This is a genomic window from Streptomyces sp. NPDC021225 (assembly GCF_044332865.1).
Lineage (GTDB): Bacteria > Actinomycetota > Actinomycetes > Streptomycetales > Streptomycetaceae > Streptomyces.
This window is the reverse complement of record NZ_JBIRPV010000004.1, coordinates 1-113,097: the sequence shown is the minus strand read 5'-3', so window position 1 is coordinate 113,097 and position 113,097 is coordinate 1. Positions and strand designations below refer to the sequence as shown.

Sequence of the window (113,097 nt, the reverse complement as noted above, 5' to 3'; positions counted from 1 at the left end):
GCGCGGCCCGCTCCCGCACCAGGGCCTCGCGGTGCGAGGTACGCCCCGCGGCGCGGCGCTCGGCCTCCTGCTTCTGGGCCAGGCGCCGCTCGTGCTCCTCCTCGGCGTGGGCCAGGGCCTCGCGCGCGGCGTGGCCGTCGGCCCCGGCCCCGCGCGCCTCGGCCAGTGCGGTCTCCACGTCGGCCACGGCCCGGTCCAGCTCGTCCGCCGTGCCGCCGCCCGCGGCGGCCTCCGCGCCCGCCAGCGCCTCCCGTAGCGACTGCCGCCCCCGCTCGTCCTCTTCCCGCCCGGCCTCGGCCCGCCGGTAGGCCGCCAGCGCGGCCTCCTCCGCCGTACGGTCCACATGGCCCGCGCCCGGGCGGGCGGGGCGGGGGTGTTCGGTCGCCCCGCACACCGCGCAGGGCTCGCCGCCGCGCAGCCCCGCCGCGAGCTCGGCGGCGATGCCGCGCAGCCGCCGGTCCTTCAGGTCCAGCCATGTCTCGTGCGCCGCGGCGGCCTCCTCACGGGAGCGCAGCAGGCGCTGGTCCGCCTCGGTCGCCTGCCCGGCGAGCAGGTCCCGCCGCCGGGCGGCGTCGAGCCGCTGCCGGGCCGGGGCGAGCTGCCCCGCGAGCTGCTCGGCCCGGGTGACCGCGTCCTGCGCGGCCTCGACGCGCCGCGTATGCGCCTGGCGCGCCGTCTCCCACCCGGCGAGCCACTGCCCGGCCTCCTCGATCGCCTCCTCGTCGGCACGCGCCTGCCGGTCGAGCCGCGCGACCTCGTCGGCCACCTCCCCCGCCCGCCGCTCGGCCCGCCACGCCGCGCCCAGCGACCCCAACTCCTCCCGCAGCCGCCGCTCCTCACCGGCCAGCCACCCGGCGTCGCCGCCCGCGAGGTCCGGTGCGCCCGGCGTCCCACCACGCTCCCCGGAACCCTGCTCCGGCACCGCGAGCGCTCCGCACGCAGAGGCCGCGCCCTGCCGCCCGGAGTCACCGCCCGCCACGCCCGGCGCGTCGGCGAGCCCTCCGGACTCCGTCGGCACGCCCTCCGCCGTCTGAAGCCCGTGGGCCCGCGGCGGCACACCCGGCGTTCGCTCCTCGTCGGCCGACGGCGCGACGTCCGCGCCCGCATGCCCCGACGTGCCGGCGCAGGCCCGGGCCGTCTGGCCGGACCCCGCGTCGGCCTGCCCGTGGGCGGGCCGCGCCACACCTTGCGGCCCGCCGCGCCCCCGCCCGGAGTCAGCTCCTGCCCGCCCATCGGCGGGCCGCCCGGCGCGGTCAGCCGCCTGGCCCGGCTCGTGGGCGCCCCATCGGGCCCCCGGCTCCGACACCCCCCGCGCGCCCGGCGCGGGGTCCGCGCCCACATGCCCCTCGGCGGGCCACTCATCGCCCGCCCCGGAGCGGCCGTGGAACTTCCCCCGCGCATGCGGCCCTCGCCGGTCGGCGGCCGGCCACGCACCGACGCCGTCCGCACGCGGCGGCTCCGTCACCACCCGCTGCCCGGACTCGTCGCCCGCCGGACCCGGCGCCCCGGCGGGGCGGCCCGGTCCGGGGCCGGGGACCGCTGATTCGTCCGCGGCGCCCGCCGTCGGACGCTCGGCCCCCGCCCCCGTGCGCGGCCCCGGGAGCCCGATCCCGCCGGGCGCGGGGGTGTCCACCGAGCCCATCCGCTGAAGCTCCAGGCCGGGCTCCGCCGCGAGGCGGGTGCGGGCGGTGTGGTCGGCGGACGTGGCGGTGGTGTGGTCGCGTTCGGCGGCCGCGTGGAGGTCCAGGGCGGGGACGACGGCCTCGGCCGCGCGGGCCCGCTCCAGGCGCTCGCGGGTCAGGTCGTGCTCGGGGCGCTGCTGTTCGAGTGCGTCGGCGCGGTGCCGGGCGTCGGCGTGGCGGCGCTGGAGGCGGGCGCGTTCGCGTTCGGCGTCGGCCGCTCGCCGGACGGCCCGGTGGGCGGTCTCGGCGGCGTGGAGCGCGGCGAGCGCGATGTCCTGTCGCTCGCGGGCGGTCGTACGGGCGACGGCGGCCCACTCCAGGACGGCGCCGGCCAGCCCCGGCTCGCCGGGGGCGAGGTCGGGCAGCTGCTGCACATCGAGGGCGGGCCCCGCGGCCTGTGCCATGCGGTGGGCCAGGGCGAGCAGCCGTTCGTCGCCGCCGACGACCTGTTTCTCCGCGGCGCGCCGCAGCTCGGCGAGGCGCTCCTCGACGGCGGCGAAGCGGCCCGTGTCGAAGAGCTTGCCGAGCAGCTTGCCGCGGGCCAGTTCGTCGGCGCGCAGGAAGCGGGCGAAGTCGCCCTGGGGCAACAGCACCACCTGGCAGAACTGCTCCTTGCTCATGCCGAGCAGCTGGCTGATCTCCTCGCCGATCTCCTGGTGCGAGCGGCTGAGCGCCTTCCACTCCCCGGCCCCGGGGAGGTGTTCGCGCAGCCGACTCTGCGCCTTCTCGCGCGTGGTGCCGGTGCCGCGCTTCTTGGGGCGGGGCTGCTCGGGGCGGCGGGTGATCTCCAGGCGCCGTCCGCCGGCGGTGAGTTCGAGGACGACCTCGGTGGGAGTGTGCGGGTCGGCGTGGTCGCTGCGCAGCGACAGCCCACTGCCCTGCCGGGCGCCGGGCACCTGCCCGTACAGGCCGTAGCAGACCGCGTCCAGCACGGAGGTCTTGCCCGCGCCGGTCGGCCCGTGCAGCAGGAAGAGCCCGGCGGACGACAGCTCGTCGAAGTCGACCTCCTGGGTGGTCCCGAAGGGGCCGAAGGCGGTCATGGCGAGGCGGTGCAGCCTCATTCCGGCGCCTCCCCCGCGGTCCGTACGGTGTCCAGCGCGGCGCCGAGCACCGCGCGCTCGGCCTCGTCGGGGCCGCGTCCGCCGCGCACATGGGCCACGAAGTCCTCCGCGATCTGCCGGTCGGTGCGGCCGCGCAGCCGCTGTGCGTAGGAGGCGAGCGGGTCCTCGGGGGCCCGCTCGGGGTCGAACACCAGGCTCAGCAGATGGGGGAAGCGCCGCGCCAGGCGGGGCATCGGCTCGTGGGGGCGCGCGGGGTCGGTGAGGGTCGCCTCGACCCAGGCGTCCTCGTGCCGGGCCAGGTCGGGGTCGCTGAGCAGCTCCTCGATCCGGCCCCTGATCCGGGCCAGCGGCCTGGGCACCGGGCAGTCGACGCGCTCGGCGGCCACGGCGCCGCCGGGGCCGAGGTCGACGAGCCACATGGACTTGCGGTGCCGCGCCTCGGAGAAGGAGTACGCGAGCGGCGAGCCGGAGTAGCGGATCCGCTCGGTGATGGACTGACAGCCGTGGAGATGTCCGAGCGCCGCGTAGTCGACGCCGTCGAAGATCTCGGCGGGGACGGAGTCGACGCCGCCGACGGTGATGTCGCGCTCGCTGTCGCTGGGCGCGCCGCCGGTGACGAAGGCGTGGGCGAGGACGACCGAGCGGGTGCCGGGCGCCCGGGCGGCGAGGTCGGCGCGCACCCGGTCCATGGCGGCGCGCAGCACCGCGGTGTGCCCGGCCGCCTCGGCTCCCAGCGCCTCCCGCACCAGGGCGGGCTCGAGGTACGGCAGGCCGTAGAACGCGACGTCGCCGTGGTCGTCGGCCAGGACGACCGGGGTGGCGCACCCCGCGGGGTCGGTGCGCAGATGGATTCCGGCCCGCTCGATCAGCCCGGCGCCGACGCCGAGCCGCCGGGCCGAGTCATGGTTGCCGGAGATCATCACGGTCGGCACGCCGAGGTCGGCGAGGCGGTGCAGGGCGTCGTCGAAGAGCTCGACGGCGGCGAGCGGCGGCACCGCCCGGTCGTAGACGTCGCCCGCGACGAGCACGGCGTCGACCCGCTGCTCGCGCACGGTCTCGACCAGGTGGTCGATGAACCGCCGCTGCTCGGAGAGCAGGTTCACCCGGTGGAAGGACCGCCCCAGGTGCCAGTCCGATGTGTGCAGAAATCTCACAGCCCGGCCCCGCCCCGCATTCCTGGTACACCCTCCGCCGACCCACCGTGCCCGGCCCGCCCTACGTTATCCCCGCCGGGTGCCCCACTTGTCGCACACCTCGGTTTTCACCCGGGCGGTGCCGGCCTCACATCAGGTGAACCTCGACACTGAAACCCTTGGCGAGGACGCGGTTCATGCACGCGGCATGAGCGCCCAGGTACTGACGCGTCGGGGCCGCGTCGGACTCCAGCGTCAGCAGGACGTAGTCCTCCGCGCCCTCGGTGTCCGTGCCGCAGAAGCAGCAGCGGAGTCGCTCCAGCTTTCCGGAGCCGCCGCCTTCCGTCGTCATTCCCACCGCCCTTTGTCGATCTGGTTCTGAACATACCGCGCGGTGGCGTCCTTCATGGTCGTCGTCGGAGCTCCGCTGGGGTTGCCCATGTCACGTACCACGATGTCGTAGGTGCCGTTTCCGTTGTCCAGGACCTTCACGATCTGGCCGTCCTCCTGGAAGTACATGGTCCCGTTGCCCCATACGTGGTCGACGTCCACTCCCCGCTGGCCGCGCCGGAGCTGCCCGTGCACATCGCGCTGGTTCGTTCCCCCGTTGTCTCCGCCGCTGTCTCCCCCGTTGTTCCCTCCGCTGTCGTTCTTTCCATCGCCCTCCTTCTCGTAGTCGGGGCTCAGTCCCAGCGGGTCGGTCCAGGTGTGAGGGTTTCGGACGTAGGCGACCGGGTTGGGGGCGGGCTCCAGGCCGAGTGGATCCGGGGCGGTGTAGCGGGCGGTCTCGGGATCGTAGTAGCGGTGGAGGTTGTAGTGGAGGCCACTTTCGGGGTCGTAGTACTGGCCCGGGAAGCGCAGCGGGGTGTACGCGGTGCTGCCGCGGGCCCAGGTCGTGGTGCCCCACAGCGTGGTGCGGGTACGCCAGGCGATATCCCCTGTCTCGTCGACGAGTTCGGACGGGGTGCCGACCAGGTCGGTGACGATGGCGAAGAAGCGCCGGTCGACCTCGCGCTGCCCGGTGGTGTCCGTGATGCGCTCGGACTGTGCGAGAGGCCGTGTCCCGTCGTGGTCCCAGGTCAGGGTCACCAGGTCGGAGCCGCCCGGGACGGTGGTGGTCTGCTCGGCGAGGGTGGCGCCGTCCCAGGTGAAGTCGGTCCGCTCCAGAACCGTCTCGCCGTCGGCGGCCAGTCGCTGCTTGGCGGTGCGGCGGCCGAGGGGGTCGTAGAGGTAGCGCCACACCGTGCCGTCAGGGGTGGTCACGGAGGTCAGATGGTCCTCGGCGTCCCACGCGTAGCGCCAGGTGTCCGGCTTCTTCGACAGGCGGTTCTTCTGCCGCAGGGTGACCCGGCCCGCCGCGTCGTGTTCGTAGCGGACGCGGCCCGCGCGGGTGATGCGGGTGCCGGTGTACGCGCGCTCGCCGGTCGCGTCGGCGCCGGGGTGCTTGGCGGGCCACGTGGCGTGGGTCTGGTTGCCCGCCTGGTCGTAGGCGTAGGTCTCGCTCCACCGCCTGGCGTGAACGGCGGTGACCCGGCCCATCGCGTCCAGCTCGAAGGAGCGGTGGCCGCGTAACTGGTCCTCGACGCCGACCAGATGGCCGTCGGCCCGGTAGGTGTAGGCGCGGCGCTGCACCGTTCCGGCCGAGGGCCCGGTCAAGGCCTGCTCGGCCAGGCGGCCCGCCGGATCCCAGGCCTGGGACAGGGACAGGCCGCCCCCGACATGGCGGGCGATCTCACGTCCGGAGGCGTCGTGTTCGAACGCGAGGGTGCGGCCGGAGGCGGTGAGAGTGGTGCGGTGGCCCGCCGCGTCGTACGCGTAGGTGGTGGTGGCGCCGCCGGGGGTGGTCCGGCGGATGCGGCGGCCCAGGGCGTCGTACTTGTGCGTCAGCACGCGCCCGTCCGCCATCTCGCACTTCACACGGCCCATTCGGTCCCGCTGGAGGACGATCTCGGCGTCCGGGCCCGCGGCCGAGACCAGACGTCCGGCCGGGTCGTAGGCGTAGGTGGTGGTCAGGCCGTCGGCGTCCTTGGCGACGACGCGGCCCAGCACATCGCGCGTGTAGGCGATACGCACGCCCAGCGGGGTGATCCGCGCGACCATCTGCCCCGCAGCGTCGTGCTCATAGCGCGGTGTACGGTCGTCGAAGTCGGTTTCGGATATCAGCCGTCCCGCCGGGTCGTACTCATAACTCCAGGTGAGCCCCTTGGGGTTGGTGACCTTGGTGAGGCGCAGCTCCGCGTCGTGCTCGAACTCGTAGCGCGCGCCGTCCGGGTGGGTCTCGGCGGCGAGCAGGTCGAAGTGGGTGTACTCGTACGAGGTCACCCCACCTGTCTCGTCGACGTGGTTGGTGCAGTTGCCCTCGCCGTCATACGTCCAGGTCTCCTGGGCGCCGTCGGGATGGGTGCGGCGCAGCAGCTTGCCCTCGACCGACCACTCCAGGCGGGTCGTGGCGCCGAGCGGGTCGACCATGGCGACGGGGCGGCCGAACGCGTCCCGGCGGTAGGCGGTGACCGCGCCGAGGGGATCGGTGATCTCCACCGGCAGGCCCGCGGAGTCGCAGCTCACCCGGGTGATCTCGCCCAGGGCGTTGCCGACCGATGCCAGACGGCCCAGCTCGTCGTGGGTGTACCGGGCGATGTTCCCCGTGGGATCCGTGGTGGCGACGCGGTTGCCGCGCTCGTCGTACTCCTGGATCCACAAAGCCCCGTCCACGCTGGTGAACGTGGTCAGCAGCCCCAGGTCGTTGTAGGTGGCGTGCGACTGTTCGCCGTCGGGGCGGGTGAGGGCGACCAGGCGGCCGGATTCGCTGTAGCGGTATTCCGTACGGCGGCCAAGTGCGTCGGTGTGGGCCAGCATTCGGCCGTAGCGGTCGTACTCGGTGTGGGTGCGGGCGCCCATCTGGTCGATCCGGCCGACGACCTGGCACGCGTCGTTGACCAGGTGCTTCATCGTGTGGCCTGCGGCCGTGGTGACGGTGGTGATGCGGTGGCCGGTGCGCTGGTCGACGCCGTGGTAGTCGACCCGGATGGAGACATGGCCTTCGGTGCCGCCCTCGGCGATGCAGCGGTGGCGGTTGTCGTAGACGTAGTCGTAGCGGCGGTCGTTGGTGTCCGTCCAGGAGATCACCCGGCGCTCGTCGTCGTACTCGAACCGCAGCGGCAGACCGGAGGAGTTGATGACCTCGGTGAGGTTGCCGTCGGTGTAGCCATAGCGCACCAGCGTCAGATCCGAGCCGTCGGACGCGGCGCCGGACAGGCACAGGGCGGTGATCCGGCCGCCCTCGGTGGTGAACTTCAGGTGGTAGCCCGCCGAGTGGACGATGTCCGTGGGCGTGCCGTCGGGGGCGTGGTGGAAGGCGATCCGGTTGCCGTTGCGGTCGCGGATCTCCTCGATCGGCGCGATCCCGTCGGCACCGTCCCGAGGCGCGGTGAAGAGGTAGGTGAGGCCGGCGTCGGTGTCGGTGACGGTGTACGCGTCCCCCTCCGGCGAGCGCTCCAACGGCCAGCGCGCGACCCCCGCCTTCGGCAGGGTGGGCAGGTCGGGCGCCGGGTGCGGATAGTCGAGCAGCCGTCCGTCCTCGCAGACGAAGATCACACCCTCCGGGCCGATCTCCAGGTGCTGGTCGGCCGTGCTCGCCCACGACGGGCCGAACCACCGGCCCGCCGTGTAGCCCGACTCGACCTGACGCCGGAACACCAGCGGCAGCACGCCGGGCAGGGCGACATCCCGCTGCGGCAGGAACATCCGGCCCGTGGCGAAGTCGATCGGGTCCGAACCTTCCTTCTCCTTCTTCCGGTTGGGCGTCGACGGTCCCTCAGGACCGTTCTCGTTCAGATGGGCGCGGCCGGGCGGCTTCACCTCCGCCGCCCGCCTGCCGAGACCCATGGCCTTCTTGACACCGCCCAGGCCCTTGGTGCCGATCAGCTCCGGCACCAGCCGGCCGATCCCCTCACCCGGGTCCTTCTGGAAGGTGTCCCACATGCCGCCCAACGTCCCCCACGGGTCGTTGGCCACACGCACCAGACCGGCGGCCGTGTTGTTGAGACTGGTGACGTACTCCGCGGGGTGGGTGATGTTGTACGGATCCAGGGGGTTGAGCTGCCGGGCGAAGCTGGCGATGCCGACGGTCCCCTTGACGATGCCGCCCACGAAATGCGACGCGTCCAGGTTCAGCCCGTTCACACCGTCCATCAGCTGCCTGGCGTACGAGGGCTTGGCCGGCGCCTTGTCACGCGCCGTCTCCACCGCCGCCTTCGAGGTCGTCTGCGCCTCGTTCCGCTGCCGCCGCGCCTCCTTCAGAATGTCCTGCGCGGCCTGGACATCCGCCGTCCCCGGGTCATGGAACTCCCCCGGCTTCTCCGGCAGTGTCGACTTGTCACGCTTGTCCGACGGCTTCGCGTTGTACGCGTCCACCGCCGTGTTGTACGCCGACACCTTGTCGTTGTGCGCCGACCGCGCGTCGTCCGACGCCTTCTTGCCCTTCTTGTAACGCGCGATCGCGGTCTCGGCCTGCTTCTGAGCCCAGTGCACCGTTCCCGCGAAGTTCTCCAGCGCCCCGGCCGCCTTCTCGCACGCGTCCGCGGCCGTGAACCACTTCTTCGGCTCGACCGACACACTCTCCCGAAAAGCATCCGCCGACTTGCCCTTGAGATGAGCGGCGTCCAGCCCCTGCAACCCCTTGCCCACATTGTCGAACGCGGTCTGGAAGTCCTTCAGATGGTTCGCGGTCGAGCGCAGTTTCTCCGGGCTGCCGTGCACCAGCTTCTTGGGATCCTCGGACTCGCCCAACTGCATCTCGTCGACATCCGCGCCCAGCGCGTTCGCCGCCGAGTCGGTCTTCTCCCGGACCCAGTCCGCACCGCTCTCCCAGCCGACATCGTCCAGCCGGTCCGCCGTCCAGTCACCGGCGACGTCGATGGCCTCACCGACGTCCTCCACCCGGTCCTCGACCCAGTCCTCCAACGAGTCCGGAACGAAATCCCCAAGCCCCATGGACGCTTATCCCCCGATCAGCGTGGATGTGCCAGCCGCCTTGCCTTGGCTGTCGTGTTGCTGTGCCGTCCTGTGTCCCGTGTCGTACCGCGGGCAGCGGCCGCTACTGTCCCTCTTGCTGCTCCTGCTGCCGGGCGCGCTCCTCGGGAGAGGGCCCGAAGGTCTCGTCCAGCTGCTGGTTGAACTGCTGGTCGTCGATCCCGAGCAGGTCGTTCATCATGTCGGTGCGCATTCCGCCGTTGCCCTCGGTGAGCAGGGCGCGCCCGGTGTCCTTCCAGGTCTGACCCATCTCGTCACCGGCCCGCTCCCAGGACGCCGCGCTGTAGTCCGGCATGTCGGGGGTGAAGATGTCGCCCCAGCCCTGCTGCGCGACCTCTTCCTCCGTCAGGTGCGGATTCCCGGTCGGCGAGAGGGCGTTCACGGTCACCTTCAGGGTGTTGCCCCAGTACTGGTCCTCTTCCCACATCAGACCCGCGGCCAGGCCCAGCCGGTTGGCTATCTCGTTCGCGTCCTGGACGAGCGCCCGGACGCCCCACTCCCAGCGGTCGCAGAACCCCTCGAAGGCATCGGCCAGGCCCTTGCCCCCGGCCTCCATCTTGGACATCGTCATGTCCGAGAACCCGGAGCCCTGAAGCGCGCCGGTGTTGTCCCCGACGTCCTTGAGTTCGCCGATCGCCGCCCGCAGACCCTTGGTGATCAGGTCCACGGACTCCTTGCCGACATTGAGATCCCCGTCGTTGCTCACTGTCCGGCCCCCTGTGCCCGCTCGCCGCCGACTCCGCCGTCGGCCCCGTCGTCGTCCATGTCCACCGCGACCTCGTCCGGGACGATCCCCCGCACCGGCGGGAACATCATCGACCCGTCCTCGTCCGCCACGTCCACCGCGACGCCCGCGGGGCGGCCCATCTCCGGAACCATCACATCCAGCAGCCGCGCGCCGAGCACGGCGGCGTACTCCCACTCCTGGCCCGGGGCGGAGCCGCGCGCGGTGGCGAACCGGGCCAGCGCGGACTCGTCGGTGAAGGCGTAGATCCAGCGGATGCCGCCGTACTCGGCCGTCATGAAACCGTCATCGGCCACCGGCACCAGGACGGCCGTGCGCCGGAACTCGCCGACCATCGCGGCGGGATCACCCGCACCCGCGCGCACCGCGGCTATGTGCTCTGCCAGTTCCATGGGCCCCCCGTTCCCGTGTCACCTGTGTTCATCAGCTGTGTGCACCAACTGTGTTCACCAGCTGTGTTCACCAGCTGTGTGCATCAACGACATCCCAGGTCACCGTACCCTCGTAGGATCCCATGATCAGGGGTCGCGTCGTCCACTGTTGCAAACCTCGTACAAACGATGTCTCAGTCACCCGGGGCGGCGTCCTGGTACGCCTCGCCGCCCAGTTCGAGGGCGGCGGTGCCCGCGGTGACGTCCGCCAGCCAGCCGCGGAAGGCGTCGACGTCCGCGTCGGGGAGCCCCAGCTCGATGGTCACCGCCTCGGCGTAGCGCACGCCGCGCACCGCGCGTCCGGTGGCCCGCAGGTCGTTCTCGAGCCGTCCGGCCCGCTCGTGGCCGACGGTGACGGTCGCCAGCCGGAACCGCTGCCGGGTGACGGTGCCCAGCGCGTCCAGGGCCTCGCCGACCGCGCCGCCGTAGGCGCGGATCAGCCCGCCCGCGCCGAGCTTCACGCCGCCGTAGTAGCGGGTGACGACGGCCACGACGTAACGCATCTCCCGGCGCAGCAGCATCTGGAGCATCGGCACCCCCGCCGTGCCGCCCGGCTCCCCGTCGTCGCTCGCCTTCTGGACGCCGCCGTCGGCGCCGATGACATAGGCGTAGCAGTTGTGGGTGGCGGAGGGGTGCTCGTCGCGGACGCGCCGGATGAACTCCTGGGCCTCGTGCTCGGTCGCGGCGGGCGCGAGGGAGCAGAGGAAGCGCGATCTGTTGATCTCGATCTCGTGCACGCCCGCGCGCGCGACCGTCCGGTACCGCTCCTGCATCGGACCACCCTATGCCTTCGGCTTTCGGAGATCGCCGGGGGGAATGGCCCGGGGCCCGTGTTCGTTGCCGAACGCAGATGACCATCCGGCCAGACGATGTCCAAGCAGGAGGCAAGCGTGTACGGCGATCCGGCGGAGATCCGCGAGATCCTCACCGAGCTCGGTGACACCTGGGCGGTGGTGGGGCTCTCCTCGAACCAGTCGCGCGCGGCGTACCGGGTCGCGGAGGTGCTCCAGCGGTACGGCAAGCGGATCGTCCCCGTGCACCCGAAGGCCGAGACGGTGCACGGGGAGCAGGGGTACGCGTCGCTGTCCGACATCCCCTTCGCGGTGGACGTCGTGGACGTGTTCGTCAACAGCGAGCTCGCGGGCCAGGTCGCCGACGAGGCCGTGGCCATCGGCGCCAAGGCGGTGTGGTTCCAGCTGGGGGTGGTCGACGAGGCGGCGTACGAGCGCACCCGCGGCGCGGGGCTCGCCATGGTGATGAACCACTGCCCCGCCATCGAGATCCCCCGGCTGGCCTGACCCCGCGGCGGCTGCCCCTCGCCGGACCGCCACCGAAGCGGCGGTCCGGCGCCCGGGGCTCAGACCCCGAGGCCCTCCAGGACCTCCGCTCCCGGCAGCGCGGCGAGCGCCTTGCCCGGCAGGATGAGCTTGCCGCGGCGGCTGCCGCTGCCGATGAGGACGTTCGGGGTGTCGGCGACGGCCGCGTCGATCAGGAGCGGCCAGCCGGCGGGCAGGCCGATCGGGGTGACGCCGCCGAACTCCATGCCGGTCTCCCCGAGCGCCGTCTCCATCGGCGCGAACGAGGCCTTGCGGGCGCCGAGCCGGCGGCGCGCCGCGCCGTTCACGTCCACGCGGGTGTGGGAGAGGACCACGCACGCGGCGAGGGTCACCTCTCCGCCCCGCTTGCCCGCGACCACCACACAGTTCGCGGACTGCTCCAGCAGCCAGGCCCCGTAGTGATCCACGATGGCGGCCGTGTCGGCCATGTCCGGGTCCGTGTCCACGTACAGCACCTGCTCCACGGGCAGCGGGCCGCGCCAGGCGCGCAGGGCGTCGGCCACCGGCGCGGTCAGCAGGTCAAGGCATTCGACGGCGGGACGGGCATCGTCGAAGGCGTCCATCGGCGTACTCATGTGGTCAAGTTAGCAGCGCGTCCGGGGCCGATCCGCCGCCCGCACGGCTCGCGGACCGGAGCCTCAGCGCGCCGGGGGCACCGAGACGGTCATGGTCATCACCACCGGCTCCGTGCCGTCGTTGCGGTAGCCGTGGGGGACGCTCGCCTCGAAGGCCGCCGAGGAGCCGGCCGGCACCGGATAGGTCTCGTCGCCGACGGTCAGGATGGCCTCGCCCGCCGTGACGTGCAGCAGTTCGTAGGTGCCGGACGGATGCGGGTCCGACGCGCTGCCCTCGCCCGGCATCAGCCGCCACTCCCACATCTCCAGCGGGCCGTGCGCCTCCGCGCCGACCAGGAGGGTGCTGTGGCTGCCGGCGTCGGTGGACCACATCCGCACCGCCTGGCCCGCGGATACCAGCTGGACCCGGGGGCCGCGCTCCTGGTCGAGCAGGGTGGTGATGCCCACCCCGAGCGCGTCGGCGAGCTTGACCGTGGTGCCGACGCTCGGGTTGGTACGGGCCTGCTCGATCTGGATGATCATGCCGCGGCTGACCCCGGAGCGGGCCGCGAGGGCGTCGAGCGTGAAACCGCGCTCATTGCGCCAGCGTCTGAGGTTGCGGGCCAGGGCCCGGGTGAGCTGGTCGAGGTCCGTCACGATCCGTCCGTCCAATATTCTGAATGATGGAGTCGAGCAAACCGAACTGCGGTGTGGTGCACTCCAACGTCCATCACACTGTACGGCGGGCCTCCCGCGGCTACCGTGCCACTCAGCGCCGTACGGTGCGGCGGCGACGGATGACACCAGGGAGTGGGCCATGGCCGAGCGGGCGTTGATCGCGGGTGTGGGCGGCAAGGAGCCGAAGGTCGACCCGGAGGCGTTCACCGCCCCGACATCCGTGGTGATCGGCGATGTGGCGCTGGGCGCCGGGGCGAGCGTCTGGTATCACGCGGTGCTGCGCGGCGACACCGAGGCGATCAGCGTGGGGGCCGGGAGCAACATCCAGGACAACTGCACGGTGCACGCCGATCCGGGGTTCCCGGCCACCGTCGGCGAGCGGGTGTCGGTGGGCCACAACGCGGTGCTGCACGGCTGTGTCATCGAGGACGATGTGCTGGTCGGCATGGGCGCCACCGTCCTCAACGGCGCCCGGGTCGGCGCCGGCTCCCTGGTGGCCGCGCAGGCGCTGGTCCCGCAGGGGATGCAGGTGCCGCCGGGCTCGCTGGTCGCGGGGGTGCCCGCGAAGGTCAGGCGGGAGCTGACCGAGGAGGAGCGGGAGGGGATCCGGGCGAACGCGGCGGGCTATACGGAGCTGGCCCGCCACCACCGTGACGCCGTGCTGGAGCGCGAGGACCGGGAGCGGCGGGCCTGAGCGGACCGGGCGGGCGGGGTCAGTCGGCGGCCGGGACGGGCTCCGGCTCGGCCGCCCCGGACTCGGCGCGCTTGGCCGCCTCGGCCTTCTTCGCGCGCCGCTTCATCACGAGCATCGAGCCGAGGCCGAAGAGCAGCGCCGCCACCAGGCCCAGCCAGGAGAAGCGCTTGAGCCAGTCCTCGGCGACCTTGCCGACCGAGTAGATGACCGCGGTGGTGCCGCCCGCCCAGACGATGCCGCCCAGCACGTTGGCGATCAGGAACTTCCAGTAGGGCATGCGCAGGCATCCGGCGAGCGGGCCGGCGAAGATGCGCAGCAGCGCGATGAAGCGGCCCACGAAGACCGCCCACATGCCCCACTTGTGGAAGTATCGCTCGGCGGTGGCCACGTGCTCGGCGCTGAAGTGCTTGGGGAATTTCCGGCCCAGCCAGTTCAGCAGCGGCTGGCCGCCCTTCCGGCCGATGAGATAGCCGATCGAGTCGCCGATGATGGCGCCCGCGACGGCAGAGGCGCCCAGAATGTATGGATCGATATGGTCCTGGGAGGCAGCCAGCAGGCTCGCGCTGACGAGAATGATCTCCCCGGGGAGCGGGATACCCAGGCTCTCCAGGCCGATGACCAGGCCGACCAGCAGATAGACGCTGACCGCGGGTACGGTCTCGAGCCATTCCTCGATATGCAACGCCGGTTCCTCCCCAGACGGCCGGACTTTTCCCGGCGTGCGCCGATTCGGCGCACCCCGGGAAGCCTACTCAATCAGCGCGGGCTCGCCACATCGCACAGGCCACACTGATGATCATGAGGGCGCCGCGCTCTCCGCGACGCTCCCTCCCCTGGAGATGGTCTGCGGGGCCGTCCCGGTTCCCGGTGAGCGGCGCGGCGTGCGAGAGCCGGTCGCACCGAGGGGTGGCCATAGCCGTCGCCCCTGGTCCCCCTTATGGTTACTGGCCATGTGGCCAGGACAGCAGCCGCCCGGGGGCGAGCCGAATCCGCAAGATCCGAACCCCTATCAGCAGCCGGGGTATCACCAGCCGAACCCGTACCAGCAGCCGGGTTACCACCAGCCGAATCCTTATCAGCAGCCCCAGCAAGGGCAGCCGCAGCAACCCCAGCCGCCACAGCCACCGGCCCCGCAGCCACAGCCGCCGCAGGGGCAGTACCCACCGCAGGGGCAGCCGCAGCCGGCGTATGGCATGCCCACGCAGGCCTGGGGCGGCCCCGCCGCGCAGCCCGGCCCGCCGGAGCCGCCGCGGAAGAAGAACCGCACGGCCGTCATCGCCGTCGTCGCGGCGGTGGCGGTGGTCGCGGCCGCCGGGGTGACCGCCGTGTTCGTGCTGAACAAGGACGACAGCAAAAAGGACGAGGCGAAGACCGACAAGAAGCCCTCCGCCACCGCGCCCTCCTCCGCGAGCTCACCCGCTCAGGACGGCGGCGGCGACGAGGACAACCCGCGCGCGGGCGTGACCGCCAAGCCGGTCGTCCCCGGCTGGAAGACGGTCGTCAACCCCAAGCGGCACGACGCCTTCGACGTCCCCGCGGGCTGGTATGTGGCGTCGCCCGACACCTTGAGCTCGTATTCCAAGGACGGCAAGCCAATCATCTCGATGACCGGCCCCGCCTACTACAAGAAGGAGAACTGCACGGTCAAGGACAAGAAGACCGGCCTCACCGGCTCCAGCCCCCTGGCCGGAACGGGCACCAAGGGCGCCCAGGGCGCCAAGACCCAGGCCGAGGCCGCCAAGAACGAGGCGCTCAACTGGGTCTACGCCGTCTTCGACCAGGAGAAGACCGGCACTTTCAAGTACACCAAGCCGAAGAAGTTCACCAGTGACCACGGCATCACGGGCTACTCCTCCTCGGCCACCGTCACGGGTGTGAAGAAGACCGACAAGTGCTCGTCGGACGGCAAGTCCTTCACCGTCACGTATACGGACATCAACGGCGACTTCGCGACCTGGGTCCTCTACGCGGCGAAGGGCGTCAAGGACGAGGTCCCGGACGAGACCATCAAGAAGATCATGAGCACGCTGCGGCCACTGAAGTCCACCTCCTGAGCCGGTCCGGCTCCCCCGTCGATTCGGCTTCCGGGCCGATCCGGCTGAAATCCGCTTGGCGTCGGGGCTCGCCCCCGGGGATAGTCCGCTGGTGACTACCCCTTCAACCGCACGCCGGCGACCACACCGCCCCGCCTGGGCCGGCCGCAACTACAGCCTGCTGACCGCCGCCGCCGTGGTGACGGGCCTCGGCAACGCCGGAGCCCTGATCGCGGCGGCGTTCGCGGTCCTGGAGGCCGGCGGGGACGGCGGCGACGTGGGCCTCGTCGCCGCGGCGCGCACCGTCCCGCTCGTCGTCTTCCTGCTGATCGGCGGCGCGATCGCGGACCGGCTGCCGCGCCACCGCGTGATGGTCGCGGCCAACACCCTCAACTGCCTGTCCCAGGCCGCCTTCGCCGCGCTCGTGCTGTCCGGCGAGGCACGGCTGTGGCAGATGGCCCTGCTCTCCGCGCTCGGCGGCACCGGGCAGGCGTTCTTCTCCCCCGCCGCCGAGGGCATGCTGCTCTCCAGCGTGGACGGCGAACAGGCCAGCCGCGCCTTCGCGGTGTTCCGGATGGGCACGCACGGCGCGCAGATCGGCGGCGCGGCGCTCGGCGGCGCGCTCATCGCGGCCTTCGGCCCCGGCTGGGTCCTGGCCGTCGACGCCGCCGCCTTCGCCCTCGCGGGCCTCCTGCGGGCCTTCCTCGACGTCGACCACGTGGCCAAGCGCGAGAGCGGCGGGCTGCTGCGGGATCTGCGCGACGGCTGGCGGGAGGTGGCGAGCCGGGCCTGGCTGTGGGGCATCGTGGTGCAGTTCTCGGTGGTCAACGCCGTGGTGGCGGCGGCCGAGGCGGTGTACGGGCCGCTGGTCGCCGAGGAACACCTGGGTGGCGCGCGCCCCTGGGGGCTCGCGCTCGCCGCGTACGGCGCGGGAACCGTCCTGGGCGGGCTGCTGATGACGCGCTGGAAGCCACGGCGGCTGCTGCTGGTCGGCACGGTGTGCGTGTTCCCGTTCGCCCTGCCGTCGGCCGCGCTCGCCGTCCCGCTGCCCGTCCCCGCGCTGTGCGCGGTGATGTTCGTCGGCGGGGTCTCCATCGAGGTGTTCGGCGTGTCCTGGATGACCGCGCTGCACCAGGAGATACCCGAGGACAAGCTGTCGCGGGTCGCCGCGTACGACTGGTTCGGCTCGGTGTCCATGGTCCCGATCGCCACGGCGCTCGCCGGACCGGCCGAGAGCGCCTTCGGCCGCACCGCCGCGCTGTGGGGGTGCTCGGTGCTGATCGTGCTGCTGACCCTGGCCGTGCTGGCGGTGCCGGACGTACGGCAGCTGCGGCGGCGCACCGCCGGGCCCGCGCCCGTCGCGGAGGGCGGCCCCGGCGAGCCGGACGGGACGCGGCCGGACGGGACACAGCCGGACGGCAGGGAGCCGGACGGGACGGAGCCGGTCAGCCGATACTGAAGGCGCCGCCCGGCGGCTCGGGCGAGGGCACCGCGTCCACATCCCGTACGGGCGCGGCCCCTCGGACGAAGCGCTCCAGCGCCGCGCCGTGCTCGACCCGCGCGGGGAAGGTGTCGGCGGCGGTGCGGCGCGCCAGGCCGTCGATCGGGAGTTCGCGGTCCGAGGCCACCAGCACCGCGTTGCCGAACCGGCGGCCGCGCAGCACCGCGGGCTCCGCGATCAGGCACACCTGGGCGAAGGCCGCCTGGAGCGTGGCCACTTGGGAGCGGAGGAAGGTGAAGGGCGCGCCGTCGGCGAGGTTGGCCGCGTAGTGGCCGCCCGGCCGCAGCGCCCGGGCGGCGGCGCGCGCGTACTCGACGGAGGTGAGGTGCGCGGGGACGCGCGAGCCGCCGAACACATCGGCCACGATCACATCGGCCGACGCGCCGGGAGCGGCCTCCAGCGCGGTACGGGCGTCCGCCCGGCGCACCGCGATCCCGGCGGCGGCAGGCAGCGGCAGCCGCTCGGCGACCAGATCGAGCAGCCCGCCGTCGGCCTCGATCACCTCCTGCCGCGAACCGGGGCGGACGGCCGCCACGAAGCGCGGCAGGGTCAGCGCGCCGCCGCCCAGGTGCAGCACGTCCAGCGGGGTGCCCGGGGCACCGGTGAGCTCCAGGACGTGCGCGAGCCGCCGCGCGTACTCGAACTCCAGGTGGGTGGGGTCGTCCAGGTCGACATACGACTGGGGGGAGCCGTCCACCGTGAGCAGCCAGGCGCGCGGCCGGTCCACGTCCGGCATCAGCTTGGCGGTGCCCCGGTCCACGTCCCTGATCACGGGTATCGGCTCGTCCACGCTCATATTGTGCCGCGTGGAACGCGCGGCTCCGGCCGCCCCGGTGCGCCGTGGCGGCGTACCGGGGCGGCCGTGTTCTCAACTCTGGTCAGCGACCGCGGTCACCGTGCCCGCGCCCACCGTGCGGCCGCCCTCGCGGATCGCGAAGCCCAGGCCGGACTCCAGCGGCAGCGCGTGCCCGAGCTCGATGTCCATGGTGACGGTGTCACCGGGCCGGGCCACGCCCGTCACGCCGAGGTCGACATCGCCGACCACATCGGCCGTGCGGATGTAGAACTGCGGACGGTAGCCGGTGGACAGCGGTGTGCGCCGGCCGCCCTCCGCCGCCGACAGCACATACACCCGCGCGGTGAAGCGCCGCCGGGGCACCACGCTGCCGGGGGCGGCGACCACATGGCCGCGGCGCACCGCGTCCCGCGCGACGCCGCGCAGAAGCAGGGCCACGTTGTCCCCGGCCTCGGCGAACTCCATCGGCTTGCCGAACGTCTCGACGCCCGTGACCACCGTGGTGGTGTCGGCGCCGAGCACCTCCACGCGGTCGCCGACGCGGACCGTGCCGCGCTCGACGGCGCCGGTGATGACCGTGCCGCGCCCGGTGATGGTCAGGACGTTCTCCACCGGGAGCAGGAACGGGGCGTCGGTGTAGCGCACCGGCATCGGCACATAGGTGTCGACCGCGTCGAGCAGGGCCTCGATGGAGCCGGTCCAGCGCGGGTCCCCGGCCAGCGCGCGCAGCCCGGAGACCCGTACGACGGGGGTGGTCTCGCCGGGGTAGCCGTGCGCGGACAGCAGCTCGCGCACCTCCAGCTCGACCAGGTCGGTGAGTTCGGAGTCGCCCGCGTCGGCCTTGTTGAGGGCGACCACGATGTGGTCGACGCCGACCTGACGGGCGAGCAGCACATGCTCGGCGGTCTGCGGCATGACGCCGTCGAGCGCCGAGACGACCAGGATCGCGCCGTCGAGCTGGGCCGCACCCGTCACCATGTTCTTGATGAAGTCGGCGTGGCCGGGCATGTCGACGTGCGCGTAGTGGCGCGTGTCCGTCTCGTACTCGACGTGCGCGATGTTGATGGTGATGCCGCGCGCCGCCTCCTCCGGAGCGCGGTCGATGCGGTCGAAGGGGACGTAGGTGCCGCCGGCGCCGCGCTCGCTGAGGACCTTGGTGATGGCGGCGGTCAACGTGGTCTTGCCGTGGTCGACATGGCCGATGGTGCCGATGTTCAGATGCGGCTTGGTGCGCAGATAGGCCTGCTTGGACATGGATCCGTTCCTCCTCGGAACAGCGACGCTGAAAGGAGGACCCCAGGGCCGGACCGACCCTCCCCTGGCGGGGTCCCGTCGGAGGTGTCCGAGGAGGGTCAGAGTCGGGCGCCGTCGACGCAGGCGGACGCGCATGCGGCGATCGGAGGTGCGACCTGAAGGACGGCAGCCTTCGGCGCGTCCGCGACTGCGGACGTCGTCACGAGGAAGGACTGCCGGAACATACCGCTGATCGTCGCGTATCGCGGGGCGCCCGTCGAATGGTTTTCCCTCGCCTGGTTCTTCGTCGCCGGGCCCGGCGACGAACGGCGGCCGACCGTCTGGTGGACGGCCGCGGAGCCGCCCAAGGACCGCTTCGGATACGCTCCTTCGATGCTGGATGTCGCCGCGCCGCCCGCCACACCGGCCGAGCGCCGCGCCCGTGCGCTGCTCTCGCCGCGGCTGCGCCTGTGCCTGCTGGTGGCGTTGCTGGCGGGCGCCGCCGGCGCGGTCTGGGCGTGGCAGCCGCACCGGCTGCTGGCCGAGGGGTGGCCGCCGCAGCTGTCCGGCGGCACGGCCGCGGTGATCTTCGCGCTCGCGTACGGGGGGTGTGCCGCGGCCCTGGTGCCGCGGCCGCTGCTGAACCTGGCGGCGGGCGCGCTGTTCGGGGCCTCGGCCGGGCTGGCCGCCGCGGTGGCCGGGACGGTGCTCGGCGCCGGGATCTCCTTCGGTCTGGGCAGGCTGCTGGGCCAGGACGCGCTGCGGCCGCTGCTGCGCGCCCGCTGGCTGGTGGCGGCCGACCGGCAGCTGAGCCGGCACGGTTTCCGGTCCATGCTGGCGATCCGGCTGTTCCCGGGCGTACCGTTCGCCGCCGCGAACTACTGCGCCGCCGTGTCGCGGATGGGCTGGGTCCCGTTCCTGCTGGCGACCGCCCTCGGCAGTGTGCCGAACACCGCCGCGTACGCGGTGGCGGGCAGCCGTGCCACCACCCCGACCTCGCCGGTGTTCCTGGCCGCGCTGGCCTGTATCGCGGTGCCCGCGCTCGTGGGATGCGCCATGGCCTGGCGCAGGCGGGGCCGGCTGGGCGGCACACGCGAAACGGTTCAGGACACCGCCCGCGCCGAGCCGACACCGGCCGAACCGGGTCCGCCCATGGCCGGAAGGCAAGGGCCTTAGTAGGCCTCTTACCCGGGGACGGTACGCTGCCCCGACGACCGGCGCTGATCCACAGCGGCCGGTCCTCCCCGTCGGCCACCCCGCCTGACCCGCCGCTGCGCCGGTCAGTGCATGATCAGGCTTTGGATAGTAGACGCGATGTCGTGGTTCGAATCATTCATTCTCGGACTGGTCCAGGGGCTGACCGAGTTCCTGCCGATCTCCTCCAGCGCCCATCTGCGGCTCACCGCCGCCTTCGCGGGGTGGAGCGACCCCGGGCCCGCCTTCACGGCCATCACCCAGATCGGCACCGAGCTCGCCGTGCTGATCTACTTCCGCAAGGACATCACCAACATCGTCTCGGCGTGGTTCCGCTCACTCTTCAACAAGGAGTGGCGCGGCCATCATGACGCCCAGATGGGGTGGCTGGTGATCGTCGGCTCGATACCCATCGGCCTGCTCGGCGTGACCCTCAAGGACCAGATCGAGGGCCCGTTCCGTGATCTGCGGCTCACCGCCACCATGCTGGTGGTGATGGGCCTCATCCTGGGCTTCGCCGACTGGCGGGCGGCCCGCGACGAGAAGGGCGGCAAGCACCGCGCCCCCGTACAGCGCAAGACACTGCGCGAACTCGGCATCAAGGACGGTCTGATCTTCGGCTTCTGCCAGGCGATGGCGCTGGTGCCGGGCGTGTCCCGCTCCGGCGCGACGATCAGCGGCGGTCTGCTGATGGGCTACACCCGCGAGGCCGCGGCCCGTTACTCGTTCCTGCTCGCGGTGCCCGCGGTGCTGGCCTCCGGAGCGTACGAGCTGAAGGACGCCTCGGACGGCCACACGGCGTGGGGCCCGACGATCTTCGCGACGGTTGTCGCTTTTATTGTGGGATACGCCGTTATCGCATGGTTCATGAAGTTCATCACCACCAAGAGCTTCATGCCGTTTGTGATCTACCGGGTGCTGCTGGGCATTGTGGTGTTCGCGCTCGTCGCGCTCGGCGTGCTGAGCGCGCACGCGGCCGAGTCCGCGGGCTGAGCGTTTGGGGGGGTGGGCCGCCGGCCGAGGAGGGAGGGGTCCGGCGGCCCCTTCGCCCAGGTCTGGCGCACCTGAGCGGGCTGTACGAAGACTCAACCACCGTGCCGCGGGGCGCGGGAGGGTGTGCGGTAGATATATGCATGCACTCTGATCACACGGGGTGTGAACTCATCACACTCCGTGCGAGCCCTACCCCCCGCTCCGCGCCGCCCCGATCACCCGGACGAGCTCGGTCAGCGAGTCGACGCGCCAGTCCGCCAAGGCCGCGTCGGCCGAGTTCGCCCACAGACACCCCCACGGTCCGCGCCTCAGATGCGCCGCCCGCAGCCCGGCAGCCTTGGCGGGACGGACATCCAGCGCCGGGTAGTCGCCCACGTACACGGTCTCGTGGGGCGCGGCCCGGGCCAGCTCCACGACACGGTCGAAGAAGCGGGGATCGGGCTTGGCGACGCCCCACCGGGCCGAGGTCGCGACCTCGGCCACCGGCAGCTCCAGCGCGCGCAGCAGCTCACCCGCGCGCTCCGTCTGGTTCCCGGCCACGGCGACCCGGACCCCGAGCGCCCGCAGCGCGTCCAGCGCCGGCCGTACGTCCGGATACAGGTCCGCCTCCTCCAGGCGCTCCCCCCGCCCGGCCGCCTCGCGCGCCCGCCGCTCGGCCCGCACATCGGCCCCCGGCCGCGCGAGCCGGATCGCCTCCGTGTCGTCCCGCCCCTGCGCAACCACCGCCCCGACCAGCGCGGACAACGTATGCCGGGGAACCCCCAGCCAGTCGGCCCACGACGCCCAGTACCGGTCCTCACGTACCAGAGTCGAGCCGATGTCGAAGACGATCGCCGCCGGCGCGGACCCCGCCCTACGAACCACTCAGCCCGGCGCCGCCCGCGCCGCCGTCCCAGTCCGCGTACCGGATCCGGGGCCGCTCCAACACCTCGCCGAGCGTCGCCCACTCGTCCTTGCCCAGCCGGGCCAGCGGACGCAGCCTGGTCACCTCGGGGTGGCCGCCGTCCATGACGTGCTCATCGACGGCGGCGTGCACCACCCGGCCGAACACCACGGTGGAGTCCCCGAGCCGCACCGTGCTGTGCAGCTCGCACTCCAGCGCGACCGACGAGGCCGCCACCCGCGGCGGCTTCACCCGCAGACTCGGCTCCCGCGCGATGCCCACCGCCTCGAACTCCCCGACCTCGGGCGGAAAGTCCGTCGCCGTCTCGTTGATCTGCTCAAACAGCTGCTCGGGCGCGAAGTTCACCACGAACTCCCCGGTCTCCTCCACATTGCGCAGCGAGTCCTTGCGCCCCACGGAGGTGAACTGCACGATCGGCGGGGCCACACAGGCGACCGTGAAGAAGGAGTGCGGCGCCAGATTGCAGGTCCCGGCGGCCGAGACGGTGGACACCCAGGCGATCGGCCGGGGGACTACCACGGAGGTCAGCAGCTTGTAGAAGGGAGTGCGACCTACAGCCTCGGGATCGAATTCAATACGCATACCGCCCAGTATCCGCACATACGGCGGCCCATCCCAAGGGCGGCTCGCGGTCTCATCCGTCCCGTGGGAAAAGGGGCGCCTCTAGAGGGTCCACGTCCCGATGCGTTCCGTGTCGAGCCCTGTGCGGTCCATCTGCCACGTCACGCTCGTGATCTTCGCACTCTTCGGCACCTCGAAGATCACCCAGCCGGTGGCCCGTTCCCCCTGCGAGAGAGTCATCGTGATGCTCAGGGACTCGCCGACGGTGGGATCCCCGGGTTTGCCGTTGTGTGCCGTTCCGGCCGTGTCGACGACCGTCGGAGGGGTGTACGGGGCGTCGCTGTAGGTGGCCTTGCCGGTGCTCACGATCGTGAACTCCGCTGCGACCAGGCGGTTTCCGTCGGCGGCCTCGAAGTAGGCGCCCTGGGACTTCGCGTTGTCCACGAACTTGTTCAGCGTGATGTCGGCCGTGGGCGCGGTCGTTTCACCCAGGCCCACGATTCCTACGAGCGAGAGGGTGTCGCCGAGCTTGCCGGCCGTCGAGCTCGCCTGGCTTGGCGCGGCCTCCGGCGAGTTCTCACCGCCGGGTTCGGCGGCGCTGGAGTGGGTGCCCTTCTTCGTCGTCCCGGCCTTGTCGCCGTCCCCGTCCGACCCATTACAAGCGGTGAGAGCGGCGGTGAGTGCGACGACCGCCGCGGTGGCAGCGATGGAACGGTGCATGGAATCCCCCGTACATTCCGTGAAATCAGATCGGTGGCGACATCCCCACATCCTTGTACACCACGGTGTGCCTGGGATGTTCGTTCTGTAACTGAACGGTGCCAAACCGGGGTGGGGCGCGAGAGCCGTGCGGCCCCGCGCCCCGGATCGGTCACTTATTGGTCTTGGGCAGGCCCGGCGGGTTGATCTCCGACTTCTCGACGGCCTCGCTCGACAGGCCCCAGCGCTTCAGCACCTTCGCGTAGGTGCCGTTGTCGATGATCTCGTTGATCGCCGAGTTCAACGCCTTGACCAGTCCGTTGTCCTTCTTGGTGGTGGCCGCGATCAGGCCCTGGAGGGTGTCCCCGGCGCCGGAGTAGGTGCCGACGATCTCGGTCTGCCGGGCGGAGGCCACATGGTAGGCGGCGGTCGGGTTGGGGCCCAGGAAGAGCTCGATCCGGCCGGAGGCGAGCGCGAGGTAGGTGTCGCTCTGGTTCTGGTAATACTTGATCTTCACCGGCTCACGGCCGGCCTTCACGTTCTCCTCGCTCCACTCGACCAGCAGCTTCTCCTGGTTGGTGCCGGTGTCCACCGCTACGGTTCTACCCGCCACGTCCTTGGGCCCGGTGACCTTCAGGCCGCTGCCCTTCTTCGTCTCGAAGGCCAGGTCGTCCTTGCGGTAGCTGGCGAAGTCGTACTTCTCCTTGCGCTCCTCGGTGTCGGTGATGTTGCTGAAGCCGACGTCGTACTTGCCGCTGTCCAGGCCGACGAAGATGTTCTCCCACGAGACGGTGTTGATGTGCGGCTCGAGGCCCAGCACATCGGCCACCAGGTAGGCGAGGTCGGGCTCCACTCCGATGATCGTCTTGTTGTCGGTGGCGTAGAAGGTCAGCGGTGCGGCGGAGTCGGAGGAGTCGACGATCTCCAGGGTGCCTCTCTTGCGTATCTCCGCGGGCACCTGTGCGGCGATGGAGTCCACCTTGGGGGTGGTGATGCGTTTCTGGTCCGCACTCAGGTTGATCTTCGTACGGCTGCCGTCCTTGGCCGCGACCTCGGTCGTGCCGCCGTCCGAGGGGTTGCCGCAGGCGGCGAGGAGGAGCGCCGCGGCGAGTGAGAGGGCAGCGGTGGCGAAGCGGCGGGTGGGCATGGTGGATCTCCTTGCTCTACGAACACGGGGATGCGGGCGAAGGCCAGGGCCGGGGCCGGGGCCGGTCACAGGACCTTGGAGAGGAAGGCGCGGGTGCGCTCGTGGCGCGGGGCGTCGAGTACGGCCGCGGGCGGACCCTGCTCCACGACGACGCCGCCGTCCATGAACACCACCGTGTCGGCGACCTCGCGGGCGAAGCCGATCTCATGGGTCACGACGATCATGGTGGTGCCGGTCCGTGCCAGGTCCTTGATCACATCCAGGACCTCGCCGACCAGTTCCGGGTCGAGCGCCGAGGTGGGCTCGTCGAACAGCAGCACCTTGGGTTCCAGGGCCAGCGCGCGGGCGATGGCCACCCGCTGCTGCTGACCACCGGACAACTGCCGGGGATACGCGGCTGCCTTGTCGGCGAGCCCGACCCGCTCCAGCAGCCGCGCGGCACTCGCCACGGCCTCCTTGCGCGGGCGGCGGAGCGCGGCGATGGGCGCCTCGATCAGGTTCTCCTCCACGGTGAGGTGCGGGAAGAGATTGAAGTCCTGGAAGACGAACCCGATATGGGTGCGCTGCCGCAGAACGTCCCGCTCCTTCAGCTCGTACAGCCGGTTTCCCGATCTGCGGTAGCCGATCAGCTCGCCGTCGATGCTGATCCAGCCGCGGTTGACCTTCTCCAGGTGGTTGATGGTGCGCAGCAGCGTGGACTTCCCGGATCCGGACGGGCCGAGGACTACGGTGACCTCACCGGTGCGCACCTGGAGGTCCACGCCGCGCAACACCTCCAGCGGCCCGAAGCTCTTGTGGACCCCGCGCACCTCCACCATCACCTCACCCATGACCGCCTCCCAGGGGTGCGCTCGGCACCCCGGGCGAAGTGGCGCTCGACGTAGTACTGGGCGACCGAGAGCACGGAGGTCAGGAACACGTACCAGGCGGTGGCGACCATCAGCAGCGGAATCACCATGCCGTTGCGCCCGTAGATGACCTTGACCTGGTAGAAGAGCTCGCCGATGGCCATCACGTAGACCACCGAGGTGCCCTTGAGGAGACTGATGATCTCGCTGCCCGCGGTGGGCAGGATGGCCCGCATGGCCTGCGGCAGGACGATCCGCCGGATCTGCCGCAGCCTGGGGATGCCGAGCGCCGCCGCGGCCTCCAGCTGGCCCCGGTCGACCGAGAGGACACCGCCGCGGACGATCTCCGCGCAGTACGCCGCCTGGTGGAGCGTCAGGCCGATGAGGGCCGCGCCGATGGTGCCGATCAGGTCGTTGCTGCTGACGGACCAGAACACCGGGCCGAAGGGGATGCCGATGCCCAACTCCCGGTACAGAGCACCCAGGTTGAACCAGAAGACCAGCTGGACGATCATCGGGATGGAGCGGAAGATCCAGACGTAGGTCCAGGCCACGGTCCGCAGCACGGGGCTGGCCGACAGCCGCATGAACGCCAGCACCGTGCCGAGGGCGAAGCCGAGCAGCATCGAGTAGGCGGTCAGCTGGAGCGTCACCCCGACGGCGGTGACGATGGTCTCGGACAGCACGTATTCGCTGAAGACCCGCCACTGCCAGACGGGGTTGGTGACCAGCCCGTGGAGGAACTGGGCCGTGAGGACCAGGACGGCGAGGGCCGCGGCCCAGCGGGCGTAGTGGCGGGTGGGCACGACCTTGAGCGAGGCCAGGTCGTCATGGCCGGTGCGGGCCTGGTCGGTGAGGTGCTTTTCGAACGGGAGCGGGCCGATGGTCTCCGGGTCGGCCTCGGTGTCGAACAGCGGGGTGTAGCCGGTGGCCAGATACAGCCCGCGGGCCTCGGGCTGACGCGGCCCGGTGGTCAGAAAGATCCGCCGGTAGCCCCGGGCGCCCGCCTCGCGCTCCAACTCGGCCACGACCCGGCGGGCGAGGCCGCGCCGTCGATGCCCGGAGTGCGTCCAGATCCGCTTCAGCTCGGCCGTGTTCTCGTCGTACCGGCGGAAGGCTCCGCCCGCGACGGGTTCGCCGTGCTCCAGCAACAGCAGCAGCACCCCACCGCGCTCCGTGGTGAACTCCTCGTCGGGGTAGCGGGCGAGTTCGGTGTGGGCGTCCTTGCCGTAGCGGGCCGAGTACTCCTCGCCCAGCTCGCGCAGCAACGGCCGCACACGCGGGTCGGACACCGGGGCCTGGACGACCGTCAGCTCGGGCGGTTTCAGCCGGGAGGGCGGCGGTTGCGCGACGGAGGTCATCCGTGCTCCCGGGCCGGACTGGGACTTTCCACGGGCATGGGAGTGGCCTTTCGGGGAGGTGGGCGCGGAGCGGGCGCGGGGAGAACACATGGGTGACCCGGGCGCAGCGGCGCCAACGTGGCCGCGGCGCGCGCGTACGGGGTCAAGGCGCCGTCCGGCCGCGAGTCAGTGCTCGTCCACGGGAACAGCGCGCGATGCGAAGGCTCGGACCGCGACGGTCACGAGCGGAGGTGGACCGCTTCGGCGGTCCGTTGCCGAGTCAGGCGCAACAGGTGGCGGACCACACCCGACCGAAGTCGATGTGGTCGCGGGTGACCAAACGCTGCTGGGCAGTCATGGCCATCATTCAGCAGGAGATCGCGCGCCACGTCAACCGCCGGTCGCATACTGGACCGTCGGCGGAGGCGTCGGCGAAGGCGTCGGCGGGTGCCGGTGCCATGAGCCGCCGTCAACTGGCTCCTTGACGGCCCCGCGGAGCGCCACGACACTGTTGGCGACGGCTTCGCGACGCGCGAGCCTCGATGATGGGACCGGTGGAAATGCCCTGGACTGTCGGCATGAGCGGGGAAGCTCGGCGGCTTCTCCAGTCGACGCTCCCGCTCCGCCCTCGCTCCCTCACCCGGCGGCTGCACATCGACCTGCTGCGCGTCTGCGCCGCCTGAGTCCGACCGCCTGACCGGGACCGGTCGACGACGACCGGTCATCCAGCCCCGGCCGGATCGCGGCCTGATCGCGGCCCCATGGTCGCCCCGGACACCGGGCCTTCCCTCCCTCCCGCTCCTTCCCGCCCAGCCATTTCGCACGTGGAGAGCCATGCCCGAGACGATTCCGCGCAGTTCAGGACCGGCGGCGCTGCTCGACCCCCGCCCCGGCCACAGCTTCCGCAGCCGCATCGGCGTCGATGTCGCCGGCGGCTTCTACCCGGCGCCGCACCGCTATCAGGTGTTCCTCTCCCAGGGCTGTCCGCGCTCACTGCGCGTCTCGATCACCCTGGACCTGCTCCGGCTCCGCGACTCGCTCACCACCGTCTGCCTCCCGTCCCCGACCGCCGCCCAGGGCCTGCGCGAGGCCTACGAGGCCACCTGGCACCGCTACGACGGCCCGCTGACCGTGCCCGCGCTGTGCGACCGCTGGAGCGGGCGTGTCGTCAGCAACCACACGCCCGACATCCTCCGCGACATCGCGGACCACTTGAGTACGCCGGGCCACGGCCATCTCCCCCGGCTGCGCCCGCCGGCCCTCGCCGCGGCGATCGAGGCCCTCGGGGAGCTCATCGAGACACGGATCACGCGGGCCGACCGCCCCGCGACGTCGCTCGCGGCGCTCGATCTGCTCGACCGTCGGCTGGGGCCCGGACCGTATGTCCTGGGCGAGGAGTTGACCGCGGCGGATGTGGATCTGTGGGTGGCGCTGGTCCACTCCGACGCCGCGCCGCTCGTCCCCCGGTACGACCGGCTGCACGCCTACGTACGCCGCCTGGCCGGCCACCCGGCCTTCCCGAAGGGAGTCAGCGGCTGCGGGTACGCGGGGAGCGGTACTGCTCGTCGGTGACGTGCTCGAGCCAGGTGGTCTCGGGCCGGTCGTCGTCGGGTGCGCCGCCTTCCCACAGAGCGAGGTGCTGCATGAAGCGGTCCTCGGTGGCGCCGTGCCAGTGCTCTTCGCCGGGCGGGCAGGTGACGGTCTCGCCGGGGTGGGCCTCGTAGACGGTGCCGTCGCGGGTGCCGATCAGGGCGATCCCGGCCACGACGTGGAGGGTCTGGCCGACGACGTGATGGTGCCAGGCGGTGCGGGCGCCGGGGGCGAAGCGCACCATATTGGCGCGCAGTCGGGAAGGCTCGGTGCCGGCCTGGATGACGTCGAACCAGACGTCGCCGTTGAACCAGTTGGCGGGGCCCTTGCCGGTGGGTCGCGGCTTGACGAACTCCATGGGTGCTCCTTGCTGTGATGCGGGTCGTACGGGTCGTGCGGGGCGCGAGGTCTGGTCAGCGGTCGGCCGGGGCCGCGGCGTCGACGGCGGCCAGGGCGTTGAGGGTCCGGGGGTAGCCGATGAACGGCAGCAGGCCGGTCAGGACGGCGATCAGGGTGGAACGGGGGTTGCCGACGTGGAGGTTGGCCGCGACATGTCCCTTCACCTGTGCGTCCGCTCCCCCGAGCGCGGCGAGCATCGAGAAGGTGAGCAGCTCACGCGTGGGCACGTCGATGCCGGTGCGGGTGTAGTGGTCGCCGAAGCAGTTCCCGCTCAGGAACCGCTGGATGTGCTGCTCGTCGGCCGGGGCGTTCGCGGACATGGCGTCCACGGCCCGGTCGCCGACGATTCTCTTCTGCGCCGCCAGGCCCTGCTCCATCCGGGTATCCGGGCTGGTGGTGGACTGGCCCTCGAGAGGCAGCTCGATGCCGCGGTCGGTCAGGACGTCGTTGGTGGCGTGCAGGAAGTCGAAGACGCGCGCCATCCCGGCGTACGGGACCGCCTGGTACACGATCTCCTTGGTCTCCACCGGCGTGACGTCGGCGGTGAGCGCGGCGCCGAGCATCACCCGGTACTCGGCCACCGCGCCGACGGCGATCATCGCCGCGAGTTGCGTCATCAGCCGGGTGCGCTCGTCGACGTCGCCGGTGTGGCGCAGGACCTCGTCGAAGGCGAAGTTGTCGAAGTACTCGATCAGCTCCGGATCCGTAACGGCGAGCGTGGAGATGTGGCCGGGGAAGAGCCGCTCGTGCGCGGCTGTAGCGGCGGCGTTGGGCTTGCGGGCGGTCACGGGCGCACCAGCACCTTCAGCCGGCTGCGCTCGTCCATGGCCCGGTAGGCGTCGGCGACCTCGTCCAGGGCGACCTCGGCGTCGAAGACCCTGCCCGGGTCGATGCGACCGGCGAGCACATCCGCGATGGCGGGTTCGAGGTAGGCGCGCACCGGAGCAGGTCCGCCGGCCAGCTGGGCGTTCTTCCCGAACAGCGACCCGAAGCCGACCGGGGCCTCCTCGTACTGCGGGACGCCGACGCGGGAGATGATCCCGCCGGGGCGGACGACGCCGTAGGCCTGTTCGTAGGCGGGCATCAGGCCGACGGCCTCCAGCACGACGTGGGAGCCCTCGCCGCCGGTCATGTCCATCACCTCGGCGATACCCTCCTCGCCACGCTCGGCGACGACGTCGGTGGCGCCCCACTCCCGGCCGAGGTCGGTGCGGGAGGTGTGGCGGCCCATGAGGATGATCTTCTCGGCGCCCATGCGCCGGGAGGCCAGCACCGCGGACAGGCCAACGGCGCCGTCGCCGATCACGGTTACGGTCTTGCCGGGTTCGACCCGGCCCATGTGGGCGGCGTGGTAGCCGGTGAGGTAGACGTCGCTCAGGGCGAGCAGCGACGGCAGCAGCGCCGTGTCGACGTCGGTGGGGATCTTCACCAGGGTGCCCTCGGCCTGGGGTACGCGCACGGCCTCGGCCTGCGCGCCCCCGACACCGCCGGCGCCGTACCAGCCGCCGTGCGGGCAGGCGGTCTGGAAGCCGTCCCGGCAGATCGGACAGGTGTTGTCGGCGAACGCGAACGGGGAGACCACGAAGTCACCACGCTTGAGACCGTGCACCTCGGAGCCGGTCTCCTCGACGACGCCGAGGAATTCGTGCCCCATCGGCACGCCCTCGTCGGTCTTGTCCATGGAGTGGTAGGGGTGCAGGTCGGAGCCGCAGACACAGGCCAGGGTGATGCGGACGACCGCGTCCGTCGGCTCGACGATCCGGGGGTCGGGCACGTTCTCGACCCGCACGTCTCGGGGCCCGTACATGAAGGTGGCACGCATGGAAGATCTTGCCTTTCGTGACGTGCGGTGGCTCTGTGAGCCGGGGATGAAGGCCGTCGCACGGGTGCGGGCGGCCCTCGGGGTCAGCGCGGTTCGAGGCGCAGGGTGGAGGCGCGGGCGGCATCGGTCAGGACGTGCTCGACGATGCTGGTGTAGCGCCCGTACTTCCTCCGGTAGGCGGCGTCCACGCCGGCGTACTCGCCGGGGCCGGCCGCGTGGAAGGTGACGCGATCTTTTCCAGGTCCGTGCCGTTCCAGTCCGTCATGGTGGTTCCTTTCGCGTCAGCGGCGCCGCTGGTCGGCCCGTAGCTCGAAGTCGCCGTAGCTGTTGTCGGCGGGGTTGACGGTCACCCCGGGAGCCACGATTTCGTCGATGCGGTCGAGTACGTCGGCAGAGAGCGTGACGTCGGCAGCGGGCAGGAACGCTTCGAGCTGTTCCATGGTGCGCGGCCCGATGATCGCCGAAGTGACGCCGGGGTGGTTGATCACGAAGGCGACGGCCAGCTCGATCAGGGAGAGGCCGGTCTGCTCGGCCAGGAGCGCGAGCTGCTCGACGGCATCGAGCTTGCGGCGGTTGGCCGGGCTGCTCATGTCGAATCGGGCCTGCGGGCGCGCGGCGGAGGCCGGCCCGGAGGAGGCATCCTTCCGGTAGCGGCCCGAGAGCCAGCCGCCGGCCAGCGGGCTGTAGGTCAGCGTGCCCATGCCGTGGCGGCGCACGGTGGGCAGGACGTCTTCCTCGATGCCGCGGACCAGGATCGAGTACGGCGGCTGCTCGGTCACGAACCGCTCCAGGCGGCGGTCCCGGGAGACCCACTGAGCTTCGACGATCTGGGAGCCGGAGTACGACGAGGAACCGATGTAACGGATCTTGCCCTGGTGCACGAGGTCGGAGAGGGCGCCGAGGGTTTCGGCGACGTCGGTGCCCGGGCTGGGGCGGTGGACCTGGTAGAGGTCGATGTAGTCGGTGCCCAGGCGGCTGAGGGAGTTCTCGACCTCGCGGATGATCCAGCGCCGCGAGCCGCCCCGCTGGTTCGGGTCGTCCTGGCTCATCGGCATGAAGAACTTGGTCGCGAGGAACACGTCTTCGCGTCGGTTCTTGAGCGCCTTACCGACGATGTCCTCCGAGACCCCGCCGGAATACACGTCCGCGGTGTCGATGAAGTTGATGCCGGCGTCGAGGGCGCGATGGATGATCCGTATCGAGTCGGCCTCGTCTTCGTTGCCCCAGGGGCCGAACATCATCGCGCCCAGGCAGAGCGGGCTGACCTGCACGCCGGTGCGGCCGAGCGGTCGGTAGTACATGAAGGAGTTCTCCTTGTCGCGCGGTCAGTCGTTCCGCGAGGGGACGACCGTGCCGGTGCTCGCCCAGCTGGCGAGCAGGCTGAGGGCCTCCCGCTCCGGCGAGTCCGGTTCGGGGGTGTAGAAGTTGAGGCGGAGGCCGGGGTCGGCCGGCAGGTCCATCGCCTCGTAGGGCAGCGCGAGATCGCCGACCAGCGGGTGGCGCAGGTTCTTGACGCCGGAGCGGTGGATCTTCACATCGTGACGCGCCCACCGGCGGGCAAAATCGTCGCTCTTGGTCGTGAGCTCCCCGATCAGGTCGGTCAGCGCCTTGTCATGCGGCGCTCGGCCGGTCTCGGTGCGCAGAAAGGCGACCGAGTCGTCGGCACCCTTGTCCCAGTCGACCCAGAAGTCCTGGCCGGCCGGGTCCAGGAACAGGAAGCGGGCGGTGTTGACCGGCCCGCGCTGGGCGAACAGCGGGGAGTCGAAGACCGGCGCGTACAGTGCCCGGCCCAGCGCGTTGGCGGCCAGGATGTCGAACCGTGCGTTGCGTACATACGCCGGCACGTCGGTCATCGAGTCGAGCAGCCGCAGGATCGTGGGCCGCACGCGGGAAGCGGTCACCGTGGGACGCCGGCCCGAGGGTGTTGACGCACGGGCCAGGTCGTAGAGGTAGGTGCGCTCGGCCTCGTTCAGCTGAAGTGCGTGAGCGAGGCCGTCGAGCACCGAGTCCGAGGCGCCGCTGAGGTTCCCGCGCTCGAGCCGGACGTAGTAGTCCACGCTCATTCCCGCGAGCAGGGCGACCTCCTCGCGGCGCAGGCCCGCGACGCGGCGGTTTCCGCCGTAGACCGGCAGCCCGGCCTGGAGCGGGGTGATCCGCGCCCGCCGGGTGCTCAGGAAGTCGCGGACCTCCGCGGCCAGGCTCTTCTTGTCGATGTCAGCCATGATCAGATCTCGAAGACTTCCTTGGCGGCCCCGATGAGTCGCCGGGCTGCTGTCGGGCGGGAATCCGGGGGCACGGGTGCCTCCTCTTGATCGGCGTGATTCTTGTGCCGGCTCCTTCACCGTAAATGCGTCGGGGAGGGCCTGCGAGGTACTGCCATTACCTGGAAGAGCAGTGACTCCCACCTGCGCGCCGTCGCGCGGTTTTCTGGAAAAGGCCCAGAAATCGCAGTCCGAATCCGGGCCTGAAAGCCGCAATCAACCTGAGGGAACACTGTGCGCGCAGCACTCATGTACGCAGCAGGCGACGTCCGCGTCGGGGACGTCGCCGACCCGGCTCTGAAGGAGCCCACCGACGCGCTGGTCCGCATCACCACCGCCTGCATCTGCGGCAGCGACCTGCACCCCTACCACTCCATGTCGGCCTCCGACGGCCCGGTCCGCATGGGCCACGAGTTCATCGGCGTCGTCGAGGAAATCGGTGGCGACGTCACCTCGGTGAAGAAGGGCGACCTGGTCGTCGCCCCGTTCGCGTACTCGGACGGCTCCTGTGAGTTCTGCCGGGCCGGGCTCCAGACCTCCTGCGTGCACGGCGGCTTCTGGGCGAGGAACGGCATCGACGGCGGCCAGGGGGAGGCGGCCCGCGTGCCGCTGGCCGACGGCACCCTGGTCAAGCTCCCGGTCGCCGCCGACGACGCGCTCATCCCCTCCCTGCTCACTCTCTCCGATGTCCTGGGCACCGGCCACCATGCCGCCGTCCGCGGTGGGGTGCGGCAGGGCAGCACCGTCACCGTGATCGGGGACGGCGCCGTCGGCCTGCTCGCCGTGCTCGCCGCCAAGCGGCTCGGGGCCGAGCAGATCGTCCTCATGGGCCGGCACACCGCCCGAACCGACCTCGGTCGCGCGTTCGGAGCGACCGACGTGGTCGCCGAGCGCGGCACCGAGGGCATCGAGAAGGTTCGCGACCTCACCGGCGGCGGCAGCCTCATCGTCATCGAAGCGGTCGGGCACCGCCCCGCCTACGAGCAGGCCTACGGAGTGGTCCGCCCCGGCGGCACCATCAGCCGCGTGGGCGCACCCCAGTACGAGGAGGCCCCGATCGGCTTCGGCACCCTCTTCGGCCCCAACATCACCCTGACCGGAGGCCCCGCCCCGGCCCGCGCCTACATCGACGAGCTCCTCCCCGACATCCTGGAGGGCCGTATCGAGCCCGGCCGGGTCTTCGACCGCACCGTCGACCTCGACGGCACGCCCGAGGGCTACCGGGCCATGGACGCGCGCGCGGCCCTGAAGGTGCTGGTACGGCCGTGACCAGGCAATCTGAGATCAACAAGGTGGCCGTTCCGGCGCGTCCCAGCGACGCGTCGTCCACCATCGGGGCGATCACCAGAGCCGGCGCGGGGCATACGACGATGAGGCTGGTGACGCGATGACCATTACCGCACAGCTCATCGGCGCCGGCCAGGGGCTCGCGCTGGCGCCGCGGACCTCCAGCGGTGTCGACGGCGTCGCCCCCGCGGACGCGGGGGCCGGCTCGGGCCTGGTCAACACCGTCCATCAGATCGGCAGCGCGCTGAGCCTGAGCATCCTGACCGCCGTAGCCGCCGCCGTCTCCGCCGGCCACGCGGCCGCCGATATCGCGGCCCGCTCGGGTGCGGCCCTGACCGGCTCCGCCGTCCTGCTGGCGCTGGCCGTCGTGGCGGTCGTCACGCTCATCCTGCCCTCACGGGCAGCCCACATCGAAAGGTCTCTGTGATGCAGATCCTCACCCTCAACAACGGCGTCGAGATGCCCGCCCTCGGACTCGGTGTCTTCCAGACCCCGCCCGAGGAGACCCGGGCCGCGGTCACCGCCGCGCTCGAACTCGGCTACCGGCACATCGACACCGCCGCGGCCTACCGCAACGAGCGCGAGGTCGGCCAGGCCATCCGAGACTCCGGGGTCCCCCGCGACGAGATCTTCATCGAGACCAAGATCTGGATCAGCGACTACGGGTACGAGGAGACCCTGCACGGCTTCGACAAGAGCGCCGCGAAGCTCGGGGTCGACCAGATCGACCTGCTGATCCTTCACCAGGCGCTGCCGTCGGACTTCGACCGGACTCTCGCGGCCTACCGCGCCCTGGAAAAGCTCCTGGCCGACGGCAAGGTCCGCGCCATCGGCGTCAGCAACTTCATGGTCGACCACCTGACCGCACTGCTCGCCGCGGCCTCCGTCGTCCCCGCGGTCAACCAGCTGGAGGTCCACCCCTACTTCCAGCAGCGCGCCGTCCTCGACTTCGACGACCAGCACAGCATCCTCAACCAGGCCTGGTCACCTATCGGAGGCATCACCTTCTACCCCGGCTACGGCGAGAACCGCAGGAGCGTCCTCCAGGACCCGGCTGTCACCGCCATCGCCGACGCCCACGGCAAGAGCCCGGCCCAGGTGCTGCTGCGCTGGGGGCTCCAGCGGGGACGCTCGGTCATCCCGAAGTCGACCAAACGTGAGCGGATCGCCGAGAACATCGACGTCTTCGACTTCGAGCTCACCGCCGACGAACTCGCCACCATCGACGCCCTGGAGACCGGCCGGCGCGGCGGCCCCGAGCCCGAAGCCGTGACCCTCGCCGCCTACGGCCGCGCCATCCCCGAAGCCTGAGTCGCCGCCGTGACGTCGGCCCGCACGGCGTCACGCTCGACAAAATCAGTGGAACCGCACTCCCGTGTGCCGTTACCGTGCTGTCGCCCGCAGTCACCCTGTCAAGGACATGCCGTTGTACACCAAGTGAGACTCCCCAAGCGCTGATCCGTCGCGCGTCGCACCTGTGCGCCGTGCTCCTTCTCGCTGCGATCTTCTCACTGGAACGGTGTAACTCTGTGTCCAAGAACTGGGCGTTCATGCCCATCTGCCTGCCGATAGCCGAACTGCTCCAGGACCCGGTCGTACGGCGCCGCGACATGGGCGGCCCGGGTCGAACCGACCGGCCGGCCTGGCAGTCGCCGTACGGTCCGCCGCCGCACCGGACACACCGCGGCCGGTGGGCGCCTGTGCCGGGGCTGGCCGGGTCTCGGTCCGCTGTGCGGCGTGGATACCTGTGCGGCCGGTGCGCCTGATCGCGTCCGCCGGACAGGTCACTAGTGACCTGAGTCGGTGTCCGCGCCGGGCGGGCGGCGGCGCCAGTGCTGGGTGGCCTGCTCGAAGGCGTGGCCGATCTGGAGGACGGCGAAGTCAGCCCGGTGCGGTCCCACGATCTGGAGGCCGACCGGCAGCCCCTCGGGGGTGAATCCGGCCGGTACGGACAGCGCCGGGCTGCCGGTCGAGGTGACCAGGTAGGCCGAGCGCATCCAGTCCAGGTAGTCCGTCATGGGCACACCGGCCACCTCGGTCGGGTATTCGGCCGTCACATCGAACGGCGCCACCTGGCTGACCGGCAGCAGCAGTACGTCGTACCGCTCGAAGAACGCGCGCACCCGGTGGAAGAGCGTGGTGTGCGCCACCTCGGCCCGGCCGAGGGCGGGACCGGTCAGCCGCCGCCCCTCCTCCGTGTTCTCCCGGATGGTGCGCTTCAGCGCGTCGGGGTGGTCCTCGGGGCAGCCGTCCATCAGGGAGCCGAAGGAGATCTCGAACAGCCAGGCGCGCAGCGTACGGAACACCTCCTCGCCCTCGGTGAGGTCCGGGCACGCCTCCTCCACCGCACACCCGAGGTCCTCGAAGACCTTCGCCGCCGACTCGACGGCGCGGGCCACGGAGGGCTCCACCGGGACCAGCCCGCCCAGGTCGGGCGACCAGGCCACCCGCAGCCCGCGCAGATCGCGGTCGAGCGGGCGGGCGAAGCGGGAACCGGGTTCTTCCAGGGCGATGGGCGAGCGCGGGTCGGGCCCCGCCATGGCGGACAGCAGCAGCGCGGCGTCGCTCACCGTACGGGCCATGGGGCCCTTGACCGGGAGCGTGCTCCAGGCCGCCGAGGCGGGCCAGGTGGGGACGCGGCCCGGCGACGGGCGCAGGCCGACGACATTGCAGAACGAGGCCGGGTTGCGCAGCGAGCCGCCGGTGTCGCTGCCGTCCGCGAGCGGGACCATGCCGGAGGCCAGCGCGGCGGCCGCGCCGCCGCTGCTGCCGCCCGCGCTGCGGCCCAGGTCGTACGGGTTGTGGGTGGCGCCGAAGATGGGGTTGAAGGTGTGCGAACCGGCCGCGAACTCGGGCACGTTGGTCTTGCCCAGGGTGATCGCCCCGGCGGCCTTGATCCGCTCGATGATCAGGTCGTCCTGCTCGGGCACGCCGTCGGCGAGCCGCGATCCGTGGCTGGTGCGGATGCCCGCGGTGTTGTGGGTGTCCTTGTGGGCGATCGGCAGCCCGTGCAGGGGCCCCAGCGCGGCCGGGTCCGCCCCGGCCGCCAGCCGCTCGTCGGCTTCCTGGGCGGCTTCGAGCGCGCGGTCCGCGACGAGGGTGACGATCGCGTTGACCGCGGGGTTGACCCGCTCGATCCGGTCGAGGTGGGCCAGCAGCAGCTCGCGCGCGGACAGTTCGCGGCGGCGCAGCAGGCCGGCGAGGTCCAGCGCGGGCAGGAAGCAGAGGTCGTCGTCGTTCGGCACCCGGGGGTCACTCTCCCTCTCGTTGAACGCGGCCCACGCGGCCCACGCGGCTACGCGGCCTACGCGCGGTACGTGGCGTCGTACGTCACCGGCTTCCCCGTTTACAGCACCCCGCCCGCCTCGTCGTGGAAGACCTCCGGCCAGTAGCGCCAGTCGTCGGCCTCGCCCGTCGGGCGGCAGGCCACCGGGTCCACCGAGGCCAGCACGGCCGCCATGGTGTCGGCCAGTGGCTGGTACATGTCGTCGGTCAGGTCGTGTTCCTCGTCGATCGCGGCCTCGCGGCGCAGCAGCCATGTCGTGAAGGCCAGCGTGGAGATGTCCGCGTTCAGCGGTCGCAGGGCGGCGTCGGGGATGAACCACGCGTGGATCGCGCCGGTGTCCGCGTCGATGACGACGTCCGTGTCCTCGACGAGGTATCCCAGGCGCAGCAGCCGGTCGGGGGCGACGGCCATGTCCTCCGGGAAGCCGTAGAACTCCTCTCCCCGCTCGCCGTCCTCGCGGCACTGGGCGAGCGTGGGCAGCCGCGGCACCTCGGTGTCCGGGTGGAACATGAGGCCGTCCTTCGGCAGCCCGGTCCTGGCCAGGAAGCGCCGCGTCGGCTCGTGGACGAGGGTGGCGGGCAGCTCGGCCGCGTCGAAGCGCACGATCTCCTCCGGCCCGAACTCCTCCTCCAGCAGCCCCTCGGGCAGGTCGAGCAGCAGGCCGCCGCCCGGCCCCGCGATCAGCGCGAGCGGACGGACGAGCGCGACGATGCGCCAGAGCGCGGGGAGGGCGTGCTCCCACTCCTCCGGGCCGCCCGCGCTGCCCCAGCCGCCGCCGTCCCAGTCCGCCTCTTCGAGGACCGACAGGTACAGCGCGGAGGCGTCCGCCACCGCCCGCGCGCCGAAGCGCCCGGCGAAGGGGGCGAACCGGCCCCGGAGCCCGGCCAGTTCGGCCGCCGCGTCGAGGAAGCGGGTGAGGGCCTCCACCGACGGCGCCAGGGGCAGGACCTCGAGCAGGCCGGGGTCCTTCTCGAAGAGCAGCATGCTGAAGACCCGCCCGGTGGCCCCGTCCAGCAGGACGTGCTCGGCCTCCTCGCCCTCGATGAGGAGGTGGCCGATGGCCAGCAGGCCGCCGATGTGCTCGTCGAGCTCGGCCGGGTCGGCGGAGCCGGCGAGCAGCCGCGGGACGGGCACCGGCCGCCCCTCGGCGAGCGGCCGGAACCGCATCAGGTCGCTGTCGCCCGGCAGGCCCGTCTCGCTCAGCCACCGCCGCGTCGCCTCGTGGGTGATCGCCGGATGCGACTCGCTCTCCGGGACCCTGATAACCGCCGCTGCCATGCAACCCCCGTGCCGCCCCGGCGCGGTGCCGCCCCGGGTCTCCCGTCCTTGCTCGAAACGTTCTTGCTCGAACGTTCTTGCTCGAAAACCCTACTGCGCGCCACCGACACTCCGGCGGTCGGCGTTCACACAGGGTTCTTTCCGGATTCCGCCGTCCCCCGTGGCGCGGTCCCGCCGGGGCGGGCGAGACTGCCCCGGTCCCCTGCTCCACCCGGACGCCGAGGAGAGTGGCCGTTCATGTCTTCCCTGGACCGTAGACAGTTCATGCAGTTGGCTGGCGGCAGTGCCGCCGCGATGTCCCTGCTGTCCGACAGCATCGCGCGGGCCGCGGAGATCCCCGCGAACCGCCGCACCGGCACCCTGCGGGACGTGGAACACGTCGTGGTCCTGATGCAGGAGAACCGCTCCTTCGACCACTACTTCGGCACCCTGCGCGGGGTACGGGGGTTCGGCGACCCGCACCCGGTGTCCCTGCCCAACGGCAAGCCGGTGTGGTACCAGCCGGACGGCGCGAAGGACGTGCTGCCCTTCCGGCCCGACGCGAAAGACCTCGGCCTCCAGTTCCTCCAGGGCCTCAACCACGACTGGAACGGCGGCCAGTCCGCCTTCCACCAGGGTGCCTACGACAACTGGATCCCGGCCAAGACCGCCACCACCATGGCGTACCTCACCCGCGAGGACATCCCGTTCCACTACGCGCTGGCCGACGCCTTCACCGTCTGCGACGCGTACCACTGCTCGTTCATAGGCAACACGGATCCCAACCGCTACTACATGTGGACCGGCTACACGGGCAACGACGGCGTCGGCGGCGGTCCGGTCCTCGACAACGCGGAGGCCGGCTACTCCTGGACGACGTACCCCGAGCGCCTGGAGAAGGCCGGGATCTCCTGGAAGATCTACCAGGACATCGGCGACGGCCTCGACGCCGCGGGCGGCTGGGGCTGGATCGAGGACGCCTACCGGGGCAACTACGGCGACAACTCGCTGCTGTACTTCCATCAGTACCGCGGCGCCGCGCCCGGCGATCCGCTCTACGACAAGGCCCGCACCGGCACCGACGCCAAGAACGGCGACGGGTACTTCGACATCCTGCGGGCCGACGTCAAGGCCGGCCGGCTCCCGCAGGTCTCCTGGATCGCGGCGCCCGAGGCGTTCAGCGAGCACCCCAACTGGCCGCCGAACTACGGCGCCTGGTACATCGCCCAGGTCCTGGACGCGCTGACCTCGAACCCTGAGGTGTGGAGCAAGACCGCGCTGCTCATCACCTACGACGAGAACGACGGCTTCTTCGACCACCTGGTGCCCCCGTACCCGCCGTCCTCCCCGCAGAAGGGCGCGTCGACCGTGGAGACCACCGGGGAGCTGTTCCCGGGCTCCTCGTCGAAGGTCGTGGGCCCCTACGGCTTGGGGCAGCGGGTGCCGATGCTCGTGGTGTCGCCGTGGAGCACCGGCGGCTGGGTCTGCTCCCAGACCCTCGACCACACCTCGATCATCCGGTTCATCGAGCGGCGCTTCGGGGTGGCCGAGCCGAACATCTCGCCGTGGCGGCGGGCGGTGTGCGGCGACCTGACCGCGGCGTTCGACTTCGCGCGGACCGACCCCGGCCTCCCGGCCTTCCCGGACACCAGCGGCTATCTGCCCCCGGACCGCGAGCGCCACCCCGACTACAAGCCCAAGCCCCCGGCTCACGGCTCGCTCCCCGCGCAGGAGCCCGGCACCCGCCACGCCAGGCCGCTGCCGTACGACCTGGCCGCCGACGCCACGGCCGTCGGCGACGCCCTGCGGATCGGCTTCGCCAACCCGGGCCGGGCGGGCGCACACTTCCACGTCACCTCCGCCACCGACGGCGACGGCCCCTGGGGCTACACGGTCGAGGCGGGCAAGCGGCTGTCCGGCAGCTGGTCCACCGCGGAACGGGAGCAGGGGGCCTACGACTTCACGGTCCACGGCCCCGGCGGCTTCCTGCGGCGCTTCACGGGCCACACCGCCGCCGGCCGCCGGGGGCCCGAGGTCAGTGCGCGCCACGACCGGAAGACCGGGCAGGTGCGGCTGACCCTCACCAACGGGGGCGACACGACCGTGACGCTGACGGTGACCGACGCGTACGGCAAGGCCGCGCCGGCCGCTTACCGGCTGCGGCCCGGCGCGCACGCCGTCCACACGGCTGACCTGCGCCGCAGCCACCAGTGGTACGACCTGTCGGTCGCCTCCGACCACGACCGCGGCTTCCTGCGCCGGCTGGCCGGCCACGTGGAGACGGGGCGGGCGGGGATCAGCGACCCCGCGATCGCGGCCGGCTGACGCCTGGCGGTCATCACGCCGCCCGCGCCTCAGGCGCGGGCGGCGTCCATCAGCACCCTGGCGGCCTCGCGGGCCTCGCGGGCCGGTTCGGGGGAGCCCGATATGGCGGCCGTGGTGATCGCGCCCTCGGCCAGCAGGGCGAGGTGGGCGGCCAGCGGGGCGGGCAGCCCGGCGGCCGCGACGAGGCCCGCCACGTACTGCCGGAAGGCCTCCTTGTGGGCGCGGGCGGCCGCGGCGACCTCCGGTGTGGTGGCGCCCAGCTCGCCGTAGGAGTTGATGAACGCGCAGCCCCGGTAGTCGGGCTCGCCGAACCACTCGTACAGCCAGTCGAAGACCGCGGACAACCGCGCCAACCGCTTCTCGGGCGGCCCGGGGACCGCCTCGACATACCGCGCGAGCCCGTCGAGCAGGCGGGCGTCGCGGCGCCGCAGATACGCCTCGACCAGGGCGGACTTCGAGGGGTAGAGCTGGTAGAGCCGCTTGAGGGAGACGCCGGAGGCGGTCCGTACCGCGTCCATGCCGACCGCCTGTACGCCGCGGCCGTAGTAGAGCTCCTCGGCCGCGTCGAGGACCCGCTCCTTCGTCGCTTCGAGATCCACCGTCATCCGCCCCTACCGCAAGAGAACCATCGTTCTCCCCACGGTACCTCAGGAGTCGGGCGGCAGGTGCGCACGGACCGGCGGCGGGGGCTCGGGCCCGTCGTACGGCTCGACCTCCACCCGGGCCAGCTGGCCGGTACACCCCTGGGCCAGCCGCGAGGTGCCGATGTCGCGGGTCAGCGCGTTGGGGTTGCCGTGCACGCAGGTGGCCACCTCGGGGGCGGACGGGTCGAACCACGCGCCGGTGGCCAGCTGCGCCACGCCGGGGCGCAGCGCGTCGCTGATCACCACCCCGGCCAGCAGGCTGCCCACGGCGCTGCGCACCCGCGCCACATCGCCCTCCCGGAGCCCGCGCGCCGCGGCGTCGTCGGGGTGGAGACGCAGCGGTTCGCGCCCGGCGACCTTGGAGCCGGCGCTCAGCGCGCCGTGGTCGAGCTGGCTGTGCAGCCGGGTCGCCGGGTTGTTGGCGATCAGGTGCAGCGGATGGGCGTCGTCGTCCTCCGGCTCGGGCGGCAGCCAGGTGGGGTGGCCGGGGCAGTCGTCGTAGCCGTAGGCGGCGATGGTGGTGGAGTGCAGCTCGATCCGGCCGCTGGGGGTGGGCAGCGGGCGGGCGTCCGGGTCGGCGCGGAAGTCGGCGTACAGCGTGTGGCGTTCGCGCCGGCCGCGCAGCGCGATGCGGCCGGCCCGCCAGAAGGCGGCGAAGTCCTCCTCGGGCGCGTAGCGCGGGTCGAGCTCGGCGCGCCAGCTCTCATAGAGGTGTTCGAGCCAGGCGCGCTCGTCGCGGCCCTCGGTGAAGGCGGCGCCGACGCCCAGCTCATGGGCCAGATCGCCGAGGATCCGGTAGTCGTCGCGGGACTCCCCCACCGGTTCGGCGATCCTGTGCATGGCGATGAGCGCCGCGTCCTCCCTGGCGCCGCCGAGGTCGTCCCGCTCCAGGGTGGTGGTGGCGGGCAGGACGATGTCGGCGTGGCGGGCGGTGGCCGTCCAGTGCGGCTCATGGACCACGACCGTGTCCGGGCGGGTGAAGGCGCGGCGCAGCCGGGCCAGGTCCTGGTGGTGGTGGAACGGGTTGCCGCCGGCCCAGTGGACGAGGCGGATGTCCGGGTGGACCAGCCGCTGCCCGTCGTAGTCGCAGATGGAGCCGGGGTGGAGCAGCAGATCGGCGATTCTGGCGACCGGGATGAAGTCGGCGACCGGGTTGTCGCCCTGGGGCAGGGTCGGCAGCTTGTACGGCAGGCTGCCGGCGCCGATCCCGGCGGTCGCCCCGTATCCATGGCCGAAGCCGCCGCCGGGCAGGCCGATCTGGCCCAGCAGACAGGCCAGGGCGATGCCCGCCCACAGCGGCTGCTCGCCCCGGTGGGCGCGCTGGAGCGACCAGCTGAGCGAGATCATGGTGCGGTGGCGGGGCAGCTCACGGGCGAGGTCGGCGATGCGGGCGGCCGGGAGGCCGCAGATCTCCTCGGCCCAGCGCGGCGTCTTGGCGGGCGACCCGTCCAGGCCCAGGACATGGCGGCGGAAGGTGTCGAATCCCGCGCAGTAGCGGCGGCAGAACGCCTCGTCGTACCGTCCCTCGTCGATCAGCACATGGGCGAGCGCCAGCATCAGCGCGGCGTCGGTGCCCGGCACCGGGGCCAGCCAGTCGGCGTCCAGCTCCGCCGCCAGGTCGTCGCGCAGCGGGCTGACCAGGACGAAGCGCGCGCCGCGGGCGCGGGCCGCGCGCAGCGCCGCCGCGGTGGAGCGGCGGCTGATGCCCCCCGCGTTGACCTGGGAGTTCTTGGCGGGCATCCCGCCGAAGCAGAGGAACAGGCCGGTGTGCTCGGCGAGCACCGGGAAGGTGGTGGGGGCGGAGATCGGGGCGTCGTCGCCGACGACATGGCGCAGCAGCGTACGGGAGGCGCCCAGGCTGTAGGTGTTGACGGACCGGGTGTAGCCGCCCAGGCAGTTCAGGAACCGGTGGATCTGGCTCTGCGCATGATGGAAGCGGCCCGCGCTGCCCCAGCCGTACGAGCCGCCGAAGATCGCCGAGTTGCCGTGCCCGGCGCGGACCCGCTCGAACTCCCCGGCCAGCAGGGGAATCACGGTGTCCCAGGAGACCGGCACAAAGGTGTCGGCCCCGCGGGCCGGGTCGGGCCCGGGGCCGCGCTCCAGCCAGCCACGGCGGATGTGCGGGCGCAGCACCCGGGCGCGGGGGTCGAGGGCTGCGGGGAGGTTGCGCAGCAGTGGCGAGGGCTCGGGGTCGCCGGGGTCCGGGGTGACCTCCAGGCCGCCGCCGGGGCGGGCGGCGGCGGTGAAGGCGCCCCAGTGGGAGCTGTGCGGGCGGGGCACGCCGGGCGCGGCGTGGGCGCTGTGCCCACCGTGGCCGTTGTGTGGCGGGCGCTTCGTCACGCTCCCCTCACCCTGCCTCTCCGTCGACCGTCCCGAGGCTCAGCATCAGGCGGTTGGCCCAGCCGAAGAACGACGCGCAGTGTACGAGGTCGACCAGGGCCGGCTCGGAGAGCCCCAGCTCGCGCAGCGCCTGGACATCGGCGTCGGCGGCCGTGGCCGGGACCGGGGCAAGTCCGGCGGCCAGGCGGACGATCAGCTTCCAGCGGCGGCCCAGGACGGCCGTGCTGCCGTACTTCAGAAGGCGGTCCACGGGCTCCGGGTCGCCGTGCAGCTGGGCGGCGCGCCGGGCGTGCACCGAGACGCAGTACACACAGCCGCTGTGCAGCGACACGGCGGTGGCCGCCAACTCCCGCTCGGCGCGCGGCAGTCCGCCCTCGGCGGTGAAGGCGGCCAGGTCGATCGCGGTGCGGACGGCCAAGATGCCGAGGTCGTGGCCCAGGGTGCGGAAGTACGGCGTGTCGGGCCGCTTGCCCGCCAGCGCGGTGCGGTGCGCCTCGGTCAGCTCCTCGCGGGCCAGCGGGCGGATGGCGGGGCGCCAGGTCAGCACGTCGGTCGTGAACCGCGGCCCGCCGTCCACCGTCGTGGACGGCGCGCCGGGGTCGGTGCCGGTGCCCGACTCGCCGGTGGCGAGCAGCTGGAGCCCGGCGGCCAGCTGCATCTGGTGGTGGGCGAAGGCGGCGGCCTGGGAGACGGTGACGATCTGCGGGTCCGTGAACCCGGCGGCCCGCAGGGCGTCCAGGCGCGCCTCGGCGGGGGCGCGGGTGAGCTGCCGGGCGTGTGCGACGGCGGCGGCGGTCCGTGGTGATGCGTGCCCCTCCAGCGGGGCGCGGGCGACGATCCGCTCCGCCACACCCGGGTCCTGCGTCGCCTCGGTGAGCAGCGCCCGGTAGTGGGACACGGCCGGGGCGCGGCGGTGTTCGACGGCCACCGCGAGCGCCGCGGCGGCGCGTTCGGCGGCCGACACGCCGGTGCCGGGACCCTGCGGATGGAACAGCTCGTCGTACGCGCGCTGCTCCAGGCCCACCAGTTCGGGGCGCAGCGCGCGCAGCCGGGTCACCTCCGGCGCGGCGCCGGCGAACCGGTCCAGGACGTCGTGGCCACGCGTGACCGGAATGGACATGGCTGTGCCTCTCATGACGCGCGGTGGGCCGGGGCGGGCATCGCGTCCAGCAGCGCGCGGGTGTGGTCGCTGCCCGGGCGCTCCATGATCTGGTCCCGCTCCCCGACCTCGACGATCCGGCCCCGGTGCAGCACCGCGATGCGTGAGCACATGTGCCGTACGACGGTCAGGTCGTGGGACACGAACAGCATCGCCAGGCCCCGGCTGCGGCGCAGCTCGGTGAGCAGGTTGAGCACCTGCGCCTGGACTGAGACGTCCAGCGCGGAGACCGGCTCGTCGGCGACCAGCAGCCGGGGCTCCAGCGCCAGCGCACGGGCGATGCCGACGCGCTGGCGCATGCCGCCGGAGAGTTCGTCGGGGTAGGCGTCGGCCAGCGCGGGATCGAGACCGACCTCGCTGAGCAGGGACGCGACGCGCTCGCGGCGCCCGGCGCGCGAGAGGTCGGTGTGCAGGGCGAGGGGGGCGCCGATGGTGTGGCCGATGCGGCGGTCGGGGTTGAGCGAGCCGTACGGGTCCTGGAAGACCATCTGGACGGCGGGGGCCCGGCCGCGGCGGCGGGCGGGGCGGGTGATGTCCTCGCCGTCGAAGACGACGCTGCCGTCGTCGGGGCGGCGCAGGCCCAGGAGTACGCGGGAGATGGTGCTCTTGCCGGAGCCGGACTCGCCCACGAGGCCGAAGGACTCGCCGGGGGCGATGTCGAAGCTGACGCCGTCCACGGCGCGGTGGGGGGTGCGGCCGAGGCCGCCGGGGAAGGTGACGGTGAGGTCGCGCACGCGGAGGAGGGGGGTGGGGGTGTTCTCCCCGCCCCGCCCCTCCCCACTCCCCGGGGCTCCGCCCCGAGACCCCCCGTCGCTCTCGGCCGCGCCCTCCGCCCCGCCGGAGCGGGCCTCCCCCGCCCGGCCGCCAGAGGCGGCGGGCGCGGCGGGCGACGCCGTGATCGCGCCAGCCGTCACGGGCGCCGCAGACGGCGCGCCGTCTGCGGAGGACGAAGCGTCAGCCGCCGGGGGCTCGGCCGCAGCGGCCACAGCACGCCCCGGCCGGGCGCCGGCCACATCGCCCGGACCCCCTGCGGCGACGGCCACGACGTCTGTCACCGGCGCCGAGGACGGCGCACCGTCAGCGGACGCCGAGGGCTCGGCGTCACCCGCCGGGGTCGTCTCACCCCCCGCCGACATCGGCGCGGCGTCGGCCGCGGAGCCCTCCGAGGAGGCGCCGGCCGCATCGCCCGGACCTCCGACGGCGACGGCTGCCACCCGTGCCGGGGCGACGGCGCCGTCGGCGGAGGACGAAGGATCAGCCACCGGCCCCGGCGCGGCATCCACCGCAGAACCCAGCGACGAGGCGCCAGCCACAGCAGCCAGACCCTCGATGGCCGCCGTACCGGGTGCCACCGGCGCCGAAGGCAGCACGCCGTCAACGGAGGACGAAGCGGCAGCCACCGGACCCACCGCGGCATCCACCGCAGCGTCCCCCGACGAGGCGCCAGCCACATCGGCCGGACCTTCAATGGCGGCCACGCCGGGTGCCACGGGAGCCGCTGACGGCGCGACGTCAGCGGCGGACGAAGCGTCGGCCGCCGAGAGTTCGGCCGCAGCGGCCGACACCTCGGTGTCCGCCGCCGGGGACGGCGCACCACCCGCCGGAGCCGGCGCCGGGCCGTCGGCCGGGGGCGCTACCTGCCGTGCCTGCGGGATGCGGAGGGCGGGGTCGGCCAGGGACTCTTCGTCTACCGGGCCGATCAGGGACGCCACCGTTTCGGGGACGGTGGGCAGGCGGCTGCCGGGGGGGTCGTCCATGCGGGGGACGGAGGCGACGAGGGCGCGGGCGTACGGGTGGTGGGCGGCGGTCAGGATCCGGTCGGTGGGGCCCTGTTCGACGACGCGGCCCCGGTACATGACCACGACGCGCGAGCACATCTGGCCCACCACCCCGAAGTCGTGGGTGACCAGCACCACCGCCATGCCCATCTCCCGCTGGAGCTCGGTGAGCAGCCGCAGGACCTGGGCCTGGACGGTGGCGTCAAGGGCGGTGGTGGGTTCGTCGGCGATGACCAGGTCCGGCTCGTTGACCAGCGCGGCGGCGATCATGACGCGCTGCCGCATGCCGCCGGAGAACTGGTGCGGATAGTCCTTCGCGCGCCGCTCGGCGCGGTCGATGCCGACGCGTTCGAGCAGTTCCACCGCGCGGGTGCGGGCGGCGGCCCGGGAGGCGTCGTGGTGCAGCCGGTAGGCCTCGGCGATCTGGGTGCCCACCGGACGGTACGGGTTGAGCGCGTCGAGCGCGTCCTGGAAGATCATCGAGACCCGGCGGCCGCGGATCCGGCGCAGCTCCCGTTCGCCGGCGCCGACCAGTTCCCGTCCGTCGAGCCGGATGCTGCCGGTGATCCGCGCGCCCGGCCCGTGCAGGCCCAGGACGGCGAGTCCGGTGGCGCTCTTGCCGGAGCCGGACTCCCCCACCAGGCCGATGGTCTCGCCGGGGTGCACCTCCCAGGACACGTCGCGCACGGCCTGGACTCCGGCGCCCGGGAAGGCGACGCTCAGGCCGGAGACCTCCAGCAGCGGGTTCACCAGTGCCGTCCTCTCTGTGGGTTGGGCTCAGACCTGGATCAGGTCGCGTCGGGTGTGGGTGAGGAACTCATGGCCGTCCTCGGTGATCACCAGGCTGTCCGAGTGCTGGAGCCCGCCGAAGCTGGGGATGCGCAGGTTCGGTTCGAAGGTGAGGGCCATGCCGGGGGCGAGGACCAGGTCGTCGTGCGGGCCCAGGCTCGGCTGCTCGTGGGGGCCGAGGCCCAGGCCGTGGCCGATGCGGCCGGGGAGGTAGTCGCCGTAACCGTGGCGCACATAGCTCTCGCGGGCCGCCTCGTACACCTCGGCGCAGCTCAGGCCGGGCCGCAGATACGGCTGGACCTCCTCGCGGATGGCCAGCAGCGCCTCGAAGGCGCGCTGCCGCTCGGCGGGGAGCCGGCCGACGGCGACGCTGCGCTCGTTCTCGGCGTGCATGCCGTCGATGGCCGTCCAGATGACGGTCCACTGGATCTCGCCGTCGACCGGGCGGCGGGCGGTGGGCGGGGCGGAGTTCATCGGGACCCGGTCGCCGATCAGGGAGTAGGACCACAAGGCGTTGAAGACGCCGCCCTCGAGGTTGCCGAAGTCCATGGCGAGCCGGTCGGGGTAGAGGCTGCTCCAGACCTCCTGCATGGTGCGCATGGCCGCCGAGGCGACCTCGACCTCGCTGCGGCGCGCGGCGACCGCCTCCAGCGCCGCGTCCATGCCCGCGTCGGCGATCTCGCTCGCGACGCGCAGCGACTCCAGTTCGGCGGCGTCCTTGACGTAGCGGGCGCGCATCAGGGCCCGGCCGGTGTCGGTGAAGGTGGCGGCGGGGAGCGTCTCGGCGAGCCTGCGCTGGTAGTTGTACGGCAGGAACTCGCCCTCGATGCCGATCCTGGCCTCGGTGAGCCCGCGCTCGGCCATCACCTCGGCGAGCACCTGCCACCAGTGGTCGGGGCCGATCTCCTTGGCCCAGCGCCCGTAGGGGCGGATGTCGGTGATGGCGGACACCTTGCGGGAGCTGTGGGCGCGCAGGGCGTGCAGCACGAAGACCGGTTCGCCCTCGGCGGGCAGCACGACGAGCACCGGGTGGGAGTAGATCATCGGCGTATAGCCGGAGAGGTAGAAGGTGTTCTGCGGCTTGACGACGACCATGGCGTCGACGCCCTCGGCGCGCAGATTGGCCTGGACGCGGGCCCAGCGGGCGCGGACGGTGTGGGTGTCGGGGGTCATGCGGTGGTGCTCCTCTTTTCCAAAGCCGGGTTCGCCGTCGCGGTGTTCTTCACGGTCCTGACCGGGCGGCGCCCCGGTCCGCGCCCGGCGAGCCGCTCGCCGAGCAGATTGGCGCCGATCACCAGCGCCACCAGGCCCAGGCCCGGCAGCACGGCGACCCACCAGGCGCCCAGCAGCTGGCCCTGGCCCTCGGCCACCATCAGCCCCCAGTCGGCTGCGGGCGCCTGGGCGCCGAGGCCCAGGTAGGTGAGGCCGGCCTCCATGAGCACGGCCCGGGACAGATCGAGGGTGGCGGTCACCGCGACCAGCCCGCGCACGCCGGGCAGCAGGTCGTACAGCAGCACCCGCCAGGTGGGCATGGACTGGGTGAGGGAGGCCTCGACGTACGGCATGGTGCGCAGGCTGAGCACGCGCGAGCGGACCAGCCGGAAGTAGGCGGGCCAGCCGGTGAGCGCGATCACCAGCACCAGCACGGCGGTGCTCTGCCCGCCGAAGGTCAGCACCAGCAGGGCCAGCAGGATCGAGGGCAGGGCGAGTTGGATGTCGGCGAGGCGGGAGAGGACCTGGTCGGCCCAGCCGCGGGCGAAGCCGGACACCAGCCCGAGGAGGGTGCCGAAGACGCCGCCGCACACCACGGCGACCACGCCGACCAGCAGCGGGGTGCGGGCGCCGTACAGCAGCCGGCTGAGCAGGTCGCGGCCGAGCTGGTCGGTGCCCAGCGGATAGCCGTGTTCGCCGGGCGCGGCGTTGGTGTGCGCCAGGTCCTGGGCGAGGGGGTCGTGCGGGGCGAGCAGCGGCGCGCACACGGCGAGCAGGACGACGAGTCCGAGCAGCGCGGCGCCGACCGCCCCGGCGCCGCCGAGACGCAGGCGTCGGGCGCGGCGGCCGCGGGCCGCGGGCGGGGTCTGCGGTGGCGGCGGCTTCATCGATTGCCCCTTCCCTGGTGGCGGACCCTGGGGTCGAGCACGCCGTAGAGCAGGTCCACGATCAGGTTGACCAGGACGAAGGCGAGGATCAGGAACGTCAGGTCGGCGAGGACCAGCGGGTAGTCCTGGTTCTGGAGCGCGGTGACGGCGAGCTGGCCGACGCCGGGCCAGGAGAACACGCTCTCCACGATCACGGTGCCGCCCAGCAGCGCGCCCGCCTCCAGGCCGAGGACGGTGACGGTGGGCAGCAGCGAGCCGTACGCGGCGTGGCGCACCACCCGGGCGCGGCTCATGCCGAGCGCGGTGCCGGTGCGGGAGTACGGGCGGGCGAGTTCGCCGCGCAGGTTGTTGCGGAACACCCGGGCGAGCGGCGGAAGGACGCCGCACGCGAGGGTGGCGGCGGGCAGCACGATGCTCGCGGCGGTGGTGGCGCCGGAGGTGGGCAGCCAGTGCAGCCGCACCCCGAAGATCCACACCAGCAGGACGCCGACGTAGAAGCCGGGCACCGACTGGGCGAGGAACACCAGCCACATGGGCCACTCGCGGCGCGCCCCGCCGTCTTCCCGCGACCCCGTCCAGACGCCGACGGCCAGGGCCAGGAGCGCGGCAGCGGCGAGCGCGACGCCGGCCAGCAGCGTGGTGGCGCCGAGCCGTTGGAGGACCACCTCCATGGCGGGCTGCTGGAAGGTCAGCGAGTCGGGGAAGTGGCCGCGCAGCGCGTCGCCGAAGAAGGAGAGGTACTGCTCGGCGAGCGGCCGGTCGTAGCCGAGGGCGTGGCTGAGCTGCGCCACCTTCTCGGGCGGGGCGCCGATCGGGGCCATCATGACGGCCGGGTCGCCGGAGGAGTGCAGCACCAGGAAGACGGCGGACAGCGCGCCCCAGACGGCCAGCAGCGTCAGGGACAGGCGGCGGGTGAGGAAGCGGATCATCCCGCGGCCCCCTTCCAGGACATGTCGGCGGGGCGCACCCAGTCGTCGGGCCGGGCGCGCCAGTCGAGGCGCTCGGCGGTGGCGGACACGCCGGGCTGCGGGAACAGGAAGAGCACCGGGGCCTGGTCGCGGGCGCGCCGGGCGGCCCGCGCGTAGAGGGCGTCGCGCGCCGCGCGCCCCTCGGTGCGGCGGGCCTCGGCGACGGCGGCGGTGAACTCCCGGTCGTCCCAGTAGGCATACGGGCTGTCGGAGACGAACAGGCCGTAGAGGCCGCCGGCCGCGAGGGTGGGCCAGGCCTGGGTGATGTACTGCATGTCGGGCATCGCCTTGTCCTGCAGATACTTCTGCATGTAGACGGTGAACGGCACGCTGTCGATCTTCACGCTCACCCCGGTCTCGCTCAGCTGCTGCGCCACCGCCTGGACGACCAGCTCGCCCGCCACGTACTGGCCGCTGGGCACGCGGAGGGTCACCTTCAGCGGGTTGCCCCTGCCGTAGCCGGCCTCGCGCAGCAGCGCCCTGGCCCGGTCCGGGTCGTGGGGGTAGCCGTTCAGGCCCTGGGTGTAGCCGGAGTAGTAGTCGGTCAGCAGCTGGCCGGGGCTGGGCCTGACGGTGTTCTTGAGCAGGCTCGCGGTGATCGCCGCCTTGTCCACCGCGTAGTTGACGGCCCGCCGCACCCGCACGTCCCGCATCGGGCCCTTGAGAGTGTTGAGCTTGATGAACGCCATCCGGGTGGTGTCCAGGCGCTGGGTGCGCAGCGCCCGGTCGGCGCGCAGCCGGTCCAGGTCCTGGGGGTCGAGCCCGGCGACGGCGTCGAGTTCGCCGGAGAGCAGGCCGGAGACGCGGGCGGGCTCGGACGGGGTGATCCGGAAGGTGACACGCCGGATGGCGGGCTTGCGGCCCCAGTAGTCGTCGCGGGCGCGCAGCTCGACGGTGCCACCGGGGCTGTAGTCGGTGATCTCGTACGGGCCGGAGCCCATGGCCTGGGTGGCGGGCTGGTGGCGGGCCGCCCAGCGGGGGCTGAGCAGGTAGAGGAACGAGAGCGCGCCGAGCAGGTCGGCGTCCGGGGTGGCGGTGATGAGGTCGACGGTGTGCCGGTCGACCTTGCGCGCCGCCTTCAGGCTGGGGAAGTTGGAGGTCATCCGCAGCGCGTTGGCGGCGTCGAGCAGCCGCTCGACGTTCCAGACCACCGCGTCGGCGTCCAGCGGGCTGCCGTCGGCGAAGGTGGCCTTCCGGTGGAGCGTGAAACGCCAGCGGGTGGGTTCGGCGCGCCGCCAGGAGGTGGCGGCGTCCGGGCCGATGGTGAGGTCGGGGCGGCGGGTGACCAGCGAGGAGTACACGCTGGAGAGCACGGACAGATCGGTGCCCACCGAGGTGGTGTTCATCGGGTCGAGGGTGGTGACGGCCGCCGACAGACCGATGGTGACGCGCGAGGCGCCGGCCCGGCCGCGCGGGGTGTCGCCGGGCAGACAGCCGGCCAGGGCGGGGGTGAGTGCGAGTCCGGCGCCGAGGCCGAGCGCGCCGCGCCGGGTGAGGCGCCACGGGTGCGGTGCGGACAGGTTCGGGGTGGGCGGGTGCGGTACGGCGGCGTTCATATCGCGGCCTCCTGGTGTGCGAAGACCGTGCGGTCGGCGGCGCAGGGGTTGCCGAGGGTCACATAGAAGGCGCGGTCGGGCAGCACCGCGATCGACGCGTAGGTGGTCTCGGACCCGGCCCCGTCGATCTGGTGGCGGCACAGCGAGTCCTGCGGATAGCCGTCGTGGTCGGCGAGCAGCTCGGCCAGGGCGCCGGGGGTCAGCCCGCGGGCGGCGTGCAGGGCCCGGCCCGCGGTGTCGGCGCGGTGGTACGAGGACGAGTTCTCGTCCGGGCCGGGCGCGAGCGGGGCGGTGGCCGGACACTCGTAGTGGTTGGTGAGCACATGGTGGTCCGCGTCGTCGCGCACCGTCACCCCGGTGGCGGTGGCCTCCAGCGCGAGCCGGCGCCGCGGGTCGGCGAGCGCGATGTTGAGTCCGCTGAGCCTGGGCTGGGCGCGGAGCAGGCCGGCGAACTCCTCGGCGGTGCGGGCCCGGCGCAGCAGGTCGTGGGAGTTGATGAGGATCCATCCGGTGGCCGAGGCCCGCCAGTCGACGTTCGTGCGCTCGCTCCACACGCCGGAGGTGGACATCGCGAGCCCCGAGTCGTTGACGCCGCTGCCCGGCCACAGCACGCTGCCGGCCACGGTGACCTCGACCAGCCGCCGCCCGTCGGGGTAGCGGCGGCGCAGCACGACGTGTTCCACGAAGTGGCCGGCCATGTCCCGGGTCTTGGCGAGCAGGGTGTGGCCGGCCGCGGCGCGGTCCCCGGCGGCCACCAGCTGGCTGCACTCCTGGGGGACCCAGCGCAGCACCATGTGGGCGGGGAGGTTGAGGGCGAGGATGTCGTCGAGCGGGGCGTCGGCGCCCTCGGCGATGCCGAGCAGCTCGGCCCACTGCTCGGGGTCGGTGTGGCGTACGAAGTCGGCGTTGGCCTCCAGGCACTGGCGGTAGCGGGCGACGGACGCCTCGTCGGCGCACAGCTCGGCGATGTCGCGGCGTACGGCGGCGATGTTGGCTGCGATCGCGTCCCGGGCGGCGCGCCCGTGCTGCCGGCCCTGTTCGGCGGCGTCGCCCGCCAGGTCGAGATAGGCGGGGTCGGCCGCGGCGGTGGCCGACCCCGGGGCCAGGCCCCACTCCTGCCAGCGGCCGGGGTGGGCGGCGGGGACGGCTGCGGCTGCGCGGGTCACGGCTGGCTCTCCTCACTGCGGGGGTGTCGGGGGTGTCCGGCGGGGGCGGCCGATGCGCGGCCTCGGCGTGCGGTGCCACTCACACCGACGTCCGCGGGAGCGGGCGGGGGCGGGGGCGGGGTGAGGCCGCGCAGCAGCTCCCGTGCGACGCGGTCGGTCTCGTGGAAGAAGTCGGCGTCGGTGCCGGGGCGGGCGCCGATGGCGGTGGTCCAGCGGACCCCCTCCAGCGGCACTCCGACGGCGAACAGCGCGTGGTGCACGGTGCCGTCGGGGCGCCGTATCCGGCCGTCGCGGGCCCGGACGTCGAGCGCGCCGGTGGGCAGCGGCGCGGCGCCGGGCGCGGCCGCGGGCAGCCGGTGGGCCCGGCCGAGGCCGTCCGCGATCAGGCGGCGGACGAGTCCGGGTCCGTCGGCGCCGACGTCGGTGCCCGGCAGCCAGGCGTCGATCACGGCGTCGGGCCGTACGGTGAGGTCCTCGACGACCGCGGAGGCCGAGCGGGTGCCCGGGCGGACCGGGCCGAGCAGGGCGACCACGCCCGCCGCGAGCAGCGCGCGCAGCTGGCGGACGCGCAGCGCGGGCGGGCCGCCGGAGACGAAGTTGGCGAAGCCGTTGAACCAGCCGAGCACATCGCGCCGGTAGGACTCGCCGCTGAGGTTTCCGGCGGTGATCAGGGTGCGCAGGGCGGGGCGCGCCTGGCGTACGGCGACGGCGAGGGCGGCCCTGGGCGGCAGCCGGGGATCGGTGGCGGCGGCCAGGTCGGCGTCCAGGTGCCCGGCCCACCAGGCGTTCAGCTCCGCGGGGTCGGCGAAGTGGCGGTCGCGCAGCGGTTCGGCGATCGCGTCCAGGTCCAGGCGCAGCGGCTCGGGCACGGCGGCGCGCAGAACGTGGCCGCGGTCCGGGCCTGGCGGCAGGGCGGTCAGGTCGCGGCGCAGCGCGTCGGGGTCGGGCAGGGCGTCTGCGTGCAGCGTCAGCACCCGGTCGTACCAGGCGAGTTCGAGGTCGGCGGTCAGCCAGGGCACGACGTCGGCGTGGAAGTCGAGGCGCTCGCGGGCGGCGAGGGCGGCGACCCGCTCGGGGGTGAGGAAGGCGCTGGGGACCCGGACGCCGGGGGTGTCCACGCGGGCGTGGAAGGGGACACCGCGCCGGGTGGTGATCCAGATGTGCGGTTCGCGGCCGCTGGGGGTGTAGCCGTGTTCGTCGAAGCGTCCGCCGCGGCCCAGGGTCAGCAGGGCCAGAACGTCAAAAGCGTTGAGGCCGCCGCCGCGCAGCAGCACCTCGGCGCCGGGGGCGATGGTGTCGAGGGCGTAGTCGGCGGGGTGGCCGCCGGGCAGCTGGAGCACCTCGGGCGACGGGCCCTCGGGGGCAGGGTACGGCGCCTCGAGGTGGCCGGTGGCCAGGACGGCGGCGCGCGCGGTGATCCGGGTGCCGTCGTCGAGCGCGATGTCGTAACCGCCGCCGGAGGAGCCCGCGGATTTCGGCGGGCCCGGCACGGGGGTCACGCTCCGCGCCGCGGCGGTGCGCACCTCGATCCGCACCCGGTCCCCGCCGAGGGCGCGTATCCGCTCCAGGGCGTCCATGAGATAGCTGCCGTAGACCCGGCGGGGCGCGTAGTCGCGGTCATCCGCATGCGCGGCGAATTCCGCGGCGGCGGAATCCAGATGACCCCGCGCGGCGATGTCACGGAGCCATTCGGAGAACGTCGGCCCGGTGGCGACGGGCGCGTCGAGACGCACCGATCCATCGGGGAAGACGGTGTTGTCGGCGACCATGGTGTTCATCAGGAGTTGCGGCGGCTGGCCGCGCCACCACACCCGTCCGGCGCCGGGCGGATACGGGTCGACCAGCGTCACCCGCAGCGCGGGGCCGGTCACCGGGGCCCGCGCCACCAGCCGTTCCAGCACCGAGACACCGCGCGGGCCGGCCCCGAGCACCACGGCGTCGGCCGTGGCGCGGGCGGGCCCCGGCTGCGGTGCGGCGGAATCGTTCATAAAGATGTCACATTTCAGGGGCTGTTGATGAAAGGCGGCAGGCCAGGGAATTTTGCGGTCGGCACACCGCCACGTCAAACGCCCGCTTGGGCAATCTCAAATACTGACTTGGGGCCCGCCGGGAAAACCCTGGGAGAACGCGCGCTAATCTGATGCATCAGATTTCCCGGCCGCCGGGAATGACGCGACGGCCCAGGCTTTCGACGTTGTGTCGGCCGCCGCGCGGACGCACCTGGTGCATCAGGTAGGCGGCTGTGTGGTCCGTCACACCGGCCCGCCCGAGCCCGGAGGAGACGGAAGAACCGCGATGACCGAACCACCCGCCTACCTTCGCGTGGCCCGGGATCTGCGCCGCCAGATCGAGGACGGCCTGCTGCCCGCCGGGGAGCGGCTGCCCTCCCGCGCCCGCCTCGCCGAGGAGTACGGCGTCGGACCCAATGTGGCGGTGGCCGCGGTGCGGGTGCTGATGGCCGAGGGCCTGGTCTACGGGCGCGCCGGCAGCGGGGTGTACGTACGCGAGCCCGCGGCGCTGCGGCGGATGGTGCGCTCCTGGCACGACGGGAGGCTCAGCGGCGCTCCGTATGTGCTGGACCTGCCGGACCATGGCGCGGGGCGGCGCGAGTGCACCTCCACCACGGTGGCCGCGCCGCCGGGGATCGCGGAGCGGCTGGGGCTCGCGGCGGGCGCGCAGGTGGTGCGCAGCGCGTATGTGTTCTGGACGGACAGCGCCCGCAGCATGGTCTCCACCAGCTGGGAGCCGCTGGAGCTGACCGGTGGGACGCCGGTCGTACTGCCGGAGGCGGGCCCGCTGGCCGGGCGGGGGGTCGTCGCGCGGATGGCGTATATCGGGATGCCGGTGGACCGGGCGGTGGAGGCGGTGGTGGCGCGCACGGCCTCGGCGGAGGAGGCCGGGCTGCTGGAGATCGCGGCCGGCTCGGTGGTCGAGGCCCTGGAGCGCACGTACTACAGCGGTGACCGGGCGGTGGAGACCGCCGACATCGTGGTCACGGCCGGGCGCTATCAGCTGGTGTACGAGTTTCCGGTCGCCCCCTGAGGGCCGGCGGTCGGTATTTCCTCCGAGCGGGTATTCACTGGAGAGAGCGGTGGATGGGCAGATGGCCAGATGAGCAGCCGATGCATACTTGAACATGTGAGTATCCAGGCGCTCTTCCGCCGCGGTCAGGTGGCGGCGCGCCTGCTCTCACGACCTCGGCCGGATGTATCCGGCCCGGATGTACCAGGCAGCGTGGGATGAACGACCATGAGGCGACCGGACACCACACGGGATCGGCCCGTCCGGTCGGCCGACCTCTTTGACGAGGCGGCCACGGCCCGAGCCACCATCGACGAGCGGGGCATCGTCACGGGGTGGAGCGAGGGGGCCCGCAGGCTCCTCGGCCACCCGAGCGCGGCGGTGGTGGGCAGGCCCGCCGCCCTGCTGCTCGCCGACGGGGCGGTCGCGGACCTGCCCGGTTCCCTGGAGCGGCTGGGCAGGTGGAGCGGGAAGCTGACGCTGCTCCGCCACGACGGCAGTGCGCTGCGGGTCGGCCTGCTGGCCCACCACAGGACGACGGCCGACGGCGGCGCCGAGTGGCTGGTGGTCTCCCCGCTGGGCCGTAGGGAGCCGGCCGCCGACGACGACGGGCTGATCAGGGCCGCGTTCACGCAGGGTCCTTGCACGACGGCGGTCTTCGACCAACGGCTGCTCCTGCGCTGGGCGAACGCGGACATGGAGCGCGTGGTCGGGCTCGGCCAGGACCGGATGCGCGGGCTGCGCATGTCGGAGATCGTGGCCGATGGGCGCGGCGCCGAGATCGAGCGGCAGATACGCGAGGCGCTGGAGACCGGCCGGCCGCAGCGGATGAGCCTGCTGCCGGCACCCGGCAAGGCGGCCTGGACGACCCTGCTGGCCCCGGTGCGCGGCGCCGACGGCCGGGTGCTGGGCGTGGTCCTGTCGGGACACGATGTCACCGTGCGGTACGAGGCGCAGCGGCGGCTGGCGCTGCTCAACGAGGCCGGCGTGCGGATCGGCACCACCCTGGACGTCGCGCGCACCGCGCAGGAGCTGACCGATGTGGCCGCCCCGGGCTTCGCGGACTTCGCGGTGGTGGATCTGCTCCCCTCGATCCACCCCGGTGGCGACGGGCCGCCCCCCGGTCCGGTGCCCGGCACCGTCGTACTGCGCCGCGTCGCCGCGCGGTCGGCGCTCGAAGGCAGGCCGGACGTGGTGATCGAGCTCGGGAAGCTGGCCGTCTACCCGGAGCAATCGCCCGCGGCCGAGTGCCTGGCCGCGGGGCGGGGGTTGCTGCTCGAGGTGACGCCCGAGGCCATCGCCCGGTGGGAGGAGGACGACCCCGCACGGGCCGCGCGGCTGCGTGAATTCGGCTTCCACTCCACGATCGCGGTCCCCCTGCGCGCCCGCGGGGCGACGCTGGGCGTCGCCGCCTTCGCCCGCCACCGGAGCCCGGAGCCGTTCGGGGAGGACGATCTGCTCTTCGCCGAGGAGATCACGGCCAGGGCCGCGGTGTGCATCGACAACGCCCACCGCTACACCCGCCAGCGCGAGGCCGCCCTGGCCCTTCAGCGCAGCCTGCTGCCGCGAAGCCTGCCGCGCCACGCCGCGGTCGAGACCGCCTTCCGCTATCTGCCGGCCGGGTCGCGGGCGGGGATCGGGGGCGACTGGTTCGATGTGATCCCGCTGTCCGGCGCCCGGGTGGCGCTGGTGGTGGGCGATGTGGTCGGCCACGGCGTCCAGGCGTCCGCCGCCATGGGCCGGCTGCGTACGGCGGTGCGCACGCTCGCCGATGTCGATCTGCCCCCGGACGAGCTGCTCACCCATCTCGACGACCTCGTCACCCGGGTGTCCGCCGAGGCGGGGGGCGAGCCGGGCGGCGATGTCACCGGGGTCACCGGCGCCACCTGCCTGTACGCGGTGTACGACCCGGTCTCGCGGCGCTGCTCGCTCGCCCGCGCCGGCCATCCACAGCCCGTGCTGACCCGGCCCGACGGCACCGCGGACTACCTGGACCTGCCCAGCGGGCCGCCGCTGGGCCTGGGCAGCCTGCCCTTCGAATCCCGCGAGGTGGAGCTGGCGGAGGGCAGCGTCCTGTCCCTCTACACCAACGGCCTGATCCAGGCCCCCGACCGCGATGTGGACGAGGCGGCGGAGGCGCTGCGCGCGCTGCTCACCCGGCCCGCCGAGTCCCTGGACGAGCTGTGCGGCACCGTGCTGGGCACGCTGGTCCCCGGCCGCCCCGCCGACGATGTGGCCCTGCTGATGGCCCGTACCCGGGCGCTGGACGCGAGCCAGGTGGCCACCTGGGATCTGCCCTCCGATCCGGCCGTGGTGGCCCGGGCCCGGAAGTACGCCACCGACCAGCTGCTGGCCTGGGGCCTGGACGAGGTGGTCTTCACCACCGAACTGGTGGTCAGCGAACTGGTCACCAACGCCATCCGGCACGCCCAAGGCCCCGTCCAGCTGCGCCTGATCCACGACCGCAGCCTCATCTGCGAGGTCTCCGACGGCAGCGACACCGCCCCGCATCTGCGCCGGGCGCGGGTGTTCGACGAGGGCGGCCGGGGGCTGCTGCTGGTGGCTCAGCTCACCCGGCGCTGGGGCACCCGGCACGGTCCCACCGGCAAGACGATCTGGGCCGAGCAGGGCCTGCCTGGTCCCTCCGAATGAGGTCGGCCCTTACGACCTGGGGGCGACAGGGATCGGCGTCGCGTCGCCGATCCCTGTCGCCCCCAGGTCGTTACAATCGCCAAGGAAACAAAGCCGGTTCGGCCGGGGCGCGTGGCACCCAAGGAACGGAAGGCCGCATCTCCATGCGAACTCAAGCCTCGCTCGGCGCCGGCCCGCTGGCCGGCCTGAGCCCCGCCGAATCGGCCCGGCTCATGGCCGTCATGCGCGAGGCCGCCCTGAGCCGGGGCCGGCTTCCGCTGCCCGCGCGCCCGGTGATCGGACAGTCCTGGGACCGCATGCTGCGGCTGGGCCTGGACCCGGAGCGCGGCAGCGCCCCGCGGCTGCTGGGCATCGAGGAGCTGGAGCGGCGCCGGCGCCAGACCCGGCTGGTCGAGGTGCTGCCCACCCTGCACACCGGTCTGCTGGAGGCGGCGGAGGCGGCGGGACACATCATGATCATCACCGATGCCGACGGCCGGGTGCTGTGGATCGACGGCCACCGCGGGGTGCGCAGACACGCCGACGGCATCGCGCTCACCGAGGGCGCCCACTGGGCCGAGGACGTCGCCGGCACCAGCGGCATCGGCACCGCGCTTGCCGTCCGGGCGCCCGTCCGGGTGCACTCCTCCGAGCACTTCGTACGCGCCTTCCACACCTGGAGCTGCGCCGCGGCCCCGGTCCACGACCCCCGGGACGGACGGCTGCTGGGCATCGTGGACATCAGCGGCCCGGCCGCCAGCGCCCACCCGACCGTGCTGTCCCTGGTCACCGCGACGGCCCGGTGGGCGGAGGGCGAACTGCGCCTGGCCCACAGCTGGGAGCTGGACCGGCTGCGCGCCGTCGCGGCCCCGGTGCTCGCGCGGATCCACGGCAAGGCGGCCGTGGTCGACCCGCACGGCTGGATCGCCGGGGTCACCGGCGTCACCCCGCGGGACCGCCGGCTGCTGCTGCCCAAGGCGCTGCACGACGGGCCGGTGTGGCTGCCCGCGCTCGGGGCGTGCACGGTGGAACCGCTGCCGGGCGGGCATCTGCTGCGGGTGCTCGGCTCCGAGCCCGGCGGTCCGGACGAGCCCGGCGGGGCGTACGGGCCGGGCGGCGCGGGCCGGCTGGTGCTGGACGTCCGCCGTCCGCACGAGTGGTCGCTGACCTTCTCGGGGCCCTCGGGCACCTGGACCCACCAGCTCAGCGCGCGCCACGCCGAGATGCTGCTGGTTCTCGCCGCGTCCCCCGAGGGGCGGACGGCGGCGCAGCTGGCCGACGACCTGTTCGGCGACCCGACGCGGACGGTGACCGTGCGCGCGGCCATGTCCCGGCTTCGCCGCAGCTTCGGGGCGGTGCTCGCGCACCGCCCCTACCGCATCGCCGACCGGCTCCACGTCGACGTACGTCACCCGGAACGCCTCCAGGACCTGCTCCCCTTCAGCGCCGCACCAGGAGTGGCGCGCCTCCGCGACGCCGATATCTAGCGTGTCGGGGGGCACCGCCCAGCGGTAGCCGGGGAGCTTGAGGACCGGGCTCCGGGCCGGATCAGCCGCGGCCGGCGACCTCCTCCGGACGGAGCACCGCCGCGAGCCGGTCCGCCGGCAGCAGCCCCTTCTCCAGGACCAGTTCGGCCACGCCACGCCCCGTGGCCAGCGCCTCCTGCGCGATCGTCGTGGCCGCGCTGTAGCCGATGTGCGGGTTGAGCGCGGTGACCAGGCCGATGGAGTTCTCGACCGTCGCCCGCAGGTGCTCGGCGTTCGCGGTGATGCCGGAGACACAGCGCTCGGCGAGCGTCAGGCAGGCCGCGCGCAGGTGCGTGATGCTCTCCGACAGGGAGTGCAGGATGATCGGCTCGAAGGCGTTGAGCTGGAGCTGCCCGGCCTCCGCGGCCATGGTGATGGTGACGTCGTTGCCGATCACCTCGAAGGCGACCTGGTTGACCACCTCGGGAATGACCGGGTTGACCTTGCCGGGCATGATGCTGGACCCGGCCTGGACCGGCGGCAGGTTGATCTCGTTCAGCCCGGCACGCGGGCCGGAGGAGAGCAGCCGCAGGTCGTTGCAGCTCTTGGAGAGCTTGACGGCGATGCGCTTGAGGACGCCGGACAGATGGACGAACGCGCCGCAGTCCTGCGTGGCCTCGACCAGGTTGGCGGCGGTGACCACGGGCAGGCCGGTGATGTCGGCGAGGTGGTGGCGCACGGCCTCGGCGTAGCCGGCGGGGGCGTTGAGGCCGGTGCCGATCGCGGTGGCGCCGAGGTTGATCTCGTGTACGAGGCTCTGGGCCTCCAGCAGCCGGCTCTGGTCCTCCTCCAGCATCACCGCGTACGCGGAGAACTCCTGGCCCAGGGTCATCGGCACCGCGTCCTGAAGCTGGGTGCGCCCCATCTTCAGGATGTCGCGGAACTCCTCGGCCTTGTCGGCGAACGCCTGGCGCAGGATCTCCATCGCGGCGAGCAGCCCCTGCACGGCGAGGATGGTGGAGACCTTGACCGCGGTCGGGTAGGCGTCGTTGGTGGACTGGCTGAGGTTGACGTCCTCGTTGGGGTGGATCTCGGTGTAGTCGCCCTTGGCGTGGCCGAGGAGCTCCAGCGCCCGGTTGGCTATCACCTCGTTGGCGTTCATGTTGGTCGAGGTCCCCGCGCCGCCCTGGATCACGTCGACCACGAACTGGTCGTGCAGCCGGCCTTCCCGGATCTCCTGGCAGGCGGCCGCGATGGCGTCGGCCTTGCGCGCCTCGAGCAGCCCGAGGTCCTGGTTGGCCCGGGCCGCGGCCTCCTTGACGGCGGCCAGCGCGCCGATCAGGTGCGGGTAGGCCGCGATGGTGGTGCCGGTGATGGGGAAGTTCTCGGTGGCGCGCAGGGTGTGGATGCCCCAGTACGCGTCGGCCGGCACGTCACGGTCGCCCAGGAGGTCGTGTTCTCGGCGAAAGCCGGTGGCAGTCATCGGTGTGCGGTGTCCCTTGGTGAGGCGGGGTGAGGGTTGAGGGTGGGGGGTGACGTGGGGCGGAGCAAGTCCACCGCGCGCAGGCTACCGACGGGCCGGCCGCCGCCGAGCACCGGGGCCTCGGCGAACTCGGCGAGCAGCCCGGGGTCGACGCCCAGGTGGGCGAGGGCGGCGGCGGTCACCGGCATCCGGGCGCGGTCCGCCCCGTCGGCGATCTTCACGGCGAGCGCCCGCCCGTCGGGCAGCGCGGCCACCTGGACGCCCTCGAAGCCGTCCTTGGCCACGAGGCCGGGCACCGCGCGCATCAGCCGGGCGACGTCCCGCCCGGTCCCGGCGACCATCTCGGGGTGCTCGCGCATGGCGGCCGCGACCCGGCCCTCGGGGGTGTCCGCCGGGGCGGCGGCGATCCGCGCGAGGGCGCGGGCCAGCCCGCGCGGCGAGACGGCGAACAGCGGGGCGCCGCATCCGTCGACCGTCACCTGGGCGACGCGCCGGCCGGTCAGGTCCTCGACGGTCTCGGCGATCAGCTGCTGGAGCGGGTGCGCCGGGTCGAGATAGCCCTCCAGGGGCCAGCCGCGCAGCTGGGCGGTGAGCAGCATCGCGGCGTGCTTGCCCGAGCAGTTCTGGGCGAGCCGGGAGGGGCCGTGCCCGGCGCGCAGCCACGCCTCGCGCTCGGGGGCGCCGTAGGGCAGGTCGGGGACGTTGCGCAGCAGGTCCTCGGAGATCGGGCCGTGCGCGAGGATGCGCCGGGCCCCGGCCAGGTGGCGCTGCTGGCCGGAGTGGCTGGCCGCGGTAAGCGCCAGCAGCTCGCCGTCCAGCGGCAGCCCGGCGCGCACCAGGGCGACGGCCTGGACGGGCTTGAGTGCCGAGCGGGGGTAGAACGCGACGTCGGGGTCGCCGGCCTGGAGGAGCACCTGGCCGTCGGCGGCCAGCACCACGGCCGACCCGTGGTGGACGCCTTCGATGAGCCCGCCGCGTATCACCTGGACGAGCGGCACATGGCGCGGCTCGCGGATCTCGGGCGCCTCGGCGGGCAGCGGACGGTGGCCGTCGGGATACGTGTGGGGGGAGGTGTTCACGGAGGAGGTGTTCAAGGGGAAGGCGTCCGGAGAGGTGTTCAGGGTGGTGGGGGTGTTGTCGCGGTCGGTCGCGGTCATCGCCGGCCGTTCACCCGGCCGCGTACGCCGAACCAGCCGAGGACCAGCGCCAGCACGATCGCGGGGAGCGCCATGACGGTCAGCCGGCTGGGTCCGCCGTCGGCCCACATCAGGACCAGGACGGAGGTGAGGAAGGCGATGGTGATGATCTCGGTGAACGGCGATCCGGGGAGCCGGTAGCCGGGTCGCCGGACCAGACCGGCCTTGGCCTTCCGCCAGAAGACCAGGTGGCACAGCATGATCATGGCCCAGGTGGAGAGGATGCCGATCGCCGCGAAGTTGAGCACGATCTCGAAGGCCTTGCTCGGCGCCGCGTAGTTCAGGACGACGCCCAGCACACAGAAGAAGGCGGTGAGCAGGATCCCGCCGTAGGGGACGTGGGTGCGGCTCATGACGCCGGTGAACCTGGGCGCGGAGCCGGACTTGGCCATCGAGCGCAGGATGCGGCCGGTGGAGTAGAGCCCGGAGTTGAGGCTGGACATCGCGGCGGTGAGCACGACCAGGTTCATCACCGCGCCCGCCGAGGGCACGCCGATGTTGGACAGCACGGTCACGAACGGGCTCTGGCCGTCCGCGTAGGAGGTGTACGGCATCAGCATGGAGAGCAGCACCACGGAGCCGACGTAGAAGAGGGCGACGCGCCACATGATGGAGTTGATCGCCTTGGGCATGATCTTCTCGGGGTTCTCGGTCTCCCCCGCCGCCACGCCGACCAGCTCCACGGACGCGTAGGCGAAGACGACACCCTGGACGACCAGGAGCATCGGGAGCACCCCGTGCGGGAAGACGCCACCGTGGTCGAAGATCATCCCGGGGCCGGGGGTGTTGCCGTCGATCGGGTGGCGGGTGACCAGCAGGAAGATGCCGATCGCCATGAAGGTGACGAGCGCGCCGACCTTGATGATCGCGAACCAGAACTCCATCTCGCCGAAGAACTTGACCGAGATGAGGTTCACCGCCAGCACGACGGCGAGCGCGATCAGGGCGATCACCCACTGCGGGATGTCGGTGAACATGCCCCAGTAGTGGGTGTAGGTCGCGACCGCCGTGATGTCGGCGATACCGGTGGTGGCCCAGTTCAGGAAGTACATCCAGCCGGCGACGAAGGCACCCTTCTCGCCGAGGAACTCACGGGCGTACGAGACGAAGGCGCCCGAGGAGGGGCGGTGCAGCACCAGCTCGCCCAGGGCCCGCACCACCAGGAAGGCGAAGACGCCGCAGACCGCGTAGGCGATGAACAGCGAGGGTCCGGCGTTGTGGAGCCGGCCTCCGGCTCCGAGGAAGAGCCCGGTGCCGATGGCGCCACCGATGGCGATCATGTTGACGTGCCGGGCCTTGAGGGACTTGCTGTACCCGGCGTCCCCCGCGTCGACATGCGCGGGGGACTGCGTCTTCGGGTGGGGCTCTTGACGGCGTTCATCCTGCCGGAGGGACTGCTCGCTCACTCCTGCTGGCCTTCCATTGGGGATTGCATGACTCCTGTCGCGCGCCCGGCCTCGGGGCCTGGTCGCACGATGGAGGTGAGGGTTGTTTCGACACGCTGGAGGTGATGTGACATCGCCGCCGTCGCGTCGGGCTCCGAACCGTCGGACAGCGCCTCGACGATCGCCCGGTGTTCCCGGTTCGCCTGCTCCCGCCGGCCACCGAGCTCGTTGAGGAACGCGGACTGCCGTGCCAGGGCGTCGCGGATCTCCTCGATCACCTTGCGGAATACAGGATTCCGGGCTGCCTGGGCAATGGTCAGATGGAAAAGTGTGTCCATCGCCACCCAGGCGGTGGTGTCGGTCTCCCGCTCCATCCGCTCCAGCAGATGGCTCAGGTGGTCCAGGTCCTCGGCGGTGCGGCGGACGGCCGCGTACCCGGCGACCGGGATCTCGATGTGCCGACGCACCTCGAGCAGGTCGCTCGCCGTGTAGTCGCCGAAGGTGGGGTCCTCCACCGGGCCGTTCGAGATGACGAACGTACCCTTGCCGGTACGCGAGGCGGTGAGCCCCATCGTCTGAAGGGCCCGGAGCGCCTCCCGGAGCACCGGTCGGCTCACCTCCAGCCGGCGGCAGAGTTCCGCCTCGGACGGAAGCTTGTCCCCGACCGCGTATTCACCCTGCTCAATGGCGCGGCGAAGGTGCGCGAGCACCGCTTCCATGGCGCTCACACGGCGAGGGACTGACGGGGCTGCCGGGACCTGGCCTGTCTGGCTGTCTGACAAGTTCACGGGCAGATATTCGGCTGGCCACGGAAGCGTTGTCAATAGTTCCGCAACAAAGAGCACCCGACTCCACGGAATGTGCCTTTTGTCCGGCTTATGCTCTATGTGGAGTTTCTTGGCGCGATCCCCGCCGCCCGGGAGGCTCCGGCCGAGGGCACGAGCGACAGGTGCGTGATCAGCCATGACGCAGCAGCTGACGAAGGCGCGTATCACGGCCGTCGACACGCACGACATCCGTTTCCCCACCTCGCGGTGGGGCTGGGGCTCGGACGCCATGAACCCCGACCCCGACTACTCGGCCGCCTATGTGACCATCCGCACCGACGCCCCGGACGGGCTGGAGGGCCACGGCCTCTGCTTCACCATCGGCCGGGGCAACGAAGTGGCGGTCGCGGCGATCGACGCCCTGCGCCCCCACCTGGCCGGGACGGAGCTCGACGAAACCCCGGCCGGCCTGGACGCCCGCTACCGCGCACTGGCGGGCGACAGCCAGCTGCGCTGGCTGGGCCCGGAGAAGGGCGTCACCCACATGGCCCTCGGCGCCGTGGTGAACGCCCTGTGGGACCTGTACGCCAAGCGGCGGGGGAAGCCGCTGTGGAAGCTGCTGGCCGACCTCACCCCCGAGGAGCTGGTGGCCGTCGCGGACCTCCGCTACCTCGCCGACGCGCTGCCCCCCGACGAGGCGCTGCTGATCCTGCGCCGCGCGGAGCCCGGCAGGGCGGAGCGCGAGGCCCGGCTGCGCGCCGAGGGCTATCCGGCCTACGCCTCCTCCCCCGGCTGGCTCGGCAACTCCGACGCCCACGTCGCCTCAGCCGCCCGCCGGGCCGTCGCCGACGGCTTCACCCAGATCAAGCTGAAGGTCGGGGCCGATCTGGAGGACGACATCCGGCGCTGCCGGATCGCCCGCGAGGCGGTCGGCCCCGGGGTGCGGATCGCCCTGGACGCCAATCAGCGGTGGGAGCTGGGCGAGGCGGTCGAGTGGACCCGCGCGCTGGCCGGGTTCGACCCGTACTGGATCGAGGAGCCCACCTCCCCCGACGAGATCCTGGGCCTCGCCGCGATCCGGCGCGCCGTTGCACCTGTGAAGGTTGCCGCGGGTGAGCACACGGCCAACCGGGTGGTCTTCAAACAGCTCCTTCAGGCGCAGGCCCTGGACGTCGTCCAGCTGGACGCCTGCCGCGTCGGCGGGATCCCGGAACTGCTGTCGATCCTGCTGCTCGCCGCGGATTTCGGGGTTCCGGTGTGCCCGCACGCGGGCGGCGTCGGGCTCTGTGAGCTGGTGCGTCACCTGGCCGCCTTCGACTATGTGGCGGTCTCCGGCAGGCTCGCGGACCGGACCGTCGAATACGTCGACCATTTGCACGAGCACTTCACCGATCCCGCGGTGATCGCCCGGGGGCGGTACACGGCCCCCTCCGTCCCCGGGTTCAGCTCCACCCTGCGGCCCGAGTCGCTGCGCGCGTACGCCTACCCGGACGGCGCGATCTGGAGAACGGCATGAGCGCCACGCGTCACCGCGCGGCCGCCGTCGCCACGGTCCTCGCCCTGGCCCTGGGGCCGGCCGCCGCGGGCTGTGGCGGGCGGCCGGCCGGTGGTCGGGGCGGCGGCCGGGTCGGTGTGGTCGTCCCGTTCCTGACCTCGCCGTTCTGGCAGGCGTACAACCAGGACATCCCCCGGCAGGCCGCGGCCCAGGGCGTCCGTGTGCTCCCCACCGTGAACTCCAACGGCGACGCGGGCCAACAGATCACCGACGTCCAGACGCTGCTGTCCGAGGGCGTCAAGGGCCTGGTCGTCTCGCCCATCGACTCCGCCGCCATCGTCCCGGGCCTGCGGGCCGCCCAGCGCGCACACGTCCCGGTGGTCGCGGTCGACGTGGCCCCGCGGAGCGGCAAGGTGGCGATGGTGGTCAGGGCCGACAACCGGGCGTACGGCCGCAAGGCCTGCCAGGTCCTCGGCCGGGCCGTGAAGACCGGCAAGGTGGTGCAGATCCAGGGCGATCTGGCCTCGGTCAACGGCCGGGACCGCACGTCCTCCTTCTCCGGGTGCATGGCGCGGCACTACCCGGCGATCAAGGTGCTGAACATCCCCGCCCGGTGGCAGGCGGACAAGGCCGCGGCCGGCCTTGAGGCCCTGTACACCGCCAACCCCGGCATCAAGGGCATCTATCTCCAGGCCGGCGGGGTGTATCTGGCGCCCACCCTGCGGACCCTCCAGCGCCACAACGCGCTGGTCCGCGCGGGCAGCCCCCGCCACATCACCATCGTGTCGAACGACGGCATCCCGCAGGAGCTGACCGCGATCCGCCGGGGTTTCATCGACGCCACCGTCTCCCAGCCCGCCGACCTGTACGCGAAGTACGCCATGTACTACATCAAGCGGGCGATGGCCGGAAAGACCTTCCACACCGGCCGCACCGACCACGGCAGCACCGTCGTCGAGCTGCCCGGGGGCATCCTCCAGGACCAGCTCCCCGCGCCGCTGGTGACCCGGCACAACGTCGACGACCCGGCGCTGTGGGGCAACCGCCGATGAACACCGCCCGGCCGCCGCTCGTCGAGGCCCTCGGGATCACCAAGCGGTACGGGCCCACGGTGGCCCTGCTGGACGCGGGGATCGCCGTCGCGGGAGGCGAGTCGCACGCCCTGGTCGGCCGGAACGGGGCGGGCAAGTCGACGCTGGTGTCGGTCCTCACCGGGCTGACGAGGCCGGAGCGCGGCACCGTGCGCTACGACGGCGAGCCCGCGCCCGCCGTCGCCGACCGGGCGGCCTGGCGCCGCCGGGTGGCCTGCGTCTACCAGCGGTCGACGACCATCGGCGAGCTGTCGGTGGCGGAGAACCTGTTCCTGGGGCGTCAGCCGGTCACCCCGCGCGCCCGGATGATCAGCCGGCGGCGGATGCGGCGGGAGGCCCGAGCGCTCCTGGACGAGTGGGGCGTGCCGGTGGACGAGACAGCCCGGGCCGGCGGGCTGAGCGTCGAGGAGACCAAGCTGGTGGAGATCGCGCGTGCGCTCTCGCTCGGCACCCGCTTCATCGTCCTGGACGAGCCGACGGCCCAGCTGGACAGCCGGGCGACCGGCCGGCTCTTCGCCCATATGCGGCGGCTCCAGGAGGCCGGGGTCACCTTCCTCTACATCTCCCACCACCTGCGGGAGGTGTACGAGGTCTGCCAGGCCGTCACCGTCCTCCGCGACGCCCGCCGGATCGTCACCGCGCCGGTCGGCGCGATGTCCCCGGGAAAGCTGATCGAGGCGATGACGGGCGAGCGCGGCGGTCTGCCGGTCCCCCACACCGCACCACCGCGGCCCACACAGCCCGCCCCCGCCGCCGTACGCCTGGACCACCTCAGCAGTCCGAGCTTCCACGACGTCTCCCTGACCGTCGGGGCCGGTGAGGTGGTGGGCCTGGCCGGGCTGGCCGGCTCCGGCAGCCATCAGCTGGGGGCCGCGGTGGCCGGTCTGCACCGGACCTCCGGCGGCCGCGTTTGGATCTTCGGCCGCCCGCTGCGCACCGGGAGCGTGCCCGCGGCCCTGGCCGCCGGGGTCGGCTGTCTGCCGCGCGACCGGCATCACGAGGGGCTGGTCCCGCAGCTGTCGGTGGCCGAGAACATCACCCTGCCGATCGGCGGACGGCTCGGCCCGCTGGGCCTGATCAGGTCCGGGGCGCGGGACGCCGTGGCCCGGCGGGCGATCGCAGGCCTCGGCATCGGCACCCGGGGGCCCGCCCAGCCGATCGGCGCGCTGTCCGGCGGCAATCAGCAGAAGGTGGTCCTGGCGCGCGCCCTGGCCACCGACCCCAGGGTGCTGGTGCTCATCGACCCGACGGCCGGGGTGGACGTACGGGCCGAGCGCACCCTGCTGACGGCGGCGCTCCGGGCCGGGGCCGAGGGGCGTGCGGTGCTGATCGTCTCCGACCAGCTCGAGGACCTGCGCGTCTGCGACCGCGTCCTGGTCATGTTCAACGGCTTCGTCTCGGCCGAGTACCCGGCGGGCTGGCGGGACGGTGAACTGCTCGCCGCCGTCGAGGGGGTGACGGCCGGCCATGGGTGACCCGGCCGCTTCACAGCCCGGACCGGCCGCTTCCCCACCCGGCCCGGCCCGCCGCGCCGCGCTGTTCCGGGTCCGCGACCTCGCGCTGCTGCCCGCGGTGGTGCTGCTGCTGGTGATCGGCGCGCTGACCAACGACACCTTCCTGGAGCGGGAGAACCTGATCAACATCCTGGGCGCCTCCTCGGCGCTCGGGCTGCTGGTGCTCGCCGAGGCGATGATCCTGATCAGCGGCCGGATGGATCTGTCCCTGGAGTCCATCGCGGGCCTGGCGCCCGCGCTCGGCTTCCTGGTCGTGATCCCCGCCGCCTCCGGCGGCTTCGGCACCCGCTGGCCGACGTGGCTGGGTCTGCTGATCATCCCCGTGGCCGGGGCGGTGGTCGGCGCGGTCAACGCCGCCCTGATCGTGGGGCTCGGGCTCAACGGCTTCATCGTCACGCTCGCCATGAACATCGTGCTGCGCGGGGTCCTGATCGGCGTGGTCTCGGGCAAGACGCTGTTCGACGCCCCGCCCGCGTTCTTCGCTCTGGGCTCCGAGAACTGGCTGGGCCTGCCGCTCTGTGTCTGGGTGAGCGCCGGGTGCTTCGCCGTGGCCGGATTCTGCCTGCGCTACCACCGCTTCGGCCGCGCGGTGTACGCGGTCGGCGGCAACGCCCCGGCCGCCCGCGCGGCGGGCATCCGCGTGGCGCGGGTGGGCTGGTCGGTGCTGGTGGTCGGCGGGGCGCTGTCGGCCGTCGCGGGACTGGTCATCGCCGGACGGGTCGGCGCGGTCGACGCCAACCAGGGCAGCGGCATGATCTTCACCGTCTTCGCGGCCGCGGTGATCGGCGGGATCAGCCTCCGGGGCGGCCGCGGCTCCCTGCTCGGCGCCCTGCTGGGCACGCTGCTGCTGGGGATGCTGGAGAACCTGCTCACCCTCGCCCAGGTGTCGTCGTTCTGGATTGAGGCGATCTACGGCGGCATCATCCTGCTCGCTCTGATCGTCGCCAGGCTCACCACCGGCGAGGCACAGGAGTCATAGTATTAAGGGAAATCTCTCCGCAGATGGGACGGGCGATGACCAGCCCCGAGGGAATCGTTCCAACCGAAGCGCACGTCCCGTTCGACATGGCCGACGCGGCGACCGCGGTGGTCGACGCGGCGGGCACCGTAGTCGGGTGGACCGCCGCCACGGAGCGCCTCCTCGGCTACCCGGCGGCCGAGGTGCTGAACGAGCCTGCCGCGAAGCTGATGGCGGCGCCCGAGGATGCACAGAACGCGCTGAGCATCGTGGAGCAGTGCCGCGACCAGGGCAGTTGGGGCGGTCTGGTGACGCTGCGGCACCGCTCGGGGCACCCGGTCGAGGTCGGCCTGCGGGTCTCGGGGATCGAAGGGCTCTCCGGGACGTCCGAGTGGAGCGGCAGCGGGTGCTGGCTGGTCTCCGCGATCGATCTGTCCAAGATCCCCTCATGGGCGCTGAGCGGATCGCTGCTGGAGGCGTTTCTCGTCCGCTCGCCGATCGGCATGGCCGTCCTCAGCCCGGACCTGCGGTACGTATGGATGAACGACATGCTGGAGCGCTACGGCGGGGTGCCGCGCGATCAGCGGCTGGGCCGCCGGATGGCGGAGTCCCTGCCCGGCCTGGACACGGACGCGCTCGAACGGCAGATGCGCAAGGTGCTGGAGACCGGCAAGCCGGTGATCGACTACGAGTACCGGGGCTGGACCATGGCCGATCCGTATCGCGAGCACGCGTACTCGACCTCGTTCTTCCGGCTCGACAACTCCGACGGCCACCCGGTGGGCGTGTGCTACATGGGCATGGACGTGACCGACCGGTGGCGGGCGCGCGAGCGCCTGGCGCTGCTGAACGAGGCCGGGGCGCACATCGGCAGCACCCTGGACGTCATGCGGACCTCCCAGGAGGTGGCCGACTTCGCGGTGCCGCGGCTGGCCGACTTCGTGACCGTCGACCTGCTGGAGTCGGTGGTGCGCGGCGAGGAGCCGGTGCCCCCGGCGCAGCGGACGCTTCCCGCGTTCCGGCGGGCCGGACAGACCTCCATCCACGAGGGCACCCCCGAGTCCGTCGCCGCGCCCGGGGAGCCCGTCACCATCTCCCCCGACTCGCCCTTCGCGTCCTGCTTCTTCTCCGGACGGGCCCTGCTGGACCCGGTGATGGACGTCGCCGTCACCGCGTGGACCGGCGACGACCCGGACCGGGCCCGGAAGGTCCGCGAGTTCGGGATGCGCTCCCTGATGGTCGTGCCGATCCGCGCGCGCGGCACCATCCTGGGCGTGGCGTCGTTCGTCCGCTCCCGCCACCCGGACCCGTTCGAGGAGGACGACCTGCTGCTGGCCGAGGAGCTGGTCGCGCGGGCCGCGCTGTGCGTGGACAACGCCCGCCGCTACACCCGCGAGCACACCGCGGCCCTGGCCCTCCAGCGGAGCCTGATGCCGCACAACCTGCCCGACAGCCCGGTCCTGGAAGTGGCGTCGCGCTATCTGCCGACCGACATCCGCAACGGCGTGGGCGGCGACTGGTTCGATGTGATCCCGCTGTCCGGGGCCCGGGTGGCCCTGGCCATCGGCGATGTGGTCGGCCACGGCATCAACGCCGCGGCCAGCATGGGCCGGCTGCGTACCGCGGTGCACACGCTCGCGGACATGGATCTGCCGCCCGAGGAGCTGCTGGCCCACCTCGACGACCTGATCATGCGGCTCGGCGAGGAACGGGTGGGCGAGGAGAACATCGCCGCCGCGCTGCTGGGCGCCACCTTCCTGTACGCGATCTACGACCCGGTCACCCGGCGGTGCACCATGGCCCGGGCCGGGCACCCGGCGCCCGCGGTCGTCGCCCCGGACGGCGAGGTCACCTTCCTCAGCCTGCCCGCCGGGCCGCCGCTGGGCCTGGGGTCGCTGCCCTTCGAGTCCGCGGAGCTGGAGCTGCCCGAGGGCAGTCTGATCGCCCTCTACACCGACGGCCTGATCGAGACCTGCGACCAGGACATCGATGTTGGCCTGGCCCGCCTGAGCAACGCGCTCGCCCAGCCCGGGCTGCCCCTGGAGGACCTCTGCTCCACGGTGGTCGACGCCCTGCTGACCCGCCCGCCGTCCGACGACGTCGCCCTGCTGCTGGCCCGTACGCACTCGCTGCGCCCCGGCCATGTCGCCTCCTGGGACCTGCCCACCGACCCGGCCGTGGTCGCCAGCGCGCGCTCCCTGGCGGTCCGCCAGCTCGCCGGGTGGGGGCTGGAGGAGCTGATGCCCACCACGGAGCTGATCGTCAGCGAGCTGGTCACCAACGCCATCCGCCACGGCACCGGCCCCATCCGGCTGCGCCTGATCCGGCACGACGTGCTGATCTGCGAGGTCGCCGACGCCAGCAACACCTCGCCGCGGCTGCGCCACGCCCGCACCACCGACGAGGGCGGCCGCGGGCTGTTCCTCGTCGCCCAGCTGACCCGCCGCTGGGGCACCCGCTACACCGAGGGCGGCAAGCTCATCTGGGCCGAGCAGGACCTTCCGGCTCCGTCATGAGGCGCACCCCGGCGCACCCGCGCCCTGTTCCTGATCGTGTCCCTGTCCCACACTGGGCCTCGGGCCCTGGCGGGTCGGACACCGGGAGGGGGGACGGCGTGCGGAAGTCGTCCGGCCGCGGCGGCCGGTGGCGAAGCCGGTCGCAGTGCCGGTGGCGCTCCGGGCTCGCCTCCCGGTGGATCCGCGGCGCCGTGCTGCTGCTCGCGGGGGCGCTGCCCGCGCTGGCGTTCCCCGAGCCGTCGCTGTGGTGGCTGGCGTACGGGGCCCTGGTGCCGTGGATCCTGCTGGCCCGCTCGGCCCCCACCGGTCGGCGGGCGGCCCTGGACGGCTGGCTGGGCGGGACGGGCTTCCTGCTCGCGGTGCACCACTGGCTGATGCCGAGCCTGCATGTGTTCATCGTGGTGCTCGCGGCGCTGCTCGGGCTGTTGTGGCTGCCCTGGGGCTGGCTGACGTACCGGCTGCTGCACGGTCGGCCGGGTCCGGGCCGGGCGGCCGCGGCCCTGGTGCTGCTGCCCGCGGCGTGGCTGCTGGCGGAGCTGGTGCGGTCCTGGCAGTACCTGGGCGGGCCGTGGGGTCTGCTCGGCGCCAGCCAGTGGCAGGTGCCGCCGGCGCTGCGGCTGGCCTCGGTGGGCGGGGTGTGGCTGCTCAGCTTCCTGATCGTGCTGGTCAACGTCTCGTTCGCGCTGCTGGTCGCGGTGGCCGGGGCGCGCCGGGTGGCGCTGGCCGGGCTCACGGCGTGCGCCGCGGTGGCCGCCGGGGTGTGGAGCTGGGCGCCGGTGCCCAGGCCGGCCGGCACGGTGCGGATCGCCGTGGTGCAGCCGGGGGTGATCAACGTCCCCGGGCCGCGCTTCGACCGCAGCGAGCAGCTGACCCGGCGGCTGGCGGGCCGCCACCTCGACCTCGTCGTCTGGGGCGAGAGCAGCGTGGGCCAGGACCTGGCCGCGCGCCCGGACCTGAGCCGGCGGCTGGCCGCGCTGTCCCGGAAGGTCGGCGCCGACCTGCTGGTCAACGTGGACGCGCGGCGCAGCGACCAGCCGGGGATCTACAAGAGCTCGGTGCTGATAGGGCCGCACGGCCCCACCAATCAGCGGTACGACAAGATGCGGCTGGTGCCGTTCGGCGAGTACATCCCGGCCCGTTCGGTGCTGGGCTGGGTCACCTCGGTGGGCAAGGCGGCGCCCGAGGACCGCAGGCGGGGCATGGAGCAGGTGGTGATGCGGCTCCCGGACGGGCTGCGGATCGGGCCGCTGGTCTGCTTCGAGTCGGCGTTCCCCGACATGAGCCGCAATCTGGCGCGGGACGGGGCGCAGGTGCTGGTCGTGCAGTCCGCGACCTCCACCTTCCAGCACAGCTGGGCGCCCGCGCAGCACGCCTCGCTGGCCGCGCTGCGCTCCGCGGAGACCTGGCGGCCGATGGTGCACGCGACCCTGTCCGGGGTGAGCGCGGTCTTCGGGCCGCGCGGCGAGCCGGTGGGCGGCCGGATGGGCACCGACACCAGCGCGGCCATGGTCTACGAGGTGCCGCTGGCCCGGGGCACCAGCCCGTATGTGCACACCGGACCGTGGATCGTGTACGGCTCGCTGGGCGCGCTCGCGGGCTTCGGCGCGGTGGAGGGCGCGGGCGCGCTCAGGCGCCGTCGGGGCTCCGGTTCTCCGACGCGTCCTTGACGACCCGTAGCTGTGCGCTGCGCCCGTCCTCACCCGCCCAGCCGCAGCGCGAGCCGGTGGATGGCGGCGCGCACGCCGACGCCGTACGGGCCGTCACCGGCCCCCCGGGCGCTGGCCCGCGCCAGGGCGAGCTGTCCGCGGGCCGCCTCCCGCCGGCCGAGCTTGGCGTAGTCGGCCGCGAGGTTGAGGTGAAGGCTGGGGTAGAAGGCGCGCACCCGCGTGGCGGTGGGGCGGCCGTCCGCGCCGGCGATCCGGTCGGCCGCGGCGAGCGCCAGCAGGTCCCACATCAGCTCGTCGGCCGGGTCGTCCTGGGTGTCGGCGATGTAGTGGGCGAGTGCGCAGCGGTGGAAGGGGTCGCCGCCGACCCCACCGTCGTGGAGTTCTCGCCACAGCTCGGCCAGGCGGTTGCGCGCCTCCTCCCGGTCGCCGCCGCGGTGCAGCATCACGGCCTGGCCGATCCTGGTCGGCACCGCGTCGTCCTCGGGCGCCTCGCGCCGTGCTCCCGCCATCGCGGCCTCCCGCCGTTCCGACCCTCCCCTCGAAACTAACCATGGCCGGCGCCGATCGAGGGCAGCGCGCTCGGGCGCTCAGCCCGACGGGGCGTAGCGCTGGGCCAGTTCGGTGACGGTGCGGGCGACCGCCTCGCGCAGCTCGGGCGGGCCGAGTACATCGGCCTCCGCGCCCAGCCACAGCACGTCGTGGGTCGCGACGGGCAGCGACTCCACGGGCAGCACCACCCGCACCCGGCCGTCCGCGTCGGGCGGGCCCGCGGCGGCGGCCGCGGCCTCTCCGGCCGCGCCGAACCTCATCGGAAGCAGCCGCAGTCCGCGCGGGGTGAGCAGCAGTTCCGCCTCACCCTGGAAGCGCATCTCCTCCAGCCGCCGGGACGACTCCTCCCAGTAGGCGGCCAGGTCGAACCCGGTGGGCCGCTCGAAGGTCTCCTCCAGGACCTCGGCGGCCAGCATCCGTGACACGCGATAGGTGCGGACGCCCTCCGCCCCCTCTGCGCTCTCCACGCGTGCCACCAGGTACCAGATGCCGCCCTTGAGGACGAGGCCCAGCGGATGGAGGTCCCGCCGCACCTCGCCGCGCCAGCGGCGGTAGTGCACGCGCAGCACGCTCGGCCGCCACACCGCCTCGGCGACCGCGCCGAGGTGGGGCACCTCCTCGGCGTCGCGGAACCAGCCGGGCGCGTCCAGGTGGAAGCGCTCCTGGATGCGCCGGGACCGCTCCCCCAGCTCTGCCGGGAGCGCGGCCCGCAGTTTGAGCTGGGCGGTGGCCAGGTCGGCGCCCAGGCCCAGCTGGGTGGCCGGGCCGGGCATCCCGGCCAGGGAGAGGGAGTCGGCCTCGTCGCCGGTGAGCCCGGTCAGCCGGGTGCGGTAGCCGTCGAGCAGCCGGTAGCCGCCGGCCGGGCCGCGGTCGGCGTAGACCGGGATGCCGGACGCGCCGAGCGCGTCGATGTCCCGGTAGACCGTACGGACCGACACCTCCAGCTCCGCGGCAAGCTCCGGCGCGGTCATCCGGCCCCGGTTCTGGAGCAGCAGGAGCAGTGAGAGCAGGCGGTCGGCGCGCATGGCTCCCATTGTGCCGCCGTACCTGACAAAAGATGTCAGGTACGGCGGGCAACGTACTCCTCGGCCCGCGCGGCACGGATCGCGCGGAGCCCCCGGAACCCTTGGAAGGACACCGCATGACCACGCACGCCACCGGCACCTTCGCCTTTGCCAACTGGGACGAGAACACCGTCGGCGAGGCCGGTGACGGCACGAAGCTGGCCCGCGCCACGGTCACCAACAGCTACTCGGGGACCTTGGAGGCGGAGCGCACCACCTGCGAGTACGCGATCACCTACTTCACCGACAAGACGGGCGTCTGCACCGGCTACGAGCTGGTGACCGGCACCCTCGACGGGCGCACCGGCAGCTTCGTCTTCGTACAGCACGGCACCTTCGGCGAGGACGGCAAGATCCACTGCTCGCTCGAGGTGGTGCCCGGCTCCGGCACCGGCGAGCTGGCCGGGCTCACCGGCAAGGGCGGCTTCGTGGCCATGACCGGCCAGTCCACCACCCCGTACAGCTTCGAGTACGACCTGGGCTGATGCCGGTCATCCCGTGAATGCCGTGAACGCCGTGAATCCCGTGCGGACGGTCACCCGGCCTGGGCGCCCAGGTTCGGGATCCGCCAGTCGATGGGCGCGTGCCCCTGCGCCTTGACCGCCTCGTCGATCTGGGTGAAGGGGCGCGAGCCGAAGAACTTCTTGGCCGACAGCGGCGAGGGGTGCGCGCCCTTGACCACGGCGTGCCGCTCCTCGTCGATCAGCGGCAGCTTCTTCTGCGCGTAGTTCCCCCACAGCACGAAGACGGCCGGGTCGGGGCGGGAGGCCACTGCGCGGATCACCGCGTCGGTGAACTTCTCCCACCCCTTGCTCTTGTGGGAGTTGGCCTCGCCGGCCCGGACCGTCAGCACCGCGTTGAGCAGCAGCACGCCCTGCCGGGCCCACGGCATCAGATAGCCGTTGTCCGGGATCGGGTGGCCGAGCTCCGCCTGCATCTCCTTGTAGATGTTCCGCAGCGACGGCGGGGTCCTGACGCCGGGGCGCACGGAGAAGCACAGCCCGTGCCCCTGGCCCTCGCCGTGGTACGGGTCCTGCCCGAGGACCAACACCTTGACCTGGTCGTACGGGGTCGCCTCCAGCGCGGCGAAGACCTCGTCGCGCGGCGGGTAGACGGGACCCCTGGCCCGCTCCTCCTCGACGAACTCGGTGAGCTCCTTGAAGTAGGGCTTGTCCAGCTCCTCGCCGAGGACGCCGCGCCAGGACTCGGGCAGCATGTGGGTCACGTCAACAACCTCCGGTGTTCGTTCTCTTGACGTGCCCCAGAACCTACCGGCGACCACCGACAACGGCTCAGGCGGCGTCCAGCTTCGCCCGCAGCCCGGGGTCGAGTTCCAGGTCGACGGCGCCCAGCGCCTCCTCCAGCTGGGCCACGGAGCTCACCCCCAGCACCGGGATCACCGGCTTCTCGGCCCCGATGAGCCAGGCCAGCACCACCTGGTTCGGGGTCGCGCCGGTCTCCTTGGCGACCTCGCGCAGCGCGCTCAGCCGCCGCTCGGTCCCCGGGTGGTCGTACTGCTCCAGGATGCGCTTGTCGTCGCGGGTGTACGCGCCGTGGATCAGCGAGCCGTACGCCAGCAGCGTCATGTCCTCCTGGGTGCCGATGTACTCGACGAGGTCGATGCCCGCAAAGCCCTGGGTGCCGAAGTCGGCCCCGGGCCGCGGTCGGAGGTAGGTGTAGCGCTGCTGGACGCAAGCGTAGCGGGCCAGGCCGTGGTCGGCGGCGTACTGCCGGGCGGTCGCCACCGCCCAGGAGGCGTGGTTGCTGCATCCGAGGACCCCGACGGAGCCCTCCGCGACGAGCTCGGCGAACGCGCCGACGGTCTCCGCCATCGGCACCGTGCGGTCCTCGATGTGCGCGTAGTACAGGTCGACGCGGTCGGTGCCAAGACGTCGCAGGCTGTCCTCGACGCCGGAGCGCACCGTGCCCGCGCCCAGCCCCTGCCAGTTGGCCGGCCACTCGCTCCCCCGCGCGGGGTCGGGCCGGGCGCCGACCTTGGTGGCGACGACGGTGGTCTCCCGCCGGCCGCGGCTGCGCAGCCAGCGGCCGAGCAGTTCCTCGCTCTCGTTCCCCGTGCCGCCCGGCGCCCAGATCGAGTAGTTGTTGGCGGTGTCGACGAACGTCCCGCCCGCCTCGGCGAACCGGTCGAGCACCGCGAAGGACGTCTTCTCGTCGACGGTGCTGCCGAACGGGAGAATGCCCAGGCACAGGGCGCTCACCTCGGGCCCGGTACCGCCCGCCAGAGTCAGATGGCGCATCGTACGCATCTCTCCTCACACAGAAGTCAGCAGAAGTCTCAGGTGCCGGACCCGGTCGGATCCGACACCTGAGACTGTGCTCCTTGGAGTGCGCGCCAACGCAAGCCCTCAGCCGACTCCGGCGTTGAGGAATATGCCGCCGTCGACGACGAGCGTCTGCCCGGTCATCCAGGCCGCCTGGTCGGAGGTGAGGAACGCGGCCACGCCGCCGATGTCCTCGGGCACGCCGAGGCGCCCCAGCGGGTACGCGGCGGCGGCCTCCTCCTCGCGCCCCTCGTACAGCGCCGCGGCGAACTTGGTCTTCACCACGGCCGGGGCGATGGCGTTGACCCGCACCCCGGGCGCGAACTCGTGGGCGAGCTGCGCGGTGAGGTTGATCATGGCGGCCTTGCTCACGCCGTACGCCGCTATGAAGGGCGAGGTCGACAGGCCGGCGACCGAGGCTATGTTGACGATCGCCCCGCCGTTGTCCTTCTGCCACGCCTTCCAGACCCGCTGGGCGAGGCCGAGCGCCGAGACGACGTTCGTCTCGAAGACCTTGCGCAGCACGCCCAGGTCGAGATCGGCGATCGGCCCGAAGACCGGATTGGTGCCGGCGTTGTTGACGAGGAAGTCCAGCCGCCCGAAGGCCTCCATCGCCCGCTCGACGGCCACCGCCTGGTGCGCCTCGTCATGGGCCTTGCCGGCCACGCCGATCACCCGGTCGGCACCGAGCCGCTCGACGGCCTCCTTGAGGGCGTCCTCGTTGCGCCCGGTGATACACACCCGGTCGCCGCGTGCCACCAGGGCCTCGGCGATGGCGTAGCCGATGCCGCGGCTGGCGCCCGTGACGAGCGCGGCGCGGCCGCTGTCGGAAGTTCCCGCAGTCATGTGGTCGGTGTCTCCCGTCAGTTGAGCGGGCCGCCGGCCACGTACATGATCTGGCCGGAGACGAACCCGGCCGCGTCACCGGCGAAGAAGGCGATGGCGTTGGCGATGTCGTCGGGCTGTCCGACCCGGCGCACCGGGATCTGGCTCGCGGCGGCCTCCTGGAAGTCCTCGAAGCCCATGCCGACGCGCTCGGCCGTGGCGGCGGTCATGTCGGTGGCGATGAAGCCGGGTGCCACGGCGTTGGCGGTGACGCCGAACTTGCCGAGTTCGATGGCCAGGGTCTTGGTGAAGCCCTGGAGCCCGGCCTTGGCGGCGGAGTAGTTGACCTGTCCGCGGTTGCCGAGCGCCGAGCTGCTGGAGAGGTTGACGATCCGGCCGAACGCCGCGTCCACCATGTACTTCTGGCAGGCGCGCGACATCAGGAAGGCGCCCCGCAGATGGACGCCGATGACGGTGTCCCAGTCGCTGTCGCTCATCTTGAACAGCAGGTTGTCGCGGAGCACGCCCGCGTTGTTGACAAGGATCACCGGCGCGCCGAGCTCTTCGGCGACACGCCCGACCGCGGTTTCCACCTGGGCCGCGTCGGACACATCGCAGCCCACGGCGATGGCCGTGCCGCCCGCCTCGGTGATCTTCTTCACGGTGTCCGCGCAGGACGCCTCGTCAAGGTCGAGCACGGCGACGGCGCGGCCCTCCCGCGCCAGGCGCACGGCGGTGGCCGCGCCGATGCCGCGGGCGGCGCCCGTCACGATGGCGACGCGCTGCTCGGTGGTGGACATGCGGGTTCTCCTCGCCTCGGTGGGGGCTCACCGCCCGGACGACGAGGGCGATGAGCGACCGCTTAGTCTCTCCAGCAGACGAGACGCTAGAAGCCCCACTACGCCATGTCAACGACCCACTGAGGGGCGTCAGCGCACCAGCAGCTCCAGCAGGCGCCCGGTCTCCGCCTCGGCGTCACTGGTCAGGCCGGTGTGCACCGGGCCCGGCTGGACGACCGTGGAACGCGGGGCGACCAGCCAGCGGAAGCGGCGCCCCGCGTCGTCGACCGCGGCCTGCCCGGCCCGCTCCCCGCCGCAGCACACGTTCTCCACGGCCGCGAGGGCCGCCCGTACGCCCGCCACGTCCGCGTCGGGGTCGAGCGCGAGCAGCCGGGCCTCGTCCAGGTGGGTACGGGCCGCCACGAAGGACTGGGCGCGGCAGTACACCACGACGCCCGCGTTGATCTGCTCGCCGCGCTCGACCCTCGGAACCACGCGCAGCAGCGCGTACTCGAAGACCTCGCGGCCGTCTGTCCGCCCGCTCACTTCGACGCCTTTCCCTCGACCCAGATCCGCAGCCACTCCGGGGCCCGGGACGGCTTGTCCCCCTCCGGCGGCCGCTGCTCGCCGAGGGTGATCCGGTCGCTGATCGTAGCGGCGCGCTCCAGCAGCAGTTCGACATACCGGCGGCGCACCGCGTCCGGGCCGTCGAAGCCGGGCTCGTCGACCAGCCACTCGTCGGGGACGTCGGCCGCGACCTCGGTCAGCAGCTCCTCGGTGATCCGCGGCGCCAGCGCCTCGGCGGCGGCCGTGAGATCGGGGCCGAAGGACGCCAGGACGTGGTCGGAGGCGTCGTACGGCTTGGCGGCCACCGCCTCGGCGCCGCGCCAGCTGTGGTGCCAGATCATGGTGGCGCCGTGGTCGATGAGCCACAGCCGGCCGTGCCAGACCAGCATGTTCGGGTTGCGCCAGGACCTGTCGACGTTGCCGATCAGCGCGTCGAACCACACCACGTGCCCGGCCTCCTCGGGGCCCACCCCGAAGGCCAGCGGGTCGAAGCCGAGCGAGCCGGGGAGGTAGTCCATGCCGAGGTTGAGCCCACCGCTGGCCTTGAGCAGGTCCTGGACCTCCTCGTCCGGCTCGCCCAGGCCGATCACCGGGTCCAGCTGGATCCGCACCAGGTCCGGGACGCGGAGCCCGAGCCGGCGGCCCAGCTGTCCGCAGATGACCTCGGCGACCAGGGTCTTGCGGCCCTGCCCGGCGCCGATGAACTTCATGACGTACGTGCCGAGGTCGTCGGCCTCGACGATGCCGGGCAGCGATCCGCCCTCACGCAGCGGTGTGACATACCGGGTGGCGGTGACTTCAGGGAGCATTCGCCCAGCTTATTGAGGTGCGCAAGCGCCTTACGCGGCGGCTCGACACCACGGCTGAACGCTGCGGGCGCCGCGCACGTATGGTCTTGGCAAACGTACCCTCATCAGGAGGCACCACCATGGCGGAACCGGCAACCACCGGGCGCGGCACCACCCGCCGCGCCGTTCTCACCGCGTGTGGCGCGGCCGGGCTGGCCGCCGCGCTCGCGGCGTGCGGCGGCGGCGACTCGAGCTCCGCGGACTCGTCGAAGACCAGCGGATCCGGCTCCTCGGACCAGACCGGCGGGGGCGGCGGCATGGAGCTGGCGAAGACCTCCGACATCCCCGAGGGCGGCGGAAAGGTCTTCAAGGAACACAAGGTCGTGGTGACCCAGCCCGAGGCCGGCGAGTTCAAGGCGTTCTCCTCCGTGTGCCCGCACGCGGGAAACCCGGTCGGGGACGTCTCCGGCGGCACCATCAACTGTCCGTTCCACAACAGCAAGTTCAACATCGCCGACGGCAGCGTGAAGAGCGGCCCGTCGACCAAGCCGCTGCCCCCCGCGCAGATCAAGGTGGAGGGCGACACCATCTCGATGGCCTGAGGCGCCGTGCGGCTCACCGCGGCCGGGACCCGCGCCAGCAGGCGATGACGTCCTCGGCCGTGGTGACGGTGGCGACGAGGGCGAGGGTGTTGCGGACCATCGCCGGGGTGTAGTCGACGGGCACCCCGGCGATGGCGTCGACGGGGACCACGGCCGTATAGCCGAGGTTGACCGCGTCGAAGACGGCGTTGGGTATCGCCACATTGGCCGACACGCCGGTGATGACGAGCGTGCGGCAGCCCAGGTTGCGCAGCAGCGCGTCCACGTCCGTCCCGGCGAGCGGCGAGAGTCCGTGCAGCCGCCGCACGATCAGGTCCTCGGGCGCGATCGGGATCGGCTCGGCGATCCGTACCGCGTCGCTGCCGGTCAGCTGCCGGACCGGCAGCCGCCCGGCGGCCCGGAACAGCCGCGCGTTCCGGTTCGAGCCGCGCCCGTCGGGGCGCCGCTCGGCCACCGCGTGCAGGACCTGTACGGGCGTGTCGTGCGCCGCCGACACCAGGCGGGCGACCGTGTCGAGCGCGCCCGAGTCCCGGGCGGCGGCGGCCAGCTCGGGCAGGGCGCCGCGCGGGCCGACCACGCCGCGCTGGCACTCCACGGTGAGCAGCGCACAACTCGCGGGGGTCAGCAGCTCGGACAGGGTTTCGCGGGCGGGCGAGGGCATGGTGGCCTCCTGCGGGCGGCGGTCCGATCCGGTCCGGTCCGGCCGCGCAGGCTAGTGGCCATTGCGGTGTTGTGGAAGAGACCTCATCCTGTGCGACACACATCAGTCACCGGGAGGTGCGGGAACCGATGTCCATCACTCAACGACGAGGCCGCCGCGTCATGATGACCCAGGCGGAGCTGGACTCCTACCTCACCGAGCAGCGCACCTGCCGGGTGGCGACGGTGTCCGCGGAGGGGCGGCCGCACATCAGCCCGCTGTGGTTCGGCTGGGACGGCGGCTCGCTGTGGCTGTACTCCATCACCCGCAGCCGCCGCTGGGCCCAGCTGCTGCGGGACCCGTGGGTCGCCGTGGTGATCGACGACGGGCACGAGTACGGGGAGCTGCGCGGCGTCGAACTGGCCGGCCGGGTGTCGATCGTCGGCGAGGCGCCGCGCATCGGCGAGCCGTGCCCCGAGCTCGACACGCCCGAGCGGCTGTTCGCGGCCAAGTACTTCGGGCTGTCCGCCATGCCGCACGACGGCCGTCACGCATGGCTGCGCCTGACGCCCGACACGATCAGCTCCTGGGACTTCCGCAAGCTCCCCTAGGTCGTGTCCGGGGGGCGGTCACGGCTCAGCCGCCGGTCCGCTCGCCCGCCGCCCGCAGGACGTCGACCGCCGCCCGGATCGAGGGCCTGCGGTCGGCGTCCGCGCGCCAGATGGCGTAGACGTGGCGCCGCATCGTGTGCTGGCGCAGCGGCACCACCCGCACCCCCTCGGGCACCGCGCCGCGGCCGAGCCGGGGTACCACGGCGACGCCGAGCCCGGCGGCGATGAGCGCGAGCTGGGTGTGGTGCTCCCGCGCGGTGTGGCAGATCCGCGGTTCCAGACCCTTGCCGCGCAGGGTGATCATCAGCCAGTCGAAGCAGAACCCTCCCTGGGGCCAGGAGATCCACTCGTCGTCGGCGAACTCCTCCGGATCCACCGCGTCCCGGTCGGCCAGCCGGTGGCCGACGGGCATGGCCAGGTCCACGGGGTCGTCCAGCAGTGGCGCCTTCACCAGCCCGTCGGGCATCGGCAGCGGCTTGTTGTACCAGTCCAGGACGACGGCCAGGTCGATGTCGCCGCGCACCACCGCGGGCACCGACTCGTCGGGCTCCATCTCCTGGAGCCGGGGGCGCAGCTGGGGGTGGTCGACGCGCAGCCTGCCCAGCGCGGCGGGGAAGATGCCGCGGACGGCGGTGGGGAAGGCGCCCATCAGCAGCTCGCCGACCGCCTGGCCGCGCTGCGCCTCGAGGTCGGCCTGGGCGAGTTCGACCTGGGAGAGGATGCGGGCGGCGTGGTCGGCGAGCAGCCGTCCGGCGTCGGTGAGACGCACCCCGCGGCCGTTCTTGGCGAGCAGCTGCTGCCCGGTCTCGCGCTCCAGTTTGGCCAGCTGCTGAGAGACGGCCGAGGTCGTGACGTGCAGCCCTTCGGCGGCGCCGCTCACGGAGCCGTGGCGGGACACGGCGTACAGCGTACGGAGGCGGTCCAGGTTCAACATATAAGCAATGCTACGCGATAGGGCACAGAAATTCTCGCTTGTCCTAAGCGGTCGGGAGGAGCCATGGTGGGGCCATGACCACAGGGACCGCCTCGCGCGCCACCGCTACCAGCGCCAACACGGCCGCCGCCCCGGCCGCTCTCGCCCCCACCCCCACCACGACCGCCGACCGCCCGCGCCTGGACTGGCGGATCCGCTTCGGTGCGCTCTCCCTGATCTGGGGCTTCAGCTTCCTGTTCATCAAGGTCGGCAACGAGGCGTTCGCGCCCCTGTACGTCACGCTGGGGCGGATGGTGTTCGGCACCGCCGTCCTGGTCGCGTTCCTGGTGGCGAAGCGGGAGCGGCTGCCGCGGGGCGCCCGGGTCTGGGGCCATCTGGCCGTGGCGGCCTTCTTCCTCAACGCCCTCCCCTTCTCGCTGTTCGCGTACGCCGAGCTGACCATCCCCTCCACCCTGGCCGGCATCTGCAACGCGTCCTCCCCGCTGTGGGGCATGCTGCTCGCCGTGGTCGCCGCCTCCGACGACCGGCCGACCCGGCGGCGCGTCGCGGGCCTGGGCATCGGCTTCGCCGGGGTGCTGGTGGTGCTCGGCGCGTGGCAGGGCTTCTCCGGCCAGGACCCGGCGGGCACCGCGATGGCGCTGGCCGCCTCGCTCAGCTACGCGGTCGGCTGGCAGTACGTCCGGCGCACGCTGGCCGGCACCGGCCACTCCCACCTGGCGATGTCCGGCGCCCAGTTGCTGCTGGGCACGGCCCAGCTGGCGGTCGTCGCCCCGCTGTTCGCCCCGGCCCCCGACTCCTTCCCGGTGCTGCCGCTGCTGTCGGTGATCGCGCTGGGCGCGCTCGGCACCGGCTTCGCCTTCCTGGTGCAGTACGGCCTGGTCGAGGAGGTCGGCCCGACCACCGCCATGATGGTGACGTACTTCGTCCCGGTCATCGCCACCACGGCGGGGGTGGCGATCCTCGGCGAGCACCTCGACTGGAACACGCCGGTCGGCGCGCTGATCGTGCTCGTGGGCGCGGCGCTGACCCAGACCCGGCCCCGCGCCAAGGCCCCTCGGGCCTGAGCGACCAGGCCCCGCCGCCTCAGCCATAGCGCCCCGCCGACATCGGCCCCGTCGCCGCCGCGAACGCGTCCGCGAGGGGGCCGATGTCGTCCGCGCCCAGCGCGGAGACGGTCAACCGCACCCCCGGCGGCGAGGCGATCCTGAACCGGGCCCCGGGCGCGACCGCCCACCCGGCCTGGAGCAGCCGGGCGACGGCACCGGTCTCGTCGGACACCGGCACCCATACGTTCATCCCGCTGCGCCCATGGGCGGCGATCCCCCGCTCGCGCAGGGCCCGCACCAGCGCGTCGCGCCGCTCGCCGTACGAGGCGGCCACCGCCGCGAGGTCCACCGCCCCGGTGCGCCACAGCCACGCCACCGCGTCCTGGAGCAGATGGCTGACCCAGCCGGGGCCCAGCCGCTGCCGGCCGCGCAGCCGGTCCAGGGTGACGACATCGCCGGTCAGCACGGCGAGCCGCAGATCGGGGCCGTACGCCTTGGCCACGGAGCGGACCAGCGCCCAGTGCTCCGTGCCGCCCGCCAGCGGGTGGAGCGGCAGGTCGACGATGCCGTGCCCATGGTCGTCCTCGATCAGCAGCGTGTGCGGATGGCGGCCCAGCACCGCGCGCAGCTCGCGGGCGCGCACGGCGCCGATCGCCGCGCCGGTCGGGTTCTGCGCCCGGCAGGTGACGATCAGCGCCCGCGCCCCGTCCCGCAGCGCCTCCTCGACCCGCCCGGGCAGCGGCCCGTCGTCGTCGATCGCGACGGGGACGGCGCGCAGCCCGAGGGCGGGGATCAGGTCGAGCAGGCTGCCCCAGCCCGGGTCCTCGACCGCGACGGCGTCGCCGGGCCGCAGGTGGGCGGCGAGCACCCGCTCGACGGCGTCCAGCGATCCGGAGGTGACGGCGACGGGGCCGCCGGGCACCCCGTCCGCGTCGAGGGCGGCGCGGGCCCGTCGGGCGAGTTCCGGGGAGACCTCGGGCGTGCCGTACAGCGCCGGGCGCTCGGCGCCCAGCGCGGCGGCCGCGGCGAGCGCCTCACCGAGCGGCGGCAGCAGGGCGGTGTCGGGGTTGCCGTCCCCGAGGTCGCGCACGCCGTCGGGGGGTTCGACGCGGATCTGCTCACGGGGGGTGGTGGCGGGGCGCGAGCGCACCCGGCTCCCCCTGCGGCCCGCGGTCTCGATCACTCCCCGGTCGCGCAGCGAGCGATAGGCGGCGGCGACGGTATTGGGATTGACGCCCAGCGTCGCGGCCAACTCGCGCATGGGGGGCAGAAGTTGGCCGGGCTCCAGGTCACCGGCGCCCACCGCACGCTCCACGCTCGCCGCGATCTCGGCTGCGCCACGCCCTTCGATCCGATACTCTCCTAGCACAAAACCTATTTTGCACTAGTTCAAAGGAGAGGGCAAATGACCGTCGCGAGCCCCGCCCCGGACGCCTACGAGCCGACCGACCGGACGGTGCCCACCCGGTCCCGCGAGCGCGCCTCGTACGACCGCGAGGTGGTGCACTCGATACTCGACGAGGGCTACCTCTGCCATCTGGGCTTCATCCGCGACGGCGCCCCTATTGTCCTGCCAACGCTGTACGCGCGGGTGGGCGAGCGGCTGTATGTGCACGGCTCGACCGGCTCCCGCCCGCTGCGGATGGCGAGCGGCGCGCAGGACCCGGGGATGCCGGTGTGTCTGACCGTCACCCATGTCGACGGGCTGGTCCTGGCCCGCTCCGCCTTCCACCACTCCATCAACTACCGCTCGGTGGTGGTGCACGGCGCCGCCCGCCAGGTGACCGACGAGACCGAGCGCGCCGAGGCCCTCGACGCCCTGGTCGACCATGTGGTGCCCGGCCGGGCGGCCGACTCCCGGCCCGCCAACGCCAAGGAGCTGGCCGCCACCGCCGTGCTCCGTCTGGACCTCGCCGAGGTCTCCGCGAAGATCCGCACCGGTGGCCCGAACGACGACCCCGAGGACCTGGCGCTCCCCTACTGGAGCGGGGTGCTGCCGGTTGCGCGGACCTACGGCGCGCCGGTGCCCGCGGCCGACCTGGCGGCCGACACGCCGGTGCCCGACTACCTCACCCGCCTCTGACGGAACCCGGCACGCCCGCGGCGAACGCCCGGCCGGTCAGCAGGCGGTCGCCGAGTCCGCCGACCGGCCGGTGGCCGCCCGCCGGTCACCGGCTTCGGCCGGCGCCGATCCGGCCGCCGACCCCGCCACCGACCCTGCCACCGGCTCGGCCACCACGGCCGCCTTCGGCGCCGAGGTCTGCGCGATGAACGCGCCGGCCAGCACCACCCCGCCGCCCACGAGCTGCGGCAGCGACAGGTGTTCGTCCAGCAGCACCCAGGCCAGCACCGTGGCCACGACCGCCTCCAGACAAGCGACCACCCCGGCCACCTGCGGCGACAGCCTGCGCACCGAGACGACCCCGGTGAGATAGGCGACCACCGTCGCGACCAGGACGATCCACCCGAGCAGCAGCACGGCCGGCACCCGCGCGCCGGCCAGATCGGCCCGGCCGGCCAGCACCGACCAGTCCAGATTCCAGGGGCGCGCCACCACGGTCAGCGCCACCGTGCCGACGAGCAGCCCATGCGCGATGACGCCCAGCGGATCGGCGGCGTTCTCTCCGTCGCCGCCGTGGTCGGCCAGGACGAAGTAGCCGACCTGGCAGCAGGCAGCGGCCAGGGCGAGCAACAGCCCGACGGCGTCGAAGCTCAGCCCCGACCACACCTCGACCACACAGGCCAGCCCGCCGACCGCGAGCACGACCCCCACCGCCGCAGCGCGGCTCACCGGACGCCGCTGAACGAACCGCACCCAGCCGAGGACCATGGCGGGGGCCAGATATTCGACGAGGAGCGCGACACCGACCGGGATCCGCGATATCGCGCCGAAGTAGCACGCCTGCACCCCCGCGACGGCCAGCAGGCCGAACCCCACCAGCAGCGCGGGGCGGCGGGCGGGCAGGGCGCGGTGGTTCCAGGCGACCGGCAGCATGATCAAGGCGGCGCCCGCCACCCGCAACCAGGTGGCCTGGAGCGGTTCGAGACCCGCCTCGATCAGCGGTTTGGCCGCCACCCCCGACCCGCCGAACGCGAGTGCCGACGTGAGCGCGAGCCCCAGCCCCGCGTTTCTCGTCCGTCCCGGACCCTGCCCCTGAGTGTCGTGCATCGGATCATCATGTCAGCTTCAGGACATGACCGTCATGTCGTTGACTCCTGGCGCATCTCGCCGTTCAGGGCCGCGACCAGCAGTTCCGCGTCGACGCCCGCCCGTCGCAGCACCTCCACCGCGCGACACTCCGGGTCGCCGGCGAGGGCGGCGAGGAGATCGGGCCCCTCGGCCCGGGACGCGCCGCGGGCCCCGGCCCGGGCGATCGCTCCGCCCATGGCCGCCGCGGCGGCGGGCGACCAGCCGGACAGGGCCCCGCCGCCGAGCCTGCCGTCGCCCCCGTCACCATCCCGGGGGCACATCCGGGGCACCGCACCGGAGTCCTCCACCGACCCGCTCCACTGCACGCCGTAGCCGATGGCGCGCTGCGCCAGATAGCCGAGCAACCGCGCGACCTGCGGCGGGCCGCCGGCTATCGCGGCCCGCGCCCGGGGGTCCGCCTCGAGCAGGGTGTGCAGCAGATGGGCCGTGTCGACCTGCCGGTCGCCATCGCGGAACGCCCGTCTGCGCGCCCCCGCGACCACCGCGGCCAGCTCCTCGCCGAGCCGGCCCTCGAATCCGGCGCCGACCTGGCCGGTGGGGCCGGTGTCGCGGGTGGTGCCGGTCTCAGGGGTACTTTTTCGCACGCTCTCACCCCATCAGTCCCCGGAGTCCGGAGCATCCCCGCCGGGAAGCATGTGGGCCTCCCACCATAGTTGGGTATCGACGGCCGGATCTCCTCCTCGCGGAGGAGCACACCATATTCCTGACGGTCCGTCAGTATTGAATGTTGACGGCGCCGGGGCTACGTTGCGCGACACCGCCGGGGCTCCCGGGCCACAGCGCCCGACCCGGGCGATCCAGGCGATCCGAGCGTCGCGGAACTCCACGGAAGGGGTGGCCCCATGGCCGAGGTCAGCGCCCAGGCGCGCATCGAGGCATCGGCCGAGAAGGTGTGGGCCCAGCTGACGGACTTCACCTCGTGGGGCCGGTGGAACGCCACCCACACCGGCTTCCCGGAGGGCGGCCCCGCCACCCTCGAAGCGGGGGCGGTCTATCAGGAGAACATGAAGCTGATGGGCTTTCCGGCGGAGGTGGCCTGGACCGTCGAGGCCTGTGAGCCGGGCCGGGTGTTCGCCACCCGGGGCAAGGGCCCCATGGGGGTGAATCTGACCATGCGCTATGCGCTGACGCCGGAGGGCGAGACCACGACGGTCCGCGTCGACGGCGAGTTCACCGGCCCCGCGGTCTCCCTCATGGCCGGAAAGCTCAGGGACTCGGCGACCGCCGCGCTCAACGAGTCGCTGCGCAAGCTCGGCGGACTGGTCGCCTGAGACACCCCCGCACCCCCGGCCCGCTCCCCCCGCTCAACTCTCGTCGCTCTGGTCGTCCTGGTCGGCGAGGATCAGATACAGCCGCTTGCGGGAGTCGTTGATCACCGCGACGGCCTTCTGCCGCTGCTCGGGCGAGCCGGTCTTCCAGACCTGCGCGAACGCCTCCATCAGCCCGAAGCCCGCCTGCCGGATCTCCTGCATCGACTCCCAGTCGACGCCGCGCCCGACCTCCTCCCAGGGGGCCTGCGCCCCGGACTCGGCCTCGACCCGGCCCTCGTCGGTGAGGGCGAACAGCTTCTTCCCGCCCTCGCTCGCGCTGCTGATCAGCCCCTCGTCCTCGAGCAGCTGGAGCGTCGGATAGACGGACCCGGGGCTCGGCCGCCAGGCGCCGGCGCTGCGCTCGGCGATCTCCTGGATCATCTCGTAGCCGTGCATCGGGCGGTCCCGCAGCAGCGCCAGGATCGAGGCGCGCACATCGCCGCGCCGCGCCCTCCCGCGCGGGCCGCCCCGGCCGCGGCCGCCGAACGGGGGGCCGCCGAAGGGCGGGCCGAACGGGCCGAAGGCCGCACGCCGTCCCTCGAACTCAGCCCGGCCGCGCTGTCCGCGCTGGCCCGGTCCGAAGTGTTCATGTCCATGGTGACGCATGACGTTTCCTTTCATCGTCGAACTGTCACGATGCTTCGACGATATATCGGAACCGATCGTATGGCAAGGCCCATGCGACCGGCCGGACCGATCAGGAATCAAGAAGCGCCGGTCATCGAGCCACGCCTAGCCTGGCCACCACGGATCGAGCAGCCGTACGGCACACGAACGCCGTACCGTTGCCGCGACCGCACCGACGAACCAGACGTACCACCCAAAGCTCGCGCAGGCGGCCCCGCCTCACAGATGGAGACACGATGAGCACGACCACGAGGACGGACACGCAGTCACCCGCGCCGCACATCGCCGACAGCCACGATCTGATCCGCGTGCACGGCGCGCGCGAGAACAACCTCAAGGACGTCAGCATCGAGATCCCGAAGCGCCGGCTGACGGTGTTCACCGGCGTCTCCGGCTCGGGCAAGAGCTCGCTGGTCTTCAACACGATCGCCGGGGAGTCCCAGCGGCTGATCAACGAGACGTACAGCGCGTTCGTGCAGGGCTTCATGCCGACGTCGGCGCGGCCCGAGGTCGACGTCCTCGACGGGCTGACCACCGTGATCACCGTCGACCAGCAGCGGATGGGCGCCGACCCCCGCTCCACGGTCGGCACCGCCACCGACGCCAACGCGATGCTGCGCATCCTCTTCAGCCGGCTCGGGAAGCCGCACATCGGCCCGCCCAGCGCGTACGCCTTCAACGTCCCCTCGGTCCGGGCGAGCGGGGCGATCACCGTCGAGCGCGGCGCCAAGAAGGCGGTGAAGGCGACCTTCAGCCGCACCGGCGGCATGTGCACGCGCTGCGAAGGCCGGGGCTCGGTCACCGATCTCGACCTCACCCAGCTCTACGACGACACGAAGTCACTCGCCGAAGGCGCGATCACTGTCCCCGGCTACAAGGGGGGCGGCTGGAACTCCCGGCTCTACGCCGAGTCGGGCTTCTTCTCCCCGGACAAACCGATCCGCACGTTCACCAAGAAGGAGCTGCACGACTTCCTCCACCGCGAGCCGACCCGGATGAAGATCGCGGGGATCAACATGACCTACGAAGGGCTGATCCCGCGGATCCAGAAGTCGATGCTCTCCAAGGACAAGGAGGCGATGCAGCCGCACATCCGGGAGTTCGTGGACCGGGCGGTCACCTTCACCACCTGCCCCGAGTGCGACGGCACCCGGCTCAGCGAGGGCGCCCGCTCGTCGAAGATCAAGAAGATCAGCATCGCCGACGCCTGCGCGATGCAGATCAGCGACCTGGCGGAATGGGTGCGCGGCATCAAGGAACCGTCGGTGGCGCCGCTGCTCACCGCGCTGCGGCAGACCCTCGACTCGTTCGTGGAGATCGGACTGGGCTATCTCTCCCTCGACCGCCCGGCGGGCACCCTCTCGGGCGGCGAGGCACAGCGCACCAAGATGATCCGCCACCTCGGCTCCTCGCTCACCGATGTCACCTATGTCTTCGACGAGCCCACCACGGGCCTGCACCCCCATGACATCCAGCGGATGAACGACCTGCTGCTGCGGCTGCGGAACAAGGGCAACACGGTGCTCGTCGTGGAGCACAAACCGCAGACCATCGCGATCGCCGACCACGTCGTCGACCTCGGCCCCGGCGCCGGTACGGCGGGCGGCACCGTCTGCTTCGAGGGCACCGTCGAGGGGCTGCGGGCCGGCGGCACCGTCACCGGCCGCCACCTCGACGACCGGACCGGCCTCAAGGAGACGGTGCGGACGCCCAAGGGCCGACTTCCGATCCGCGGCGCGACGACGCACAACCTGCGGAACGTGGACGTCGACATCCCGCTCGGGGTGCTCTGCGTGGTCACCGGAGTGGCGGGCTCCGGCAAGAGCTCCCTCGTACACGACTCGCTGCGGCAACAGCCGGGGGCCACCGACCAGGGCGTCGTCTCCGTCGACCAGAGCGCGATCCGCGGCTCCAGGCGGAGCAACCCGGCGACGTACACCGGGCTGCTCGACCCGATCCGCAAGGCGTTCGCGCAGGCCAACGGCGTGAAGCCGGCGCTGTTCAGCGCCAACTCCGAGGGCGCCTGCCCCACCTGCAACGGCGCCGGCGTCGTCTACACCGACCTGGCGATGATGGCCGGTGTCTCCACCACCTGCGAGGACTGCGAGGGGAAGCGGTTCGAGGCATCGGTGCTGGAGTACCACCTCGGCGGCCGCGACATCAGCGAGGTGCTCGCGATGTCGGTGGCCGAGGCCGAGGAGTTCTTCGGCGCCGGGGATGCGCGCAGCCCGGCCGCGCAGCGCGTCCTCGGCCGGCTCGCCGACGTCGGGCTCGGCTATCTCACCCTCGGCCAGCCGCTGACCACGCTGTCCGGCGGCGAGCGGCAGCGGCTCAAGCTGGCCACCCACATGGCCGAGAAGGGCGGCGTCTACGTGCTCGACGAGCCGACCGCCGGCCTGCACCTCGCCGACGTCGAGCAGTTGCTCGGCCTGCTCGACCGGCTCGTCGGCTCCGGCAAGTCGGTCATCGTGGTCGAGCACCACCCGGCGGTCATGGCGCACGCCGACTGGATCATCGACCTCGGCCCCGGCGCCGGACACGACGGCGGCCGGATCGTCTTCGAGGGCGCCCCCGCCGACCTCGTCGCCGACCGCTCCACCCTCACCGGCGAGCACCTCGCCGCCTACGTCGGAGCCTGAACGAGGCCCGGGCGGAACGTCGTCCCGCGGGGCGGGTCAGGCCGTCGGCAGCCAGTCGACCCTGCCCGCCAACAGGGCGTATCCGACGAAGGCCACGATGTCGATCAGGGCGTGCGCGGCCACCAGCGGCCCGACCCGCCCCCAGCGGCGGTAGAGCAGCACGAACACCACGCCCATCGCCACATTGCCGAAGAAGCCGCCGATGCCCTGATAGAGGTGGTACGAGCCGCGCAGCACCGAGCTCGCCAGCAGCGCGGCCATCGGCGTCCAGCCCAACTGCCCGAGCCTGCGCAGCAGATAGCCGACGACGATCACCTCCTCCAGCACGGAGTTCTGCACGGCGGAGGCGATCAGCACGGGCATCTTCCACCACACGTCGGGCAGCGCCTCGGGCACCACCGTCAGATTGGCCCCGGCCGCCCGCGCCCCGAGGTAGAGCAGCAGCCCGGTGCCGCCTATCGCGGCGGCCAGCGCGGCGCCCCGGCCCAGGTCGAAGGCCGGCCGCCGCCGGTCGAAGCCGATGGCGCGCAGCCCGGCGCCCTCCCGCAGCAGCAGATGGGCCACCAGCGCGACCGGCACCAGCGCGGTGGAGATCCCGAAGAGCTGCCAGGCCAGATCCAGCCAGGGCCGGCCCGGCGCCTGTGAGGCGTTGAGCGTGGCCGCCTTGTCCTTCAGCCCGCCGGGCGCGGTCACCGAGCCGATGAAGCTGATCAGCGCCGACACACCGCTCGCGCCCAGCGACAGCGCCAGGACCAGGAGCGTCTCCTGGCGCAGGGTGCGTTCCGAGAGGCCGCCCCCGGGCGGGGAAAGCTCCATGTCACGCGCGTGTGACTGCACCCGTGCCTCCAATTCCGCTTTTTCGCCTCATGGGTGGTCGTGTGCCGCTAGGGTCTCGAAAACAGTTCCGAAGACAGCGCGCGGCCGTCGGGAAGGGGCGCTGTCCTCCTTGCGCGCCTCACTCCTGACAGCTTCATCCTCACAGGAGACGCAGCACATGGGACGTCACAGTCTGCCCGAGGACTCAACCGGCCCTGACCACTCGCCACGGCAGGACCCTACGGGGTCCCGGTCCGCAGCCCGCCGCCGGGCCGTCGCGATCTGCACCGCGGTCGTGCTGGCCCTGGCCATCGGTGCCGCGCTGGTCCTGCGCGGCGCATTACTGACCCCGATGAAGTCCTGCGCGAGCGACGCCGTCCGCCTCGGAGTGGCCGCCTCCCCGGACATCGCCCCGGCGGTGCGCGAGGTCGCCGAGCGCGCCCGGTCCGCCCAGGTCCGGTCCGACGGCCGCTGTCTCGATGTGAAGGTCACCAGCCGGGCATCCGGGGACGTAGCCGGCGCGCTCGTCAAGGACGGCCGCGACCCGGGATTCCAGGTGTGGCTGCCGGACTCCAGCGTGTGGGTCGACCGCGTGTCGTCCTCCGCCCCCAAGGCCGTCCCGCTGGACACGCTCGGCGGCGTCGCGTCCTCGCCGGTCGGCGTGGCGGCGACCCCGCCGGCCGCGGAGCGGCTCGGCTGGCCCGAGAAGAGGTACAGCTGGGCCCGGCTGGCCGGGGCCGCGACCGGCAGCACGGATCTGCGGCTCGGAGCGGCTGACCCGGCGCGCAGCGCCACCGGGCTGCTCGCCCTCGCCCGCGTCAACGCCTCAATAGCCGAGGAGGGCGGCGGCCCCGGAAAGGGCGGCCCGGCCGACACGCGGGCCGCGGCCGCCGCGAAGCTGCTCTCCGAGCGCACCTCCGACAGCGACGACCAGGTCCTGACCACGCTGCCGCGTGACGGCTCGGGCGCGGAGGAGGGGAATCCGCGGCGCAATCAGGCGCTGTTCCTGTCCGAGCAGGCCGCGTACCGCCACAACACGCGGGCCGGCGACGCCCCTCGGCTGCGGCTGTTCTACCCCGCGGACGGCACCGCCGAGCTCGACTACCCGTACACGGTGCGCGGCGGCGACTCTGTCACCACCGCGCGCGCCCGGGCCGCCACCCGCTTCATGACCTTCCTGGCCGACGCCGAGAGCCGCCGGATCCTCTCCGGACACGGCTTCCGGTCGGCGAGCGGCAAGGCGGTCGAGGAGGTGGCCCGTACGGCCGGCGGCAAGGCGCCCCAGCCGTACCGGGCGGTCCCGGGCTCGGGGCCGTCGAGCGCGGAGCTGGACACCGCGCTGGGCATGTGGACGATCACCGTGCAGAGCGCCCGGCTGAACACGGTCGTGGACGCCTCGGCCTCCATGTCGGCCCCGGTGCCCGGGCGGCGCGGCGAGTCCCGGATGGACGTCACCAAGGCGTCCCTGCTCCAGGCGCTGTCGCAGTTCACGCCGGAGGACGAGATCGGGCTGTGGGAGTTCTCCAGGCGGCTCGACGGCGCCCGGGACTACCGCGAGCTGGTCCCGACCCGCAGGCTCGGCCTGAGCAGCGCGGACGGGTCCACCCAGCGCGATCGGCTGACGGCCGCCTTCGGCGCCCTGGAGCCGGTGGCGGGCGGGGCGACCGGGCTGTACGACACGACGCTCGCGGCGTATCGGAAGGCACGCGACGGCTATGCGGAGGGCAAGTTCAACGCCGTCGTGATCCTCACCGACGGGTCCAACCAGGACGAGGGCAGCATCTCGCTCGGGGCGCTGGTCAAAGAGCTGGACCGGCTCACCGACCCGGACCGCCCGGTGCCGCTGATCACCATCGCCGTCGGTCCGGACGCCGATCTGTCGGCGTGCGAGGAGATCGCGAAGGCGACGGGCGGATCGGCGCAGCAGGTGGCCGACCCGGCGCAGATCAACGCGGTGATCCTCAAGGCGATCGTGTCGGCGAGCCAGGCGGGCACCGGGACGAGGTGAGCAGGCGGGCGGGGACGCGCCCGCCCGTCCACCGCGTCCGTGGTCAGTCGGCGAGGCCGACCGGCCAGGTGTGGACCGGCTCGCCGGTGCGCATCAGCTCGCAGTAGCGGCGGGTCATCGCCGCCAGCGCGCCGTCCCGGTCGAGCCCCCTCCCCCTCGCCCGGTGATACGTGGCGGCCTGCCAGGACGCGCCGTTGACCCGCAGTCGGCAGCGCTCCTCGATGATCCCCAGATAGCGCTCGCGGTCGGCCGGCTCGACGCCCCAGGCGTCGAGCCCGGCGGCGGCCAGCGGCAGCAGCTCCTCCTGGACCAGCCGGACGGCGGGGATGCGCACGGTCGACGAGGAGCGGCCGCCCGGCTTGGGCCACCGCAGGACCGCGTCGATGCCATGGCGGCAGGCGGTGTCGAAGTTGGCCGCCGCGGCCTCGAACGGCAGCCGCTTCCACACCGGGCGCGGCTCCTCGGCGAGCGCCCGCACCAGGCCGTAGTAGAAGGCGGCGTTGGCGATGACATCGGCGACGGTGGGCCCGGCGGGCAGCACCCGGTTCTCCACCCTCAGATGCGGCACGCCGTCGGCGACCGCGTACACGGGGCGGTTCCAGCGGTAGATGGTGCCGTTGTGCAGCACCAGTTCGTTCAGCCGCGGCACCCTGCCGTCGTCCAGCTCCCGCAGCGGGTCCTCGTCCCCCGCGGTCGACAGCAGCGGCGGGAAGAAGCGCAGATTCTCCTCGAAGAGCTCATACGCGTCGCTGATCCAGCGCTCGCCGAACCAGGTGCGGGGACGCACGCCCTGGGCCGCGAACTCCGGCGGGCGGACGTCGGTGGCCTGGAGGAACAGCGGTGGCCGGGACTCGCTCCACACCTCCCGGCCGAACAGGAAGGGGGAGTTGGCACCCACCGCGATCTGCGCGGCGGCCACCGCCTGGGCCGCGTTCCACACGGCCGCGAACCGGCCGGGGGTCACCTGGAGATGCAGTTGGACCGAGGTGCAGGCGGCCTCCGGGGCGATCGAGCCGGAGGCGTAGCGGAACCTCTCCTCCCCTTCGATGTCGATGAGGAAATCCTCGCCGCGGGCGGCCAGCATCTGTTCGTTGAGGAGTTTGTAGCGGTCGTCGTAGGAGAGGTTCGTGGAGCCCAGGTCATGGGCGGCGAGGGTGGGGAGAATTCCGATCATAACGATCTCGGAGGCCACTTCCCCCGCCTTGCGATCGGCATATGACAACCCCGTTCGGAGCTCTTCCGCCAACTGGTCGAGAACCCTTCCGTGCAATCGGTGGGGCACGATGTTTACTTCAAGATTGCACTGCCCGAGTTCGGTCTGGAAATCATGGCTGGCGATTCTCTCCAGAACCTCCGCGTTCAACATCCTCGGCATCCCGTCGGCGCCCGCGAGATTCAGCTCGATCTCCAGCCCCATGAGATTCTTCGGACGGTCGAATCGCTTCTCGGCCAGGAGCCGGGCCAGCGCTTCGAGACCCTGTCGGAGCCTCACGCGCTGCCGCTGCCGTCCGGACGGATCGAACTCCCCGGCTATGACCTTCTCCCCCATCGAAGCGTCCTTCCTCGAGTGGATCAACGGCCCCCGGCCGCGTACATCACGCTCGATGATGCCCAGCCAATGTGATCGATAACGCCACGCGCCGACCCCTCAGCCGATAGGCTCTGCACAGCCCCGCATTGCCGTGATGAAAAACACTGGCGACTTCAAGCCTACCCCGGCTGGGTTAAAATGCCAGGTCATATCCGTGCATATGGCAGAGAATCGGCGAAAATCCCCTCGCCCCGGCGGGCCGGATAAGTGCTTGTCCGCAATACCGGGGACAGGTACGTGAAACAAGACGGGAACACTTGTCGTATAAACTCGGCAACCGAGGCAGAGAGACAACGCCCTGATGTCCCGTCAGGCCCCTCTGACCCGCACACTCCGACAGCGCCATCCGCACCTGGCACGCCAGCGCTCCACCGTGTCTCCGAAGTGAGAGGCGACCCACCATGCCGCTGCACGTCCCTCCGGCTCCAGCGCCTGCTCTGAACAGCATCCGCACGGCCCTTGGCTCTCCCACCGCCGTCCGTACCCCGCTCCTCGGCTCCCTGGACGGACCGTTCGAGCTCGAACTCCCGCTCCCCGTCCACGTCCTGGACGACATCACCGCCCCCGACGGCCCGCCGACGGCGCGGCTCACCGGATGGCGGTTCCTGATCCGCGACACCGAGCGGACGGTGGCCTCCGCCGAGGCGATGCTGACCGCCGACGGCTGGGTCTTCTCGCAATTCTCCGAAGGCCCGTACGTGTCGTCGGCCGAACTGGCGCTGAGCCAGGCCGAGTCGCTGTCCTCGGTCCATCAGCCCAGGCTGCTGTCCATCCCGGAGCTGTACATGCTGACGCTGTGGCTGCGCGGCGACCCGACCGCCGACGCCTCCGAAGGCCACCTCGCCGCGGAAGACCTGCTGGTGCCGCTGACCCCCGCCCCGCCGGGCATCGCCGCCCACCGCGCGTACCGCGCGGCGGATCTGCTGCCGGTGCTCACGCTCCGGCTGACGCGGACGCCGCTGCTCGGCTCGTCGGCCTGACGGCCCGCGGCGCCCGCCGCCGCCCCGCGCCCGAGCGCCCCGTGATCCGAGGATCACGGGGCGCTCCGCTGCGGGCTCGTAACAGTCCCGTCAGGATGAACCGTCCACTCGTGTGATGCGTCATTATCAAGCGAGTACCGGTGCCGTGAAATCCCTGCGGAAACCGGCCCGTAGGGCAACACTTGGAGCATCCGACCGACTGACCAACGGGGGGCGGCCATGACTGCCGCAGCAAGCCACAGGACACTTTCCACATCGCAGCGAGAGATCTCTTCCATGTGCCAGCATCAGCCCGCGTGCCCGTCAGCCGACTCCGCCGACCGGGAGGCCGCCCACCTCGTGGCGCACCACCCCGAGCAGGGCTGGAGCCTGCTGTGCAATGGCGTCCTGCTCTTCGAGGACACCGGCGAGCTGCTGCCGGACGGACAGATCATCGCCCCGCGCCGGCCGCTGGGCGCCGAGCGCGTCGCCACCGCGGCCTGACCATCGCGGTCTGACCCTCGCGGTCTGACCACCACGGCCCGGCGCTCCGACCGGGCCCGCGCTCCATCAGGGGCCGGCCGGCGTGTCCGCCGCACCGGCCCCGTACCCGACCGCGCCCGGCGGGTCAGCTCTCGTACGACTCCAGCGGCGGGCAGGAGCAGACCAGGTTGCGGTCCCCGAAGGCGCCGTCGATGCGCCGCACCGGCGGCCAGTACTTGTCCGCCGCCGACACCCCGGCCGGGAACGCCGCCTCCGCGCGGGTGTAGGGGTGCTCCCACTCCCCGCTCAGCGCGGCCGCCGTGTGCGGGGCGTTCCGCAGCGGGTTGTCGTCCTTGGGCCACTCCCCCGAGCCCACCTTCTCGATCTCCGCCCGGATGGCGATCATCGCCTCGCAGAACCGGTCCAGCTCCGCCAGGTCCTCGCTCTCCGTCGGCTCGATCATCAGCGTGCCGGCCACCGGGAACGACATCGTGGGCGCGTGGAACCCGTAGTCGACCAGCCGCTTGGCCACATCGTCGACGCTCACGCCGGTCGCCTTGGTCAGCGGCCGCAGATCGATGATGCACTCGTGGGCGACGAGACCCCCGGGGCCGGTGTAGAGCACCGGGTAGTGCGGCTCCAGGCGCTTGGCGACGTAGTTGGCGCCGAGCACCGCCACCTGGGTGGCCCGGCGCAGCCCCTCGGCGCCCATCAGCCGGACGTACGCCCAGGAGATGGGCAGGATGCCCGCCGAGCCCCAGGGCGCGGCCGCGACCGGCCCCACGCCGGTCGCCGGGCCCGCCGCCGGCTGGAGCGGGTGGTTGGGGAGGTACGGCGCGAGGTGTTCGCGCACCGCGACAGGGCCCACGCCGGGACCGCCGCCGCCGTGCGGGATGCAGAAGGTCTTGTGCAGGTTCAGATGGGAGACATCACCGCCGAACCTGCCCGGCCGGGCCAGCCCCACCAGCGCGTTGAGGTTCGCGCCGTCCACATAGACCTGGCCGCCCGCGTCGTGCACGGCCGCGCAGATCTCGCTGATGTGCTCCTCGAACACGCCGTGGGTGGAGGGGTAGGTGACCATCAGGACGGCCAGTTCGTCGCCGTACTGCTCGATCTTGGCGCGCAGGTCGTCGGCGTCCACCTCGCCGTCCTCGCCGGTCCTGACCACGACGACCTTCATGCCCGCCATCACCGCGCTGGCGGCGTTGGTGCCGTGCGCGGAGGACGGGATGAGGCAGACGGTGCGCCGCTCCTCGCCGTTGGCGCGGTGGTAGGCGCGCACGGCCAGCAGCCCGGCCAGCTCGCCCTGCGACCCGGCGTTCGGCTGGAGGGAGACCTGGTCGTAGCCGGTGACCTCGGCCAGCCGCTCCTCCAGCTCGCGGATCAGCGTCAGATAGCCCTGGGCCTGCTCGACCGGCGCGAACGGATGCAGCGCGCCGAACTCCGGCCAGGTGACCGGCTCCATCTCCGTGGTGGCGTTGAGCTTCATGGTGCAGGAGCCGAGCGGGATCATGCCCCGGTCCAGCGCGTAGTCGCGGTCGGCCAGGCGCCGCAGATAGCGCAGCATCGCGGTCTCGGAGCGGTACTTGTGGAAGACCGGGTGGGTCAGATACGTGTCGGTGCGCAGCAGTTCGGCGGGGAGCGCGTCGGCCGCGGCGGCGTCGAGCTCGTCGATGGCGGGCAGGCCGCCGTCCACGCCGAAGGCCGACCAGACGGCGGCGAGCTGGGCGCGCCCGGTGGTCTCGTCGCAGGCGATGCCCACATGGTCGGCGTCGGTCAGGCGCAGGTTGACCCCGGCCTCGCGGGCCGCGGTGACGACCTCGGCGGCCCGGCCCGGGACATACGCGGTCAGGGTGTCGAAGAACGCGCCGTGCACGGTCTCGACGCCCCCGGCCCGCAGCCCCTCGGCGAGCACGGCCGCGTAGCGGTGGGTGCGCCGGGCGATGGTCGAAAGCCCTTCCGGGCCGTGGTAGACGGCGTACATGCCGGCCATCACGGCGAGCAGGACCTGGGCGGTGCAGATGTTGCTGGTGGCCTTCTCGCGGCGGATGTGCTGCTCGCGGGTCTGAAGGGCCAGGCGGTACGCCTTGTCGCCGTCGGCGTCGACGGAGACGCCGACCAGGCGGCCGGGCAGGCTGCGGGCGTAGACCTCGCGGACGGCCATGAACCCGGCGTGCGGGCCGCCGAAGCCCATCGGCACCCCGAACCGCTGGCTGTTGCCGACCGCGATGTCGGCGCCCAGCTCGCCGGGCGAGGTGAGGAGGGTGAGGGCGAGCAGATCGGCGGCGACGGTGACCACGGCGCCGAGCTCATGGGCCCGCTCGATGACCGGGCGCGGGTCGCGCACGGCGCCGGAGGCGCCCGGGTACTGGAGCAGCACGCCGAACACCCCGCGCTCGGCCACCTCGGCCGGTATGCCCGCCGAGAGGTCGGCGACGACCACCTCGACGCCGGTGGGCTCGGCGCGGGTCCGGATGACCGCGACGGTCTGCGGCAGAGTGTCGGCGTCGATCAGGAACACGCCCTGCTTGACCTTGCCCACCCGCCGCGACAGCGCCATGGCCTCGGCGGCGGCGGTGGCCTCGTCCAGCAGCGAGGCGCCGGCCGTGGGCAGCCCGGTGAGGTCCGCGACGACGGTCTGGAAGTTGAGCAGCGCCTCCAGCCGGCCCTGGGAGATCTCCGGCTGGTAGGGCGTGTACGCGGTGTACCAGGCGGGGCTCTCCAGCACATTGCGCAGGATCACCGGCGGGGTGAACGTGCCGTAGTAGCCGAGGCCGATCATCGGGGCGAGCAGCTGGTTGCGCTCGGCCAGACCGCGCAGCTCGGCCAGCACCTCGGCCTCGGTGCGGGCCGGGGGCAGCCCCAGCCCCTCGGCGCTCTTGATGACGTCCGGCACGGCGGCCTGGGTGAGCTCGTCGAGCGAGCCGAAGCCGACCTGCGCGAGCATCTTGGCCTGGGCCTCGGCGTCGGGTCCGATATGGCGCTGCTCAAACGGAGTACCGCGTTCCAGCTCGGTCAGCGAGGTGCGGTTGGCAGTCATCTGCGAGGCCTCCTGGTCTGTACGACCGACGAGGGGCACCACGGCGCGGGGTGCCCGAACGGCCTCCCCCTCTGTCATCTCAACCTGAGAGCTTCACCGGTTCGCGGGCGGCGATCCGGCTTTCACCGTCGGTGAGGAGGGGTTCCGGTGCTGTACTCGCCCGTGGCCCACCCTGCTTTCCAGAGTGACCTCACCCGCACGGTACGTGTGCCTGAGAGTTTCCGGGGAGGATTTGCTCCTTCGGCGCCTCCGACGACATCGTCGAAGAGCTCTCCCGCACGGGGTCTGCAGCCACCGTCAGCCTACCAGCGAGCCTGCCGCCAGGGGTTTTGGGCGAGCGCTCGAGTGGACGGGCACGGAATTGTGGCTTTTCTTAGATATCACGGCATTGACGATGAAACAGTCACCTATGGGAGAGAGTGTGCAGACCGACATCGATCCGCGGACCCTCATCGGCCGGAAGGCCTTGGACCGCGACGGCGCGAAGATCGGCACCGTGGACGAGGTCTACCTCGACGACGCGACCGGCGAGCCGGAGTGGGCCGCGGTACGCACCGGGCTGTTCAGCCGGGACGTGTTCGTGCCACTCGAACCGAGCGAGATCGTCGACGACACGCTGCGGGTGCCGTACGAGCGGGCGCTGATCAAGGACGCGCCGGACTTCGGAGTCGGCCGCCATCTGTCGCCCGAGCAGGAGTTGCAGCTCTACCACCACTACGGTCTCGACGTGAGCGGCTGACCCCGGCCCGGGCCCTGGCCCTGGACCTGGCTTTCGGCCGGGTCGGCCTCGGGGGCGTCGCTCACGGCGGGCCGGATCAGCGGCAGCGGCTCGCCCGGCTCCAACGCCGGGTCGTCGACCGCGAACGTCCGCACCCGGCCCGGCCGCGACCAGGGCTCCTCGAACCGCACGGTCACCCGGCCGACCCCGCTGCCCTGCACCCACCCCGCCCCGTACTCGGCGTGTCGCACATCGAGGCCGGGCAGCCAGCGGCGCGGCCTGGCGGTGTCGTCGGGCTCGTCGCTCCCCTCCAGGACCGCCGGGGCGGGCTCGGGTGTCCCTCCGGCCTCCCGCGCCCCCTCCGCGTCCTCCTGTGCCTCGTGGGCGGCCTGCGCGGCCTGGGCGAACAGATCCTCCTGGGTGTAGTCCGCCAGACCGCTCACGCCCACTCCCAGCAGCCGCACCCCCGCCGTGGTGTCCACGCCCTCCAGCAGCCGCGCCGCAGCCTCCCGCACCACCGTGGGGTCATCCGTCGGCCCGCGCAGCGTCTCGGACCGGGTCAGCGTGGAGAAGTCGTAACGCCGCACCTTGAGCACGACCGTGCGCCCCGAGCGGCCGGCCCCGCGCAGCCGCCGCACACACCGGTCGGCGAGCCGCGCCACCTCCACCTGCACCCGCGTGCGGTCGGTGAGGTCGACGTCGAAGGTGTCCTCCACCGATACGGACTTGGCGTCCCGCTCGGCGACCACCGGCCGGTCGTCCCGCCCCCAGGCCATGCCGTACAGCGACGCGCCATGGGCCTTGCCCAGCAGCCGCACCAGCTCCTCCTCCCCCGCCTCCCGGGTCTCGGCGACCGTGTGGATCCCGGCCCGGCGCAGCGCCTCCCCGGTGGCCGGACCCACCCCGGGGAGGGTCCGCACCGGCATCGGCCCCAGCAGCTCCCGCTCGGTCCCCGGCTGGATGAGCGTCAGTCCATCGGGCTTGGCCTGCTCGGAGGCGATCTTGGCGAGCATCTTGGACCCGGCCAGGCCCACCGAGCCGGTCAGCCCGGTCGCCGCCGCTATGTCCGCCCGCAGCCGCTCCCCCACGGCCCGCGCCGCCGCGGAGGTGGCCGGAACACCGCCCGCCTCCAGATCCACGAACGCCTCGTCCAGGCTCAGCGGCTCGACCAGCGGGGACAGCGCGCCCAGCAGGCCCATGACGGTGTCACTCACCTGGCGGTACAGGGAGAAGCGGGGGGTGAGATACGCCGCGTTCGGACAGAGGCGGCGGGCCTGGGCCATCGCCATGGCCGAGTGGACCCCGAACACCCGCGCCTCATAGGAGGCCGTGGCCACCACGCCGCGCGGCCCGAGGCCGCCGACGATCACCGGCTTGCCGCGCAGGCTGGGCTTGGCCGCCTGCTCCGCCGCGGCGTAAAAGGCATCCATGTCCAGATGCAGAATGGTCGGCGCACCCCTCACACCTACCGATGCTGCCGCATGCCACTGACACTCGCGGCCCGGGCGCGCGGCCCGGGCCGGACGGTCTCAGCCCGCGCGGTTGCGGCGCCGCGCCAGTTCGTCGGTGGGGTTGTGGCCCACCAGCGTCTCGCCGGTGTCCACCCGCTCGCCGTGCAGCTGGGCGAGCGCGCTCTCCACGTCCCGCCACACCACGCCCACGGCGATCCCGAAGACGCCCTGGCCGCCCTGGAGGAGGTCGACCACCTCGTCGGGCGAGGTGCACTCATATACCGTCGCGCCGTCGCTCATCAGCGTCATCTGGGCGAGGTCGTCCAGGCCGCGCGAGCGCAGGTGCTGAACGGCGGCCCTGATGTTCTGGAGGGACACGCCGGTGTCCAGCAACCGCTTGACGATCTTGAGGACGACGACGTCCCGGAAGCTGTAGAGCCGCTGGCTGCCCGAGCCGTAGGCGGGCCGCACGCTGGGCTCCACGAGCCCGGTGCGCGCCCAGTAGTCCAGCTGGCGGTAGGTGATGCCCGCGGCAGCGCACGCGGTCGGACCGCGATACCCCACCTTCTCGGGCTTCGCCACGGCGCCTTCGCGCGGCGGTGCGGCCTGTGCCGCCACCCGAGCCTTCAGTGCCGGTTCGGCCGGTGCGCTCCCCTGGAGCGCATACGGACCGCCTGCCGCCGTGCCGTCGCCGCTGCTTCTCACGCCGACCTCCGTCCTCGACCTGCCATCTCGACGGTAGGCAGTCACCCGGGGTGCGTCAACGATCGCCACACTCGGCACGCCGAGTGATAATCACCCTACGGGTGGTTTCCCGTGCCCCTCTTGCGGGAAAGGCTACTCGAATGCGCTGGCGAAGATCGGCGGACAGCTCAATGCCCGCCGCTTACCGGCCACTGCCGGCTCGGCGGCCGCACTCGGCCTCAGCGCCTCCGACGGCTCACTGACTGCTGGTGCCGAAGTCCTCGGGCGAGATCTGGTCGAGGAACTCGCGGAACTTCTCCACCTCGTCCTCCTGCTCGTCCGGGATGGCGATCCCCGCGTCGTCCAGCACCCCGTCACTGCCGTAGATCGGCGTGCCGGTGCGCAGCGCCAGCGCTATGGCGTCGGACGGCCGGGCGCTGACCTCCACGCCGCTGGCGAACACCAGCTCCGCGTAGAAGACTCCCTCGCGCAGATCCGTGATCCGGACCTCCGTGAGCTGCTGGCCGACCGCGTCGAGCACGTCCTTGAAGAGGTCGTGGGTCAGCGGGCGCGCCGGAGCCATGCCCTGCTGGGCGAAGGCAATCGCCGTCGCCTCCCCCGGTCCGATCCAAATGGGGAGGTAGCGGTCGCCTCCTACCTCGCGCAGGAGCACGATCGGTTGGTTGGAGGGCATCTCCACCCGGACACCCACGACGTCGAGCTCGTTCACACAGCAACCCTAGGACGTGCCCGGCCGGTTTGGATAGTCGGGACCGCGCCGGTCACCGCGAACCGGCCCGCAGAGCGGACTGGACAAAGGCCGCGTGAAGCCGCACGGACAGCTCGGCCAGCTCCCGGGCGCTGGCCTCCGCATGCGCTCTGGTCTGCGGATTTCGGTGTTGTCGCAGGGGCGCCACCACCTGCTCGACCAGCCCCGCCTCGCGCTCCGCGGCGGCTTTCATGATCCGCAAATGACGTGGTTCCAGACCGAAACGACCCAGGTCCGCGACGAGCCTGGCGACCGTCACCGCCTCGATGTCGTATCCGCCGTCCGCTCCCGGCCCGATCAGCCCGAACGACTCCCACTCGGCCAGTCTCCCCTCGTCGATCCCGGCCGCGGCCAGCAGCTCGGCCCGGCCCACGCGGGCGGCCGTGGGGCGCTCCACGCCCCTCTCCGGGCCCTCCTCGACCGAGGCGGGCAGCCGGGAGCCGGAGGCCGCGACGGGCAGCTGTGGCCGCTCGCCGCGCTCCAGGGCGTCGAGATGCTCCCGAATGACCTTCAGTGGCAAATAGTGGTCACGCTGCATCCGCAGGACATGGCCGAGCCGCGCCACGTCCTCCGGACTGAATTTGCGATAGCCGGAGGGCGTGCGCCGCGGCTCGACCAGGCCCTCGGCCTCCAGGAAACGGATCTTGGAGACGGTGACCTCGGGGAATTCGTCCCGCAGCAGATTCAGCACGGTGCCGATGCTCATCGACCGGCTGCCCGTGGGGGCGGTGCCGGTGTCGGCACCGCCCGACGGTGTCTGAAGCATGGACCTCCCCTGACGGGTCAGATGCCGAAGCCCCGCAGACTCGGGTAGAAGACCATCCGGTACTTGCCGATCTGGACCTCGTCACCATTGTTGAGAATGGCCGAGTCGATCGGCTCGCGGTTGACATACGTCCCGTTCAGGCTGCCGACGTCGGCGACCGTGAAGGAGCCGTCCTGGCCGCGCCGGAACTCCACATGGCGGCGCGAAACCGTCACGTCGTCCAGGAAGATGTCGCTCTGCGGATGACGCCCGGCCGTGGTCACATCGCTGTCCAGCAGGAAGCGGCTGCCCGAGTTGGGCCCGCGGCGGACCACCAGCAGCGCCGACCCCGGGGGCAGCGCCTCGACAGCGGCCTGGGCCTCCGGCGAGAGCGAGGGCAGCGGAGTCTGCCCGGTCACCTCGGAGTCGTACGCCTCCAGCCCGGAGATCGAGATGGTGGAGGTGGTCTCCGAGGCACGCTCGGACGGCGCCTGGCCCCGCAGCGGCGCACCGCAGTTGGAGCAGAACCGGCTGGCCACGGCGTTCTGATGGCCGCACCTCGTGCATACCTGCAAGCCGACCCCTCCGCCCGTGTTCGCGGTCGATGGCTCCCCGAAACCTATGCGTCCGGACGCGGAAGGGTCAACAGAAGACGCGCCCTGACCACCCGGAATGCCTCCACCGTCCCGGAACAGCGGACGCTCCTCGCTCACCCCGCTCTCCTCCGCGGCACGCGGGGCACGGTGGCGGGCAGTGCTGCTGCCGCCGTCCTGGCGTGCGCTCTTGCCGAACAACTTCCCGAACAACTTCACGGGCGATTCCCCTTGACTGAAACAGACCCGCCCGTGGGGCAGGGCAAACCCTCGATGCACACACCAGACGGTCCGGACACCATCACAACGTCCGTGACCACCAGACAGTTTCCATCACGCGCCACTCTTCCGGTGCGCCGACCCCCCGCGGCCTCATTGTCCCGCCGCGAGACTCCCATACCGAACCGCCTCACCGCGACGACGACCGAGCGTAGTCAGGCCGCTTCGCCGACCGCAAGGCGTCGACGACGATCTTCTTCGAGCGCTCGATGGACACGGTGGCCTGCTCCTTCTCCAGGCTCTGCACCACTCCGCCCGGAATGTTCAGGGCCGGCTCCAAGTCCTCCGGCTTGCCGATGACCTTGATCACGTACGGCTGTGTCACTTTCCGTCCATCGATTTCCACCGCGCCGCCGACGTCCGCGAAGTACGTGCTCGCGACCACCCGCACCTCGCCGATCTGAATGGCCTCGGCCCCGGCGGCGCGCAGTTCCTGGACCGCGTCGAGCAGCATGTCCGACTCCACGGTGCCCTTCGACGCGTCGATCTTCATGGTGATGCCCGGACCCTCAGCGGCGACCGTGCCCGCGAGCACCCCGAGCTGCCGCTCCTTCTGGGCCGTCTGCTTACGGGCCTCCTCGGCCTGGTCCGAACTGTTCTCCAGGTCGTTCCGCTGGTTCTCCAGCCGCTGCTTCTCCTCCTGGAGCCGCTGGGTGCGGTTGTCCAGCTCGTCGAGGATGCGGACCAGGTCCTCCTGCCGCGCGCCGCGCAGCACGCTGTTCTCATTGGTCGAGCGCACCTGGATGGCCAGACCGAGCCCGAGGCCGAACAGCAGGAGCGCCACGATGAGTTGAGCCCGCGTCAGCCGCGGCGGCCACAGGCCCTTCACCAGCCGCTGACGGCCGGTGGACGGCTCCTGGGGCGTCGAGGCCGCCGAGGGGCTCCCCCGGTCCTCAGCACCGTCTCCGGGCCCCTCACCGGGCTCCGCGCCGGAGCCCTCGCCCGGCTCACCGTCCGGTGTGGTGTCCCGCCCGGACTTCTCGGGCCTCTCGGGCTTCTCAGGCCTCTCGGGCCTGCGGGGCTCCTCCCGTCGCGCCTGGGGAACCGTCCCCGGCTCACGGGTCTCATCCGGCTCGCGGGTCGCCCGCTGGGGCTGCTCCGGGGCGTCGTCGGTCGTCATCGGCTCACGCCCGGAAGACATGGCGGCGGATGGCGGCGGCGTTGGAGAAGATCCGGATGCCGAGCACGACCACGACACCGGTGGACAGCTGGGCACCGACCCCGAGCTTGTCGCCGAGGAAGACGATCAGCGCGGCGACCACCACATTGGACAGGAACGAGACGACGAAGACCTTGTCGTCGAAGATCCCGTCGAGCATCGCCCGAAGGCCTCCGAACACCGCGTCGAGCGCGGCGACGACGGCGATCGGCAGGTAGGGCTCGACCACCGTCGGCACCACGGGTCGGACGACAAGTCCGACCACGACTCCCACGATGAGGCCCAATACGGCGATCACGATGTGCCCTTCCCTGTGTCGGTGCCGCGCTTCCCGGCGCCACCGGCTATCGGTTCTGCGGTTCGTACGATCAGACTCGGCGCGGCCGGAAGCCGCACCTCGTCCTCGACGGAGATGTTGGTGCGGATCCCATAGTTCTCGTGCAGCACATGCAGGTACTGTCCGTCGGCACTGTCCTGGAATGCCGTGCTCAGCCGCCGTCCGTCCCCCACCGCGAGCACCGTATACGGAGGCGCCAGCGGCTTGTTGTCGACCAGTATGGCGTCTCCCGCGGCCCTGATCGCCGACAGGGCGGTCAGCCGCTGCCCATTGATCGAGACGGCCTCCGCGCCCGACTGCCACAGCCCGTTGACCACCCGCTGCATATCGCGGTCGCGCACCCGGCCGGTGTCGGAGAAGTCCGCGCTCTCCCGCGGCCCCCCGCCACCGCCCTGGTCGGCCTCCTTGGCGTCGTTGACCACCAGCTTGACCCCGGGGCCGTTCACCTCGGTCGCCCCGGACAGCAGCGCGACCAGCTCGCCCTTGGCCCCGCCGTGTTTCTCCAGCGCCTGCTGCTGTCTGTCGCCGACCTCCTTGCGGAGCCGGTCCAGGCTCTTCTGGAGGTCGTCCGCCTTCGCGTTCCCCGACTCGATGCGGGCGATCAGCTTTTCCCGGTCCTTGGCCAGCTTCGGCGCCGCCATCCGGGCCTCAGCCGCACCGAGGGTCACCACGCCCGCCGCCAGCACCAGCCCTGCGGCCAGCACCAGCCTGCCGCGCAGGGAGCGCGGCAGCCCCCGGCGGCCCTCCGTGCCATGGCGCGCGGCGGCCTCGGCGTACCCGTCGTCGAGGCTGTGGTCCATCACATTCGTCAGCAGCGACATGGACGCGTCGAGACGTGGACGAGGGCTCGGCGGAGCTGTGCTCCGAACGGGGGGCTGCTGCGGCATGCCGCACATCGTCGCACGTCGGGGGCGCAGCCGCCGAATGGCCCCACCGGCGCGCCGGGCGCGGGCCGGGGGCGGCGCGGCCCCCGGGTAGCCCCGGGGGCCCGCCACACCCTGTCAAACGCTCCTCACCTGCGGAAACGGATCAGCGGCCGGCGCTCTCCACCGCGGCGGACCACTCGTCGAGGAGCGCCTGCGCGGACGCGTCGTCCGGCCCCTCCGCCCACAGATGGGTGACCGCCTCGGCGGGGTCGGGCAGCACCATGACCCAGCGCCCGTCCGCCTCGACCACACGGACGCCGTCGGTGGTGTCGACGGACCGGTCGGCCGCCGCCTCCACCACGCGGCGCATGACCAGCCCCTTGACCGCCCATGGCGTGGCCAGATCGCGGCGCAGCACATGGGCGCGCGGAATGCGGGCGTCGATCTGGCTGAGGGTGAGCTGGGTACGGGCCACCAGCCCGATGAGGCGCACAAAGGCCGCGGTGCCGTCGAAGACGCTGCTGAACTCGGGGATGATGAACCCGCCGCGCCCGTCCCCGCCGTAAATGGTGCCCTCGGCCCTGGCGACCCGGGTGAGGTCGTCGGCCGCGGTCGTCGTCCACTCCACCTGCGTGCCGTGGTACGCCGCCACCTGTTCGGCGATGCGCGTGGTGGTCACGGGCAGCGCCACCCGCCCGCTGCGCCGCTCCGCGGCCACCAGGTCCAGCATGACCAGCAGGGCGCGGTCGTCCTCGACGATGCGCCCCCGCTCGTCCACCAGCGAGAGCCGCTCACCCACCGGGTCGAAGCGCACACCGAAGGCAGCGCGGGCCGAGGCGACGATCTCACCGAGCCGGACCAGGCCGGAGCGGCGCGCCTCCGCCGTCTCGGTCGGACGCGACTCGTTCAGGCCTGGATTGATGGTCAGCGCGTCGACACCGAGCCGGCCAAGGAGACTGGGCAGAACGAGCCCGGCGCTGCCGTTCGTGGCGTCCACGACGACCTTGAGGCCGGACTCGGCGATGCCGCTGGTGTCCACGGCGCGCAGCAGCGACCCGGTGTACGAGTCGAAGACGCTCGAGGGGAAGCTGAGGTCGCCGATCTCGCCGGGGAACGCCCGCCGGTACTCCTGGCGCGCGTACACCCGGTCCAGCTTCCGCTGGCCGGCGGCGGACAGGTCGGCCCCACGCTCGTCGAAGAACATGATGTCCACGGAGTCGGGCACTCCGGGCGAGGTACGGATCATGATGCCGCCGGCGCTGCCGCGCGCCGTCTGCTGGCGCGCCACGGGCAGCGGCACATTCTCCAGATCGCGCACATCGATGGCGCTGGTCTGGAGCGCCGAAATCACCGCCCGTTTGAGCGCCCGCGCACCACGGGAGTGGTCACGCGCGGTGGTGACCGTGGAGCCCTTCTTGAGGGTCGTCGCATAGGCCCCGGCGAGCCGCACAGCGAGCTCCGGGGTGATCTCCACATTCAGGATCCCGGACACCCCGCGGGCCCCGAAGAGATGGGCCTGGCCGCGTGACTCCCAGATGACCGAGGTGTTGACGAAAGCGCCCGCCTCGATTGTCTTGAACGGGTACACCCGGACATTGCCCTGGACGATCGACTCCTCGCCGATCAGGCACTCATCACCGATGACCGCGCCGTCCTCGATCCGGGCGGCACGCATGACATCGGTGTTCTTCCCGATGACGCAGCCGCGCAGATTCGCCTGCTGGCCAACGTACACATTGTCGTGAACCACGGCTCTGTGCAGAAAGGACCCGCTCTTCACCACGACGTTGGACCCCACGACGGTGTGCTCGCGGATCTCCGCGTCCGCTTCCACCTTCGCGTAGTCGCCGATGTAGAGCGGGCCGCGCAGCTCGGCGTCCTGGTGCACCTCGGCGCCCTCGGCGACCCACACCCCCGGGGAGATCTCGAAGCCGTCGATTTCGACGTCGACCTTGCCCTCCAGCACATCGGCCTGGGCCTTCACATAGCTCTCGTGGGTGCCGACGTCCTCCCAGTAGCCCTCGGCGACATAGCCGTAAATGGGCTTGCCTTCCTTCATCAGCTGAGGGAAGACATCACCGGACCAGTCGACGGGCACATCCGGCTCGACGTAGTCGAACACCTCCGGCTCCATCACATAGATGCCGGTGTTCACCGTGTCGGAGAAGACCTGGCCCCAGGTTGGCTTCTCAAGAAAGCGCTCGACCCGGCCGCCCTCGTCGACGATGGTGATCCCGAACTCGAGGGGATTGGGCACACGGGTCAGACAGACCGTGACCAGCGCGCCCTTCTCCTTGTGAAAATTGATCAGCTCGGTGAGGTCGAAATCCGTCAGGGCATCACCCGAAATCACGAGAAAGGCATCGTCCTTGAGTGCCTCTTCCGCGTTCTTGACGCTGCCGGCGGTGCCGAGTGGCTTTTCCTCATTGGCGTACGTGAGCTCCATGCCGAGCTCCTCGCCGTCCCCAAAATAGTTCTTGACCAGCGATGCGAGGAACTGGACGGTCACCACGGTCTCGCACAGACCATGCCGCTTGAGCAGCCGCAGCACATGCTCCATGATCGGCCGGTTGGCCACCGGCAGCAGCGGCTTGGGCATGGTCGAGGTCATCGGGCGCAGGCGAGTACCCTCGCCACCCGCCATCACGACGGCCTTCATGTCGGAAGCGTCCTCCTTGAAGAGACGACGGTCATGCCGACTGACGCACCCCGATGGCCCACACCTATCGCATTACGGGCACCCCGCCACTACGGGCTGCCACATCAGCGAGCTCAGTCGGCCGCAGCGTCCGCCTTGACGAGTCGGCGGACCTGAACCACGTAGAGGACTCCTGCCCACCAATAGAGCGTTGTACCCCATCCTGCGAACGCCCATCCGAAAATAGCAGCGATGGTGTGAAGTGGGCCACTTCCATCACTCAGAAGGAGCAACGGGAAGGCGTACATCAGGTTGAAGGTCGCGGCCTTGCCGAGGAAGTTGACCTGGGGCGGAGGATAGCCATGGCGCCGCAGGATGCCGACCATGACCAGCAGCACCAGCTCCCGCGCGAGAAGCACCGCGGTCAGCCAGATCGGCAGGATGTCGCGCCAGGTCAGACCGACGAGTGTAGACAGAATGTAGAGACGGTCGGCCGCCGGATCCAGAATCCGGCCAAGGCTGCTGACCTGGTTCCAGCGACGGGCCAGCTTCCCGTCCAGATAGTCGCTCACACCGCTGAGCGCCAGCACGAGGAGTGCCCATTGATCACTCTTCGGCCCACCGAACTCGGGCCGCAGGATCAGCCACAGGAAAAGCGGAACGCCGGCCAGACGCGCGGCGCTCAGGATGTTCGGGATGGTGAGCACGCGGTCGGTCTGGACGCGTGTCTCCTGGACCTCCACCCGGGAGCCTCCTGTGGGAACGGTGCTGACAGATGCTCCATGACCTTACCCGTAACGTATCGGGGGTCTGGCACGGGGCCCTGTATACGACAAAAGCTCCGGGCGGAACCCAATGGTTTCGCCCGGAGCTTTTCAAAGATTGTTCGGCGGCGTCCTACTCTCCCACAGGGTCCCCCCTGCAGTACCATCGGCGCTGAAAGGCTTAGCTTCCGGGTTCGGAATGTAACCGGGCG

At 72.4% G+C, this 113,097-nt stretch carries 98 protein-coding genes, 1 rRNA gene and 1 riboswitch (1 of these 100 only partly in view); of the genes, 31 read left to right on the top strand and 68 right to left on the bottom strand.

All coding sequences use genetic code 11. From position 1 onward, the window contains the following. From ACH4S9_RS19090 to ACH4S9_RS19060, 7 genes are all read right to left on the bottom strand, one after another. A protein-coding gene (locus tag ACH4S9_RS19090; protein ID WP_398373162.1) for an AAA family ATPase crosses the window boundary here: on the bottom strand, window positions 1-2,743 show its 5' portion. Its footprint begins 1,079 nt before the window's first position; 2,743 of the gene's 3,822 nt are visible here — the first part of the coding sequence; its start codon is at window positions 2,741-2,743; its stop codon lies off the left edge, out of view. Further along, the gene (locus tag ACH4S9_RS19085) at window positions 2,740-3,897 is read right to left on the bottom strand and encodes an exonuclease SbcCD subunit D (RefSeq protein ID WP_398373160.1); all 1,158 of its coding nucleotides are present in this window, start codon (window positions 3,895-3,897) and stop codon (window positions 2,740-2,742) included. The genes ACH4S9_RS19090 and ACH4S9_RS19085 overlap by 4 nt, the downstream gene beginning before the upstream one ends. 127 nt (window positions 3,898-4,024) lie before the next feature. After that, the gene (locus ACH4S9_RS19080) at window positions 4,025-4,228 is read right to left on the bottom strand and encodes a hypothetical protein (protein ID WP_385346291.1); all 204 of its coding nucleotides are present in this window, start codon (window positions 4,226-4,228) and stop codon (window positions 4,025-4,027) included. Further along, window positions 4,225-8,868: a putative T7SS-secreted protein gene (locus tag ACH4S9_RS19075; RefSeq protein WP_398373158.1), complete on the bottom strand. Its 4,644-nt coding sequence runs from the start codon at window positions 8,866-8,868 to the stop codon at window positions 4,225-4,227. The genes ACH4S9_RS19080 and ACH4S9_RS19075 overlap by 4 nt, the downstream gene beginning before the upstream one ends. Window positions 8,869-8,971: 103 nt before the next feature. Further along, window positions 8,972-9,613 (bottom strand): hypothetical protein, encoded by a 642-nt coding sequence (locus tag ACH4S9_RS19070; RefSeq protein ID WP_311729516.1) that lies wholly within the window; start codon window positions 9,611-9,613, stop codon window positions 8,972-8,974. Further along, a complete protein-coding gene (locus tag ACH4S9_RS19065; RefSeq protein ID WP_311729517.1) occupies window positions 9,610-10,044 on the bottom strand; it encodes an SseB family protein in 435 nt (144 codons plus the stop codon). The genes ACH4S9_RS19070 and ACH4S9_RS19065 overlap by 4 nt, the downstream gene beginning before the upstream one ends. A 173-nt stretch (window positions 10,045-10,217) precedes the next feature. Further along, window positions 10,218-10,856 carry a YigZ family protein gene (locus ACH4S9_RS19060; protein WP_311729518.1) on the bottom strand — a complete coding sequence of 213 codons (639 nt, stop codon included), beginning with the start codon at window positions 10,854-10,856 and terminating at the stop codon, window positions 10,218-10,220. A gap of 117 nt (window positions 10,857-10,973) precedes the next feature. On the opposite strand from ACH4S9_RS19060, the gene ACH4S9_RS19055 reads away from it, so the two are divergent. After that, the gene (locus ACH4S9_RS19055) at window positions 10,974-11,381 is read left to right on the top strand and encodes a CoA-binding protein (protein ID WP_311729604.1); all 408 of its coding nucleotides are present in this window, start codon (window positions 10,974-10,976) and stop codon (window positions 11,379-11,381) included. Window positions 11,382-11,440: 59 nt separating this feature from the next. Here the strand turns inward: ACH4S9_RS19055 and ACH4S9_RS19050 are convergent, their stop codons facing one another. Both ACH4S9_RS19050 and ACH4S9_RS19045 read right to left on the bottom strand, forming a co-directional pair. After that, on the bottom strand, window positions 11,441-11,995 hold the full coding sequence (locus ACH4S9_RS19050; RefSeq protein WP_385346284.1) for a YbaK/EbsC family protein: 555 nt from the start codon (window positions 11,993-11,995) through the stop codon (window positions 11,441-11,443). 63 nt (window positions 11,996-12,058) lie between these two features. After that, the gene (locus ACH4S9_RS19045) at window positions 12,059-12,631 is read right to left on the bottom strand and encodes an XRE family transcriptional regulator (protein ID WP_311729520.1); all 573 of its coding nucleotides are present in this window, start codon (window positions 12,629-12,631) and stop codon (window positions 12,059-12,061) included. Between the two features lie 160 nt (window positions 12,632-12,791). Between ACH4S9_RS19045 and ACH4S9_RS19040 the strand changes: the two genes are divergently transcribed. Continuing rightward, entirely contained in the window at window positions 12,792-13,346 is a 555-nt protein-coding gene (locus tag ACH4S9_RS19040; protein WP_385346281.1) for a gamma carbonic anhydrase family protein, read from the top strand. A 19-nt stretch (window positions 13,347-13,365) separates the two neighbouring features. Here the strand turns inward: ACH4S9_RS19040 and ACH4S9_RS19035 are convergent, their stop codons facing one another. Next, window positions 13,366-14,028, bottom strand: a complete 663-nt coding sequence (locus ACH4S9_RS19035; protein WP_311729522.1) for a DedA family protein — start codon at window positions 14,026-14,028, stop codon at window positions 13,366-13,368. Between the two features lie 511 nt (window positions 14,029-14,539). Here ACH4S9_RS19035 and ACH4S9_RS19030 point away from each other — a divergent pair. Together ACH4S9_RS19030 and ACH4S9_RS19025 are read left to right on the top strand one after the other, a co-directional pair. Then, the gene (locus ACH4S9_RS19030) at window positions 14,540-15,400 is read left to right on the top strand and encodes a hypothetical protein (protein ID WP_398373153.1); all 861 of its coding nucleotides are present in this window, start codon (window positions 14,540-14,542) and stop codon (window positions 15,398-15,400) included. 91 nt (window positions 15,401-15,491) lie between these two features. After that, window positions 15,492-16,838, top strand: coding sequence for an MFS transporter (locus ACH4S9_RS19025; protein WP_398373151.1), 1,347 nt, complete (start codon window positions 15,492-15,494; stop codon window positions 16,836-16,838). Here ACH4S9_RS19025 and ACH4S9_RS19020 read toward each other — a convergent pair. Then, window positions 16,825-17,670: a fused MFS/spermidine synthase gene (locus ACH4S9_RS19020; protein ID WP_311729525.1), complete on the bottom strand. Its 846-nt coding sequence runs from the start codon at window positions 17,668-17,670 to the stop codon at window positions 16,825-16,827. The genes ACH4S9_RS19025 and ACH4S9_RS19020 overlap by 14 nt on opposite strands. A gap of 78 nt (window positions 17,671-17,748) precedes the next feature. Next, on the bottom strand, window positions 17,749-18,930 hold the full coding sequence (gene tuf / locus ACH4S9_RS19015; protein ID WP_398373148.1) for an elongation factor Tu: 1,182 nt from the start codon (window positions 18,928-18,930) through the stop codon (window positions 17,749-17,751). Between the two features lie 372 nt (window positions 18,931-19,302). Here tuf and ACH4S9_RS19010 point away from each other — a divergent pair, with 372 nt between their 5' ends. Further along, the gene (locus tag ACH4S9_RS19010) at window positions 19,303-20,085 is read left to right on the top strand and encodes a TVP38/TMEM64 family protein (RefSeq protein ID WP_398373146.1); all 783 of its coding nucleotides are present in this window, start codon (window positions 19,303-19,305) and stop codon (window positions 20,083-20,085) included. A gap of 138 nt (window positions 20,086-20,223) precedes the next feature. Continuing rightward, window positions 20,224-21,096 (top strand): undecaprenyl-diphosphate phosphatase, encoded by an 873-nt coding sequence (locus tag ACH4S9_RS19005; RefSeq protein WP_311729527.1) that lies wholly within the window; start codon window positions 20,224-20,226, stop codon window positions 21,094-21,096. Window positions 21,097-21,285: 189 nt separating this feature from the next. Here ACH4S9_RS19005 and ACH4S9_RS19000 read toward each other — a convergent pair whose 3' ends face one another. From ACH4S9_RS19000 to ACH4S9_RS18975, 6 genes are all read right to left on the bottom strand, one after another. Further along, entirely contained in the window at window positions 21,286-21,960 is a 675-nt protein-coding gene (locus tag ACH4S9_RS19000; RefSeq protein WP_398373144.1) for an HAD family hydrolase, read from the bottom strand. Then, window positions 21,950-22,582, bottom strand: a complete 633-nt coding sequence (locus ACH4S9_RS18995; RefSeq protein WP_311729529.1) for a flavin reductase family protein — start codon at window positions 22,580-22,582, stop codon at window positions 21,950-21,952. The genes ACH4S9_RS19000 and ACH4S9_RS18995 overlap by 11 nt, the downstream gene beginning before the upstream one ends. An 81-nt stretch (window positions 22,583-22,663) precedes the next feature. Next, a complete protein-coding gene (locus ACH4S9_RS18990; protein WP_398373141.1) occupies window positions 22,664-23,281 on the bottom strand; it encodes a DUF4352 domain-containing protein in 618 nt (205 codons plus the stop codon). A gap of 151 nt (window positions 23,282-23,432) precedes the next feature. Next, on the bottom strand, window positions 23,433-24,407 hold the full coding sequence (locus ACH4S9_RS18985) for an ABC transporter substrate-binding protein (protein ID WP_398373139.1): 975 nt from the start codon (window positions 24,405-24,407) through the stop codon (window positions 23,433-23,435). 65 nt (window positions 24,408-24,472) lie between these two features. Further along, window positions 24,473-25,237, bottom strand: a complete 765-nt coding sequence (locus ACH4S9_RS18980) for an amino acid ABC transporter ATP-binding protein (RefSeq protein ID WP_358847995.1) — start codon at window positions 25,235-25,237, stop codon at window positions 24,473-24,475. Next, on the bottom strand, window positions 25,225-26,616 hold the full coding sequence (locus ACH4S9_RS18975; RefSeq protein WP_398373136.1) for a GNAT family N-acetyltransferase: 1,392 nt from the start codon (window positions 26,614-26,616) through the stop codon (window positions 25,225-25,227). The genes ACH4S9_RS18980 and ACH4S9_RS18975 overlap by 13 nt, the downstream gene beginning before the upstream one ends. Before the next feature lie 813 nt (window positions 26,617-27,429). Between ACH4S9_RS18975 and ACH4S9_RS18970 the strand changes: the two genes are divergently transcribed. After that, entirely contained in the window at window positions 27,430-28,167 is a 738-nt protein-coding gene (locus ACH4S9_RS18970) for a glutathione S-transferase C-terminal domain-containing protein (RefSeq protein ID WP_398373134.1), read from the top strand. Here ACH4S9_RS18970 and ACH4S9_RS18965 read toward each other — a convergent pair. The 6 genes from ACH4S9_RS18965 to ACH4S9_RS18940 form a co-directional block, all read right to left on the bottom strand. Continuing rightward, the gene (locus ACH4S9_RS18965) at window positions 28,124-28,543 is read right to left on the bottom strand and encodes a cupin domain-containing protein (RefSeq protein ID WP_311729534.1); all 420 of its coding nucleotides are present in this window, start codon (window positions 28,541-28,543) and stop codon (window positions 28,124-28,126) included. The genes ACH4S9_RS18970 and ACH4S9_RS18965 overlap by 44 nt on opposite strands. A 55-nt stretch (window positions 28,544-28,598) precedes the next feature. Further along, on the bottom strand, window positions 28,599-29,372 hold the full coding sequence (locus ACH4S9_RS18960; RefSeq protein WP_398373132.1) for a carboxymuconolactone decarboxylase family protein: 774 nt from the start codon (window positions 29,370-29,372) through the stop codon (window positions 28,599-28,601). Further along, window positions 29,369-30,406 (bottom strand): alcohol dehydrogenase catalytic domain-containing protein, encoded by a 1,038-nt coding sequence (locus ACH4S9_RS18955; RefSeq protein WP_385346262.1) that lies wholly within the window; start codon window positions 30,404-30,406, stop codon window positions 29,369-29,371. The genes ACH4S9_RS18960 and ACH4S9_RS18955 overlap by 4 nt, the downstream gene beginning before the upstream one ends. Window positions 30,407-30,489: 83 nt before the next feature. Continuing rightward, on the bottom strand, window positions 30,490-30,663 hold the full coding sequence (locus ACH4S9_RS18950) for a DUF2255 family protein (RefSeq protein WP_361189854.1): 174 nt from the start codon (window positions 30,661-30,663) through the stop codon (window positions 30,490-30,492). 24 nt (window positions 30,664-30,687) lie between these two features. Beyond that, complete coding sequence (locus tag ACH4S9_RS18945) at window positions 30,688-31,707, bottom strand: aldo/keto reductase (protein WP_358847990.1); 1,020 nt, start codon at window positions 31,705-31,707, stop codon at window positions 30,688-30,690. Window positions 31,708-31,731: 24 nt separating this feature from the next. Further along, the gene (locus tag ACH4S9_RS18940; protein WP_311729538.1) at window positions 31,732-32,628 is read right to left on the bottom strand and encodes a helix-turn-helix transcriptional regulator; all 897 of its coding nucleotides are present in this window, start codon (window positions 32,626-32,628) and stop codon (window positions 31,732-31,734) included. 273 nt (window positions 32,629-32,901) lie between these two features. Here ACH4S9_RS18940 and ACH4S9_RS18935 point away from each other — a divergent pair, with 273 nt between their 5' ends. From ACH4S9_RS18935 to ACH4S9_RS18925, 3 genes are all read left to right on the top strand, one after another. Continuing rightward, the gene (locus tag ACH4S9_RS18935; RefSeq protein WP_385346259.1) at window positions 32,902-33,936 is read left to right on the top strand and encodes an alcohol dehydrogenase catalytic domain-containing protein; all 1,035 of its coding nucleotides are present in this window, start codon (window positions 32,902-32,904) and stop codon (window positions 33,934-33,936) included. A gap of 118 nt (window positions 33,937-34,054) precedes the next feature. After that, window positions 34,055-34,381: a hypothetical protein gene (locus ACH4S9_RS18930; protein ID WP_398373128.1), complete on the top strand. Its 327-nt coding sequence runs from the start codon at window positions 34,055-34,057 to the stop codon at window positions 34,379-34,381. Next, the gene (locus tag ACH4S9_RS18925; protein WP_398373126.1) at window positions 34,381-35,265 is read left to right on the top strand and encodes an aldo/keto reductase; all 885 of its coding nucleotides are present in this window, start codon (window positions 34,381-34,383) and stop codon (window positions 35,263-35,265) included. Before ACH4S9_RS18930 ends, ACH4S9_RS18925 begins: the two co-directional genes overlap by 1 nt. 476 nt (window positions 35,266-35,741) lie before the next feature. On the opposite strand, the gene ACH4S9_RS18920 is transcribed toward ACH4S9_RS18925, so the two are convergent. After that, the gene (locus ACH4S9_RS18920) at window positions 35,742-37,199 is read right to left on the bottom strand and encodes an amidase (RefSeq protein ID WP_398373124.1); all 1,458 of its coding nucleotides are present in this window, start codon (window positions 37,197-37,199) and stop codon (window positions 35,742-35,744) included. Window positions 37,200-37,300: 101 nt separating this feature from the next. Then, a complete protein-coding gene (locus tag ACH4S9_RS18915) occupies window positions 37,301-38,518 on the bottom strand; it encodes an SUKH-4 family immunity protein (protein WP_398373122.1) in 1,218 nt (405 codons plus the stop codon). 237 nt (window positions 38,519-38,755) lie between these two features. Between ACH4S9_RS18915 and ACH4S9_RS18910 the strand changes: the two genes are divergently transcribed. Then, complete coding sequence (locus ACH4S9_RS18910) at window positions 38,756-40,822, top strand: phosphocholine-specific phospholipase C (RefSeq protein WP_398373120.1); 2,067 nt, start codon at window positions 38,756-38,758, stop codon at window positions 40,820-40,822. A gap of 29 nt (window positions 40,823-40,851) precedes the next feature. On the opposite strand, the gene ACH4S9_RS18905 is transcribed toward ACH4S9_RS18910, so the two are convergent. From ACH4S9_RS18905 to ACH4S9_RS18860, 10 genes are read right to left on the bottom strand one after another with little or no spacing between them, the layout of a single operon-like run. Continuing rightward, window positions 40,852-41,427 (bottom strand): TetR/AcrR family transcriptional regulator, encoded by a 576-nt coding sequence (locus ACH4S9_RS18905; protein WP_385346247.1) that lies wholly within the window; start codon window positions 41,425-41,427, stop codon window positions 40,852-40,854. Window positions 41,428-41,469: 42 nt separating this feature from the next. Continuing rightward, window positions 41,470-43,806: a molybdopterin-dependent oxidoreductase gene (locus ACH4S9_RS18900; RefSeq protein ID WP_398373117.1), complete on the bottom strand. Its 2,337-nt coding sequence runs from the start codon at window positions 43,804-43,806 to the stop codon at window positions 41,470-41,472. Between the two features lie 7 nt (window positions 43,807-43,813). Then, window positions 43,814-44,926 carry a peroxidase-related enzyme gene (locus ACH4S9_RS18895; protein ID WP_398373115.1) on the bottom strand — a complete coding sequence of 371 codons (1,113 nt, stop codon included), beginning with the start codon at window positions 44,924-44,926 and terminating at the stop codon, window positions 43,814-43,816. 11 nt (window positions 44,927-44,937) lie between these two features. Continuing rightward, entirely contained in the window at window positions 44,938-47,493 is a 2,556-nt protein-coding gene (locus ACH4S9_RS18890; protein ID WP_398373113.1) for a dipeptide ABC transporter ATP-binding protein, read from the bottom strand. A 27-nt stretch (window positions 47,494-47,520) separates the two neighbouring features. Beyond that, entirely contained in the window at window positions 47,521-48,705 is a 1,185-nt protein-coding gene (locus ACH4S9_RS18885; RefSeq protein ID WP_311729549.1) for a Xaa-Pro peptidase family protein, read from the bottom strand. Beyond that, the gene (locus ACH4S9_RS18880) at window positions 48,702-49,631 is read right to left on the bottom strand and encodes an ABC transporter permease (RefSeq protein WP_398373110.1); all 930 of its coding nucleotides are present in this window, start codon (window positions 49,629-49,631) and stop codon (window positions 48,702-48,704) included. The genes ACH4S9_RS18885 and ACH4S9_RS18880 overlap by 4 nt, the downstream gene beginning before the upstream one ends. After that, on the bottom strand, window positions 49,628-50,560 hold the full coding sequence (locus ACH4S9_RS18875) for an ABC transporter permease (RefSeq protein WP_311729551.1): 933 nt from the start codon (window positions 50,558-50,560) through the stop codon (window positions 49,628-49,630). Before ACH4S9_RS18875 ends, ACH4S9_RS18880 begins: the two co-directional genes overlap by 4 nt. Beyond that, window positions 50,557-52,155, bottom strand: coding sequence for an ABC transporter substrate-binding protein (locus tag ACH4S9_RS18870; protein ID WP_398373107.1), 1,599 nt, complete (start codon window positions 52,153-52,155; stop codon window positions 50,557-50,559). Before ACH4S9_RS18870 ends, ACH4S9_RS18875 begins: the two co-directional genes overlap by 4 nt. Beyond that, the gene (locus tag ACH4S9_RS18865; RefSeq protein ID WP_398373105.1) at window positions 52,152-53,321 is read right to left on the bottom strand and encodes a C45 family autoproteolytic acyltransferase/hydolase; all 1,170 of its coding nucleotides are present in this window, start codon (window positions 53,319-53,321) and stop codon (window positions 52,152-52,154) included. Before ACH4S9_RS18865 ends, ACH4S9_RS18870 begins: the two co-directional genes overlap by 4 nt. Then, window positions 53,318-55,309, bottom strand: coding sequence for an FAD/NAD(P)-binding protein (locus ACH4S9_RS18860; protein ID WP_398373103.1), 1,992 nt, complete (start codon window positions 55,307-55,309; stop codon window positions 53,318-53,320). The genes ACH4S9_RS18865 and ACH4S9_RS18860 overlap by 4 nt, the downstream gene beginning before the upstream one ends. Before the next feature lie 307 nt (window positions 55,310-55,616). On the opposite strand from ACH4S9_RS18860, the gene ACH4S9_RS18855 reads away from it, so the two are divergent. The 3 genes from ACH4S9_RS18855 (at window position 55,617) to ACH4S9_RS18845 (ending at window position 60,460) form a co-directional block, all read left to right on the top strand. Further along, entirely contained in the window at window positions 55,617-56,363 is a 747-nt protein-coding gene (locus ACH4S9_RS18855; protein WP_311729556.1) for a GntR family transcriptional regulator, read from the top strand. A 207-nt stretch (window positions 56,364-56,570) separates the two neighbouring features. After that, window positions 56,571-58,994 (top strand): SpoIIE family protein phosphatase, encoded by a 2,424-nt coding sequence (locus tag ACH4S9_RS18850; RefSeq protein ID WP_398373101.1) that lies wholly within the window; start codon window positions 56,571-56,573, stop codon window positions 58,992-58,994. Between the two features lie 143 nt (window positions 58,995-59,137). Continuing rightward, a complete protein-coding gene (locus ACH4S9_RS18845; protein ID WP_398373099.1) occupies window positions 59,138-60,460 on the top strand; it encodes a GAF domain-containing protein in 1,323 nt (440 codons plus the stop codon). Window positions 60,461-60,521: 61 nt separating this feature from the next. On the opposite strand, the gene aspA is transcribed toward ACH4S9_RS18845, so the two are convergent. The 4 genes from aspA to ACH4S9_RS18825 are packed head-to-tail and all read right to left on the bottom strand — an operon-like array spanning window position 60,522 to window position 65,291. Next, window positions 60,522-61,922: an aspartate ammonia-lyase gene (gene aspA / locus ACH4S9_RS18840; protein ID WP_311729559.1), complete on the bottom strand. Its 1,401-nt coding sequence runs from the start codon at window positions 61,920-61,922 to the stop codon at window positions 60,522-60,524. Next, window positions 61,919-63,079, bottom strand: coding sequence for an asparaginase (locus tag ACH4S9_RS18835; protein ID WP_311729560.1), 1,161 nt, complete (start codon window positions 63,077-63,079; stop codon window positions 61,919-61,921). Before ACH4S9_RS18835 ends, aspA begins: the two co-directional genes overlap by 4 nt. Then, on the bottom strand, window positions 63,076-64,524 hold the full coding sequence (locus ACH4S9_RS18830; protein ID WP_398373096.1) for an amino acid permease: 1,449 nt from the start codon (window positions 64,522-64,524) through the stop codon (window positions 63,076-63,078). The genes ACH4S9_RS18835 and ACH4S9_RS18830 overlap by 4 nt, the downstream gene beginning before the upstream one ends. After that, the gene (locus tag ACH4S9_RS18825; protein WP_358848530.1) at window positions 64,521-65,291 is read right to left on the bottom strand and encodes a FadR/GntR family transcriptional regulator; all 771 of its coding nucleotides are present in this window, start codon (window positions 65,289-65,291) and stop codon (window positions 64,521-64,523) included. The genes ACH4S9_RS18830 and ACH4S9_RS18825 overlap by 4 nt, the downstream gene beginning before the upstream one ends. A 175-nt stretch (window positions 65,292-65,466) precedes the next feature. On the opposite strand from ACH4S9_RS18825, the gene ACH4S9_RS18820 reads away from it, so the two are divergent. From ACH4S9_RS18820 to lnt, 6 genes are read left to right on the top strand one after another with little or no spacing between them, the layout of a single operon-like run. Beyond that, the gene (locus tag ACH4S9_RS18820; protein WP_398373094.1) at window positions 65,467-66,786 is read left to right on the top strand and encodes an enolase C-terminal domain-like protein; all 1,320 of its coding nucleotides are present in this window, start codon (window positions 65,467-65,469) and stop codon (window positions 66,784-66,786) included. Next, complete coding sequence (locus ACH4S9_RS18815; RefSeq protein ID WP_398373092.1) at window positions 66,783-67,817, top strand: sugar ABC transporter substrate-binding protein; 1,035 nt, start codon at window positions 66,783-66,785, stop codon at window positions 67,815-67,817. Before ACH4S9_RS18820 ends, ACH4S9_RS18815 begins: the two co-directional genes overlap by 4 nt. After that, entirely contained in the window at window positions 67,814-69,331 is a 1,518-nt protein-coding gene (locus ACH4S9_RS18810; RefSeq protein ID WP_398373090.1) for a sugar ABC transporter ATP-binding protein, read from the top strand. Before ACH4S9_RS18815 ends, ACH4S9_RS18810 begins: the two co-directional genes overlap by 4 nt. Continuing rightward, a complete protein-coding gene (locus ACH4S9_RS18805; RefSeq protein ID WP_398373088.1) occupies window positions 69,324-70,349 on the top strand; it encodes an ABC transporter permease in 1,026 nt (341 codons plus the stop codon). Before ACH4S9_RS18810 ends, ACH4S9_RS18805 begins: the two co-directional genes overlap by 8 nt. A gap of 35 nt (window positions 70,350-70,384) precedes the next feature. Further along, on the top strand, window positions 70,385-72,844 hold the full coding sequence (locus ACH4S9_RS18800) for a SpoIIE family protein phosphatase (RefSeq protein ID WP_311729566.1): 2,460 nt from the start codon (window positions 70,385-70,387) through the stop codon (window positions 72,842-72,844). Continuing rightward, window positions 72,841-74,511 carry an apolipoprotein N-acyltransferase gene (gene lnt, locus ACH4S9_RS18795; protein WP_398373086.1) on the top strand — a complete coding sequence of 557 codons (1,671 nt, stop codon included), beginning with the start codon at window positions 72,841-72,843 and terminating at the stop codon, window positions 74,509-74,511. The genes ACH4S9_RS18800 and lnt overlap by 4 nt, the downstream gene beginning before the upstream one ends. Before the next feature lie 29 nt (window positions 74,512-74,540). Here the strand turns inward: lnt and ACH4S9_RS18790 are convergent, their stop codons facing one another. Beyond that, window positions 74,541-75,020, bottom strand: a complete 480-nt coding sequence (locus ACH4S9_RS18790) for a hypothetical protein (protein WP_311729568.1) — start codon at window positions 75,018-75,020, stop codon at window positions 74,541-74,543. Between the two features lie 78 nt (window positions 75,021-75,098). Continuing rightward, entirely contained in the window at window positions 75,099-76,094 is a 996-nt protein-coding gene (locus tag ACH4S9_RS18785) for a WYL domain-containing protein (protein WP_311729569.1), read from the bottom strand. A 107-nt stretch (window positions 76,095-76,201) separates the two neighbouring features. On the opposite strand from ACH4S9_RS18785, the gene ACH4S9_RS18780 reads away from it, so the two are divergent. Beyond that, a complete protein-coding gene (locus ACH4S9_RS18780; RefSeq protein WP_398373083.1) occupies window positions 76,202-76,609 on the top strand; it encodes a DUF3224 domain-containing protein in 408 nt (135 codons plus the stop codon). 50 nt (window positions 76,610-76,659) lie between these two features. Here ACH4S9_RS18780 and ung read toward each other — a convergent pair whose 3' ends face one another. The 6 genes from ung to ACH4S9_RS18750 form a co-directional block, all read right to left on the bottom strand. Continuing rightward, on the bottom strand, window positions 76,660-77,340 hold the full coding sequence (gene ung / locus ACH4S9_RS18775) for a uracil-DNA glycosylase (RefSeq protein ID WP_311729610.1): 681 nt from the start codon (window positions 77,338-77,340) through the stop codon (window positions 76,660-76,662). 76 nt (window positions 77,341-77,416) lie between these two features. After that, window positions 77,417-78,382, bottom strand: coding sequence for an aldo/keto reductase (locus ACH4S9_RS18770; protein ID WP_311729571.1), 966 nt, complete (start codon window positions 78,380-78,382; stop codon window positions 77,417-77,419). Window positions 78,383-78,490: 108 nt separating this feature from the next. Next, a complete protein-coding gene (locus ACH4S9_RS18765) occupies window positions 78,491-79,252 on the bottom strand; it encodes an SDR family oxidoreductase (protein WP_398373080.1) in 762 nt (253 codons plus the stop codon). Between the two features lie 17 nt (window positions 79,253-79,269). Further along, a complete protein-coding gene (gene fabG / locus ACH4S9_RS18760; RefSeq protein WP_358848516.1) occupies window positions 79,270-80,031 on the bottom strand; it encodes a 3-oxoacyl-ACP reductase FabG in 762 nt (253 codons plus the stop codon). 129 nt (window positions 80,032-80,160) lie between these two features. Then, entirely contained in the window at window positions 80,161-80,556 is a 396-nt protein-coding gene (locus ACH4S9_RS18755; RefSeq protein WP_398373078.1) for a DUF3037 domain-containing protein, read from the bottom strand. After that, the gene (locus ACH4S9_RS18750) at window positions 80,553-81,386 is read right to left on the bottom strand and encodes a HipA family kinase (protein WP_311729575.1); all 834 of its coding nucleotides are present in this window, start codon (window positions 81,384-81,386) and stop codon (window positions 80,553-80,555) included. The genes ACH4S9_RS18755 and ACH4S9_RS18750 overlap by 4 nt, the downstream gene beginning before the upstream one ends. A gap of 119 nt (window positions 81,387-81,505) precedes the next feature. Between ACH4S9_RS18750 and ACH4S9_RS18745 the strand changes: the two genes are divergently transcribed. After that, window positions 81,506-81,967, top strand: coding sequence for a Rieske (2Fe-2S) protein (locus tag ACH4S9_RS18745; RefSeq protein WP_311729576.1), 462 nt, complete (start codon window positions 81,506-81,508; stop codon window positions 81,965-81,967). Window positions 81,968-81,980: 13 nt separating this feature from the next. Here ACH4S9_RS18745 and ACH4S9_RS18740 read toward each other — a convergent pair whose 3' ends face one another. Next, on the bottom strand, window positions 81,981-82,628 hold the full coding sequence (locus ACH4S9_RS18740; RefSeq protein WP_398373075.1) for an isochorismatase family protein: 648 nt from the start codon (window positions 82,626-82,628) through the stop codon (window positions 81,981-81,983). Between the two features lie 128 nt (window positions 82,629-82,756). Here ACH4S9_RS18740 and ACH4S9_RS18735 point away from each other — a divergent pair, with 128 nt between their 5' ends. Next, the gene (locus tag ACH4S9_RS18735; protein WP_361189817.1) at window positions 82,757-83,218 is read left to right on the top strand and encodes a pyridoxamine 5'-phosphate oxidase family protein; all 462 of its coding nucleotides are present in this window, start codon (window positions 82,757-82,759) and stop codon (window positions 83,216-83,218) included. A gap of 25 nt (window positions 83,219-83,243) precedes the next feature. Here the strand turns inward: ACH4S9_RS18735 and ACH4S9_RS18730 are convergent, their stop codons facing one another. Continuing rightward, on the bottom strand, window positions 83,244-84,152 hold the full coding sequence (locus ACH4S9_RS18730) for a LysR family transcriptional regulator (protein ID WP_398373072.1): 909 nt from the start codon (window positions 84,150-84,152) through the stop codon (window positions 83,244-83,246). 74 nt (window positions 84,153-84,226) lie between these two features. On the opposite strand from ACH4S9_RS18730, the gene ACH4S9_RS18725 reads away from it, so the two are divergent. Further along, the gene (locus tag ACH4S9_RS18725) at window positions 84,227-85,216 is read left to right on the top strand and encodes a DMT family transporter (protein WP_398373070.1); all 990 of its coding nucleotides are present in this window, start codon (window positions 84,227-84,229) and stop codon (window positions 85,214-85,216) included. 19 nt (window positions 85,217-85,235) lie between these two features. On the opposite strand, the gene ACH4S9_RS18720 is transcribed toward ACH4S9_RS18725, so the two are convergent. Beyond that, window positions 85,236-86,567 (bottom strand): aminotransferase class I/II-fold pyridoxal phosphate-dependent enzyme, encoded by a 1,332-nt coding sequence (locus tag ACH4S9_RS18720; RefSeq protein ID WP_398373068.1) that lies wholly within the window; start codon window positions 86,565-86,567, stop codon window positions 85,236-85,238. A gap of 36 nt (window positions 86,568-86,603) precedes the next feature. Between ACH4S9_RS18720 and ACH4S9_RS18715 the strand changes: the two genes are divergently transcribed. Further along, a complete protein-coding gene (locus ACH4S9_RS18715) occupies window positions 86,604-87,281 on the top strand; it encodes a pyridoxamine 5'-phosphate oxidase family protein (protein ID WP_398373066.1) in 678 nt (225 codons plus the stop codon). Window positions 87,282-87,317: 36 nt separating this feature from the next. Here the strand turns inward: ACH4S9_RS18715 and ACH4S9_RS18710 are convergent, their stop codons facing one another. Next, window positions 87,318-88,367, bottom strand: coding sequence for an EamA family transporter (locus tag ACH4S9_RS18710; RefSeq protein ID WP_398373064.1), 1,050 nt, complete (start codon window positions 88,365-88,367; stop codon window positions 87,318-87,320). Between the two features lie 32 nt (window positions 88,368-88,399). Further along, window positions 88,400-88,993 carry a Clp protease N-terminal domain-containing protein gene (locus ACH4S9_RS18705; RefSeq protein ID WP_385348772.1) on the bottom strand — a complete coding sequence of 198 codons (594 nt, stop codon included), beginning with the start codon at window positions 88,991-88,993 and terminating at the stop codon, window positions 88,400-88,402. 258 nt (window positions 88,994-89,251) lie between these two features. Between ACH4S9_RS18705 and ACH4S9_RS18700 the strand changes: the two genes are divergently transcribed. Next, window positions 89,252-89,680 carry an SRPBCC family protein gene (locus ACH4S9_RS18700; protein ID WP_398373062.1) on the top strand — a complete coding sequence of 143 codons (429 nt, stop codon included), beginning with the start codon at window positions 89,252-89,254 and terminating at the stop codon, window positions 89,678-89,680. Between the two features lie 33 nt (window positions 89,681-89,713). Here ACH4S9_RS18700 and ACH4S9_RS18695 read toward each other — a convergent pair whose 3' ends face one another. Next, window positions 89,714-90,325, bottom strand: a complete 612-nt coding sequence (locus ACH4S9_RS18695; protein WP_361189835.1) for a PadR family transcriptional regulator — start codon at window positions 90,323-90,325, stop codon at window positions 89,714-89,716. A gap of 257 nt (window positions 90,326-90,582) precedes the next feature. On the opposite strand from ACH4S9_RS18695, the gene ACH4S9_RS18690 reads away from it, so the two are divergent. Next, on the top strand, window positions 90,583-92,985 hold the full coding sequence (locus ACH4S9_RS18690) for an ATP-binding cassette domain-containing protein (RefSeq protein ID WP_398373059.1): 2,403 nt from the start codon (window positions 90,583-90,585) through the stop codon (window positions 92,983-92,985). Between the two features lie 36 nt (window positions 92,986-93,021). Here ACH4S9_RS18690 and ACH4S9_RS18685 read toward each other — a convergent pair whose 3' ends face one another. Next, the gene (locus ACH4S9_RS18685) at window positions 93,022-93,801 is read right to left on the bottom strand and encodes a CPBP family intramembrane glutamic endopeptidase (protein WP_311729588.1); all 780 of its coding nucleotides are present in this window, start codon (window positions 93,799-93,801) and stop codon (window positions 93,022-93,024) included. A 178-nt stretch (window positions 93,802-93,979) separates the two neighbouring features. Here ACH4S9_RS18685 and ACH4S9_RS18680 point away from each other — a divergent pair, with 178 nt between their 5' ends. After that, window positions 93,980-95,809 (top strand): substrate-binding domain-containing protein, encoded by a 1,830-nt coding sequence (locus tag ACH4S9_RS18680; protein WP_398373057.1) that lies wholly within the window; start codon window positions 93,980-93,982, stop codon window positions 95,807-95,809. Window positions 95,810-95,852: 43 nt separating this feature from the next. On the opposite strand, the gene ACH4S9_RS18675 is transcribed toward ACH4S9_RS18680, so the two are convergent. Next, a complete protein-coding gene (locus tag ACH4S9_RS18675) occupies window positions 95,853-97,358 on the bottom strand; it encodes a glutamate-cysteine ligase family protein (RefSeq protein WP_398373055.1) in 1,506 nt (501 codons plus the stop codon). 443 nt (window positions 97,359-97,801) lie between these two features. Between ACH4S9_RS18675 and ACH4S9_RS18670 the strand changes: the two genes are divergently transcribed. Both ACH4S9_RS18670 and ACH4S9_RS18665 read left to right on the top strand, forming a co-directional pair. Further along, window positions 97,802-98,380, top strand: a complete 579-nt coding sequence (locus tag ACH4S9_RS18670; RefSeq protein WP_398373053.1) for a hypothetical protein — start codon at window positions 97,802-97,804, stop codon at window positions 98,378-98,380. Between the two features lie 276 nt (window positions 98,381-98,656). Then, the gene (locus ACH4S9_RS18665) at window positions 98,657-98,863 is read left to right on the top strand and encodes a DUF5999 family protein (protein WP_352132752.1); all 207 of its coding nucleotides are present in this window, start codon (window positions 98,657-98,659) and stop codon (window positions 98,861-98,863) included. 124 nt (window positions 98,864-98,987) lie between these two features. Here the strand turns inward: ACH4S9_RS18665 and gcvP are convergent, their stop codons facing one another. Next, window positions 98,988-101,882 carry an aminomethyl-transferring glycine dehydrogenase gene (gene gcvP, locus ACH4S9_RS18660; protein ID WP_398373050.1) on the bottom strand — a complete coding sequence of 965 codons (2,895 nt, stop codon included), beginning with the start codon at window positions 101,880-101,882 and terminating at the stop codon, window positions 98,988-98,990. 189 nt (window positions 101,883-102,071) lie between these two features. Further along, window positions 102,072-102,169: riboswitch (glycine riboswitch) on the bottom strand. Between the two features lie 122 nt (window positions 102,170-102,291). On the opposite strand from gcvP, the gene ACH4S9_RS18655 reads away from it, so the two are divergent. Further along, window positions 102,292-102,621 (top strand): PRC-barrel domain-containing protein, encoded by a 330-nt coding sequence (locus ACH4S9_RS18655; RefSeq protein WP_311729594.1) that lies wholly within the window; start codon window positions 102,292-102,294, stop codon window positions 102,619-102,621. On the opposite strand, the gene ACH4S9_RS18650 is transcribed toward ACH4S9_RS18655, so the two are convergent. From ACH4S9_RS18650 to rrf, 11 genes are all read right to left on the bottom strand, one after another. Continuing rightward, window positions 102,597-104,063: a DNA polymerase IV gene (locus ACH4S9_RS18650; protein ID WP_311729595.1), complete on the bottom strand. Its 1,467-nt coding sequence runs from the start codon at window positions 104,061-104,063 to the stop codon at window positions 102,597-102,599. The two genes, ACH4S9_RS18655 and ACH4S9_RS18650, sit on opposite strands and share 25 nt — an antisense overlap. Window positions 104,064-104,129: 66 nt before the next feature. Further along, window positions 104,130-104,756, bottom strand: coding sequence for a MerR family transcriptional regulator (locus ACH4S9_RS18645; RefSeq protein ID WP_311729596.1), 627 nt, complete (start codon window positions 104,754-104,756; stop codon window positions 104,130-104,132). Window positions 104,757-104,991: 235 nt separating this feature from the next. Beyond that, window positions 104,992-105,465 carry a bifunctional nuclease family protein gene (locus ACH4S9_RS18640; RefSeq protein WP_014181304.1) on the bottom strand — a complete coding sequence of 158 codons (474 nt, stop codon included), beginning with the start codon at window positions 105,463-105,465 and terminating at the stop codon, window positions 104,992-104,994. A 52-nt stretch (window positions 105,466-105,517) separates the two neighbouring features. Then, complete coding sequence (locus ACH4S9_RS18635; protein WP_398373046.1) at window positions 105,518-106,270, bottom strand: MerR family transcriptional regulator; 753 nt, start codon at window positions 106,268-106,270, stop codon at window positions 105,518-105,520. A gap of 17 nt (window positions 106,271-106,287) precedes the next feature. Further along, a complete protein-coding gene (locus ACH4S9_RS18630; protein ID WP_358849294.1) occupies window positions 106,288-107,121 on the bottom strand; it encodes an FHA domain-containing protein in 834 nt (277 codons plus the stop codon). A 130-nt stretch (window positions 107,122-107,251) separates the two neighbouring features. Next, the gene (locus tag ACH4S9_RS18625) at window positions 107,252-108,241 is read right to left on the bottom strand and encodes a DUF881 domain-containing protein (protein WP_398373043.1); all 990 of its coding nucleotides are present in this window, start codon (window positions 108,239-108,241) and stop codon (window positions 107,252-107,254) included. Between the two features lie 4 nt (window positions 108,242-108,245). After that, a complete protein-coding gene (locus tag ACH4S9_RS18620; RefSeq protein ID WP_003984969.1) occupies window positions 108,246-108,578 on the bottom strand; it encodes a small basic family protein in 333 nt (110 codons plus the stop codon). Further along, on the bottom strand, window positions 108,575-109,513 hold the full coding sequence (locus tag ACH4S9_RS18615) for a DUF881 domain-containing protein (protein WP_311729611.1): 939 nt from the start codon (window positions 109,511-109,513) through the stop codon (window positions 108,575-108,577). Before ACH4S9_RS18615 ends, ACH4S9_RS18620 begins: the two co-directional genes overlap by 4 nt. Window positions 109,514-109,646: 133 nt before the next feature. Next, the gene (locus ACH4S9_RS18610) at window positions 109,647-112,142 is read right to left on the bottom strand and encodes a mannose-1-phosphate guanyltransferase (protein WP_311729600.1); all 2,496 of its coding nucleotides are present in this window, start codon (window positions 112,140-112,142) and stop codon (window positions 109,647-109,649) included. Between the two features lie 113 nt (window positions 112,143-112,255). Beyond that, a complete protein-coding gene (locus ACH4S9_RS18605; protein WP_311729601.1) occupies window positions 112,256-112,864 on the bottom strand; it encodes a CDP-alcohol phosphatidyltransferase family protein in 609 nt (202 codons plus the stop codon). A 141-nt stretch (window positions 112,865-113,005) separates the two neighbouring features. Beyond that, a 5S ribosomal RNA gene (gene rrf, locus ACH4S9_RS18600) occupies window positions 113,006-113,097 on the bottom strand; the annotation flags it as partial.

What these genes read in the sequence shown, in the direction of transcription:
- ACH4S9_RS19080 (WP_385346291.1), bottom strand. Translation starts at nt 4,228, where the DNA reads ATGACGACGGAAGGCGGCGGCTCCGGAAAGCTGGAGCGACTCCGCTGC.
- ACH4S9_RS19075 (WP_398373158.1), bottom strand. Translation starts at nt 8,868, where the DNA reads ATGGGGCTTGGGGATTTCGTTCCGGACTCGTTGGAGGACTGGGTCGAG.
- ACH4S9_RS19065 (WP_311729517.1), bottom strand. Translation starts at nt 10,044, where the DNA reads ATGGAACTGGCAGAGCACATAGCCGCGGTGCGCGCGGGTGCGGGTGAT.
- ACH4S9_RS19060 (WP_311729518.1), bottom strand. Translation starts at nt 10,856, where the DNA reads ATGCAGGAGCGGTACCGGACGGTCGCGCGCGCGGGCGTGCACGAGATC.
- ACH4S9_RS19050 (WP_385346284.1), bottom strand. Translation starts at nt 11,995, where the DNA reads ATGAGTACGCCGATGGACGCCTTCGACGATGCCCGTCCCGCCGTCGAA.
- ACH4S9_RS19040 (WP_385346281.1), top strand. Translation starts at nt 12,792, where the DNA reads ATGGCCGAGCGGGCGTTGATCGCGGGTGTGGGCGGCAAGGAGCCGAAG.
- ACH4S9_RS19030 (WP_398373153.1), top strand. Translation starts at nt 14,540, where the DNA reads ATGCCCACGCAGGCCTGGGGCGGCCCCGCCGCGCAGCCCGGCCCGCCG.
- tuf (WP_398373148.1), bottom strand. Translation starts at nt 18,930, where the DNA reads ATGTCCAAGCAGGCCTATCTGCGCACCAAGCCGCATCTGAACATCGGC.
- ACH4S9_RS19010 (WP_398373146.1), top strand. Translation starts at nt 19,303, where the DNA reads ATGCTGGATGTCGCCGCGCCGCCCGCCACACCGGCCGAGCGCCGCGCC.
- ACH4S9_RS19005 (WP_311729527.1), top strand. Translation starts at nt 20,224, where the DNA reads ATGTCGTGGTTCGAATCATTCATTCTCGGACTGGTCCAGGGGCTGACC.
- ACH4S9_RS18995 (WP_311729529.1), bottom strand. Translation starts at nt 22,582, where the DNA reads ATGCGTATTGAATTCGATCCCGAGGCTGTAGGTCGCACTCCCTTCTAC.
- ACH4S9_RS18990 (WP_398373141.1), bottom strand. Translation starts at nt 23,281, where the DNA reads ATGCACCGTTCCATCGCTGCCACCGCGGCGGTCGTCGCACTCACCGCC.
- ACH4S9_RS18985 (WP_398373139.1), bottom strand. Translation starts at nt 24,407, where the DNA reads ATGCCCACCCGCCGCTTCGCCACCGCTGCCCTCTCACTCGCCGCGGCG.
- ACH4S9_RS18980 (WP_358847995.1), bottom strand. Translation starts at nt 25,237, where the DNA reads ATGGGTGAGGTGATGGTGGAGGTGCGCGGGGTCCACAAGAGCTTCGGG.
- ACH4S9_RS18975 (WP_398373136.1), bottom strand. Translation starts at nt 26,616, where the DNA reads ATGACCTCCGTCGCGCAACCGCCGCCCTCCCGGCTGAAACCGCCCGAG.
- ACH4S9_RS18970 (WP_398373134.1), top strand. Translation starts at nt 27,430, where the DNA reads ATGCCCGAGACGATTCCGCGCAGTTCAGGACCGGCGGCGCTGCTCGAC.
- ACH4S9_RS18965 (WP_311729534.1), bottom strand. Translation starts at nt 28,543, where the DNA reads ATGGAGTTCGTCAAGCCGCGACCCACCGGCAAGGGCCCCGCCAACTGG.
- ACH4S9_RS18955 (WP_385346262.1), bottom strand. Translation starts at nt 30,406, where the DNA reads ATGCGTGCCACCTTCATGTACGGGCCCCGAGACGTGCGGGTCGAGAAC.
- ACH4S9_RS18945 (WP_358847990.1), bottom strand. Translation starts at nt 31,707, where the DNA reads ATGTACTACCGACCGCTCGGCCGCACCGGCGTGCAGGTCAGCCCGCTC.
- ACH4S9_RS18940 (WP_311729538.1), bottom strand. Translation starts at nt 32,628, where the DNA reads ATGGCTGACATCGACAAGAAGAGCCTGGCCGCGGAGGTCCGCGACTTC.
- ACH4S9_RS18930 (WP_398373128.1), top strand. Translation starts at nt 34,055, where the DNA reads ATGACCATTACCGCACAGCTCATCGGCGCCGGCCAGGGGCTCGCGCTG.
- ACH4S9_RS18925 (WP_398373126.1), top strand. Translation starts at nt 34,381, where the DNA reads ATGCAGATCCTCACCCTCAACAACGGCGTCGAGATGCCCGCCCTCGGA.
- ACH4S9_RS18915 (WP_398373122.1), bottom strand. Translation starts at nt 38,518, where the DNA reads ATGGCAGCGGCGGTTATCAGGGTCCCGGAGAGCGAGTCGCATCCGGCG.
- ACH4S9_RS18910 (WP_398373120.1), top strand. Translation starts at nt 38,756, where the DNA reads ATGTCTTCCCTGGACCGTAGACAGTTCATGCAGTTGGCTGGCGGCAGT.
- ACH4S9_RS18905 (WP_385346247.1), bottom strand. Translation starts at nt 41,427, where the DNA reads ATGACGGTGGATCTCGAAGCGACGAAGGAGCGGGTCCTCGACGCGGCC.
- ACH4S9_RS18895 (WP_398373115.1), bottom strand. Translation starts at nt 44,926, where the DNA reads ATGTCCATTCCGGTCACGCGTGGCCACGACGTCCTGGACCGGTTCGCC.
- ACH4S9_RS18885 (WP_311729549.1), bottom strand. Translation starts at nt 48,705, where the DNA reads ATGACCCCCGACACCCACACCGTCCGCGCCCGCTGGGCCCGCGTCCAG.
- ACH4S9_RS18880 (WP_398373110.1), bottom strand. Translation starts at nt 49,631, where the DNA reads ATGAAGCCGCCGCCACCGCAGACCCCGCCCGCGGCCCGCGGCCGCCGC.
- ACH4S9_RS18875 (WP_311729551.1), bottom strand. Translation starts at nt 50,560, where the DNA reads ATGATCCGCTTCCTCACCCGCCGCCTGTCCCTGACGCTGCTGGCCGTC.
- ACH4S9_RS18870 (WP_398373107.1), bottom strand. Translation starts at nt 52,155, where the DNA reads ATGAACGCCGCCGTACCGCACCCGCCCACCCCGAACCTGTCCGCACCG.
- ACH4S9_RS18860 (WP_398373103.1), bottom strand. Translation starts at nt 55,309, where the DNA reads ATGAACGATTCCGCCGCACCGCAGCCGGGGCCCGCCCGCGCCACGGCC.
- ACH4S9_RS18855 (WP_311729556.1), top strand. Translation starts at nt 55,617, where the DNA reads ATGACCGAACCACCCGCCTACCTTCGCGTGGCCCGGGATCTGCGCCGC.
- ACH4S9_RS18850 (WP_398373101.1), top strand. Translation starts at nt 56,571, where the DNA reads ATGAGGCGACCGGACACCACACGGGATCGGCCCGTCCGGTCGGCCGAC.
- ACH4S9_RS18845 (WP_398373099.1), top strand. Translation starts at nt 59,138, where the DNA reads ATGCGAACTCAAGCCTCGCTCGGCGCCGGCCCGCTGGCCGGCCTGAGC.
- aspA (WP_311729559.1), bottom strand. Translation starts at nt 61,922, where the DNA reads ATGACTGCCACCGGCTTTCGCCGAGAACACGACCTCCTGGGCGACCGT.
- ACH4S9_RS18835 (WP_311729560.1), bottom strand. Translation starts at nt 63,079, where the DNA reads ATGACCGCGACCGACCGCGACAACACCCCCACCACCCTGAACACCTCT.
- ACH4S9_RS18820 (WP_398373094.1), top strand. Translation starts at nt 65,467, where the DNA reads ATGACGCAGCAGCTGACGAAGGCGCGTATCACGGCCGTCGACACGCAC.
- ACH4S9_RS18815 (WP_398373092.1), top strand. Translation starts at nt 66,783, where the DNA reads ATGAGCGCCACGCGTCACCGCGCGGCCGCCGTCGCCACGGTCCTCGCC.
- ACH4S9_RS18810 (WP_398373090.1), top strand. Translation starts at nt 67,814, where the DNA reads ATGAACACCGCCCGGCCGCCGCTCGTCGAGGCCCTCGGGATCACCAAG.
- ACH4S9_RS18805 (WP_398373088.1), top strand. Translation starts at nt 69,324, where the DNA reads ATGGGTGACCCGGCCGCTTCACAGCCCGGACCGGCCGCTTCCCCACCC.
- ACH4S9_RS18800 (WP_311729566.1), top strand. Translation starts at nt 70,385, where the DNA reads ATGACCAGCCCCGAGGGAATCGTTCCAACCGAAGCGCACGTCCCGTTC.
- lnt (WP_398373086.1), top strand. Translation starts at nt 72,841, where the DNA reads ATGAGGCGCACCCCGGCGCACCCGCGCCCTGTTCCTGATCGTGTCCCT.
- ACH4S9_RS18790 (WP_311729568.1), bottom strand. Translation starts at nt 75,020, where the DNA reads ATGGCGGGAGCACGGCGCGAGGCGCCCGAGGACGACGCGGTGCCGACC.
- ACH4S9_RS18785 (WP_311729569.1), bottom strand. Translation starts at nt 76,094, where the DNA reads ATGGGAGCCATGCGCGCCGACCGCCTGCTCTCACTGCTCCTGCTGCTC.
- ACH4S9_RS18780 (WP_398373083.1), top strand. Translation starts at nt 76,202, where the DNA reads ATGACCACGCACGCCACCGGCACCTTCGCCTTTGCCAACTGGGACGAG.
- ung (WP_311729610.1), bottom strand. Translation starts at nt 77,340, where the DNA reads ATGCTGCCCGAGTCCTGGCGCGGCGTCCTCGGCGAGGAGCTGGACAAG.
- ACH4S9_RS18770 (WP_311729571.1), bottom strand. Translation starts at nt 78,382, where the DNA reads ATGCGCCATCTGACTCTGGCGGGCGGTACCGGGCCCGAGGTGAGCGCC.
- ACH4S9_RS18765 (WP_398373080.1), bottom strand. Translation starts at nt 79,252, where the DNA reads ATGACTGCGGGAACTTCCGACAGCGGCCGCGCCGCGCTCGTCACGGGC.
- fabG (WP_358848516.1), bottom strand. Translation starts at nt 80,031, where the DNA reads ATGTCCACCACCGAGCAGCGCGTCGCCATCGTGACGGGCGCCGCCCGC.
- ACH4S9_RS18750 (WP_311729575.1), bottom strand. Translation starts at nt 81,386, where the DNA reads ATGCTCCCTGAAGTCACCGCCACCCGGTATGTCACACCGCTGCGTGAG.
- ACH4S9_RS18745 (WP_311729576.1), top strand. Translation starts at nt 81,506, where the DNA reads ATGGCGGAACCGGCAACCACCGGGCGCGGCACCACCCGCCGCGCCGTT.
- ACH4S9_RS18740 (WP_398373075.1), bottom strand. Translation starts at nt 82,628, where the DNA reads ATGCCCTCGCCCGCCCGCGAAACCCTGTCCGAGCTGCTGACCCCCGCG.
- ACH4S9_RS18735 (WP_361189817.1), top strand. Translation starts at nt 82,757, where the DNA reads ATGTCCATCACTCAACGACGAGGCCGCCGCGTCATGATGACCCAGGCG.
- ACH4S9_RS18730 (WP_398373072.1), bottom strand. Translation starts at nt 84,152, where the DNA reads ATGTTGAACCTGGACCGCCTCCGTACGCTGTACGCCGTGTCCCGCCAC.
- ACH4S9_RS18725 (WP_398373070.1), top strand. Translation starts at nt 84,227, where the DNA reads ATGACCACAGGGACCGCCTCGCGCGCCACCGCTACCAGCGCCAACACG.
- ACH4S9_RS18715 (WP_398373066.1), top strand. Translation starts at nt 86,604, where the DNA reads ATGACCGTCGCGAGCCCCGCCCCGGACGCCTACGAGCCGACCGACCGG.
- ACH4S9_RS18710 (WP_398373064.1), bottom strand. Translation starts at nt 88,367, where the DNA reads ATGCACGACACTCAGGGGCAGGGTCCGGGACGGACGAGAAACGCGGGG.
- ACH4S9_RS18700 (WP_398373062.1), top strand. Translation starts at nt 89,252, where the DNA reads ATGGCCGAGGTCAGCGCCCAGGCGCGCATCGAGGCATCGGCCGAGAAG.
- ACH4S9_RS18695 (WP_361189835.1), bottom strand. Translation starts at nt 90,325, where the DNA reads ATGCGTCACCATGGACATGAACACTTCGGACCGGGCCAGCGCGGACAG.
- ACH4S9_RS18690 (WP_398373059.1), top strand. Translation starts at nt 90,583, where the DNA reads ATGAGCACGACCACGAGGACGGACACGCAGTCACCCGCGCCGCACATC.
- ACH4S9_RS18685 (WP_311729588.1), bottom strand. Translation starts at nt 93,801, where the DNA reads ATGGAGCTTTCCCCGCCCGGGGGCGGCCTCTCGGAACGCACCCTGCGC.
- ACH4S9_RS18680 (WP_398373057.1), top strand. Translation starts at nt 93,980, where the DNA reads ATGGGACGTCACAGTCTGCCCGAGGACTCAACCGGCCCTGACCACTCG.
- ACH4S9_RS18675 (WP_398373055.1), bottom strand. Translation starts at nt 97,358, where the DNA reads ATGGGGGAGAAGGTCATAGCCGGGGAGTTCGATCCGTCCGGACGGCAG.
- ACH4S9_RS18670 (WP_398373053.1), top strand. Translation starts at nt 97,802, where the DNA reads ATGCCGCTGCACGTCCCTCCGGCTCCAGCGCCTGCTCTGAACAGCATC.
- ACH4S9_RS18665 (WP_352132752.1), top strand. Translation starts at nt 98,657, where the DNA reads ATGTGCCAGCATCAGCCCGCGTGCCCGTCAGCCGACTCCGCCGACCGG.
- gcvP (WP_398373050.1), bottom strand. Translation starts at nt 101,882, where the DNA reads ATGACTGCCAACCGCACCTCGCTGACCGAGCTGGAACGCGGTACTCCG.
- ACH4S9_RS18655 (WP_311729594.1), top strand. Translation starts at nt 102,292, where the DNA reads ATGGGAGAGAGTGTGCAGACCGACATCGATCCGCGGACCCTCATCGGC.
- ACH4S9_RS18635 (WP_398373046.1), bottom strand. Translation starts at nt 106,270, where the DNA reads ATGCTTCAGACACCGTCGGGCGGTGCCGACACCGGCACCGCCCCCACG.
- ACH4S9_RS18625 (WP_398373043.1), bottom strand. Translation starts at nt 108,241, where the DNA reads ATGACGACCGACGACGCCCCGGAGCAGCCCCAGCGGGCGACCCGCGAG.
- ACH4S9_RS18615 (WP_311729611.1), bottom strand. Translation starts at nt 109,513, where the DNA reads ATGTGCGGCATGCCGCAGCAGCCCCCCGTTCGGAGCACAGCTCCGCCG.
- ACH4S9_RS18610 (WP_311729600.1), bottom strand. Translation starts at nt 112,142, where the DNA reads ATGAAGGCCGTCGTGATGGCGGGTGGCGAGGGTACTCGCCTGCGCCCG.